Here is a 114,730-nt window from a genome sequence, read left to right as displayed (position 1 = left end):
TCGTCGTGTCCTCGCGCGCGCTCGCGGGATGGTTGAGCGCGGCGCCGAACGCATGGGTACGCTGCACGCCGCGATCGACTTTTCTGCTCTGCAGTGCGCCGGCCGCCACATACATCGCACCGGAGGCGACGGCGAGGCCGCCGTCCGCGTTCACCGGATGGGGCGGCTTGCCATACAGCGACGTGCCCGGATGCGCCACCGATTGCATGCGGCTCGCCATATTCAGCGAACCGAGTCCGACATCGCGGATCGCGCCGGGCACGGCTCGTCCGAGATTGCCCTTGCTTTGGGGCAGCACGCGCCGCGCTTCATCCCCTTCGAGCGTGCCCTTTTCCGTGGTGCTCACTGCCTGCACATGTTTCGACAAGGTGAAAGCCTTGTGCGCCGTGCCGACTGCGGTGGAGACGATATCCAGTGCCTGCGGCACCGCGCCAAGGGCACCCGTGACTTCGGCGACCGTTTTCGTGCCTTCCGAGACGTGGCCGGACGCGCTCGCCACCCCGCCGCCGGACGACACCGTATTATTCGCGCCCCAACCCAGATAGCCGCCGGATGCGGTCGAGCCGAGCGGCGACTCGATCGACGCGACGCCCTCGCCCGTGCGCCTGGCCACGCCCGACAGCTTCGCCTTCAGCTTGCCGAGCCTGGACAATTGGGCATTGCCTTCGCCGGTCGGCGTCGGTGTCGTTGAAGAAGAGGATTGCGTGGCGGGATCATTCGAGCCGTGCTCGCCGTTGTTCTCGCCCGGCACGTGCCCCCCGTGATGAGAGCTTGGAATCGACGGTGTGGACATGGCGTTCTCCGGGATTTTCGGGGCTCGATCCATTAGTACATCGGAAAGGGGCACCGCGATCCGCGACAAACCAGAACTGCCGAACGGCAAAACGAAGTTTCTGTCACTCTGATGACAGAGGCCGGATTATTTCCATGCAGCCCGCATGAAGTGCTTGCTGGTCGCGTTGATCACGCGCAAACGTGCAAGGTGCAAGGGCATGAAATCGCGCTCGACCCCCGAGCACGGCGCGCAATCTCTCGCCCATCGCGTCGAAACGGGCGCGTTGTATCCGCGCGTAATCATCGTAGGCAGTGATCAGCGCGGTGCGCACCTCGCCGTTACGCAGCGATGCGATTGCTTCGAGCGCGGCATCGGCGCCGTCTTCGTGATCGCATGCTGCGCTCCATGGCGCGCAGCCCGCTTCGCTCAGCAAGCGCTCGATGCGCGTGTCCATCGAAAGGCCGAACACCGGCACGCCGTGCGACATCGCCAGCACCGCCGCGTGATAGCGCGTCGTCACCACGCACGTGGCATGCGCGACCGTGGCGGCCACTTCGTCGAGCGTATGCGGGCCGCGCGCGACAGTGTCGATGGCGAACGGCACACGCGCCGCCAGATCGGCGCACGCGCTGCGATCGAGTTGCTCCATGCCCACCAGCACCGGCGTATAGCCCTGCGCCTTCAATTCGATGGCGATCCGCGCGAAGCGGTCGAGATACGCGTGATAGGCTTCGGCGCGCGCCGCGTCCCAACTGTGGAAATGCAGCGCCCCATAACGAAACGGCGATGCCTCACCGCGCGCGTCGAGTTCGCGGGCCCGTGCGGCGTCGGCATGCACCGGCCACCAGAACGGATTGTTCGGACACAGTGCGACGCGCCGCGCACCTTGCGCCACGTTGCCTGCTTCAGGCGGCGCCCGATAGGCCCACGCCGTATCGGCGCCCGCATGCGTGCGTACGCCGAGCGAAGCGAGTTGCGCGCGCGCAGCCTCGTTGCGGCAGATGATCTCGCCGGCCTCGGCGTTACGCTCGACGAAGCGGGTGAGCGCAACACTCATCCTGCCGCTGTCGACACCATAGGCAATCGCCGGCCGCTCATGCGCATGGGCGAGCGCGATCCCGCCGATCAGCACGCCCGCCAGCGAATCGGAAAACTTCGAGGTATAAGTCGAGCCTTCCACGTTCAGCACGAGATCGGCGTCACGCACTGCGGCGTCGAGCGCATCGGGTAAATAAGGGAGCGCCGGCGTAAGACGCGGGGTGCCGGCCAATAGCGGATGATCGAAACAATCGCCGAGCGCGAACAGCGTGATGCGGAGCTCACGCGGCGCAAGCAGGCGTCGCAGTTGCGCGATCGTCTCGATCGTGCGCAGATCGGCGCCTGTGTTGCCCGCGCCGCTGTAGCCGAGTAATAGCACGCGCGGCGCGTCACCCCGCGCACGCGAGCCGTTGCGATCGGGCTCGCGACGCGCGGCGCCGATGCGCTGCTGCATGTCGTCGAGAAAGACCTCGTCCGGTGCGCTTGCACTGGCATAGCGGTTCAACGCCGCGAGCGAACGCTCCAGCGGACTCTCGACGATGCCCCAATCCATCATGCCGCTCCCAGTGCCTGTGCAAGCTGATGCATCTGCATCGCGCCGGAATGCGGTTCGACGGCGACTTCGACGAGCGTCGCGCCCGCGTGAGCGGCGGCTTCGGCGAGCGCATGGTCGAGTGCGTCACGTGTCTCGACACGCCGATGCGCCAACCCAAAAGCCTGCGCCAGCGCGCCGATGTCGAGGCGGTACGGATTGCGGATCGTGCGCCGATACGCCGGCGCCTGCGCAATCGGCAAGAAGTCGAAAATCGCGCCACCGCCGTTGTCGATCACGCAGACGCAGGCCGGTGTGCTCACGCGCTGCGCGCTTGCCAACGCCGACAGATCGTGGACCAGAGCCTGATCGCCGAGCAACAGCAAGCCGGCGTCGCGCCTTGCGAGCGCCTCGCCGATGAAGGTCGACAGCGTGCCGTCGATGCCGCTCACGCCGCGGTTGACATACACGTCCTGTCGTATCGCGCGCACGTCGTAGCCGATATCGGCATGCCGCATCGACATGGAATTGCCGAGATGGACGAAGGCAAAACCCGGCGCCGCCAGCACGCGATGAACCGCCGCCACTTCACCCCATTCGAGCGACGCGACACAAGCGCGCCGCTCGCGTGCGCCGTAACTCGCGACGCCCGCCCAGCGGTCGCGCCATGAGAAGGCGACCGGTGTGGCGCGTGAAGGTGGAGCAATACGGCACAGCGCTTCGGCGAGCTTACGCAACGCACCCACCGAAGGCGCCGCCAACACGTCGCGCGGATCGAGCGCCTGATGCAGATAGTCATGAGCCACACTGCAAGGCGCGATCTTGATCGTGGGCACGTCGGCCTGCGTTTCGAGGTACGCGTGCAGCACCGGCATCACCGGCGCGAGGCCGAAGCGCACGATCAATTCCGCGCGCGCCGCGGCGAGCCGCGCGGCGCCGCCGAACACATCGAACGCGTTGACGATCAACGCACCCGCCGCGCCACGCGACGCCGCTTGCGGAGCCAGCGCTGCGGGCCCCGACCGCAAGCCGCTGCCGGCATCGGCAAGCACGGGAAAACCGGTCGCGGCCGCCAACGCGAAAATGGCGTCGAGCGGCACGCCGGGTTCGGGGCCGACCACGATCAGGCCGTCCAGGCCGTCGTCGAGCGGACGGGCGCCGCGCTTCGCGCACACGCGCGCCATGATGCGCTCGACTATTTGGACCGCGCGCGTATCGGGCGTATGAGCTTGCGAAGAGACGGCGGTTTCGCACGACGCCATCGGCGCGCGCGCGGCACGCACCGTTTCCACCGAAACCGGCTGCGTCTCCACCGCATCGTAGACGCCCGCCAGCGGCACATTCACATGCACCGGCCCGCGCGTCGGCCGCCGTGCCGGCGGATATGCATCGGCACGCGACAACACGCCCTCGCGATCCGCAACGCCCTCGACCATTGCGGCAAGCGCAACTGCCAGCGCACCGCGCGCCTGTGACATCGCGTGCGCCGAATCGACCGGATCGGCCAGATCCGCCTGCGCGCGCACGAACGCGCGCGTCGCGCCGAGATGATCGGCCATCTGTCCAAAGCCCGCACCGCGCAGCGCACGCGGACGGTCGCAGGTGAGCACGACGAGCGGCACGTCGGCGGCGTCCGCTTCGGTCAGCGCCGGCAGTACGTTCGCAATCGCCGAGCCGGACGTCGTAACGAGCGCCACCGGCGAACCGCTCGCCTTCGCCAGTCCGAGTGCGACGAAAGCGCCGCTGCGCTCATCGCTGCACACCATCTCGACGGCCACGCGCGGATGCGCGTCGAATGCGAGGCACATGGCGCTTGCACGTCCACCGGGGCACAGCACCGCATGACGCACACCGGCCGCGCTCAGCATTTCGACGATGCATTCGACCCACACCGCGTTGAGCGATGCGCCCTCCACGACCCCAGCCGCACTACGCAATTCGCTGCTGCCCGTGGTTGCAACGTCCAGTACCGTGGCCATCAAGCCACCACGCGCGAAGCAACCGCCACCGGCGTAATCGCCATCGTGCGCGCGGGCGCGGGCTGATCGCTGCGCTCCGCCGCGATCAGCCGCTCCATCACGCGCCGCGCGCGAATCGCACCGGCATCGATCGGCAGGAGCGCCGGCTGCATCGCCCAGAAGTCGTTGTCGCCGAGGTTGTTCTGCTGCGCTTCGAGCATCGGCAGATCCTCGCATTCAAACGGCTTCATGAGCCCTTCGACGGCATAGCGCACGAGTCCGCGCGCGGCTTCGCCCATCTCGTTCGGCAAGCCGAACGCGAAGAAGTAGTGCGTCGTGCGTTCGGTCTCCGGCGTAAGCCAATGCGCCGACGGCGCGATCAACCCGGCTTCGCGCGGCATGCCCGCCGCCGTCACGCCGACCACGATCGACAGCAGTCCGGGCGGCGTCCAGCGCACGTCCATCCAGCGATCCACGCGCGTGCCGGGCGCAATGCCGAAGCCTTGCGCGACGAACGGCTGTAACGCTTCGTCGTATGCGCTGCGGCGCACCCAGACAATGTCGTCGAGATTGCCCGACTGCACGTCGCCGCGCGCAATCGCCTCGCTGCCGAGCGTGTCGGGATGAAGAAACTGGAAGTGGCTCAGATCGAGCAGATTGTCGGCGCTCAACTGATAGTGCGCGCGCGTGTGCAGATAACCGTCGTGCGTGATGTTGACCGCGGGATCGACGAACGGAAACGGCGGCAGCAACGCGGCGTCGGCGCGCGCGGGATCGCCCGGCCAGAACCAGATCGCACCGTAACGTTCGAGCGCCGGATAGGCGCGCACCTTCGCGCCCGCGGGCACCCGGCCGTCGCCGTGCGGATTGTGCACGCACTGCCCGCTCGCGCTGAAGCGCAGCCCGTGATAAGGACACTCCAGCGCGCCGTCGACGATCCGCCCTTGCGACAACGGCGCGAAGCGATGCGCACAGCGATCGTCGAGCACGACTGCGCGCTGTTCGGCGTCCCGATACAAGACCACGGGCCGCCCGAGCAGCGTGCGTGCGAATGGCTTGCGGGCGTGAACCTCGTGCGCGAAAGCGGCGACATACCAGGCGTTTAACAGAAAGGACATGAACGCACTCGCAATGGAATCGGCGGGGAAAGAAATACGGCCCGGCGCCGCTTTTGCGCCCGCCACGTGCGAGTCTAATTAGCCGGCCGTCTCACAGATTCAACAAAGCTCATGGCGACGCGAAGCCATCTTCCTTAAATTGGGCTTTCCAGATTCTCAACAAAGGTAAATATGCCTTGCAACGCTGAAAGGTGCTGCGAACCTTGCTTCGCGTGCGATTCCGGGTGGCTTAAGTCTCTTTTACCGGAATTGGAAAAGGTAACGGAAATTGCTACCGTAATTGCATTCCGCCGCGCATCTCCCGGCTAATACCGGCGATCTGCACGCTTATTCACCTGAACAAAGCCGCGCCAAACAAATTAGCGACCTTTCATGCTATTTCAATACATCTTGGGGCGAAACAATTCGTTACAGCCCTGATATTTTAAGGGCCGTAATTTGCGGGACACGCAATGCGATTCAGGAAGCAACCTTAAGCATCTGTCCCGGGAGGGCATGTTGAAATTCGCCGTGATGACCACCAGCAGCAGCCTGTTCAATCTGATTTGCCAATGCTTTCGCGACGATACGATCGAATGCTGCCGCTTCCTCGATGACGTCGCGCTGTCGCGGGCGATCTATCGCGAGGACTATCACGCCATCCTCGTCGACGTCGCCACGGGCATCGACGCGACGCGCGCCGTATTCGCGCGCCGCGCCTGCTACGGCGACCGCCGCGCGCCGTTGATCGTGATCGGCGCGTTCGCCGATCGCGACAGCATCGAGCGCGCTTTCGAAGTGGGCGCCGACGACGTCGTGCTCTCGCCGATCGACCGTGGCGAACTCGAAGTCCGCACTTACCAGGCGTTGCGCCGGTTCCAGTCGCCGACGCCGGTGCAAGCCGAAGACTGGGCCGAACTCGGCCCTTACCGTCTCGACCGGCGCACGGGCACGGTCTTGATCGACGAACGCGAAATCCGCCTGACGGTGCGTGAATTCGCAATTGCGTGGCTGCTGTTCTCACGCGCCGGCGAGTACGTGAGCCGCCGCCAGATTGCGGGCGCAATCTGGAGCAGCACCGAAGATATCGTCGGGCGCACGCTCGAACAGCACATCTACAAGCTGCGCAAGAAACTGGGATTGAACGGCGCATCCGGCGTTCAGCTTCGCACGATGTATGCGCACGGATATCGCGTCGAGTTGTGCGACGGCAAGACGGAGAGCGAAGCGATCATCGCCGGCCTGCCCGAAATCCAGCCAGCCGCGCAGACCGCCGATGCGATTGCGGCAATCACCCAGGCCGTCGACATCGATCGCAAGGAAGCCGCCAGCAAATGCATCGCGCCGACGGCCCGACCATGCATGACGCTGGACGTGCATGCGAAAGACAGTGAAGCCGCGCGCAACGCGCAACCGTGGGGCCAGTATGCCGCGATGTGGCACGGCGGCACGGCGCACCTCGTGCACCCGGTCGCGAGCTTCGCGGCGCACGGCGAGGAGTTGCCAGGCAGCGAGGCTTCGCCGGCGCTGACGTCGTTCTCGGTGCCCGCGGCGCTATTGAGAGGCAATGCACGCCGGCGCTAAAGTTGACGCGCGGCTAACGAGGCCGCGCACCGCATCGAACGCAAGCAGGGGCAAGCGCGGTTCAGACCGCCCTTGCCCCTGCCTTCACATCGAACTCCGGCGCATGCCGATTACAGATCGAGCACCCGTGGCGACAACAGAAAGACGTGTTCCATATGCGAGCGCTGGTCGTTGTTGTACCGGAACAGCGCGCCGATGAGCGGAATCTTCGACAGACCCGGCACGCCGGTCACGCCGTTCGAGTCGTTGTCCACGCTATAGCCCGCGATCAGCAGACTCTCCCCCTCGCCCACAAAGGCTTGCGTATTGATCTCGCTGCTGGTGATCACCGGAATGTTGTCGACCTGCTGACCGGTGAGCTGACCGTCCTCGATATGCACTTCGAGCTTGATGCGCATCTGGCCGTTTTCCTGCACCACCATCGGCAGCACGCGCAATGAGACGCCCGTGGACACGCTGTACAGATCCGCCGACGTATAGCCCGATACGCGCACGAAGAATTTGGTCTTGTTGTCCATCACCGCTTCGACGTTGTCGAGCGTCGCGACCTTCGGCGATGCATCGATCTTCGCTTTCGAGGTGGTCTGCAAAGCGTTGACGCGCGCCATCAGATACCGCCCGGCGTCGCCGAGCACGGCGGTAATCGAGGCGCCCACCGGCGTCGCGGAAACGACCGTGGTGCCGTCGGCGAGCGTCGTGGTGCCGAAGTTCGGATTGATCGAGCCGTTCGCGAAGCTGTTCTGCTGATTCGTGCCGGTGCCGGTCTGGAAGTCGAGATGGCTGTTGTGCGCGCGCCAGTCCACACCGATCTGCGCCAGCACGTCGTCGTCGATTTCGATGATATGCGCCTCGATCTCGATCAGCTTGGGCCGCGTATCGAGCTGATCGATCAGCGTCGCGTACTGGTCGATACGCTGTGGCGTATCGCGAATCAGCACGGAGTTGGTGGTCGGGTCCGGCTGCATGATCGGCAACGAGAGATCGCCGCCGCTCGGCGGGCTCGTCGGCGAACCGCCCGGCGCATTCGCATAGCCGACATTGCCTGGGCTGCCGTAGTTGGACGGCTGCGCATTGCCGACCAGGCCGCCGAGCGTCGCGCCCTGCCCGTCCGCCATATTGGGCGGCAACGGCGGGTTGTACACCTGGCCGCCGCCGCTGTCGCCGCCACCCACGTCGGTCATCGGCGGTACGCGTTGCATGTTCGGCGACATCGAAGTCTGCGACTGGCCACCACCACCGCCCCTCCCCTGTTTCGCGTGATACATGTTCGACAGGACGGTCGCCACGCCCGGCACCGTGATCGTGTTGCCGTCGATCTGCACCTTGTGATCGGCGGCCCATGCATGCTTGAGCTTGAACACGCGAATCACCGACCCGCTGCGGCGGCTCGCGTTGTCATCCAGACGACGGGCGATCTCGCTCACCATCTGCACATACTGCGGCGGCCCGTTGACGATGGCCGTGCCCGCGCTTTCGTCGTACACCACCGGAAAGCGCGAGTCGTCGACGCTCATGGTGTGCAGCGCCGCGCGCAGATCCGCGTCCGACGCATGATCGAGCTTGATCACCTGATGCGTGACGTCGTTGGCGCTGCTGATCGACAAAACACTGCCGTCATAGAACCAGACAAAGCCGAAGGTCGAGGCGAGCGTGTCCAGAAAGCGCTGCGGCGATGTGTCGAAGCGGCCGGTCACCGTGCCCTGAACGTTGCCCGCGATCGATGCGGCCACGCCCTGGCTTGCGGTGAAATCGCGCAGCACGTCTTTCAGGTCCTTGCCTTCGACGGCAATATGCACCGCGTTGCTGCGCCATCGCACCGGCGCCGCGCTGGCGGGTTGCAGCCCGCCCAGCGTGAGGGACGCCGCGAGCCACGCGGCGCAGAAGAGCGTCTTCGATTTCATGGAGTCGACTGAGTGAAGGTGAAGGAAAGAAACCGCGAGTCAAGTCGCACGCCGCCGCGGCGAGCGGCAGCGAACGCGCTATCGTTCGAGCGTCTCGGACGGCGCTTCATGAAACTGCTTGCGATATCCGTTGACGAGCGTCGAGCGGTTCTGCACGCCCCATTTGCTCGCCGCGCCTAGCACGCCACGATCGCTGGAATAAGAGCGGTCGGTGAGTTCGGCGCGAATCCGTTCCATGCGCTGACGGCGGATCAATTCAGTCGGCGACAGCCCGAGGAAATTCTTGAAGGCGCTTTGCAGCGCGCGTTCGGTCACGCCGATTTCCGCGGCCACCTCGCGCACCGAGAGATCGCGCCGGTCCAGGTTGTCGAGCACATAGCTGTATGCGCGGCGATACTTGGCCGGCAGGCGCGCGCCCACATCGTCGAGTTGCGGCGAGGCTTTTGCGCTGCGTTGCAGGAACGGCGCGCGGGCCTGCGAGTCTTCGCGCAGACACTGCATCGCAACGAGCGCATAGCGGCTATACAGTTGCAGCGATTCCTGCGCGCGACCTTCGGCCTGGCGCGTTTTCGCGGTGCAGTAGAGGTATTCGAGCTGACGGTGGCCGGTGGTGCCGTTGCGGCCGATCTGATGCAGCGGCTCCAGAATCGAGCAGGCCAGATGCGGCGCCGCGCCCGCCAGCGTCGCGAGTGCGATTTCCAGTCGCAGCGTGCGCTGATAGTCGCCGAGACCCTGCTCACGCGACCATTGCAAATGACGCTGCAATTCGCCGATCGCATCGCGATCCGCGCAGGCGGCGAGGCGCAACTGCTGCAGATAGTCGATACGCGCGCGCAGCAATGGCGAGCGCACACCGAACACCGCGCGCGAGAGACCGTCGACGCTCATGTCAACGCCCTGACCGGACCGCGGCGCGTGTTCGCTCGACAAACCCGAATGCCAGTAGACGTGATCGCGCAGCGCCGTCGCGGCCCGCACTTCCATCTGCACAGCCAGGTCGAAACGCATCGTGGCAAGCAGTGCGTGCCAATGGCCCGCTGCATCGTCGAGATCGCGTTCCACGCGTTCGAACAGATCGTCGAGCGCGTCGGCGGCTTCGCTGGTGCGGCCCAGTTCATTGAGCACGCAGACGATCCCGAAGTGCGCTTCCACCGCGCGAGCCGGCTCGATCTCGGGTTCGTCCGCGACACGCGAAAAACAGGCTAGCGCGGTGCCGAGCCGGTGACGGAACAACGCCTGCCACGCGGCATTGCGGCAGGACGCCGTGCGGATCGCGTGCTTCGACGAACGAATCAGTTTCTGCGAACGACGGTAGTTCTCTTCCGCCTCGACTTCGATACCCAGCATCAGTTGCAGATCGGCGTGCAGTTGCAGTGCATGCGGCGCGGCATCGGCGTGACCCGCTTCGTCGGCCCAGCGGCTCGCGAGCTGGCTCGCGGCGCTCACCTTGCCGTCGAGCAAGGTGTCGAGGAAACGGCCGGACAGTGGCGTGTGTTTGCAAGGTGCGGGCGTCGCGAGTGCGGACACCACGGGGAAGTAAAGCATCGAGAACATGGACGACTCCTCTGAGTGCAGGAACGCGTCGCACGCGGCACGCGCGTTGCGTTCGGTGGAGTCAATGTAACGATTCGCATCAAGCGAAGTTTCAATTAATCTGATATTCGCGGCGCATTTGAGAAGGTTTGAGTTTTGCCGCGAGGCCGTTGCAATGCGGTACGTTGCGCATGCATTCTCAACACAACCTCAAGGCTTCGCTACGGGCGCGGATGCATTGGGCGCATCGTTCGCGGCCGGCGTCTTGGTCGTATCGGAGAGCACGCGAAACTCGGCGGCGAGACCGCGCAACGTCACCTGGTCTCGCACCTGATCCACGAAGATGCCGACGAACAACGCGAGCATCAATACCGTGACTGCGCCTTTGACCGGCTGACTGAGCGTCATCAGATCGAGTTTCGAAGCGGACTTCGCGGCGAAGCCGAAGGCGAAGTCGATCAGCAGCAGAATGAACATCATCGGCGCCGCGAGTTTGGCGACCGATTGCATCAGCGAATCCGTTTGCGTGAGCACGAACGATTCGAGAATGTTCGACACGTTCGGCCCCGCCGAGATAATCGGCCACCAGTGATACGACTCGTACAGCGTGCCGAGCAGAAACGTCATGCCGCCGAGCGCCCAGAATGCAACAGACGCAATCTGGCTGAGCAAGGTGGCGGTCGGCGTCGACTGTTCCTGGCGCATGGGGTTGGTGATCTGCACGTTGTTGTAGCCGGTCAGATCGTCGATATACGTGCCCGCGCTTTCCGCGACCCAGAACACGACCGAAGCCGCGAAGCCGATGGCGAGTCCGATCAACGCCTCGCGCAAGCCGACTTCGAGCAGCAGCACGCCGTGCAGCGATTGCATGAACGCGGCAGGCTGGCCGTAGGCCACGTACGAACTGAACAGCAGCACGATGGCATTGCGCACCACGCCTTGCAGGAGACCGTCGGCGGTCGGCGGAAAAATGAACATCACGATGAACAGGCGCAGCGAACACACGCCGATCAACGTGATATAGCCGACCAGCAGCGAGCCGAGTTGCGGCAACGCCGATGCGATGTCGTTCATGCGTGCGCCCCGCGCGCCTGGAAGCGCCGCGCCAGCGCGGTTTCCTCGGCCTCTTCGTCACTCGCGTCGCTGGCGGCATTCTCCTGAACCCGCCGGATGTCGCGAATCCGTTCGCCGCATAGATCGATGCGGCCTTGATTCAACGCGATCTCGCGCCGGGTCTGCGCGATCGCGGCGAGGTTCGCTTGCACCGCGGCTTCGGCATGCGCGAGTTCTGTTTCGAACACGCGCAGCCGATCGTTCACCACGCCGATATACAACCGGCAGTTGTTCAGGTCGTCGAGCGAGAAGGCTTCGGTGCCCGTCATCATGCCGTCCACGCGATGCTGGTAGAAATGCAGCACGCCCGCTTCGTGCGCGACTTGTGCCGCCTTCGCATCGCGTGCGGCTTCGAGCGGCGCATGCGCGCCGCGCTGCGCCGTGAGCGTGACGCGCAAGGTCTCGTCGAGACGGCGCCGCCGCGTACAGGATCGCTCCAGTGCGACGATGCGCCGTTGCTGCAGGCCTTTCGATCCCGCGCTCATCAGCCGAGCCCGCTCAGGTCGTAGAGTTGCGCCTCGGTGTCGTTCGGCGCCGCATAGTCGCCGGTGCGCTGCGAAAGGAACGCCTTGATCGCGTCGGCCTTGGCGATCGCCTCGTCGGCGAGCGCGTTGGTGCCGGGCTGATACTCACCAATCTGCAGCAGCATCTCGACTTCGCGATGCTTCGCCATCAATTCGCGAATCCGCGCGGCTGCCTGCACGTAGCCGTCCGGCACGACTTGCGGCATCACGCGCGACAGACTGCCGAGCACGTCGATCGCCGGATACTGGTTCTTCGCCGCGATTTCGCGCGACAGGATCATGTGGCCGTCGAGAATCCCGCGCACTTCTTCCGCGATCGGATCGCTGCCGCTGTCGTCTTCGGCGAGCACGGTATAGAGCGCGGTGATCGAACCCGTTTCGCCCATGCCCGCGCGTTCGAGCAGGCGCGGCAATTCGGCGAAAATGGACGGCGGAAAGCCGCGCCGCGCCGGCGGCTCGCCGGCGGCAAGGCCGATCTCGCGGCCGGCGCGCGCAAAGCGCGTGAGCGAGTCCATCATCAGCAGCACGCGCTGGCCGCGGTCGCGAAAGTATTCGGCGATTGCCGTGGCAACGTAGGCTGCCTTGGCGCGCTCCATCGACGAACGATCCGAAGTCGCGCACACCACCACCGAGCGCGCCATGCCTTCAGGTCCGAGAATCAGCTCGACGAATTCGCGCACTTCGCGGCCGCGTTCGCCGATCAGCGCGATCACGTTGACGTCGCACGACGCGCCACGCGCGAACATGCCGAGCAAGGTGCTCTTGCCGACGCCGGCCGGTGCGAAAATGCCCATACGCTGGCCTTCGGCGAGCGTCATCATCGCGTCGACCACGCGCACGCCGGTCGGCAATGGCGCATCGATCATGCGGCGGCTCATCGGGTCGGGCGGCGCGGCGAAGATCGGCCGCAAGGTGTCGGAATGAATCGGCGGCCCGCCGTCGACCGGTTCGCCCAGGCTGTCGATCACGCGGCCGAGCAACATGTCGCCCACTTTCACGGCGAGCGAACGTCCGAGCCCGATCACCTGCGTCGAACGCGAAATGTTTTCGAGGCGCGAGAACGGCGAGAGCAACGCGACGTCGCGCGTAAAACCGATCACCTCGGCGTGTTGCAGCAGCGTGCCGTTCGGCGCGCGCAGTTCGCAAAGCTCGCCGAGCGACAGATCGAGCCCGGCCACCTTGATCAGCGTGCCGATCACTTCCAGCACTTTGCCGGTCCGCGCCACCCCCGGCACGGCCAGGATTTCGCGCTCGATCTCGTCGGTGAGACGGTCGAAATCGACCGTGCGGGTCAGCCACGGCGTGCTCATGCGGCTTCCTCGCCGTCTGGCGCAGCGGGCGTGGCGGGTTCCTCGCCGCCGGCATCAGCCTCTTCCACGGACCGCTTCAACGCGCGCGACACCGCGCTGCGCATGGCGCGCAATTGCGTGTCGAGACTCGCATCCACCGTGCCGAAGTCGGACTCGCACACGCAACTGCCCGGATCGAGCCGCTTGTCGGCGATCACGGAAAGCGGGATCGGCTGGCCGAGATCGCGCCAGCGCGAGGCGAGCCGATCGAAGGTGGCTTTGGCTTCGGCGTAGTCGTCGGGATGCACGGCCACGCGCAAATAAGTCGCGCCTTCCACGATCCGGTCGACGGTGGCGAGCGCCCGCTCGAACAGCGCCTCGTGACGCTCGACGCGCACGATCTGCTCGACCGCCGACGCCACGATCTGCGCGAGCCGCTCGCGCATGCGCATCTGCAACTGGTTCTGCGCATCGGCGACGTCGGCGAGACGCTCCATCCAGTCGGCGAGCGCACGGTCGCAACCGTCGCGATAGCCCTGCTCGCTGGCCGTGTCGTAGTCGCACTGCGCCTGGGCGGCGATCACCGCGGCCTGAGCATGACCCGCATCGACGATGCGCGCCGCTGCGTCGCGCGCGTCGGCAAGCAGGGCCTCGCGCTCGATGGCGAGCGCGGCGTAGGCTTCGTCGATCGACAGCAGTTCGCCGAAGGTCGCGCGCGGAATCACATCGCTGACCACGCCGACGCGCGCGGACCAGCCGTGCGCGTCGCTTTCGCCGAAAGCGGAGCGCGCGCGCTTCAACCAAATAGCCATGCAAACTCCGGTAGCAGATCGGACAGCCGCGCGAACAGGCGCGCCGAGCCGGCCGCGTCGATCGAATCGGGAACGGACGCGAGCCACGCCGGTGTCGGCAGCACGCGCGGCAAGGCGAGACGCAGCAGCGGAAACGGCACGCGCGCACTGTCGCCGGCGCCGTTCGCACCGTTCACATGGCCCAGGTCGCGCAGCAGCAACGCGCAGCCTTCGACGGCGAGCGTGCCGGCATCCAGCGCGGTCAGCGGCGGCATCGCGGCGCGCGCGGCGAGGCGCGCAATATCGGGGGCATCGGCAAGATGCGCGTCCTGGGTGAGACGGTCTACGCCGACACCGGTCCACTCGGAAAGCTGCGAACGGGTGCGCTTGTCGATCAGACGCCGCGCTTCGGCACGGCGGAACGACAGGGCGCGCATGCGCAGCACCTGCAGCGCGTGACGCACCGGCAGCACGTCGAGCAGCACGGCGTTCGGCTGGGCCGCGCCGGACGGCGTCGGTTTGAGCGCGCTATGCGTGAGGGACGCGAAGGCGGGCAGCTTGACAGCGGCCGCATCGGCGAGCGCGTGTGAACAGCTCTCCACCGCCGCGCTGTTCGCGCGTTCGAGCGCCATGCGCCAGCTTTCGAGTTGCACGGCATCCGCGCCGAGCAACGCGGCGCTCCATGAGGGATCGGCCCAGCGGGTCGCGCTCGCGAGATTGCGGCGATACGCATCGAGCGCCGCGGCCACGCGCATGAAGGGTAGATCGGTCGGCGCGTTCATCGTAGCCGCGTCGGCGGATCAGTTCGCGGGACGCAGACGCCGCAAGCGCGCCAGCAGTCCGGCGAAGCGCCCGCTCGCGCCGGCCGCGGCATCCGCGTTGCCGGCGGCATCGCCGCTCCTGGGCCGTCCGGCGATCACGCCACGGCGCGCGAGCACCAGCAGCCCCGTCGCGGCCAGCACGATCACCCCGGCCAGCACGCCGAACCACCACACCGGCATGCTGTTGCTTTGCGGCAGTTGCGAGTATTCGACAGGATCCGCCGCGACCGCGGTCACGCTGACCTGATCGTAGGTGAGCCCTTCGACGCTGTGCATGACCAGCGTCTTGATCTGCGGCACCAGCGCGCCGATATCGGAGTCGCGCCGGTACTTGATGAACACCGCCGCCGACGACGGCTTGATGGTCTGCGCAAGCGGATCGTTATTCGGCAGCACGATCTGCACGCGCGCGACCAGCACGCCGTCGATCTTCGAGAGCGTCGACGACAACTCCTGCGAGGTCCCATAGATGAAGCGCACGCGCTCCTCGGTCGGCGTCGAGACGAGGCCGTCCTTCTTGAACAGGCCGCCGAGGTCGTCGAACTTGCTGTGCGGCAGACCGCGCGCGCGCAGCACTTCCATGGCGCGCACCATCTGCGCGTCGTCGACATCGAGCGACCATGTCTTGCCCGCGTCCGACGTGTCCTTGGACGCATCCACGCCGCGTTCCAGCAGCGCGACCACCATCTCGTTGACGTCCTGCTCGGAGAGATTGCCGTACAGCTCCTTCTTGCAGCCGCCGAGCATGACGCACAGCGCCAGCACGCAGAGCAGCGGCGCGGCTCGGCGGGCCGGTCGCGCGACAGGCGGCACGGCGGGCTGCACAGCGGGCAATCGGTCGAACATGGTGACGGCGTCCGTGACGAAGTTGAATGACGGGTTACTGGTTTTTCATCAGCGTTTCGATCGCCGACTTCGACGAATCCACCACGCCCATTTTCGCTTCCAGATCGAGCTGCGTGCTGGCGAGTTCGAGCGTCATGCGGATGGTGCCCGCGCTCATCTCGTTCATCGACATGGTCGGCGCCTGCTGCGCGAGTTGCAGCGCGTCGTTGACGGTGTGCTGCAACTCGGCGTCCTGCGCCGCCACCAGTTTCGAGGCAACCGCCGTGCCGTCCTGCTGCGGCGTGGCGGGCGCGCTCATCTGTCCTTTCTGCATCAGCGACTGAAACTTGTCCGCCAGTTCAGGCGTGGTTTGCGCGGCCGGCGCGGCGCCCGCGCTTTGCGACATCTGCTCGAGCGACGCCTGCAAGGCGGTCGTGGTGGCATTGACGGTCATGGGCGGCTCCGTGATCAGGCGCGCAGGAACGACTGGTGCGCATAATCGACCGGCGCGGCCGCGGCCGGTGCGGGCGCCGCTGCGGTCGCGGGTTCGGCGGACTGCGCGCCTTCGGCGGTTTCCGCGTCGAATTCAGCCAGCGCCTCGCACGACTTCGGCGTGACGAACTGGCCGCCCGCGCGCTTGACCTTCATCGCGTTGAGCAGGTCTTCGCGAGCTTCGAGCGCGCGCACCAGCGATTGAGTGTCGCGCGTCGGATTGTTTTCCATGGCTTCGGCGGCGCACTGTTTCCAGTCAGGGTCACCTTTCGCGGACAGACAAAACGCGAGCAGCGCCTTCGCGTAGCCGAAGCGCGGTGCGTTTTCGCCGACCTGGCGCAGCACGTGAATCGCGTCGTCCCAATGGCCGCGCACCATGTGCAGGATGCCGTCGAGCGTATCGATTTCGGCGACGCGCGGCCGCAGCACGCGCAGCGCGTCGAGCACGAGTTCGATGTCGTACGGGTCGGCCGACACCTTCGGGAAGTTGCTGAGCAACGCGGTCGAGACGGTTTCGATCAGGCCGCCGACGACATCGGGGCTGCAATTCAGGTAATCCGGCGTGCTGACGGTCATGGCGATGGGCTCCTGACAGAAGCGTTGAGGTCGACCGTGCCGTTCGCAGCCGGTCGGGAAGGATGACGCAAACATAGCAACCGCCGCGCGGCGGCAAGCCGTCGAATGCGAAGTGGCCGCAACGGATGCGAAGCCGTGCCGTTTGCGTAACAGCGCTGTCCATGCTCACGCGTCAACGGCGCGATCCCGGTGCGGATTGCGTGCCGGCGGCGAATCAAAGCGCTTCGTAATGCGCGCGCCTGCTTCGCCTCGCCCGGCACGCAAGGCGGGTGCGGGCGCTATCGTCAGGCGCACTATGAGGCGCTGCCCTCCTCACATCGCGACCGAGCCGACATGAGCGACGAAAAGACCGAAGAGCCAACACAGAAAAAGCTGCGGGACGCGCGCAAGGAAGGCCAGGTGTCCCGCAGCAGCGATTTGACCGATTCGATCTCGATGTCGGCGGTGGTGCTGCTGCTGATGGCGGGCGCGAGCCACTTCAGCGACGCCATGCGCGAGGCGGTGACGATCGCCACCGGCTTCGTCAACGGCGATCATTCGCTCACCAATATGCAGACGCAGTTGTACAAGATCGGCGGCCTCGCGCTGTCGGCGATCGTGCCGTGCGTATGCATCGCGGCGCTCGCCGCGATTGCCGGCTCGATCGGCCAGGTCGGCATGCAGATCGCCACCAAGCCGGTCACGCCGGACCCGAAAGCCGTCAGCCCGATGGCGGGCCTCAAGCGGATTTTCTCGGTTCGCACGCTGATCGAGTGCGCGAAGATGATCGTCAAGGCGGTGATCGTGTTCTGCGTAATGTGGCAGACCATCAAGTGGCTGTTTCCGCTGATCGTCGGTTCGCTCTATCAGCCGCTGCCGGAACTGGTGCGCATGTTCTGGGATCTGCTGCTCAAGGTCTTCATGGTGGCCGCGGCTGTGTTCGTGCTGGTCGGCGCCGCCGACGTCAAGCTGCAGAGTTTCATGTTCCTCAAGAAGATGAAGATGTCCAAGGACGAGGTCAAACGCGAACACAAGAATCAGGAAGGCGATCCGCGCATCAAGGGCGAACGGCGGCGGCTCGCGCGCGAAATGCTGAATGCGCCGCCGCAGTCGAAAGTGGGCATGGCCAACATGATGGTGGTGAATCCCACGCACTATTCGGTCGCGGTGCGCTACGCCCCCGAGGAACACCCGCTGCCGCGCGTGATCGCCAAAGGCATGGACGAGAGCGCCGCCGCGCTGCGGCGCGCGGCGCGCGATGCGGGCGTGCCGATCATCGGCAACCCGCCGGTGGCGCGCGCGCTGTACAAGGTCGGTCTCGACGAGCCGATTCCCGAAGAACTGTTCGAGACGGTCGCGGCCATTCTGCGCTGGGTCGAATCGATCGGCGCGCGGCGCAACGAAGGCGCACTCGCACCCGACGACAGCACCTCGCCCCACATCACGACTCCGCCGCCCGCCCTCCATTGACGAGACCCACCATGCTGAAGACGCTGAAACTCCCTGCCGGCGGTGAAATCGGTATCGTCGCGCTGATCGTCGCGATCATTTCGCTGATGATCCTGCCGCTGCCGCCGACGCTGATCGACATTCTGCTCGGCGTGAACATCACGATCAGCGTGACGCTGCTGATGGTAACGATGTACGTGCCGGACGTGGTGTCGCTTTCCGCGTTTCCGTCGCTGCTGCTGTTCACGACGCTGTACCGCTTGTCGCTGAACATCGCGTCGACCAAGTCGATTCTGTTGCATGCCGAGGCGGGTCACATTATCGAGAGCTTCGGCGAACTCGTGGTGGGCGGCAATCTCGTGGTCGGGCTGGTGGTGTTCGTGATCATCACGACCGTGCAGTTCATCGTGATCGCGAAAGGTTCGGAACGCGTCGCGGAAGTCGGCGCGCGCTTCACGCTCGACGCGCTGCCCGGCAAGCAGATGAGTATCGACGCGGACCTGCGCGCCAATCTGCTGACCGCCGAGGAAGCCCGCCGCAAGCGCGCGACGCTCGCCGTCGAAAGCCAGTTGCATGGCGGCATGGACGGCGCGATGAAGTTCGTCAAGGGCGATGCGATTGCCGGATTGATCATCACGATGATCAATATCGTGGCGGGTATTGCGGTCGGCGTCGCGTATCACAACATGAGCGCGGGCGAAGCGGCAAACCGTTTTTCGATTCTCTCGGTGGGCGACGCGATGGTGTCGCAAATTCCATCGCTGTTGCTCTCGGTGGCAGCCGGCGTGATGATCACGCGCGTCGCCGACGAGCGGCAAGCCAAGCCCGGTTCGCTCGGCGACGAGATCGGCCGCCAGCTCGGTTCCAGTTCGCGCGCGCTGTACTTCGCGGCCATCCTGCTGCTCGGTTTCGCTGCCGTGCCTGGTTTTCCCGCGGCGCTGTTCCTGCTGCTCGCCGGCACGCTGGCGTTTACCGCGTGGCGTTTGAACACGAAGAAGCCGCAGCAGAGCAGCCATGAACGCGAGTCGCTGCACGCGATGCAACGCTCGGGCGCGAAGATCGACGTGCCCGCGATTCTGGCCCGCGCGCCGCAGTTCACCTGCCCGCTCGGCGTGCGGATCGCGCCGGACCTCGTTGCGCGGCTCACCATGCCCGCGCTCGACAAGTCGTTCGAGACCGAACGCGCGCGGCTTCAGGAAGAACTCGGCCTGCCGTTTCCGGGCATCACGATGTGGACGTATGCCGCATTGCCGGCGTCCACTTGCCAGATCCTCGTTCACGACGTTCCGCAACTCACCATTGAACTCCCCGCCGGCAAAGTGATGTTGCCCGAAGCGAGCCGTCTCGCGCATTCGGCGGCACCGGTGACGCTCACTAGCGAAGAGAGCGAGGCGCTGGAGGTGCTCGTCGCGCAATGCGAGCCGGGGCCGCCGATCGACACGAGCGGCACGCCGACGCGTTGGCTGGAAGAACGCTCGGTGCCGCCGAAAACACCCGTATGGCGCGCGGAGCAGGCCATCGCACACGCCTGCGTCGCGCTGATGCGGCGCCACGCCCCGCTCTTTCTCGGCATTCAGGAAGTGCAATGGATCCTCGACCAGCTCGCGAGTGACTATCCGGGGCTGGTCGCCGAAGTGCAGAAAGTGCTGCCGCCGCAGCGTATCGCCGACGTGCTGCGACGTCTGCTCGAAGAACAGATTTCGATTCGCAATGTCCGCACGATCATGGAAAGTCTTATCGCGTGGGGGCCGAAAGAGAAAGACATGCTGATGTTGACCGAGTACGTGCGCGGCGATCTCTCGCGCTTTCTCGCGCATCGGGCCGCAAGCGGCGAGCGGACCTTGTCGGCGGTGCTGTTCGACATGCCGGTCGAGCAGCATATCCGGCAGTCGATCAAGCAAACGCCGACCGGCAATTTTCTCGCCCTGCCGCCCGATGAAGCCGCGCTGCTGATCGACAAGATCCAGTCCTTCGTCGGCGCGGTGCCGCGCGAGGGCGTGGCGCTCGTGACCTCGATGGATATTCGCCGTTACGTGCGACGCATGATCGAGGCGCGCCTCAACTGGCTCGCGGTGTATTCGTATCAGGAACTCGGCGAGCACGTCGAATTGCGGCCGCTCGGCCGCGTGTCGATCTGAGGCGGCGGCGATGACGCATATCGCTTCGCGCCACGTGCGTGTGATTCCGGGCGAAGCGGATAATGACACACCGGAAGACGCCGCGTCGCGTTCCGCTTCACGTGGCCGCGGCTTCGACTACGCGTCGTTGCTCGGCCGCCGCCGCGCGTTGCATCGGCTGAACAACAACGCGGATGCCGATGCCCACGCGGGCTCGCAAGGCGGCAGTCATGCGGATGCCGATGAAGACGCAGAGACCGCATCGGCGCCCGCCGCGCCGCAGCCGTTCTTCCCGCACGAAGGCGACGCCGGTCACGATGCTGCCGAAGAGAGCACGGGCTCAGGTTCCGGCGCAAATACCGAACTCACGCTTTCGCCCGAACGCCTCGCGATCGGCGCACGTGTCGCCGATGCCGCGCAACCGGTCGTGTCCGCCGTGTATCGGCAACAACAGCGCTTCGTGCAGCTGCTCGGCTCGCTGGCGCGCGAGATCGGTGCGTTCTGCGGCGATCCGTCGATTGCGGAAGCAGGCAATTGGGAAGTGCAACTGCCGCTCGATCAGAAACTGTTGCCGCACACCACGCTGTATCTGACGCTTTCGCGTTTCAGTCTGCAGCTTCGGTTCGATACGACGGATACGGCGGCGCGGCAATTACTCTTGGAACATAGCGCACTGCTCGAACGAGAACTCGACACCTTGCTGCGCGCGTGGGGTGAAGCCCGCGAAATCGAACTCACTGTCTGGTGACAGATTCCCTGCGCATGACCTATCCGCTCGACGAGCCGACGACTGAAGACGAAGCCGTGACCGACCCGCGTGCGGTGCGTGAACGCGCATCGGTCAGCGAGCCGTCGCGCGGCGCGGCGGAGCTTGCGCATCGGCGAGTGATCGTGCCGTTCCGCATGCCGGTCGTGTCCCACGGCGACGCGCGCATTACGCGCACGATCTGCGATACGCGCGTCGCCAATCATCTGCGTGTGACGCTCGGCATCACCGAATGGCATGCGGCGTTGACCGATGCCCATACGTTCGATGCCGCCTACGCCGATCCCGGCGTCATCGAACTCACGCTCGCCCCGGTTGACGGCGGCACGACAACCGGCCTGCGTGTGGCGCTCGATCTGCGCGCCTATCCGGCGCTGTCGATCGCGGCATGGCCGGATAGCGACGCGCTGAGCACCAAACCACCCGCCGATGTCGCCTTGCGCCAGGCCGTCGCGGGCGTCGTGCTGGCGCCGTTGTTCGAGCGGCTCGTCGGCGCCGGCTTCAAGGACCCGCGTGTGGTTGCCGTGCGCCGGGCGCGCCTGCGCGATATCGCTTCGACTTCGGCTTCGATGCGCAAGCTCACGAGCGAAGCCCACGCCGCTACGCCACCGGTCGTCGCGCTCTCGTTCGTACTCGCCGAGCGCCGCTATCAGGCTGCCGTTATCGCCGAGCCCGCATGCTACGACCTGCTCGACCGGCTATTGCGCAGCGATACCGATGCGACCCAGGTACTGAACCCGACACCAGGCGCATTCGCATCGAACGATTCGTCGGCACACGCGAGCGCCGACCTCGACGTGCCGGGCAGCCTGATCCTCGGCGTGAAGCGCTTGCCGGTCGACACGCTGAATGCACTCGAACCCGGCGACGTGCTGCTGCGCGCCGCCTTCCCTTCGCTCGATGCGGCGCTGCTCGGCGCATCGGACGACTCATCCGCGTCTCACGCTCGGCCGCGTGCCGTCGCCGCGTGGGGCACCCCTGGGCTCACCCGCGTGTGCGCCGCTGTGGAAATCGACGGGCACGCGCTCGTCATCGTCAAGGAGCCGAACATGTCAGAAGAGCTGGACCCGGCGAGCGCCGACGCCGGGCTCGCCATCGACGATCCCGCCGATCCGATCCGGATCGGAGAACTCGAACTGCCGGTGCAGTTCGAGATCGACACGGTGGCCCTACCGCTCGCCCAACTGTCGGCGCTCGGCCCAGGCTATGTGCTCGAACTGCCCGTTCCCGTGGCCGATGCCCAGTTGCGGCTCGTCGCGCATGGACAGACCATCGGCTATGGCGAGCTGGTGACGGTCGGCGAACATCTCGGTATCCGCATCATTCGCATGGCGCACAGGCATGGTCCAATTCAGTGATATCACCGGGCTGCTGCTGGTCGTCGTCGCGATCAGCCTGCTGCCCTTCGTCGCCATGGTGGTCACCTCGTACGCGAAGATCGTCGTCGTGCTGGGTCTGTTGCGCAATGCGCTCGGCGTGCAGCAGGTGCCGCCGAACATGGTGCTCAACGGCATCGCGATTCTCGTTTCCATTTACGTGATGGCGCCGATCGGCATGCTCGCCGCGAAGACGCTCGAAGGCCAGCAACTTGCCTCGCAACCATCGCAGGCGCTGATACAGGCGTTCGGCGCGGCGCGCGAGCCGTTCCGCGCGTTTCTCGTCAAGCACACCAACGAGCGCGAGAAGCGCTTCTTTCTGCGCTCGGCTTCCGTGGTGTGGCCGAAGGAAGAAGCCGCGCAGATCAAGGAAGACGACCTGATCGTGCTCGCGCCCGCCTTCACGCTGACGGAAATGACCGACGCGTTCAAGATCGGCTTTCTGCTGTACATCGCCTTCATCGTGATCGATCTGATCATCGCAAACGTGCTGCTCGCGATGGGCCTGAACCAGGTCACGCCGACCAACGTCGCGATACCGTTCAAGCTGCTGCTGTTCGTGGTGATGGACGGCTGGTCGACGCTGATTCACGGCCTCGTGATGTCCTACAAATAGCGCGGGAGACCAGATGGAAATCGATTCGCTAATCCGCTTCACCACCGAAGGCATGCTGCTGTGCCTGACCGTGTCGCTGCCCGCGGTGATCGTCGCGGCCGTGGTCGGTCTCGGCGTGTCGTTCCTGCAGGCGATCACGTCGATGCAGGATCAGACCTTGTCGCACGCGGTCAAGCTGATCGCGGTGACGGTGGTGATCGTGGTCGCCGCGCCGCTCTCGTGCGCGGCGATCCTGCACTTCGCCAACGAGTTGATGCAGGCGGCCGTGCCGCTCTGAAGCGGCGCAGGTCGGCCGTTGAACCGGGCCACTTTGCGAGGCGCGCGACATGAGCCGAATCTCCCATCAGGGCAGCGACACAGCGGCGGCCCACGCGCAGCGCACGGCCGAGGCGCAGCAGAAATCGGCCAACGCGCAAGGCGCGCGTAACGGCGCGCAATTCGCGGCGCTGTATCGCGGCACCACCAATTTCACCTATGGCGGCGACGCGCAACGCGGACCCTCGGTGAGTTCGGTGCGCGCGAAGCGCATGGCCGACCAGTTGGCGCGCAAACGACGCGCCGCCAAGAAACAGCGCAGCAACGGCGCGGGCCTCGACGACGATGGCCCAGACGACGCCGAAGCGCATCACGCGGAAGGCCAGAAGGTCAACCGCGACGGCGGCGGACGCGGGGGCGGCGGCGGTCATTCGCAAGGCGATCACAGCGACGAGCACGGCACGGGCGCGGCGGCCGGGATCAAGGCGCGCGGCGATCGCGGCGCCGTGCCACCGCCGCCGTCCGGCCGGCTCGACGCGGTCGCCGCGCAGTACGCGCAGCCGGGCCAGGAAAGCGCGCGCGCGGCGGCGGTGCGCGACGCATGGCGCAACGACATGCTGAGCTTGCGCGAGCAACTGGCCGCCAATCCGCAGATGCCGCTCGACGCGCGCGTGCTCGAGCAGTCGATCGATCTGCTCAGTGTGCAGCAGCGCATCGGCAGTCTTGCCGCCGCGCAGCCGGGGGCGAGTTCGGGCGTGGCCGCGCTGCGTGAGCGCGCGGGCAGTGCGTCCGGGCAAGCCGTCACGCGTCTGCCGCCGCCCGAGCGCGTGCAGCGTTTCAACCTGCTGTTTCCGTTGCTGTGGCTGCACGCGGATAAGCCGTCGAACGCGGCGCAGCTCGGGCGCTCGATCGATACGTTGTGCGGGCTGCGCGGCGGGGTGCTTGGGCGGGCTTCGGCTTCGGGCGCGTCTGGTGCGTCTGGTGCGTCTGGTGCATCCCGTCGCCTCGCCGCTGAAGGGAGCCCGCACGGCGCCGGCGACGCACCGCCGTCCCTATCCGACGCCCCGGGAAGCCCGCCTGGACTACGCCGCGCCTTTCCAGACAATCGTCGCTAAACGGTTTGCCGCGCGGCTTCGCATCGCATGCGGCGCCTTCGCATCCGTTCGCTGACACGCCACATCGCGCGGCTACATTTAAGGTCGATCGAGCCGGCCTGAGCGCGCAAGCCGCGCGCTTCTCCGGCGCTTCTCCCACCCACCCTGTGCGAGCACGATGAAACTGCTGCGGATACTGACGGGCGTCCACGCGGGAGCGCAATTGCAGCTCACGCCGGGCACGCATCGCGTCGGCGCCGACGACGATGCCGACATCCGCCTCACCGACTGGCGTGGCGCGGATGCGCTGCTGCACGTCGACGCGAGCGGCGTGGTCAGCGCACAGCGCGTCGCCGCAGCGGTGCAGATGGCCGACACCGCGGACGGGCAGGCCGCGCCGCCGGTGGCCGGCGAAGAAGTGGTGCTGCTGGTGGACTTCGTGCCGATGCAGTTCGACGACATGATTCTGTGCGTGGGAGCGGACGACGCCGTGTGGCCGTCCGATCTCGACCTGCTGTCGATGCTGCTGACGCGCCCCGCCGAAGCGCGCTTCGCCGCCGAACGCAAGAAGCGCCGCCGCTATGTGGGCGCGGTTGTCGCGTGCTTCGTGCTCGGCATCGTGATCGTCGCGGGTTCGCTGCTGACCACGACGCAGATGAGCCGCGCCGCGCTGCCGCGCAATGCCGACGACCGCGCGCAGCGCGTCAACGAAGGGCTGGCCGCGGCCCATGTGACCGGCTTGCAGGCGCACGCGGTCGGCAACACGGTGGTGGTGACCGGCATGGTCACGAGCCCCGCCGACGACGACGCCGTGCGCAATCTGTTCGCGCGCATTTCGCCGACCGGCATCTCGCGCAACTACGACGTCGCGCAGAACGACGCGCGCAGCATCGAGGATTCGCTCGGCGTGGCGGGCGCGCACGTTCGCTATCTCGGCGACGGCAATTTCGCGGTGACCGGCGCGGTCAGCAGCCGCGCGGATCTCGATGCGGCGCTCGCGCGCGTGCGGGCCGATCTGGATCCGAACGTGAAGAACATCGTGGTGCAGGCCGCGGAAAACTCCAACGTCATGGCGGCCGGGCCAGCGGCGGCGTCGTACTCCGAAATGATTTCCTCCGACGACGTCCGTTACGCGCAAACGCCGGACGGCGTCAAACACATCTACGCGATCGACACGCCGGCATCGGACGGCGATGCGGCTGCGACTGCGAATGCAGCAGGCGCAAGCGGTGCAAGCGGCGCGGCGCTTGCGGATGAAAACGCGGCCGGCCATGCCGGTAACAGAACCGCCGCGAACACGAACGCGGCAGCGAACAGCAAAACCGCTGCGAGCAACACGCAAAACACCGCCAACGCCTCGATCGTGGACAACGACACCGTCACTCGCAGCGCGGCCAGCGTCGTGCCGCTGCCCAATCCCGCGACACTGCCGCCGGCCCAGCCGCGCGGTCCGTCGAGCTGACCCATCAACGGCGCACCGCCACGCTTCAACCAGGACAACCAGGAGATCGACATGTACGAGCAGCTCGAAGCCCACGCCAGCGAATTCAACGACCTGCAGAAGACGCTCGCCGATCCGGCCGGCGCGCCCAAAGTGGAAGCGATCCGCCAGGCGCTCGATGCGACGGCGCAGCGCATCAGCGACACGCAGGGCGCCACCGACCTCGATCGCAACAATCTGGCGAAGCTGTATCGCGGCTTTCTCGCCGCGTCGCGCGTGATCGCGCGGCTGCAGGAAAAACAGGCCGGCGCGCGCGCCTGAGCGCGACGCGGCGGCTCACCGCATGTCCGGCGCAGCACGCGCTCGGCACGCGGATAACGCGCTTGCCGCGGCGGCCCGCTCTCAGGAGCGGCCGGCGTGGCGGCAGGTCTCGATGTAGGCCACTCACTCTCTACCCATAGTCACTGGAGGTTCTTATGTCCGTAGGAAGCGCAGGCGGAATGATGGCTGGTCTCACGCAGGAAATGGACCAGATGACGATGATGTCCGCCCAGATGCAAGTCGAACAAAGCATGTATGCATCGGTGGCGAACATCGCGAAGAGCGGCGCAAGCAACGTCAAGGATGCTTCGCGCGGCGGCTAAGCATTGCAGACGCGGGCCGTTCGCCACAGGCGGCGGTCCGCACGCGGCCGGCCCCGTCGCACACGGGGTCCGGCCGTGTTTTTTGCGGCATGCGCGAGAGGCGCGGCGCGGCATCCGCCGCTCACGAAGCGGACAAAAGAACGCCCGGCCAGCCGGGCACCGCGCGCAACCGCCAAGCAAGGGTCGAGAATGAGCAGCGAGCGTTACACCAGCCTGATCATGGATCTCTGCGCGACCGTCGGTCTCGGCGACGCGGACCATGTGCTGCGCACGCGGTCGATCGAAGTCGAGGGCTTCGACGTGCGGCTCGATTACTTCGAGCGCGATCTCGACGCGATGTACGCGAATTTCCATTTCGGCACGGTCACGGCCGGACGCACGCTCGTCGTGTTCCGGCTGATGCTGGAGGCCAACCTGCTGATCTATGCGCAGGACCAGGCGCAACTGGGGCTCGACACCGATACCGGCGGCGTCGTGCTGGTGCTGCGGCTGCCGTTCGCGGACGACCTGAACGGCGAGGCGCTCGCCGATCTGCTCGCGCACTACGCGGAGCACGGGCGCTACTGGCGACAGAACATCGTGGAGTCGAACGACGAGATGTTCGAAGGGATCGCGTCGGGAGAGTTTTTCTGGCTGCGGGCGTGATGCAACGCCGAGCGCGGCCGATCAAGCAACGCCGGAGCAATCACAAGGGCAACTAGCCACGCCACTCGCCAGCAACGCAGGCACTGCACCCGCAACACACTCGCTCGAGGGTCCGCGCCTGGCGGACCTCGTTGCACGCCTCATCCCTTCGATGCTTCTTCCACGTTGCGCGCGCCCTGCTTCAGCAATTCGGCGAGCTGCATGACCGCGGCCTGTTCCAGTTGCAGCAGGCCGCCGACCACGTTCACGCCCGCCGTCGCGACACCGGTGGCGCCGTTCGCGAGTGTCGCCGCGTCTTGCGAGAAAGCGCCGAGGCGTCCGGCGCGCCCCGGCGCGCCGCCAGCGGCTGATTGAGCGGCCGACTGAGCCGCGCCCGGCGCAGTCGTCGTCGAAGTGGCCGGCGACGACACCTTCGCCGCGAACGATGCGCGCGCGCCCTTGCCCGCCGCGGCGCCGCTGCCGTTGCCGGCCAGTGCGCCCAGTTTGTCGTCGGCTTGTGGACCGGCGTGCGGCAAGCCGCCGGCGGGTTTGCCGCCGTCCGCCGGCGACGACGACGGAGCGTTGGAGTCGGAAAGCGGCAGCGTACTGCTCGAACGTCCGATCGATGGGGAATTCGGCATGGTGCGGGGCTCCTGGTGTGAATGTGCGCCGTCAACGCGAAGCACAAGACAAGGACGTCGAACAGGCATCCTGTTCGACCTTACAAGCAGCGTACGAAACCCGCTGCCGGCGTGCGAACTCGCGTGCACCGATGCGAAGCGCGAGCGCTCAGCAGCACGACACCGTAGCCGCCGCACTTGCGTGTTCAGCGGCGGCCCGAGGCCAGCCGCCCGGCCCGCTGCCAGGTCTTCGCGCGCCCTTACGCCGATTCGCGGCGCGTCGTGCGCCGGTCATGCGACGGCGCCACACTGCCGGGGTTCGTCGCTCACTCGGAATCCGACTCATGCGTTTCACTCCGCTCGACACTCTGGACACGCCGTATCTGCGGCTACGCCCCCTGACCCCCGCCGACGCCCCCGCCCTGTTCGACCAGATGCTGGGCGACGCCGACACGATGCGCGACCTGCCTGTGCTGCGCCACACCGGCGTGAGCCAGACCGAGGAATTCATCGCCGAGGCGCGGCGCGGCTGGGACGACGGCAGCCTGATCCGCTACACGCTCGAATGCAGGGAGACCGGCCGCCTGACCGCGCTGATCGAATTGAAGCCGACGCTGCCGCGCGTGGAGATCGGCGTGATCATCAGCCGGCATGGCGGCGCGCGGCGGCGCCGGGCCGGTGTGCTGGCCTTGCAGGAAGTGATCGACTGGCTGATCGAGCAGCCCGGCGTGTACCGCGTATTCGCGTGCTGCGCCGTGGATGGCGCCGCGCACAGTTCGATGGAGCGGCTCGGCTTCGTACAGGAAGCGCGCCTGACGAATCACGAACCGCGTCCGAACCGTGGCCTCGCCGCCGCCGACAGCTACCTCTACGCGCTCACGCGTCCCGCACCGGTGCCGCCCGAACCGGCCAGCGAAGGCGTCGCGTGGTTGCGCAATACCATGCAATGGAGTCTCGCGGACGCGTGAAGCAAGCGTTTTCACCGTCGACGGCGCACCCTGCATTGAAGAAGTGTCCGCAGTCCAGGCAATTGTTCACTTCTCGGGCGATAATACTTTGGTCTGACGAATAGCCGCAGCGCGGGCATTTCGTGATGCATGCCTCGCGAGTATTCCTCGCCGGTGGACCGAAACACTACTACGCCGGAGATTCATCATGTCGCTACCGCGGCTCACTGGTCAGGTGATCGCTTTCTCGCGATTCTGGCTCGCGCGCGACGTGGGCCTGCTGATTTCCGACGGCGCCGTCATCGAACTCGGCGCGCGTCCGTTCGCGATGCTCGCGGCGCTGCTCGACGCACGCGGCCGCGTGGTGTCGAGCGCCGAGTTGCGCGAAATCGTCTGGCCGGGCAGCAATGTCGACGCGAACACGGTGCAGGCGCAAATCTCCGCGATTCGCCGCGCGCTCGACGGCGACCGCGATCTGATCGTCACCGTGGCCGGCCGCGGCTACCGTTTCGCGGGCGAGGTCCGCGTGCTCGAAACGCCGGACACCGGGCTCGATCTCGCGGTGGCGAACGCCGGCAGCATTGCCGCGTCGCTGGCCACCTCGTTCGCCACGACGGTCGCGGCGAGTCCGTTGACCACGGCCGGGTTCCGGTTCGGTGCGCCGGCCCGCGCGTTGTCCGCTGCGACTGCCGCGTCCGCTTATAGCGCCGCGTTCGGCGCGTCCGGTTCGGCCTCCACCCGCACCGCGCGCTTCGGCAGCGCGCCGTACAGTCCGTCCGCCGCGATCGCATCCGTTGCCGGCGCATCGAGTCTTGCGGCGGCGGTCGCGCCGGCCGTGTCCGCGTTCCCCGCGCTGATGCCGACCAGCGCGATCACCTCGCTGCGTTCGCAGATCATCGATCCGTCGCCGTTCATCGGCCGTCATGCGGAATTGTCGGAATTGCTCGCGCTGGTGCCCACGCGCCGCATCGTCACGCTGACGGGCGCCTCGGGCGTCGGCAAAACGCGCCTGGCGATCGAAGCCGCAAGCCACCTCGCGCCGCATTTTCCCGACGGCGACTTCTGCGCGGCACTCGCCTCGCTCGCGCAACCGGATCGCGTGGCCAACGCGATCGGCGCGGCCCTCGGACTGGAGCCGGCCAGCGAGTTGGCCAGCGCCGCCAATCTGGCCGCGCAGATCGGCGAGCGCCGCATGCTGCTGATCGTCGATCATTGCGATCATCTGAGCGAAGCGGCGGCCAGCCTGATCGACACGCTGGTCGCCAACACGGGCGGCCTGCATGTGATCGCCACCTGCGAGTCGCCGCTCTTCATCGGCGGCGAGACCACCGTGCCGGTGGCCGCGTTGCGCGTGCCGCCCGAGCAGATCGACGGCACGCCCGCCACACTCGACTACGATGCGCTGCGGCTGCTTTTTTCCCGCCTCGCGCGCTGCGTGAAGGCCGCCGCATTGCACGCGCCGCTGCCGGAAGTGAGCGGCATCGCGCCGGCCACGTTCGCGGCGGCGGCGCTGATCTGCCGGCGCGTCGACGGCGTACCGTTCGCGCTCGAACTGGCGGCCGCGACCATTGCCGGCCAGGTGCGCGCGGGCGTGCCGCCGGAAGAGGCGATCGTGGCCTTCGCGCGCGAACTCGACACCGTCATGACGTATCGCAGCGGCGGCCGCCGCATCGTGCTGCCGCGCGCGGCGATCGTGCACGTGATGCTCGATCTCTCGTACGCTGCGCTCGAAGCGCCCACTCGCACCATGCTGCGCCGGCTCGGCATTTTCGCCACCGCGTTCTCGCACGACGCCGCCTATGAAATGCTCGGCGCGTTCGGCAGCGACTACGGTTTCGGGCCGCCCGAGCCGCGTCTGCTGGAGCGCCAGCTCCATACGCTGATGGACGCGGGCCTCGTGAATACCGTCGACTGCGACGGCGCCTTGCGGCTGCGCTTGCCGCCCGCCGTGCGCCGCTTCGCGCTCGACGCGCTGGAGCGCAATCGGGAAAGCGCCGAGGCCGAACTGCATCACGCGCAGTTCGTCGCGCGCGACATGGCGCGCCGCTTCGGCGCGGGCGTCGCCGTAGCCACCGCGCACAGCCGCCACGATATCGACGCGCTGCGCGCCGCGCTCGAATGGGCCGTGTCCGTCGACAAAGTGGAGCTGTGCATCGAGCTGCTCGACAACACCGCGCCGATCTGGGTGGCGCTCGCGCTCGTCGACGAATACATCGGCTGGGTGCGTGCCGTGCTGGCGCGGGTGGACAGCGTGTCGATGCGGCGCATCCGCGACGAAATGCGGCTGCGCGCCGTGCTCGCGCGTGCGTTGATGCTCAGGCGCGGCGCGTCGGCGGAGATCGTCGAGAGCTGGCAGCGCACCTATGAACTCGCCAATATCTGCGCCGACACGCCCTACCGCCTGCGTGCGCTCTTTTGCCTCGTGATGTGCGCGCTCGACGCCGGCGAGATCGAACAATGCCGGCGCCTCGCGAACGAATTCAGCGAGATCGCGCCGGTCGCGCAGAGTGCCGCCGTGAGCATCAACGCGCGGCGCATCGAGGGCATCGTCAAGGCGTACGCGGGCGAATTCGACACCGCGATCCGTTTGCTCGCGCCGGTGGTCGGCCTGAACGACGACACCGCCGACGACATCGACGAAGACCTGAGCCGCGAGGCCAACGCGGTGGCCACCAGTTATGGACTCTCGCTGCATCTCGTGGCGCGCGCGATTCATGCCGTCGCGCTGTGGCTGGTCGGCGAACCGCATCTGACGACGCCGCCGCGCGTCACGATCCGCGACTCCGCCGACGAGAGCGAACCGCTCGCGTGCTGCATCGCGCTCGGTCTTGCCTGCGCGCTCGCCGCGCTCGACGACGACATCGCGCTCACCGAGTCGTGCGCCGCGGCGCTGGTCACGCGCGCGCGTGCGGCAGGCGTCAAGCGCTGGCTGCGCCTCGGGCTCGATTTCCAGCTTTGGCTCGAGGCCCGGCGCGGCGACGAGGAAGCCGCGTGGCGCCTGATTGCCGGCGCGTTGAAGCGGATCGCGCGCGAGCGCATCTATGTGCCCGACATCGCGTTCATCGCCACGCTGCTGCCGCGCATTGCGCTGCACGGCAAGCCGGAACTCGCGGCGTCGCTCGGCGCTACCTTGCGCGACGCCGTGAGCCGCAGCGAGCGCACCGGCGAGCTCTGGTACGTGCCCGAGCTGCTGCGTCTGGACGCCATGCTGCGTCTGCGCACCGGCGACGACCCGCGCACGGTGCGCGAGTTGCTCGACGACGCGCTGCTGCGCGCGCGTCAGCATGGCGCGCGCCGGCTCGAACTGCGCATCACCGTCGATCTCGAAGCGCTGCACGCTTCGGCCGCCGCGGGGCTGCTTCGCGTGCGGTGACTTCGCTTCGCACGCTGCACGGGGGTGTCACACGCGCTTAATACCGTGGGTTCAACTGCCGCTCGTTGAACGCCACGCGCCATGTCCGACATTCATGCCCTGCCGCCGCACCTGCCCCACACGCCGGACACCGAAGCGGCGCAAGCGCCCGCGCAGCGGCCCGGCGGTGCGCCCGCCACGCCGCCCACCGGCACGCCGCAGGCCCGGCCGCTCGTCGATGACACGCTGCTGGGCCGGCTCGGCAACACGCTCTCGCGGACCGGCGCGCGACTGCGGGCGAGCAAGTTCGACGTCAGCACCGCCTTGTCGCAAACCAGTCAGCACGGCAAGCCGTTCGCGCCGGCCGATTTCACCGCCGACGGCGAGCGTTATGCGGCGAAGCCGGTAGCAGGGTCGAACGCGGCGGGAACGGCGCTGGCCAAGACCGAGCGGCAAAGCCGCCAGGCGTTGGGGAAAACGGCGCGCGCCGCGGATTCTTCCACTTCGAACACCGCGCTTGCGGTGGAGCACGGCAACGAAGCATCGACGGCGATCCCGCTCGATGCCATGACCGGCGAGGCCGCGTTGAGCGAGTACGTGCGCCATCAACTGCCTGGTCCGTCGCACGATCTGCTCGCACAGGCCGAACTTTCGCATCGGCTGAGCGCTTTGGGCGGCTCCGACGCGGCCTTGCCGACCGGCCGGGGCTCGCTCGTCGCCCAGGCGTTGCACGGCGCGAGGATCGGCGACGCACCCAGCGCCAACCACGTGCTCGACGCCCTCGAACATCTCGACTTCGCGCAGATGCACACCGCCCGCTCGAGCACGCCCGCCGAAGCCGGCGCCTGGCAAGTGGCCCGCACGCTGGCGCGCACCGACGCCGGTTTCGAAGCGCTCAGCCAATTGCGCCATCACGGCCAACCCGCCCCCGGCGATGTGTCGACGCAACTCGCGCAACGCATGATGCTGCAAGCCGCCGATGCGCTCGATCCGCCGCTCCACGGCGCAGGCCCGGCGCAGGACCCCGCGCCCGCCGCCGTCGCCGCGCGCGCGGCACCGGCAGCAGGCACGCCGCTCGATGAAACGCCGCTCGCTTGGCAAGCCTACGACGCCGCCTCGACACTGACCACGCAAGGACGCGCGGCACTGAGTGCCGATCAGAAAGGCGCGTTCTTCGCGTGGCGTCAGAATTTCCGCGAGGACGGACGCGGCAGCGACCTGTCGCAAGCCCGCGAGCGTTTGAACAAGTTCTCCGCGAAGACCATCGACCGGGTTGGCGAAAATCGTTGGAAGAGTTTCCTGCCGCGCCTCGCCGGCAAACGCAGCTCGCCGCTCTCGGCGCTGCGCTTCGGCACCCAGGGCGTGCCGCGCAAAACGATCGGCGCCGAACAGGGCAAACTCGACGAGGCCATGCGCGGGGCGCTGGAGCCGCTGCGCGAGCGTCCGGAAATGCGCGCCGCCGCCGCGCTTTCGCACGCGCGTCCGGAGCAGTCGATTGCCGAACTCGCGGCCTTGCATGTGTGGCTCGAGTCGGGCGGCTTTCCGAACGGCCGGATGGATGCCGATCAGTTGCACCAGGTCACCGAACGCGCGCAGCAGATGTGCGCCGAGTTGCAGCCGCGCGATGTCGGCTCACCCGCCACGCTCGATCGCCTGCGCGCCGAAACCGCGCGCTGGGCCAACACCGATCCGCACACGCTCGCGCGCAGCAAGCCGTTCAGGTCAATCGCGAAACAGCCGTTCAATCTGGAGCGGCTCGCTTCATGGGGCAAGGTCGCCGGAGTGTCCGCCGATTCGCCGTTCTGGACGCAGGTGTCGGCCCTGAAGGATCAGGCGCGCCCGGCCGCCCAGGCCGCCCAGGCCGACAGCGCCGACGCGGTCCGGCAAACGCTCAAGGACGTCGCGCACGATCTGCAATCGAGTTCGCGCTTGCGCCTGACCGATGGCCGCCGCATCGGCGTCAGCACGCGCGGGCTCTCGGCGAATCTGAGCAAGGTGCTGCATGCGGGCGCGGTGCCGATCGCGCCGCGCGTCGATCTGCGCGCGTCGCAAACCCGTGAAGCCGTGGTCGAGTTGAGCCGCGGCACGCATGGTGTCGAGATGTTCGTCGGCACCGCGAAAACCCAGCTGCGGCATGCGGGCGTCGGCGTGCTGGTGGGCTACGACGTCGACGTCGGCTTGACCCAGCTGCGCGCCGGGCTGACCACGCAGGCCGTGCTGCATTCGCAGGAGTTGTCCGAGCCGAGCGGCGTATCGCTGCGGGTGGCGCGGCGTGTCAATCGGAACGGCACCGGCTACGACGACAGCGCGATGCGCGCGAAACTCGAAGGCATCATTGATCATGTGTTCGACGAGACGACCGAGGCGCACGGCGCGAATTCGGGTGGCGCGCGTGGCACCTGGAACCGGCTCGCCGACCATTATTTCGACGACCCCGACGTGTCGATCAGCTGGACCGACTCGGTGGCACGCACCGTCAAGCGCGGCGGGTCCGCCGATGCCGGCGTCTCCGTGACCGTGCCGAAGATCGGCTCGCCGTTTCGCGCGGGCGCGAATATCGGCATCGGCTATGAAAAGACCGCGAAGCAGACGCTCGATTCAAATGAACAAAGCGGCCGCATGCAGATCGAGCAGCATCGGGTGGGCGCGGGCTCGCGTCTGATCGGACGGCTGAGCGGAACCGTCAGCGCCACGAAAGCGGTCGGTGCGCCTGCGTCGAGTGTGGGGGTGGGCCTCGTCTCGCTCGACGCACCCTCCGCGACCATGACCTTCGCCGACGACAGCCACCTCGCCAAAGTACAACTCGTGCGCGAGGACGGCGCGCTGACGCATCGCGCGTGTCTGCTCGACACTGAGTATTCCAGCGCTGAAACCTACACGCGCGCGCTCGACGCGAGCCGCGACCAGTGGCTCGATCTGTTCACGGAACAAGTGCTCGCCGAGCAGGAAGGCGAACGCCAGGACGCGCGGCTGAATGGCCGTCCCGAACCGCAGCAAACGCCAGCGCGCACGCTCGCGGCGCAACGTGTCGACCGCCATCTCGGCGACGTGAAGGCGAACCGGCGGCCGAATCAGACCTACTTCCACCGCTACCGGCTCAAGCGCGGCGCGGCGAAGCAACTGGACATGCTGGCGGCAATGTCGAAACAGTTGCCGCCCGCCGAGGCCGCCGCGGGGCACGCGCAAATCGACGCGAAGGTGGACAGCATTCTCAACGATCCGGCCTCCTGGATGCCGATCGAACTGAAGGTCAAGGAGCGCACCACCAGCACGCGCAGCCCGGGTTTCAATTTCGCGCTGCAGGTGAATACGCAGACCAGCGCGACGGGCGACCGCGAACTGTTTGCGGAGAGTATTCCGTTTGCGCTGGTGGATCGGCTGGACGGTTAGAGGCGGGACGTGTGGTGAGTGCGGCCGGATCATTGCGGAGCTCTGGAAATCCAGTATCCTGAACATCCTGCTGAACGTATCCGACAGAGCCGGCTCTTCTCCATGAATCTATCTTTTGAAGTCCTGCAGGTGCTCGATGCAATCGATCGAACCGGCACGTTTGCGAACGCCGCCGAAACGCTTCACAAGGTGCCGTCCTCGCTGAGTTATCTGGTTCAGAAACTCGAACTCGATCTCGGCGTCAAGCTATTCGACCGCACCGGCCGGCGCGCCACGCTGACGCACGCGGGGCGTGTGGTCGTCGAGGAAGGCCGCCGTCTGCTGGAAGCGGCCGAAGCGCTCGAATTCAAGGCGAAGCGAATCCAGCATGGCTGGGAGGCCGATCTGCACATTGCCGTCGACGAGATCATTCCGTTCGATCTGCTCTGGCATCACGTCAGCGAGTTCTACAAGCTCAAGCTGGACACGCGGCTGCATCTGTCGAAAGAAGTGCTGGGCGGCTCGTGGGACGCGCTGCTCACTCGTCGCGCGGATCTGATCGTCGGCGCGGCCGGCGATCCGCCGCCCATTCCCAATCTGATCGCGAAACCGATCGGCTCGCTGCGGCATGTGTTCGTGGTGGCGCCGGATCATCCGCTGGCGTCGATACCCGGACCGCTCACGCTGGACGTCGTCGCGCGCCATCGCGCGGTCGCGATCGGCGATACGTCACGCAAACTCGCGCCGCGCACGATCGCGCTCGCCGTCAATCAGGAAGTGCTCACGGTGCCGACGCTCGAGGCCAAACTCGCCGCGCAGATCAAGGGCCTGGCAGCGGGCACGATTCCAGAATGCCTCGCCGTCGAGGCGCTGAGCCAGGGCGAACTGGTGCAAAAGGAAGTGATCGGCATGCGCGACGTCACGCATTTCTATCTGGCGTGGCGCGACAACGAATGCGGCAAGGCGCTGCAATGGTGGGTCGAGCAGTTGAACCGGCCAGACCTGATCGACGAAGTGGTGCAACAGCGAACGCTGCACGGTTGAGGTTCGACTAGCAGGCTTCGCTGATCTCGTCCGGCGGCGGGTCGTCGAACGATGCTGCAGTGGCATGCGCATTCGTGTCCATCCGCGTATCGCCGCCGGCGGAAGTACCGGCCGGCGCGCACGCTTCAGTCGCGACACGCAGCAAGTCTTTAGCGGCCTTGAAGTCGTCCCAGTCGCGGCCTTCCGTGAGTCTCGCGCAGGCTGACTTCACCAGTTGCACCGCCTCGACGCTTCGGCCTTGCGCATGCCAAAGCCGCCCGAGACTGGTCGCGGCCCGCAGTTGCAACGAGCGGCAACCCTGTGCCAACGATTCCCCCATTGCCGCGGTGAGACTCGCCTGTGCATGCGTCGCCGCATCGCCGGACGGTGACTGGCCGGCGTACTCCATCAGCAGCAATTCGGCATGCACGCGTCTGAGTTCGGCGGCATACCACTGGTCGCCGGTCTCGTCGCCCCGCGCGAGCGCGTCGGCCACGGCGGCGATGCCCTTCTCCCGCTGTCCGGCACGGCCGAGCGCGAGACTGTATTGCGCGGCAAGCATAGCGCGCGGCGCGGCATATTCGAGCGCCTGGAGATCGTCCAGCGCGGCGCGGAAGCTACGCACACGCTGCGCACTGGTGTCGTCCAGCGAATGCAGGTATTCGTCGAAACAGCGGCAGCACGCATGCGCCACCCGCAGCCCGGCACGCGCCGACACGTCCCGCAACAGCGCGATGGCCCGAGCCGCCCGCTTTCGCCGGCCCGCCAGCAGCGCCAGCGGAATTTCCGCCTCGACCAGCACGTAGCATGTGACCATCGCCTGTTCCTGCCGGCATGCTTGCGCAACGCATGCCTCGGCGACCCTGAGCGCCTGATCGCGCGCGCCCTGCAAGCCGAGCAGGCGGGCAAACGTCGCGCGGCCGACCACGCCCTGATCGATGGATTGTCCGAGCGGCAGCCGATATTGCAAGCGGCCGGTGTGCTGCAAGAACTGATCGAGCGAGGCACGCGCCTCTTGCTGATCGCCCACGTAGTGCGAGGCAATGCCGAGCAAGCGATGAGCGAGAATCCCGTTGGCGGTATCGCCCGTCTGCGCGGCGAGCGACGCGAAGCGCCGCGCGAACGCCAGCGCATTGCGCGCCGCACCGGCCGACTGGCTCGCGTTCCACATGCCCCACAACGCGCGCGCTTCGAAGGTCTGATCGCCCGACGCAATCGCGAGTGCCAGCACCTCGGCCCAGATGCCGAGCGTTTCCCGGTTCGGTCCGTTCACATGGACGAGCGCCGCACCGAGCGCGGCGAGCAGCTGCATGCGCAAGCGCAAATGGCGCGGCGAGCGCGCACCCTGATGCATCGCGTCCACGGCGTCAAGAGCGCGCCTTGCCCACACGCAGCATTCGTCGACCAGCGAGAGTTCATAAAGCAGCGACACGAACTTCACCGCCAGCGTTTCGCCCAGCGCAGCGTCACCTTTCGGTGATAACGCCCAGGCCAACGCGGCTCGCAAATCGTCGAGTTGCTCGCGCATGTGGTGGCGCCAATGCTCCGGGCCGACGCCCCCGGCATTTGTGTCATGGGCTTCATGTGCTTCACGCGCATTGCTCGGCGAATCGAATGCGACCAGGTCCGCGAAATAACGTGCATGCCTGAGCGTGACGAGGCGCCGCTCGCCGTTGTCGTCGAGCTTTTGCATCGCGTAGGCACGCGTGGTTTCCAGCAGCCGGTAGCTTGCCTTGCCGTGCTCCGCGTGCATCACGACCAGCGATTTTTCGACGAGTCCCGATAGCGCCGCGATCACGTCGGACTCACGCAAGCCGTCGTCACTCACCATGGCGATCGCCGAATCGATCGTGAAGCTGTTCACAAAAACGCCGAGCCGGCGCAACGTCGTGCGCTCGGTGTCGTCCAGCAAGGCGTGACTCCAGTCGAGCGTCGCCTTCAAGGTCTGGTGGCGCGGCAGCGCCGTGCGATTGCCGCCCGTCAGCATGTTGAAGCGGTCGTCGAGATGGTCGGCGAGTGTCTCGATGCCGAGTATCGCGGCGCGCGCCGCCGCCAGTTCGATGGCCAACGGAATGCCATCCAGGCGGCGGCACACGGTGCCGGTCAGATGAATGCTTCGGTCGTCAAACGAAAAGCGCGCGTCGATCGCGCGGGCGCGTGACAGGAACAACTGCACGGCGCTGCGTTGCAAAACATGCTGGCTCTCATCGTCGCGAGCGGGCACGTCGAGTGACGCCACCCAGTACAGGTGCTCGTCCACGACACGCAGCGGCTCGCGGCTGGTCGCGAGAATCCGGATGGCCGGACTCACGTTCAATAACGCTTCGGCCAGCTCGGCGGCGGGGCAAAGCACGTGCTCGCAGTTATCCAGTACGAACAGCACGCGCCGTTCGCCGAGTTCCTTGCTGACGCGCGCCAGCGTAAGCGGCCCGCTCGCCGCGCTCACGCCGACGCTGTTGGCGAACATGGCAAGCACGCTATTTGCGTCGACGGCGGACGCCAGCGGCACCAGATAGACGCCTTCCGGAAAGTGCGCCAGCGAGCTGCGCGCGATCTCGATGGCCAAACGGGTCTTGCCGATCCCGCCGGAACCGACGAGCGTGACATGGCGCGTTGAAGCGAGCGCCTGCGCAACGTCGCTGATGGCCTGATCCCGGCCGATCAGCGATGAGCTATTGGCAGGCAGATTGTTGGGGACGTTGCGAACCGACGGGACTGGTTCGGAGGTATCGGGCGCGTTGTCGCGAACGGCGTTGGCCGGCTGTTCCGCGCAAGCCTCTCTGGATACCAGCCGGTAGCCTCTTCCCGACACGGTCTGTATCAGGTTGCGGCTCTCGCCCAGCACCTTGCGCAAGGCGGACATATGCACCTGAAGATTGTTCTCTTCAACGATGGTGTCCGGCCATACCTGTTCGAGCAGGGCGTCCTTCGACACCAGCGCGCCGTTCGCGGCGATCAGCACGGCGAATATGTCGAATGCACGGGTGCCGATGCGCACAGGCTGTCCGTCGAGCAACAGCTCTCGGCTGGCGAGGTCCACCTGAAGCGGGCCAATGCGGGTCATTGCCTGAGTATCCAAGACACAGCGGGATGAGGAACCGCTGAGGACTGACTGCTCAGCGAAGCGTCCCCGAAGTCTAGATCAACCGCGAGTACGCATGCGCGGAAAAAACTGATCCTATCGTTCAAATTTTTTGTACTGAGCAAGCGGCTGCCGGCTGCGGCTCGCGCGGTCTAGCGCGAGTCGCCTGACATGAGAGTGGACGGCATGCACGCGATGACGGAAGCCAGAATCATGGCGTCCGCATTGGCCGGGATCGCGCTGCGTACTCTCGGCTTGTAGATCACATCGTCACGGCGAATCGTCGCGCCGCTCAGAGCGCAGCGTCCCTTGCTGCGCGCGCGGCAGCAGATCCACACCTGGTCGACATATTGGCAACGGGTCGCATCCTGCCAGAGCACGGCAATCGACGTATCCGACAGACGCTCGAGCACTTCGATCTGGATATGCCGCGACGGCGCGTGCGCGGCGGCGACGCGTTTCGCCCGCGCCTTCAGATAGGCTTCACCTTCGGTCTCATTGCAATAGTCTGCCAACAGCCGGTTGATCACGTGGTTCCACACTGGCGCGCGGCCGTCGTCCGGCATTGCCGACGGGTTCTCGCTGACCTGGCAGTACGCTTGACGACGATCGCGCGTCTCGTGCTGAGCCGTCTCGGTGCGTTGCTTCAAGGGGGTGTCGATATGCATGATGCTGCTCCCGAAGTGTTTGCGGGTAGAACCGGGTCCCTCTTCCGACACGCCTCGCTGACGACGTGGTGCCGATACGGCGTTACCAGCCGAACTTGAGTTCGGCGCCTACATAGTCGGAATTGCGCGCACCCAGGTCGCGCAGCGACGGACCGACCTGGAAATGTACGGCTTCGAGCGCGGCGGCGAGATTCGCGGTGACCGCATAGTCGGCGCGCAGCTGCGTGTAGAAACCGGTCCAGCGGCTGCCGTGTCCGGCGGTTCCCGGCACGACCGCCGAGCCTTGTTGATACACCGCGTCGGCGGTGGTCTCGCGCCATTGCAGCCCCACGCCCGCGAGCAGCGACAGCTTGCTGTTCGGTTTGACGATGAGCGAAGGCTTGACGTGAATCACGTTCGAGTAGCCCGTATAACCAGCGAGCGCGAAGTAGTAGCCGTTCGGAAAGAGCGGATTGAAGGTGCCGATGCGGCTGTCTCCTGGATGCGTGTCGCCTGAGGCCGCATCCACTTGCAGGCCGAGACGCGGGGTCCACGGCAACGAAGCCAGCGTGTAGCCGGCGAGCGTGCCCACCGCCCATGCGCCGATCGTCTTGCTGCCGACATGGCCCCACTGATACATCGCCTCCGCGTCCCAGTCGATGTGATTGACGGAGCCCGCGTAACGCGCGTCGAACACGTCGCGATGTTCGTCGCCGGTGGCGTCGAGAAAGCGCGCATTACTGCGGTTGTAGCGGGAGTAATAGGCGGACAGGTCGCCCGGACCGACGGCCTTGCGCTCCACCCGCGCGCCGCTGAACGTCAGGTCGCGATTGGAGACGTCGTCGAAATCCGAGTTGTCGCGGTACTGCACCGGCTGCGTCGCATAAGCGATCCAGCGCCACGGGCCGGTTTCATAATCGGCCCAGATGGCGTCGAAGGCCTGGCGCACGTTCGGGCCGTCACGCACGGAGATGAACCGCTGCAAGTCGAACGCCATCTCCTGCCGGCCGACACGAAACTTGAAGGTGCCGGGACCGAGCGGCTCGGTAATGGCGACGAACGCCTGGCGCAAGTCGAGCGGATTCTTGTCGACCGGCGAGACGTTGTCCTTGCCGAACGGACGTGCATCCTCGAACTGCGTGAAGATCTGCACGTGCGGGCCGAGGCGCACATCCGCGTGGACTTCAAGACGTTGCAGCACGTACGTGTCGTCGCGGCCCGAACCGAGGCCGAAGAGCGGCGCGTCGTTCATTTCGAGCCGCTCGCGCAGCACCATGCCGAGCGAGATATATGCGTCGGGATTGCCGAACAGCGGAATGTATTTCAGCGAATCGAAGGGCTTCTTCGGCACGCACGGATTGGCCAGCGCCGACCAGTTTTCCTGCCAGCGATTGAACATGACAGCCGGCCGCGCGCATGAAGTGCTTGCGGCCGCCGCCGTGCTGCTGGGCGTGCCGGTCGTGCTGGTATCCTCTGCGCCGCCGAGCGCAGTATCCGCCGCCGACGCCGGCAGCGCGGCCGCCAGTCCCGTGCTGATCAACAGCGCACGGGCGGCACGCAGCGCCGAACGCCGCCGCAACGCCTGCAAGTTCTGGATGAGGCCTGCTTTACTGGACATCGTGCACTTCGGCGATATACCCACCCGGGAATTCGAGCACGGCGCTCTTGCCTGCTTCGCTGCTATACGGCTGCGACAGCACCTTCGCGCCGGCCGCTTGTGCGCGCTCGAGAGTCTGCGTCAGATCGTCGACGGCATAGCCGGTCGTTTCACGTCCGAACGGGAACGGCAGCTTGCCGTCCGTGACGAACACCACCATGCGGCCGAAGCCCGAATTGATCCGGATCTCGCGAATCGTCTCGCCAAGCCGGCCAATCACGCCGGCATCCGCGCGCGGGTTATCCGACACGACCTTGCCATGCGAAAAATGCAGCCAGCGGCGCACGAAGTTGTTGGCTTCATAACGCGACACATAGACGCGGTTATCCGGCACGCTGTGCAGCGGCGCATAGTTCGGCGCCTTGGTGTGCCAATAGAGCTGCATCGTCAGGCCGCCCGGCCACTGGATGATCGCGTCCTTGCCGATCGGATCGTCGAAGCTATCGACCAGCACGTCGGCGCCCGCCGCGCGCGCCGCCTTTACCGCCTGGTCGATGTTGGTGACCAGATAGCCGGTCCGCTCATTGCCGAACGGATAGGGAATCGGCGTTTCGAAGCCGAACACCGACAGCATGCCGACCGGCGTCTGCACGTATTGCGACGCGGTCTTGCTCGGCGTCGGCGTCACGGTGAACACCGCGCGCGGCGATGCCTTGCCGCCGAACGTGGCGAGAAAGCTGGTGACGAACGCGTCGAGATCCGCCGAGGCGACATACACGTGTGTCGTGTCGTACTGCGCGCCGACCGAGACGTCGGGCATGCGCGCCGCGAGCGCGGTCTTGTTCGAGACTTCCGGCGGGCCGTTATCGGCGAAAGCGGACGACACCGGCGCGAGGCCGATCAACACGGCAGCGCAGAAGGCCGCGATGGGACGAAACCGTTGAAGCGAAGTGAACATGTGATTACCCGATGGTGTTAGCAAGATCTGAACGGACGGCTTGCAGGATCAGCCGCCCTCTTTTGTCGCGCCGGGCGTGGCCGGCTTTTGCGCCGAGGTGCTCTGCTGCGATTCGGCGACCCGAACCGTGGCCGTCTGCGCGAAAAACTGCGCCTTGACGACCGGTATCGCGTGCTCGCCCAGCACCATCCCAAGCAGGCCGGCGAGCGCGATCAGTGGCGGCGCCGGCGACTGCACCTTGAGCAGCCAGTAGAGAAGTCCAATGCCGAAGCCAACGCCCAATGAAATGATGTAGCCCATTCTGATTTCCTTTCGATGCCCGCTTGCGGCGTTCGCGTGGCCCGTTTCCAGGCGGCGTCAGACACGCGGCGAGCCAGTCGTCATATGCGGCGAACCGCGTCAATTCGCCCAGTCGGAACCCAGCACCAGCCCGCAGAAATTCAGCCGGCGATAGTTCGGGTCCCACCGGTCCAGCACGTCGGCATTCACGGTGCCGAACGTCGTCTCGGGACGATGCTCCATGCCGCGCGCGTAGGCTTCGAGGATCTTCTTCTTGAAGCCGGCTTCGCGCGGACAGGCCTGCACGATCTCATCGCGCTGCTGCGCGGTGAATTCGTCATAACGGGCACCGCGAATATCCATCTGCACGCCCGCGCTCACCAGCGCGACGAGCGGCGACAAATGCTCGGGAATGCCCGGCGTGGTGTGCAACGCGATCGCCGCCCAGACCTCGTCGATCGCGCCGGCGGCGGCGCCGTACTGCAGCATGAAGTCGCGCGCCTCATTCGCGCTGTCCACCTCGTAGCGATACGGAGAGCGCCGGTGTCGCACATTCAAACCGACGTTGTGAAACAACGCGCTCACGTACAGCAACTCCGGGTCGAACGTCAGCTTGTCGCGAGAGCCGGTCAGCGCGCCGAACAGAAACGCCCTGAGCGCGTGATGAAACATCAAGCCGGACTCCGCGGCCCGAATCTGATCGGTTGCCGCCCGCGCCATCGGACTGTCGGGAAAGCCGACTCCCGCAATGTTCTTCTTCATGTCATCTTCTCCCTATCCGGCACGCCGCCGCGGGTGCGCATCGCCGACCGACCGATCAATGCAGCGTACCGAATTAACCTCATAAAGACTTTGGCGAATCCTTAAAAAGACTGAATCGATGCGGCGCGTCTCGCTGCGCTCACAACGTGAGTTCATGAATGCGCCGAACGCCGTCGCGAATCCATTGCAGCAGACCGCCGGAGCTTGGGTCGGCGTCGTCCGTCGACGCCAGCATCAGCTTCTCCGTTTCATGGTGTTCGGACAGCAGCCGGCACATCTCGCGCGCCACTTCGGGACGCCGCGCGAGAATCGGCGTCAACGCGGCCTTGTCGAGCTGGAACACCGTGGCGTGCGTCATCGCATGAACGACCACGCCAGTTCTAACGCCGGCGAGGATGCCCGACTGACCGATGGAGTCCCCCGGCGCGAGCCGGCGCAATTCGACCTCGCCGCTGTCCTTCGGCACGCTCACTTTCGCCACGCCGCGCGCCAGAATGTGCAGCGCGTGGCTGCTTTCATCGGCGGCGCTGTAGATGGTCTCGTCCATGTCGAACTCGTGGCATGTCAGTTGCGAGGCCAACTCCGCGATCCCACCGTCGTCGAGCGTCTGGAAGATGAGCACGTTGTGCAGCAGGCGCTGCTTTTCATTCGCGGCGTCGACCACGGGTTCGGGCACGGACAACGGACGCAGCACCACGCCGCGCGATAACAGATGCCGGTGCGCCAGATCGAACAGCTCGTTGCGCACCTCGGTCTTCTTGCCGAGCGCATCGACGTAGCAGACGATCTCGTATTCGATCGCGTCATTGGTCGCCCGCCGCACGCTGACGACCGGCTTCGGATCCGCGAGCACGTTCTCCGAACTGGCGGCGGCGTTGGCGAGCGCCTGCAACACGGTAGCGGGCCGGATCGACGGCTTGACCGGCAGCAGTACGCTGATGCCGTGCGTGTGCGAAGGCTGGTTGGCGTTGACGATATTCGTGCGCGCCGCCACGCTGTTGGGAATCACGACGATATTGCCCTGACCGTTGAGCAGGCTGGTCGCGCGCCAGTTGGTCTCCACCACCTTGCCTTCGACCTCGCCGATGGTGACCCAGTCGCCGATCGCAAAAGGCTCCGTTGCGTTGAGCACCACGCCCGAAAACACGTCGTTGAGCGTGCTCTGGATCGCGAGACCGAGCACGATCGCGAGTGCACCCGAGGTCGCGAGCAGGCCGCGCACCGGCAGTTCAAGCACGAAGGCAATCGCACCGACCCCGGCCGCGAGGAACACCAGCGCACCGAGCACGTCCTGAAACAGGCGCTCCTCGTGCCATGTCTCCGGCAGCACCGTGCGATCCAGCACGATCGTCACGAGCCGCGCCCCTTGCAACCACCACACCACCTCCAGCAATTGCGCGAGCAGATGGCGCAACGGCTCGTCCGGCCATGGCGCCGCACGCAGCGGATTCATGCCATAACTGAACAGCACGTAAGTCGACAAGCCGAACATCAGCGCACGCAGCGCGAGACGCCCCTTGTCCGTTTTACGGCTCATGAACCGCCAGGCGAGGAAATCGAGAACCAGGATGCCTAGCCCATACAGCACGCCATCGTCGAGGGTCGGCATAAAGGTTCTCGCTTGTCGGGTGGCACGAAGCGGTGGCTGTCAGAACGCGAAACAGCTACATCCCAGCGCGCCCCAGAAACCATTCGAATCGCTGACCGGCACGTTCTTGCGCCACGCCCAACCGTGCGCATGGGCATGCACGCCGCACAGATTGACGCAACCGTCCACGCACGCGACCGCGGTCGGCTTGTAACGGCTGTAGCCGCCGAATTCCGTGACCGGCGACCACGACGGACTGACCGGCAAGTCCGGCGGCGCGAGCGGCGCGAACTCGTCGTCCGCATAGACCACCTTGCCGCCCACCACCGTCATGTTCGAGGTGAGGAACTTGATGCGGCTCTCGTCGACCGAGAAGTAGTCTTCGCTGAGCACCGCGAAGTCCGCGAACTGGCCGGGCACCAGCGCGCCCTTGCGGTCTTCCTCGTTCGAGAACCATGCGCTGCCCACCGTGTAGCGGCGCAACGCCTCCATCCGGTCGAGCTTGTTCTCGCTCGAATACATCGACGTGCCGCCCACCGTCTTGCCCGACACCATCCAGTAGAGCGAGACGAACGGATTGAAACTCGCGACGCGCGTCGCATCCGTGCCCGCGCCGACCGGCAGGCCGGCGTCGAGCATGTGGCGGATCGGCGGCGTGCGCTTCACCGCCTCCTCACCGTATTGACGGATGAAGTACTCGCCCTGATACGCCATGCGATGCTGGATCGCAATGCCGCCGCCGAGCGCGTGCACACGCTCGATATTTTTCTGCGTGATGGTCTCGCAGTGATCGAAGAACCAGCGCAGCCCGTTGAACGGAATCTCGGCATTCACGCGTTCGAACACGTTCAGGAAGCGTTCGATCGATTCGTTGTAGGTCGCATGCAGACGGAACGGCCAGCGGTTCGCCACCAGCAGTTTGACGACTGTCTCGAGTTCGTCCTCGAGCGCGTCCGGCAAATCGGGACGCGGTTCGAGAAAGTCTTCGAAGTCCGCCGCGGAAAACACCAGCATTTCGCCAGCGCCGTTCATGCGCAGGAAATCGTCGCCCTCGCCGGGCTTGGTCATCTTCACCCACTTGGCGAAGTCTTCGATTTCCTTTTTGGCGTTCTGCGTGAACAGGTTGTAGGCGATACGCACGGTCAGTTCGCTGTGCTTCGCCATGTCCATGATGACGGCGTAGTCGTCGGGATAGGCCTGATAGCCGCCGCCCGCATCGATCGCGCTCGTCACGCCCAGGCGGTTCAACTCGCGCATGAAGTGGCGCGTGGAATTGCGCTGATCCTCGGGCGCGAGTTTCGGGCCTTTCGCGAGCGTCGCGTACAGCAACCCGGCGTTGGGCCGTGCGATCAGCATGCCCGTCGGATTGCCGCGCTTGTCACGCTGGATCTCGCCGCCGGGAGGATTGGGCGTGTCTTTCGTATAGCCGACCGCGCGCAATGCCGCTGCATTCAGAAGCGCACTGTCGTACAGATGCAGAACGAACACCGGCGTATCCGGCGCAATCGCGTTGATTTCTTCGAGCGTCGGTCCGCGGCGCTCGGCAAACTGGAATTCGTTCCAGCCGCCCACCACGCGCACCCACTGCGGCGCCGGCGTGCGGGCCACCTGCTTGCGCAACATGTCGAGCGCGTCCGCCAGCGACGGCACGCCGTCCCAGCGCAACTCCAGGTTGAAGTTCAGGCCGCCTCGAATGATGTGCAGGTGCGAGTCGTTCAGGCCCGGAATGACCGTACGGCCTTTCAGATCGACGTGCCGCGTGGCGTCGTTGGCGTGCCGCATCACTGCATCGCGCGATCCCGCGGCGACGATGCGGCCGTTCGCCACGGCGAGCGCGTCGGCGAACGAGCGCTTGTCGTCCTGCGTGGCGATCTTGCCGTTGAAGAAGACGACCTCGGCCGGCGTCGGCGCGGAAGGTGTGGAAGTCATGGCGATCCTCATGGGAGAGCGCTCCGGTTGGCGCGCGCGGAGCTATGTCCGGGCAAGCCCGGAAATCGGGAAACAGGGAGGCCTGGAGGCGCACACAGGGCGCGCCTTCCATCGAGCATTCGAACAGGTGCTGCGGCCGGCAACGGCGCATCGGGGACGCCGGCACGCCGTCGCCGAACGGCCCGGCGTCTGTCGATACGGATTGGCCGGCGTCATGTCACGCCGGTCGCGGCGAATCAGCCTGCTTCGCTCGCGTGCTCGCCGAGAATCGACTTGGCGTAACGCACGCCGATGCCGTATGCGCTGTGCGCCTTCAGGATGTCCATGCAGCCTTCGTACGTTTCGCTGCGTCCCCAGTCGCGTTGCAGTTCGAACATGTACTGGAACGAGGTCATCGGCACCGCGCCGGCCTGGATGATGCGTTGTACCGCGCGTTCGTGTGCTTCCGTGGTGATGTCGCCGCAGGCGTCGGTCGGCACGTAGATTTCGTAGCCTTCGTTGATCATCTGGATAGTCGGGAACGACACGCACACTTCCGTCCACAGGCCGGCGATCACGATCTTCTTGCGGCCGGTCGCCTCGATGGCCTTGCGAAAATTCACGTCTTCCCACGAGTTCATCGACGTGCGGTCGATCGGCGTGTACTCCGGAAACACCGATTGCACTTCCGGCACCATGTCGCCGCTGAACGACTTGGCGGCCACCGTGGTCAGGATCGTCGGGACTTTGAAGAGCTTCGAGGCCTTTGCGATCGCCTGGACGTTGTGCAGAATGGTGGTGCGCTCATGCGACGTCGCTCCAAAGAACATCTGCGGCTGATAGTCGATCAGGGCAACCGCACATGAATCAGGGGTCAAGAGTTCTTTCGGCATTACGGGCTCCGTATTGAATGGACAAAGCAGTCTGAGTGACTTGCCGTGCTCGCTCGAGCAGCGAGTGAAAAACTGGAACCGAGTTTATCGACGGCGCTGCGCGGAGTCCTTGTCGAAGTCCTTAATCGTTATTAAAAAAGACCCAATGAAAGCGTGCGGCGCGACGCACGGCGCGCGCTGATAACGCCGACCGGCGAAGATCCGCATTCAGAACAATTAAGCAATCTGAAGTTCTCTACAGTGCCTCGCACCATGCATTGAAGGCTGCGATGTCGCGTGATGCATCGTCAGGACGGGACGTCCTTCAACAACACAAGACTGGAGAGAAAGCCTGGCTAGCCCGTCTGGAATTCCGTCGGCGAATCGCCAGACGAACCTCGCCATTCGAAGGCCGGCCGTGCATCTCACCTTTCCAATTCAGCAAACAGCCAGTCCTGAAAGCTGCGCAGCTTCGGCAAGTCGGCACGCGACTTCAACAGATTCAACGTATAGCCATTCACGCTGAGTCCCTCCACACCGAACGGCGCGACGAGCCGCCCGGTTTCCAGTTCGCGTTGCGCAAGCAGCAGACTCTCCAGACACACCCCCAGGCCGTCGACCGCGGCGCTCAACGCCATGAACGAACGGTCGAAGCGCGGCCCGCGTCCAATATCGATCCGCGTCTTCCGATGCAAACGCATCCAGTCCCGCCAGCCGACCAGACAACCTTCGCTGTGAATCAGCGGATGGTGCTGCAGGTCCGCGACGCTGATGAGCGGATAGTCGCCGCTCATCAGCGCCGGCGCGCATAGCGGCACGATCGTCTCCGGCGGCAACTCCAGCACCAGGGTGCCGGCCGGTTGCAGCTTGCGCGGACCATAGCGAATGTCGATATCGACCGCTTCCGAAATCAGGTCCGCCGCTTCCGATGACGCATTCAAACGCACGTCGATATCGGTATGCGCCGCGCTGAAGCGCGCGATGCGCGGCATCAGCCATTGGGTCGCGAAACTCGGCGTGCAGTGAATCGTGAGGATGTCGCTCTTCGCCACGCGGCCGATCTCGCGCGTGGCCGCATCGATGCGTGCGAACGCCGACGTGATTTCCTCTGCGTATTGCCGCCCCGAGTCCGTCAGCAGCACCGTGCGATGCAGCCGATGGAACAGACGAATGCTCAATTGCTCTTCGAGCAGCTTGATTTGATGGCTGATCGCCGAGGGCGTCACGAACAGTTCTTCTGCTGCGAGCGCGAACGACGAAAGCCGGGCGGCCGCTTCGAAGGCTTGTATCGACTTGAGAGTGACGCGATTGTGCATGGCAGCATCCACGTGAATTCAATTCATCTATCGACCCATCTTAATTCGTTTGAGCGCTTGCAGGCGCGCGATTACGCTTGTCATCACTGGCTGCGGCGTCAATGCGGCCCACGCAAAAGACCTAGGAGACAACAGTGAACATCAGCGAAACCGCGCCGTATCCCGAACTCGCGGAGCACGCCTATCAGATCCGCCGCAACGCCCTGCGTATGGGCGAGGTGCAAGGCCAAGGCTATATCGGCCAGGCGCTCGACATTGCCGACGTGCTGGCGGTCGCCTACTTCCGCGCCATGCGTTATCGCGCCGACGACCCCGACTGGGAAGGCCGCGACCGCTTCCTGCTCTCCAACGGTCATTACGCGATCGCCTTGTACGCGGCGCTGATCGAAGCCCGCATCATCGCCGACGAAGAACTGGAGACCTACGGCAGCGACGACAGCCGCCTGCCGATGTCCGGCATGGCGAGCTATACGCCCGGCATGGAGATGTCCGGCGGCTCGCTCGGCCAGGGGCTGACGATTGCGGTCGGCCGCTGCCTCGGTCTTAAGCGCAAGGGTTCGGACGCCACCGTCTACACGCTGTTCTCGGACGGCGAACTCGACGAGGGCGCGGTGTGGGAAGGCCTGATGTCCGCCGCGCACTGGAAGCTCGACAACCTGATCGCGATGGTCGATGTCAACAACCAGCAGGCCGACGGGCCGTCTTCGGCGGTCATGGCGTTCGAGCCGCTGGTCGAGAAGTTGCAGGCGTTCGGCTGGTTCGTGCAGCGCGTGGACGGCAACGATCTCGCGGCGGTAGTCGCCGCGTTCGATGCGGCGCGCGCGCATCCCGAAGCGCAGCCGCGGATCATCGTCTGCGATACGCGCATGGGCTGTGGCGTGCCGTTCCTCGAAGCACGCGAGAAGAACCACTTTATCCGCGTCGATGCGCACGAGTGGCAACTCGCGCTGCAGGCGCTGGAAGCCGGGAGAACCGTATGAGCGCCGCCGCACCGAAACCGCGTCTGAAGACTTCGGCGATGATCGCCTCGATCGCCGGTGAAGGCCAGATCACCCGCTCCGCGCCGTTCGGCCACGCGCTGGTGGAACTGGCGCGCAACCGGCCCGAAGTGGTCGGCATGACCGCCGACCTCGGCAAATACACCGACCTGCATCTGTTCGCGAAGGAATTCCCCGAGCGCTTCTATCAGATGGGGATGGCCGAACAACTGTTGATGGGCGCCGCCGCCGGCATGGCGCACGAAGGCGCGCAGCCGTTCGTCACCACCTATGCGGTGTTCGCCGCGCGCCGCGCTTACGACTTCATCCACCAGGCGATCGCCGAGGACAACCTCGACGTCAAGCTGGTCTGTGCGCTACCCGGCCTCACGACCGGCTACGGCCCGAGCCACCAGGCGGCCGAAGACCTCGCCCTGTTCCGCGCGATGCCGAACCTCACGGTGATCGATCCGTGCGACGCGCTCGAAATCGAACAGATGGTGCCGGCGATTGCCGACCATCGCGGCCCGGTGTATGCGCGGCTCTTGCGCGGCAACGTGCCGGTCGTGCTCGACGAATACGACTATCAGTTCGAACTCGGCAAAGCCAAGCTGCTGCGCGACGGCGCCGAAGTGCTGATCATCTCGTCCGGGATCATGACGATGCGTGCGCTCGAAACGGCCAAGGCGCTCGCCACGGACCGCATCGACGTGGGCGTGCTGCATGTGCCGACCATCAAGCCGCTCGACGCCGTCACGCTGCTGCGCGAAGCGCGCCGGCCGGGGCGTCTCGTGATCGTCGCGGAGAACCACACGGTGATCGGCGGGCTCGGCGAAGCGGTGGCCACCGTGCTGCTGACCAACGGCGTCACGCCGCCCTTCCGTCAGATCGGCCTGCCCGACGCCTTTCTCGATGCCGGCGCGCTGCCGACACTGCACGACCGCTACGGCATTTCCACCGAGGCGATGTGCGACACGATCAAAGGCTGGCTGCGCTAGGCATTGAATCGATCCGTAGGGCAAATCGTAATCACCGATTGCCAACCACGCAGCACAACATAAGCATCACACTCAGGAGATCCGCATCATGTCAGAGTCACGTCTTCTCGACGGCAAGGTCGCCGTCATTTCCGGCGGCGCGTCGCCGCGCGGCATCGGCATGGCGACCGCACGCAAATTCGCCGCTCATGGCGCGCGCATCGCCATTTTCGATCTCGACGAAAAGGCCGCGATCGAAGCCGCCGCTTCGATCGGGCCGGAGCATCGCGGCTATGTGTGCAACGTCACCGATCGCGGCGCATGCCAGGCTGCTGTCGAGCGCACCGTCGCCGATTTGGGTTCGATCGATATCCTGATCAATAACGCCGGCATCACCCAGGCGGCCAAGCTGCTCGACATCGACCCGGAAAGCTGGGATCGCATTCTCGATGTCAATTTGCGCGGCGTGCTGTACCTGTCGCAAGCGGTCGTGCCGCAAATGAAGAAGCAGAAGAGCGGTTCGATCGGCTGCATGTCGTCGGTATCGGCGCAGCGCGGCGGCGGCATTCTCGGCGGCCCGCACTATTCGGCGGCCAAAGCCGGTGTGCTCGGCCTCGCGAAAGCGATGGCGCGCGAGCTCGGCAACGACGGCATCCGCGTGAACTGCGTGACGCCGGGCCTGATCCAGACCGACATCAACGCCGGCAAGATCAGCGACGACAAGCGCGTCGAGATTCTCGCGGGCATTCCGTTGAATCGCCTCGGCGTGCCCGACGACGTAGCCGGCGCGTTCCTGTTCCTCGCGTCGGACCTGTCCTCGTATATCACCGGCGCGGTGATCGACGTGAACGGCGGCATGCTGATTCACGGCTGATTCAAGGCCGATTCGTCCAGCAGGACGAGCCGTCCGGCGGGAGGCCGGCGGCGGCGATGGAGACACAGTAGTAGATAACAACCAGGCGCGGCGCGCGACACGTGCAGCCGCCGCGCTCGAAGTTCGAAAAACATAACGACGCGCGATTCAGGTTTGGAGGAAGACACCATGACTAACCGTTCGAACGCCCCGCAGGGCATCAGCCGCCGCACCTTTCTGAAAGCCGGTGCGACCTTGTCCGCAGCCGTGCCGTTATGGAGCGTCTCGCGGCGCGCCATGGCGGCGCCCGAGTTTTCATACAAGCTCGCCACCGGCCAGGACCCGACTCATCCGGTCAATATCCGCGCCCAGGAGGCGATCAATCACATTCGCGAGGCGACCAACGGCCGCCTCGACATCAAGCTGTTCCCGCAGAACCAGCTCGGTTCCGACACCGATCTGCTCTCGCAGGTGCGCAACGGCGGCGTGGAGTTCTTCAACCAGGCCTCGTCGATTCTCGCGACGCTCACGCCGGCCGCGGGCATCGTCAACACCGGCTTCGCGTTCAAGGACTACGACGCGGTGTGGAAAGCGATGGACGGCGACCTCGGCAATTACATTCGCGCGCAGATCGGCAAGTCCGGCATCGTGTCGGTCAGCAAGGTGTGGGACAACGGCTTCCGGCAGATCAGTTCGTCCACGCGTGCGCTGCGTGCGCCGGCCGATCTGAAAGGCTTCAAGATCCGCGTGCCGCAGGCGCCGATGCTGACCTCGCTGTTCAAGGCACTCGACGCCGGTCCCGCGCCGATCAACTTCAACGAACTGTATTCGGCTCTGCAAACCGGCGTGGTGGAAGGCCAGGAAAATCCGCTGCCGATCATCGCCACGGCCAAGCTTTACGAAGTGCAGAAGTACATCAGCCTCACTTCGCACGTGTGGGACGGTTACTGGATTCTCGGCAACCGCGCCGCGTGGGAACGGCTGCCGGCGGATATCCGCGCCATCGTCACGCGCGAATTCGAAAAAGCCGCGATGCTGCAGCGCGCGGACATCGCGAAGCTGAGCAGCTCCCTGCGCGACGATCTGAAGACGAAGGGCATCACCTTCATCGACGTGGACCGCGAGTCGTTCCGCGGCGCGCTGGCCAAGACGAGCTTCTACCACGACTGGAAGAGCAAATACGGCGACGAAGCCTGGAGTCTGCTGGAGAAGTCCGTCGGAAAACTGGGGTAATGCGATGACCACGATCTCATATTCGCACGAGCGGCAGCACCGCTTCGCCTGCGCGCTCGATTCGGCGCTCGGGCACCTGGTGGAGATTCCCGCCGCCTTGCTGGTGCTCGCCGAAATCGTCGTGCTGCTGGCCGGTGTGACGAGCCGCTATATCCTGCACTCGCCGCTCGTCTGGTCGGACGAGCTCGCCTCGATGCTGTTCCTCTGGCTCGCCATGCTCGGCGCCGTGATCGCCTTGCGGCGCGGCGAGCATATGCGGATGACAGCGCTCGTGGGCATGGCGCCGCCAGGCGTGCGCGCGTTCCTCGACGTGGTGGCGATCGCCGCGCCGATCGCGTTTCTCGCGATGGTGATCGGCCCGGCAATCAGCTTCGCGCAGGACGAGTCGTTCATCACCACGCCCGCGCTCGAACTGTCCAACTCGTGGCGCGCCGCCGCGTTGCCGGTCGGCTCGGCGCTGATGCTGCTGGTCGCCGTGGTGCGGCTCGCGCGCATGAGCAACTGGCGCCTCGTGCTGGGCGCGCTCACGTCGGTCGGCGCGCTGGTCGGCATTTTCATCGCGCTCGGGCCGGTATTACGCGACCTCGGCAATCTGAACCTGCTGATCTTCTTCGTCGGCCTCGTGGCGCTTGGCGTGCTGAGCGGCGTGCCCATCGCGTTCTCGTTCGGACTCGCCACCTTCGGCTATCTCGCGCTGACCACGAACACGCCGATGCCGGTGGTGGTCGGCCGGATGGACGAAGGCATGTCGCATCTGATCCTGCTCTCCGTGCCGCTCTTCGTGTTTCTCGGCCAGTTGATCGAGATGACCGGCATGGCCGCGGCGATGATCGCGTTTCTCGCGAGCCTGCTCGGCCACGTGCGCGGCGGTCTTTCGTACGTGCTGGTCGGCGCCATGTATCTGGTGTCGGGCATCTCGGGATCGAAAGCCGCCGACATGGCGGCGGTCGCGCCGGTCCTGTTTCCGGAGATGAAAGCACGCGGCGCGAAACCCGGCGACCTGGTCGCGCTGCTCGCCGCGACCGGCGCGCAGACCGAAACGATTCCGCCTAGCCTCGTGCTGATCACGCTCGGCTCGGTGACCGGCGTGTCGATTTCGGCGCTCTTCACCGGCGGCATGCTGCCGGGCATCGTGCTGGCGATCACGCTGTGCATCGTCGTGCAATGGCGCTATCGGCGCGAAGACATGTCGGGCGTCAAGCGCGCGACTCGCGGCGAGATTCTGCGCAAGCTCGTGATCGCGTTTCCGGCAATCGCGCTGCCGTTCGTGATTCGCGCGGCGGTGGTCGAAGGCATCGCGACGGCGACCGAAGTCTCCACCATCGGCATTGCCTATGCGGTTCTTGCCGGCTTGCTGATCTACCGCCGTTTCGAGTGGACGCGCCTCAAGCCGATGCTGATCGATACCGCGACGCTGTCCGGCGCGATCCTGCTGATCATCGGCGCGGCCACCGCCATGGCGTGGGCGTTGACGCAGTCCGGCTTCTCGGGGCAACTCGCGCAGACCTTGGGCGGTTTGCCGGGCGGCGCGGCGATGTTCATGGCGGCGTCGATCTGCATGTTCGTGATTCTCGGCAGCGTACTCGAAGGCATTCCGGCCATTGTGCTGTTCGGCCCGCTGATGTTTCCGATTGCGCGGGCCATGCATATCCACGACGTGCATTACGCGATGGTCGTGATCCTCTCGATGGGCGTGGGCCTCTTCGCGCCGCCGTTCGGCGTGGGCTACTACTCCGCTTGCGCGGTGAGCCGCATCCATCCGGACGAAGGCATGAAGCCGATTCTCGGCTACATCGCCGCGTTGATGGCCGGGCTGATCATCGTGGCCGCCGTGCCGTGGATTTCGACGGGCTTCCTGCATTGAGCCATTGAGTCCGTCAAGCGCGAGGCATGCGGCGTGCCCCGCCTCGCGCGATGTTCTTCCGCCCGTTTCTTCAGGCCGGTTCGTTAGATTTGCCCGATCACCGCCCGCGGCGCATGACGCAGCGGCGTAGAGGAGCCTTTTGCCATGTCCACCACCGAAGCCCTATCTGTTGCACCGAACGCTTCGTCTGCTTCGATCACTTCACCGCCGCAGGTCGCGTCGGTATCAGCCACGCAAGCGGCGCCGTTGCCCTTGGCCGACGCGATCCGTTTCCTCTCCATCGATGCGATTCTGCGCGCCGGCGAAGGCCATCAGGGCGTGCCGCTCGGCATGGCGGAAATCGCGACCGCGCTATTCACACGTCACCTGAAATTCAATCCCGCCGATCCGACCTGGCCCGACCGCGACCGCTTCGTGCTGTCGAACGGCCACGGCTCGTTGCTGCTGTACTCGCTGTTGTATCTCACCGGATATGGCGCGATCGGGCTGGAACAGATCAAGACCTTTCGCGAGCTAGGCTCGCATTGCGCGGGCCATCCCGAGTACGAACCGGCGCACGGTATCGAGGCCACTACGGGGCCGCTCGGCCAGGGCATCGCCAACGCATTCGGCATGGCGATCGCCGAAGCGTATCTCGCGGCGAAATTCGGCAGCGACCTCATCGACCACTACACGTATGCGTTCGTCGGCGACGGCTGTCTGCAGGAAGGCATCGGTCAGGAGATGATTTCGCTGGCCGGGCATCTGCAACTGGGCAAGCTGATCCTCTGCTGGGACGACAATCAGATTACCGACGATGGCAGCACTTCCCTCTCGATCAGCGAAGACGTCAGCGCGCGCTTTCGCGTCGGCGGCTGGCATGTGGTCGAAGTCGACGGGCACGATCTCGAAGCGGTGTCGGCGGCGCTGACGATCGCGCGCGCGGACCCGCGGCCTTCGATGATCGCGTGCAAGACCGTGATCGGCCGCGGCATTGCGCGCCTGCAAGGACAGCGCGGCGGCCATAGCGGCAAGCTGTTCCAGGCGGACGCCGACGCGGCCCGCGACGCACTCGGCTGGCCGCACGCGCCGTTCGAGATACCGGCGGAGATTCTGGCAGCATGGCACGCGGCAGGACGGCGTAGCGACCCGCAGTATTACGCATGGCACGAACGTCTCGCTGCGTTGCCCGCCGCACAGCGCGACGAGTTCGAACGGGTCCAGGCCGGCCACCTGCCGCAAGGCTGGCGCGACGTGCTCGACGACTACCGCAAGCGCGCCGTGGAGCGCGACGAGCCGCAGCCCGGCATCACCGTATCGGGCGAGATCAGCGATCTGCTTGCGCCGTTGTTGCCGGAACGCATGGTCGGCTGCGCCGATCTCGAAGCGCCCACCGGCCACAAGCGCCGGTTGCATGCTTTTACCGCTGAGGACCGCAGCGGCGCCTACGTCCATTGCGGCGTGCGTGAACACGTGATGGGCTCGATGGCCAACGGCATGGCCGCGCACGGCGGCGTGATCGCGACCAGCGTCACCTACCTGGCGTTCTCCGACTATCAACGTCCGGCCATGCGCATGGCGGCGCTGATGGGCCTGCCGGTGCACTACGTGTTCAGCCACGATTCGATCGGTGTCGGCAAAAATGGACCGACGCATCAACCCGTCGAAATTCTCGCCTCGCTGCGCGCGATGCCGAACATGCTCGTGCTGCGTCCCGCCGATGCCGTCGAAGCCGCCGAGTGCTGGGCGCTCGCGCTCCAACATCGGCGCGGGCCGAGCACGCTGGTGTTCGCGCGCCAGGCGCTGCCGTTGGTGCGCCGTGAATATAGCGCCGAGTCGCTCTCGCAGCGCGGCGCTTACGTGCTGGCCGAAGCCGAGGGCGGCACGCCCGCGGTGACGCTATTGGCAACCGGTTCCGAAGTCGCGTTGGCCTTGCAGGCGCGCCGCCAGTTGCAGGACGAAGGCATCGCGACGGCCGTGGTGTCCATGCCGTGCTGGGAGATTTTCGACGAACAGGACGACGCCTATCGCGCAGCCGTGCTCGGTTCCGGCACGGTGCGAGTCGGCGTGGAAGCGGCGTTGCGTTTCGGCTGGGACCGCTATCTCGGCGAACGCGGCGGCTTTGTCGGCATGACGGGTTTCGGCGCGTCGGCTTCGGCGGAGACGCTGTACGAGCACTTCGGCATCACCGCGCAGCATATTGTCGCTGAAGCGAAGCGGCATCTGTAAATCATCGGGGACATGACCATGCATAAGATCGTTTTTCTGGACCGCACGACCCTCGCCCCGCAGATCGTATTGCGCGAGCCGCGCTTCGAGCATCAGTTGATCGAGCACGACCGCACTACGCCGGATCAATTGATCCAGCGCCTCGCTGGCGCATCGATTGCGATTACCAACAAAGTCGCGCTAACCGGCGAAGTGCTGGAGCAATTGCCCGATCTGAAACTCGTTGCGGTGGCCGCGACCGGCACCGATTGTGTCGACAAGGCAGCTTGCCAGCGGCTCGGCATTGCGGTGAGCAATATTCGCGGCTATGCGATCAACACCGTGCCCGAGCATACCTTCGCGCTGATTCTCGCGCTGCGGCGCAATCTGGTTGCCTATCGCGACGATGTGCTCGCCGGCGAGTGGCAAAAGTCCGGGCAGTTCTGCTTCTTCACGCATGCGATTCACGATCTGGCCGGCGCACGGCTCGGCATCATCGGTGAAGGGGTGCTTGGGCAGCGCGTGGCGGAACTCGGCAAAGCCTTCGGCATGCAGCCGATGTTTGCGGCGCACAAGGGACGCGAAGGGCTCGGCCCGCTGTACACGCCGTGGGATGAAGTGCTCGCGACCAGCGACATCATCACCGTGCACAGTCCGCTCACCCCGCACACGCGCAACATGCTGGCCATGCCCGAGTTTCGCGCGATGAAGCGCCGGCCGCTGATCATCAACACGGCGCGCGGCGGACTCGTCGATGAAGCGGCGCTCGTGCAGGCGCTCGATGAAGGGCTGATCAGCGGCGCGGGTTTCGACGTGACCGCGGCCGAGCCGCCCGCCGACGATAACCCGCTGTTGCGCGCCGCCGGCCGGCCGAATGTGATTCTGACGCCGCACGTGGCGTGGGCATCGGACGAGGCGCAGCAGAGTCTGGCGAATCAGTTGATGGATAACATCGAGAACTTCGTCGATGGTGCGCCGAACAATCTGGTGAGCGGGGCGTATTGAATCGATAGCCGCGCCGCCGATTCGTCGTCCGGCGCGGCTGACTATCGCTACCGCCGCTTCAAGCCTGACGGAAAATCGGCGCGCCCCACGGGGCTCCGATCGTACCGCCATCCACGACGATCTCCGCGCCCGTCATTCCCGACGCATCGCCGGAAGCAAGGAACAGCACGGCTGCCGCCACTTCTTCCGGCGCGGCGAGGCGCGCCATCGGAACGCGCGGCGCGAGAGCCTGTTCGGTTCCGTCGAGCGTCGCGCCTTCGCGCGCGCCACGCGTCCAGATCGGCGTGCGCGTGCCGCCGGGGATCACTGTATTCACGCGAATACCACGCTGCACCAACTCCGACGCGAAGACCTTCGCCATGCCCGTGATGCCGGCCTTGGTGGCCGAATACGCCGACGAACCAGGCGAGCCGAGTTCGCGCATCACCGAACCGTTCAACACGACCGCGCCACCCTCGCTCATCAACGGCAATGCGGCTTGCACCGTCAGAAAGACCGCGGTCAGATTGGTGCGAAGAATCGCCTCGAACGCCGCGGCCGTCGTGCCGCCGAGCGGCGTCGGACCGGAGATGCCGGCGTTGGCGAACACGATATCGAGCGACCCGAATTTGCTCTTGATCTGTTCGAACAACGAGTCGATATCCGCTTCGTTATCCAGATTGGCCCGCACGCCCAGCGCATTTTCGCCGAGTTCGGACACGGCCTGATCCAGCTTCGCACTGTCGCGGCCGGTGATCACCACCTGCGCGCCTTCGGCAATCAGCAGCTTCGCCGTGACGAAACCAATGCCGCTATTCCCACCGGTAATCAACGCTGTTTTTCCCGTGAAACGCATCATCTCTCTCCTAGATTGCGCCGCCAACGCGCCGGAAATCACGGCCGTGCGACGCCTGTAACGGTTAGGCGGCCCAAAAACGCCGCCGCGTACGGACATCCGCGCAAGACGCCCTCATCCAACAATCTGCATGTTGATCATCATGCACATTTTCAGTATTATGCTCATCATGCAGATTGTCAAGAGGGGTGACGGAAATGGGCTACTCGCAGGCGCAAAAAGCAGAAAGCCGTCAGCGTGTGCTGGAAACGGCGGCGCGGCAGATTCGGGAAGACGGGATCGATGCGCTCGGCGTGGCGGACTGCATGCGGCGCGCCGGCCTCACGCATGGCGCGTTCTACGGCCACTTCGAGTCGCGTGACGCGTTGATCGTCGAGGCGCTGGAATATGCCGTCGCGCAAAGCGAGAAACGTATCGCCGCTTCGATCGCGGCGGCGAATTCGAACGGGTCGGCGAAGAAAGAACCGTTGCGGGCGTTAGGCGAAATGTTTCTCAGCGAGAAACACATCAAGAATCCGGGCAACGGCTGCGCGTTGTGCGCGCTTGCCGGTGAGGCGCGGCACGCGGCACCGGAAGTTCGCGATCGTCTCACGCAATACGTGCACAAACTGGCATCGCGAATCGCGCAGACGTTGGCCGGCGATAGCGAAAACCTGGCGCTCGGCATCGTCGCGACCATCGTCGGCGCGGTGACGCTCGCGCGCGCCGTCGACGACCCCGAACTCGCCAGATCGATTCTCGCGGGCTCGCTGGATCTGATCGTGGCGCAAGGCGGTGACGCTTAGCTTGATGTAGCGCCGCCGGCATCAACCGGCGCCGCCCTTCTGTTGCTTCAATGCGCGTCGGGAAATGCGAGGCGCGCGTCAGCGGCTCAATGATCGTCGTCGCGATCGGGGCCGCACGTGCGGTCCGAGTCGCCGTGGTCATGACGATGATCGCCGTGACGATCGTCATCCACGCCGGGCAGTTTTTGCGCGACGTACGCGGGCAAGTCGCTCGGGTCCCACGCGAAGGCGAAAAACTGATTCGGGTTCGCAATGCCGGCCGGATGGTTGGTGTCGGTGATCGTGCCCAGGAAGTCGTTGTCGTTGGCGACGAACAGCGTGTGCTTCTTCACACCGCCGACCACGACGTCAGGACCGAACGCGAGACCCTCCAGCTTCGCCGGAATATCGTTCGCGTTGTAGCCGTGCGCGGTGAGCGTGGCGACCACATCCAGAAACAGCGTCTTCTGCACCGCGTACGGCGCGAGGCCGGCCTCGCCGCTCGTGTTGCTCACGTCCTGAGCGCCGTTCAGGTCGATATGGAACACCTTCTTGAACACGGCCGTCGAATTGTCGCCTAGCCCCTGCCCGTCCCGCTCGTCCATCAGCAATTCGTGATCGTTGACGGCGACCACGTCGCTGATGGTCGGATATTTAGGCTTGGCCGCCGTGCCGATGTTCGTCAGCGGATACGCGAACTGGGTCGTCCTGCCCGTGCGCACGTCGATCCTGACGATGCGCGTGTAAGCGCCGTTCGTGCCACCATCCTGGATCAGCGGGCTTTGCATTGCGCCGAACAGCGTCTTGCCGTCCGGCGAGATCGCGAGGCCTTCCATGCCCTTGTTGGCGACGCGGCCCGAGGTGTTCTCCGATATTTCGTCGTTGCCGATCGGGCTCAGCGTGGCAACCGCGAATGCGTCCGGCAGCTTATATGTGTCGATGCGGCGGCCACTGCGGCGATCGAAACGATAGACGTAAGGGCCGTATTCGTCCGAGATGAAGACGCTGTCGCCGTCATTGCTCACGCGCACGCTTTCGGGATCGAAGCGCGCGTCGCGGTCGTCCGTCGACAGGCGCGTCGGATCGAAGTTGTCCGAGCGGCCGGTGAAGTAGCTGGTGTGATTGCGGCGGTTGAGCGCCGGCGCGCCGTTAGGCACGCCCGCGGCAGCGCCTGTGCCGTAAACCAGCCTGTCGTTGGTGTGGAGCAGCGTCGTGGCGAGCAGGGTCGGCGTCATCGTGTACGGAAGCGAGGCGCCGGCCGCGCCGGGTTTCAGACGCAGGCGCAAGGTCTGAAAACGGTTGATATACGAGGCGGTGTCGTCGATCGCCGCGTTGTACGACACGGCATTCGGGCCACGGTCCGGCACGGCGACGAACGTATGGCAGCCCGCGTAACCGATGCCTGAACCGAGGCCGCCGAGCAGATTGCCCGCCACACCGTTCTCCAGCGGCGCCGCGGTTTCCTTCGATAGATCGCCCGTGAGGCCGCTCAGTTGGCCAACCGCAATAAGATCGACGCCGGCGTGCGCGACCGTTGCGACGAAAAGCGACGAAGCGATCGCCGTCAGAGCAAAGATTCTTGAACGAGCCACGGTGTCTCCTTGAGTGGAATGCTTGTTGTCGACGGATCGGGCGCGCGACGTCGTACATGGGCGCTTGGTCCGCGTGGAGGTGCGAAAGACGTGAAGGCGGGCCGGCCTGCGGCCCGTCGGCCGATTGAAGGCCGTCGGTAATACTGCGTGAGGTTCGTGACCGAATAATGACGTCGAGAACCAGCCTCGAAGCGTCGGCGGCAGTATTGCACTGCGCCAGAAAAGTCGCTGAGCGACCGCGAACCCTACCCGATCACCAATCCCGCGTCGGCCAGCGAGCGGCGCAGCCCGAGCTTCGGATACGCGCGATCGACCGCGCGCACGTCGGCGCGCGTTTCCTCGATGATCCAGTCGCGCACGTCGGCCGCGGCCGGCCGCAGCGCGCGGCTCTCCGGCCACACCAGACAGCAGCGCCGGTTCGTGACGATCAGTTCCTGTTCCGCTGGCTGAAGCGCGCCCTCCAGCAGCCAGTGCGACACCACGTTGAGCCAGCCGAGCGCGACGCCCTGGCCGAGCAACGCGGCCTGCACGACGATCGCGTAGTCGTTGAAGCTCAGCATGCTCGCGGCGTGCCGCCCGTGTGCGGCGAACGCTTCAAAGCGGTCATGCCAGCCGCGCTCGCCGTCGTCCATGACGATCACCGTGTCGCCATGCGCGCGTCCCGCCTCCGTGGCGGCGGTCTCGTCATAACGCCGGTTGCACACCGGCAACAGCGTCTCCGGCATGACCAGCACGCTGTTCTCGCCGATCTCGTCCTCGCGCCGAAAGCGCATGCCGAGATCGACGTCGACGAGCGGCCCGCCGATCCGCCCCGAGATCAGTTGGAATCGCAAGTCGACGTTCGGGAACGCCTGATTCAGCCGGTTCATGCGCGGCATCAGCCAGTGCGTGGTGAAGGCCGTGGACACCGACAGCGTGACCGACTCCACACCCGTGGCGCGCGCCTCGATCTCGCGGATCGCGCCTTCAATGCCGTTGAAGCCCTCGGAAATCTTCCGGTAAAGGATCTTGCCGTTCTCGGTCAGCTCGATGCCGCCGCGCACCCGCTCGAACAGGCGCACGCCGAGATGGTCTTCCATGCGCGCCAGCATGCGGCTCACCGCGGGCTGGCTCACATATAACTCCTGCGCCGCGCGCGTGAAGTTGCCGCAGCGCGCGGCAGCTTCGAACACGAACAGCGCATTGGCGCTCGGAAGTTTTTTGCGAAGGTTAGGCATGACCTGATGTTATGCCTTCTCCAACAATTTGGGAATTGCCGCCAAAAAGGACGCAGCCTATATTTTCCCTAACGCAGGCTTCTTCAGCGAGACAGGACGCAATGGACGCACGAGCGAAAACAGGTGTTTCGATCCGATCGGCAGCGAAACGTTATGGCCAGGTCGTGGCCCTCGACGACGTTTCACTCGACATCGCCCCCGGCGAATTCGTCTCGCTGCTCGGCCCTTCGGGCTCGGGCAAGACCACCTTGCTCGGCATTCTCGGCGGCTTCGTGCAGCCGAGTTCGGGCGCGGTCTGGGTCGGCGAACGCGACATTACATTCGCGCCGCCGCACAAACGCGACATCGGCATCGTGTTTCAGAACTACGCGCTGTTTCCGCATATGAGCGTCGGCGAGAACGTGGCGTTTCCGCTGCGCGCGCGCCGTCTGCCGAAAGGCACGTGGGCGAAGAAAGTTGCCGACGCGCTCGCGATGGTCGAACTCTCCGGCTACGAAAGCCGCGGCATCAGCCAGCTTTCCGGCGGCCAGCGGCAGCGCGTGGCGCTCGCTCGCGCAATGGTGTTCGAGCCGCAACTGATCCTGATGGACGAGCCGCTCTCCGCGCTCGACAAGCAACTGCGCGAAACCATGCAGATCGAACTGCGCCGGCTGCATCGCAAGCTCGGCGCGACGATCGTCTACGTGACGCACGACCAGCGCGAAGCGCTCACCATGAGCGACCGCGTGGCCGTGCTGAAGAACGGCCGGCTGGTGCAGATCGACACGCCGGAGCGGCTCTACGACCGGCCGTGCGACGCGTTCGTGGCGAGCTTCATCGGCGAGGCGACGCTGCTCGACGTGACGCGCGCCGGCGACGACGCCGTGCGTCTGGGCGATACCGTGCTGCGCACCGCGCATCCGCTGCCGCATGGCAACAAACTGTTGCTCGCGGTGCAGACCGAAAAACTCGTGATCGACGGCGGCGATCGCCAGGAAGCCGTGAACCGTCTGTCGTGCCGCGTCACCGAGGTGCTGTATCAGGGCGAAAGCCTGCGCGTGTTCGCCGCGCTCGCCGACGGCACCGCCATCAGTCTCCGGCAGCCCGGCGGCCACGACGCACGCCGCCGCATCCCGCAGCCGGGCGCACAGATGAGCGTGACGCTCGACCCGCAGGACACGATCGTCGTGCCCGCCTGATTTTCTCCGCCCACGCGTGGGGCACTCTCTCTCCGATTCACCGCATACTGCAAAAGGATGATTTCATGAAGCTCACCGATTTCAAGGTCCTGACGTTCGACGTCGTCGGCACACTCATCGACTTCGAGCGCGGCGTGCTCGCCTCCGTGCGGCGCATTGGCGGCCCGAAAGCGAAGGACCTGACCGACGACCAGATCTTCGAACCGTACATGCGTGGCCGCGCGACCTATCCGGGCCGGTCGAGCCACGAAATGGCGAACGTCTATCTCTCGCTCGCGAAAGAACTCGGTCTGCCCGACGACGCGCAATCGGCCGCCGCCTTCCAGCGCGACGTGCTCGAATGGCCGGCGTTCGCGGATTCGGTCGCGGCGCTCAAGCGTCTGCGCAAACACTTCCGCCTGGTCGCGATGACCAACGCGGACCGCGTGGCGCTCTCGGCCTATGCGCACACGCTCGGCGATCCGTTCGACGACACCGTCTGCTGCGACGAAACCGGCGTCGCCAAACCCGACCCGCAGTTCTTCGCATACAACCGCGGCCGTCAGGCAGCGTTCGGCTACAAGTTCGGCGAAATCCTGCACACCGCGCAAAGCCAGTATCACGACATCGGCATCGCCACGAAGCTCGGCTACGCAACCTGCTGGATCGAACGCCGTCAGAACGTGAAGGGCTTCGGCGCCACGCCCGTGCCGGAAACCGTGACCACGCCGACCTTCAATTTCGCGACGCTCGGCGCGCTTGCGGACGCCGTCGAAGCCGAAGCGCGTCTCGCGGCCTGAGCCGATGCTTGCGCCGATGACACTGCACACGCCCGCGCCTGATTCGCTCTGGCGGGCGCTCCTCGCGGCATCGCCAGGCGCCGGTGCGGCGGTCAGCACCGGCGTGCCGCTCGCGCGCGATCTCGAAGTCGAGGTCGCCGTGATCGGCGCGGGCTACTCGGGCCTCGCCGCCGCGTATGCGCTGCAAAAGCGCGGCGTCGAGTGCGTGGTGCTCGATGCGAATCCGGTTGGCTGGGGTGCGAGCGGGCGCAATGGCGGCGTGGTGTCGTCGAAGTTCAGACTGTCGTTTCCCACCATCGACAAGCTGCACGGTCTCGATACCGCGAAGCGCATGCATCGTCTCGCGCATGAAGGCGTGCGGGTCGTCGAGACGCTGGTAGACGAATTCCAGTTGACGCGCGCCCGCTTCGAACATACCGGCAGCCTGCGCTGCGCTCACACGGAGGCCGCGTTCGCCGCGATTCGTGCCGAAGCCGACTGGGTTCACACGAATCTCGGCGATACCTCGATGACCGTGCAATCGCGCGCCGCCATCGAGCACGAGACGGGTTCGAAGGGCTTTGTCGGCGGCGTGCTGAGCGCGGACGCCGGCACCATTCTGCCGCTCGAGTACGTACGCGGACTCGCGCGCGGACTCACGCGGCGCGGCGTGCCGATCTACGAATTGACGCCGGTACAGCAGATGCAACGCGCGTCCGGCGAGACGCGCGTGACGCTGCGCACGCCCGGCGGCACGGTGCGCGCGAAGCAGGTCATCGTCGCGACCAACGCGTATTCGGATCTCACGGCGGCGACCTCGGCGTATCAGCGCGAACTCGTGCCGTTTCGCAGCGCGATGATCGCCACCGAGCGCCTGCCCGCCGAGCTTGACGCACATCTCATGGTCGAGCGCCGCAGCTACACCGAAACGCGGCGCATGATGAAGTGGTTCCGCAAAGTGGACGGCCGCATGCTGTTCGGCGGACGCGACGCGTTCGGCAAGGAAGGGCAAACAACGGGCTTCGACGCATTGCAACGCGCGATGGTCGCGCTCTTTCCCGATCTCGCGGACGTGCGCGTGGACTATCGCTGGTCGGGCTATGTGGGCATGACGTTCAATTCGCTGCCGCATGTCGGACGCAGCGACGACGCCACGACCTTTTGTCTGGGGTATAACGGAGCGGGGGTCGCGATGGCGAGCCTGCTCGGCCAGCATGCCGCCGCGCTCGCGCTCGGCGAAACGCCCGAGCTCTCGCTGCTCGGCGCGCCCGGCCTGCGGCCCGTGCCCTTTCATTCGCTGCGCGCGCCGGGTGTGAGACTCGTCGCGGCGTGGTATCAGTTTCTCGACGCCGTAGGTGCATGATGACAACCGCCAAGCGGATGCTCCAGGGAACCACCTTGATGCAGGCCACCGAGTCCGATCCCGCCGCGCGCTATCAGCGCCGCGAGGATCGCACGATGCTTCTCCTGATGACGCCGGCGCTCCTCGTGATCGTCGTGCTGCTGGTGGTGCCGCTCGCGTGGCTGTCGTGGCAGTCCATCTATCACGACGGCTTCACGCTCGAAAACTACCGCCGCATGTTCACCGGCGCCTACCTTGAAACGTTTCTGCTGACGTTCAAGCTGAGCATCGTCGTGACTGTCATCACGCTCCTGCTCGGCTATCCGGTGGCCTACTTCGCCGCCTCGTTGCCGCCGAAGCTGAGCGCGCTCGTCCTCGGCATGGTGATTCTGCCGTTCTGGACCAGCGTACTCGTGCGCACCTACGCGTGGCTCGTGCTGTTGCAGCGCACGGGGCTCGTGAACAAGGCGCTGATCGCCTCAGGGTTGGTCGACCGGCCGGTGCAGCTCGCCTACAACCAGTTCGGCACGGTCATCGCAATGGTGCATATCCTGCTGCCGTTCATGGTGCTGCCGCTCTATTCGGCGATGCAGAAAATCCCGTCGAATCTCTCGCAAGCCGGCGCGAGCCTGGGCGGCTCGCCGCTGCACGTGTTCCTGCGCGTGTTCCTGCCGCTGTCGATGAGCGGCGTGTTCGCCGGCGTGACGCTCGTGTTCGTGTTGTGCCTCGGCTTCTACATCACGCCTGAACTGATGGGCGGCGGCAAGTCGATCATGGTGTCGATGGTGGTGAGCCGCAACGTCGAGATCTACAACAGTTGGGGCGCGGCGAGCGCGGTGAGCGTCGTGCTGCTGATCTGCGTGTTCGCGATTTTCTATGCCGCGAGCCGCGTGGTGCCACTCGAAAAGACTCTGGGCGCGAAATGAACAAACTCCCGTTCGGACGGATCGTCCTCGGCGCGACCGTCGTGCTGATTCTGCTGTTCCTGATGGTGCCGGTGCTGATCGTGGTGCCGCTGTCGTTCTCCGACACGCGCTTCATGACCTTCCCGCCGCCCGCCTACTCGCTGCGCTGGTATCACTCGTTCTTCGACAACCCCGCATGGATCGACGCCGCGCGCACCACGCTCACCGCTTCGATCTGCGCCGCGCTGATCGCCACGCCGCTCGGCGTGGCCGCCGCGTACGCGATCCAGAACGGCACGCACTGGATCATGCGCTATCTGCGTACGCTGCTGATGCTGCCGTTGATGGTGCCGATCATCATCGTCGCGGTGGGCGTGTTCTTCGTGTACTCTCAGGCGGGCTACGTGAATACGCTCGGCGGCCTGATTCTCGCCGATACGATGCTCGGGCTGCCGTACGTGCTGATCTCGGTCGGCGCCGATCTGCGCACCTTCGACCGCACGCAGGAGATGGTCGCGCGCAGTCTCGGCATGAATCGTTTTCGCAGCTTCATGACGGTGACGCTGCCGCAGATCAAGGCAAGCGTGATTTCCGGCGCGGTGTTCGTGTTCATTCAGGCGCTCGACGAAACGGTGGTCGCGCTATTCGTGTCGGGCGGTTCGAACCAGACGCTGACACGCCGCATGTTCGTGACGCTGCGCGACGAGATCGATCCGACCATTGCCGCCATCAGCACGATGCTCACCGCGCTGACGCTGTGCCTCGTGATGATCGTCGTGGTGAGCCGTCGCTCCAACGCGGCGCGCGCCTAAACTCTCTCTGAAGATAACTACAACATGGTCAATGGACTGAAGTTCTATATCGACGGCGCGTGGGTCGAGCCGTCCACCAACGCGCGCCGCGCCGTTGTCGATCCCTGCACCGAGGAAGCGTTCGCCGAAGTGGCGATGGGCACACCCGCCGATGCAGATCGCGCGGTAGCCGCAGCGAAACGCGCCTTCACGTCGTTCTCGCAGACCACGCCGGCCGAACGCCTCGCATTGATCCGCCGCATTCTCGAAGTGTTTCTCGAACGTCACGACGAGATGGGCGACACCATCTCGCGCGAACTCGGCGCGCCGCGCGCGATGGCGCATGCGTGGCAAGCGGGCATCGGACGGCGGCATCTCGAAGAACTGATTCGCACGTGCGAAACGTTCGCGTGGCAACGCAGGAAAGGCTCGACGCTCGTCAATCACGAACCGGTCGGCGTGGTCGCGCTGATCACGCCGTGGAACTGGCCGATCAATCAGATCGTCTGCAAGGCCGCACCCGCCATCGCGGCCGGCTGCACGATGGTGCTCAAGCCCAGCGAAGTCACGCCCCTCAATGCCTTGCTGTTCGCGGAGATACTCGACGCGGCGGGCGTGCCGCCGGGCGTCTTCAATCTCGTCAACGGCGACGGTCCGACCGTCGGTGCGGTGCTGGCGGCGCATCCGGATGTCGATATGGTGTCGTTCACCGGTTCGACGCGCGCGGGCGTCGAGATTGCGAAACTCGCGGCGCCGACTGTGAAGCGCGTGCATCAGGAACTGGGCGGCAAGTCCGCGAATATTCTGTTGGACGACGTCGATTTCGAAGCGGCCGTCACGGCCGGCGTCAACTCGTGCTTCAACAACAGCGGACAGTCGTGCAATGCGCCGACGCGCATGCTCGTGCCCGCGGCACGCCATGACGAAGCGATGGCGATCGCGCGGCGCGCGGCGCAAGCGCAGCGCGTCGGCCCCGCCGATCACGAGCGCACGACCATGGGTCCGGTGGTCAACAGCGTGCAGTTCGAGCGTGTGGAGCGGCTGATTGCAGCGGGGATCCACGAAGGCGCGCAAGTGGTGGCCGGTGGCCTCGGGCGTCCGCCGGGTCTGGAACGCGGCTACTACGTGCAACCGACGGTCTTCGCGGATGTGCGCCCTTCCATGACGATCGCGCGCGAAGAGATCTTCGGCCCGGTGCTCGCGATCATGCCGTATCGCGACGAGGAAGAAGCGATTGCGATTGCCAACGACAGTCCGTTCGGGCTTGCGGCATACGTTCAATCGGCTGATCTGGAACGCGCTCGGCGCGTGGCGTTCAGGCTCCGGGCGGGCAGCGTGTATCTGAACTATCCATCGTGGGACGCGGGCTCGCCTTTCGGCGGATACAAGCAGTCGGGCAACGGACGCGAATACGGCGAATGGGGGCTCGAGGCGTTTCTTGAAGTGAAGGGGATTGTGGGGTTTGGCGAGTGAGCGTGCTTCGGCCTTCTTGCGCTTAGTCGGACCGTTCACCGCTTGATGCTTGACGCCTGCCGGGCCGCCGCGTTTCAACGCGAGCGGCCCGGCATTGCATTTACGCGCGGCCGCGCAACATATCCGCAATTCGCTCTGCGATCATGATGGTCGGCACATTCGTGTTCGCGCACGGTATCGACGGCATCAGCGACGCGTCGCACACGTAAAGTCCGCTGACGCCATAGACCGCGCCGCGCGCGTCGCAGACGGCGAGCGGATCGTCGGCGGCACCCATGCGGCAAGTGCCGGACGGATGCCAGGTGCCGCCCACCGAGCGCGTTACGAAACGCGTCAACGCGTGATCGTCGGCGAGCAGTTCGTCGAGCGTCACGCCTTGCGTGACCACACGCCTCACCAGCCACGCGCGCAGCGGCCCGGCAATGTCCAACAACGTGCTCAGCGCGCCGCGCTGCAATGCATTCCACGCCCCCGGCACGGCCACGCTCGCGACGCGCGGCGAATAGCTCGAAGGTAACAGCGTCGCGCGATGCTGCGCCATCATCGGATCGGCCAGCGTGCGGGCACCGAAGCGCAGCGCGAGCTTGAGCCGTTCGAGATCGCGCGCGTCGGATAGCATGTTGAAGTCGACGGTGGGCTCGTCGCGCGGATCAGCCGACGCGAGACTCACGCGACCGCGCGAGTACGACTTGTTCACCCAGAAGAAGATCGTGCCGAGCCTATGGCCAACCGAATGCCAGCCCGAGCGCGACAGGATCGCTCCATGCATGTCGCCGGGCACTGTCCCGCTCACGCCCGACGAAAAGCGCACGATCGCCTGCTCGTGATGCTCGTCGGGATATAACGTGCGGGACGCGCGCGGCAGAAACGCCGAGACCGCAATCGACGGATGCTCCATCAGATTGCCGCCGACGCCGCCTCGATCCGCCACCACCTCGATACCAAGCGCGGCGAGTTCGGCCGCCGGGCCGATGCCGCTTCGCATCAGCAGTGCCGGGCTGTGGATCGCCCCCGAGCAAACGATCACATGTCTGGCGCGCAACGCTTCGCTCGCGCCGTCCGCGCCGATGATCCGCGCGCCAATGGCGAGCTTGCCGTCGAATAGCACGCGCTCGACGAGCGTTTGCGTGCGGATCGTGAGATTCGGGCGAGCGCGCACGGCGTCGTCTAGATAGCAGACCGAGGTCGGGATGCGCTCGCCGGCTTCGCTCACCGCGATCGATCCGATGAACGTGCCGTCCTGCCACTCGCCGTTCTGGTCGTCACGCCGCGTGTGGCCGCGCGCGTCGAGTGTGGCGAGCACCGCGCGCACGAATGGCGAAATGCGCGTCCACGGCGCGCGCTGGATGCGAATCGGCCCGCTCTCGCCATGCAGCGCGCCGCTGAAGTCGCAATCGGTTTCGAGCTTGCGGAAGTACGGCAGGCAGGCGCTCCAGTTCCAGCCGTGCGCGCCGAGCGCGTGCCATTCGTCGTAGTCGGCGGGCGCGCCGCGATTCGCCATCAGCGCATTGATCGCCGAGCCGCCGCCGAGCAGGCGCGCCTGTTCGTAGCGGCGCGGCGCGGCCGTAGCACTCATTCGCGCTTTCAGGCGCTGCCAGATATTCGCGGTGTCGAGATAGGCACGGCCGGGATAACGGCTGCGCACCGCCGCGGGCATGTCTGTTCGCGAGATATTGCAGCCGGCCTCGACGAGGCAGACCGTCTTGCCGGCGTCTTCGGACAGGCGCGCGGCAAGCACGCAGCCCGCCGAGCCGCCGCCGAGAATCAGATAGTCGATCACGTTCGATGATTGCGCAGACGATAAGCCGTGCGGGACGCGCGAGAAGCGCTGAGCGTTGCGCGCGGTTTTCGGTGTCCTTGGTGTCCAACGGACGCGAATCCCGCGCTCAAGAAGCTACGGCTGCGCTTACTGCATGAACTTGAGCCAGCGCGCCTTCGCCTGGACGCCGGCGTCCGAAGCCCACCATTCCTCCGACATCAACGCCTGCTTCGATGCATTTTCCGGCGAACTCGGCAACTCGCTTGCGCGCTTCGCGTCGATCTTGCCCGTCTTGAACGCCGCCGGATTGCCCGGACCGTAGTCGATATACAGCGGCAGATTGGCCTGCAGTTCCGGAGACACCGCCGCGTTGACGAACTTGATCGCCTCCGGCAAGTTCGGCGCGTTCTTCAGCACGCAGAGTTGGGTGTTCTGCAGAATGCCGTCGTTGAACGTGAAGTCGACATCGGGATTGTCCTTGCGCACCGCGCTCGCGCGGCCGTTCCAGATCATCGTCATATCGACTTCGCCGTCGTGCAGCAATTGCGCCGACTGGCCGCCGGAAGTCCACCAGACGGTCACGTCCGGCTTGATCTGTTGCAGCTTTTTGAACGCGCGATCGACGTCGAGCGGATACAGCTTGTCGCGCGGCACGCCGTCGGCGAGCAACGCGGCTTCGAGCACGGTCTGCGGGTCATTGCGCAGCGCGCGCGTGCCGGGGAACGCCTTCACGTTCCAGAAATCTGCCCAGCTCTGCGGCACCTTCTTCAACGTCTTCTTGTTGTAGCCGATCACCGTCGAATAGAACTCGTAGGCGACCGAGTACGGCGTACGGTATTTCTCCGGCATGGCCGCCGCGTTCGGGATCTTCGAGAAGTCGAGCTTCTCCAGCAGGCCTTCCTTGCCGCCGCGCAGGCAATTCGACGTCGGCGTGTCGACCACGTCCCAGATCGGCTTGCCGGTCGCGGCCTGGGCTTTGATCTGCGGCCACGCGTCCGGAATGCTGTCCTGGTTCACGGTGATGTTGAGCTGCTTCGCGGCCGGGTCGAGGATCGCCTTGGTCTGCGCCTCCTGATAGGTCCCGCCTTGCGAGACGAAGGTAATCTTGCCGGCCGCGGCAAACGCGGGCGTCAAACACGCGGGCGCGAGATTCGCGACGCCGAGGATCAGAACAGCGGCAAGCGGGCGCAACATGGGGTTCTTGATCACGACGGGGTCCTCGAGACGGTTGAGCGAACATATCGTCGATGTCATGCATCGTTGAGCCCAATATAGTGAGTCTATTTATCCGCGACAACGCCCGAATTGTTGGAGTGCCCATGACGTCACGTTATGACGTCGTTTGTCCGGCCAATGGCGTGAAAACGCCGGTTGCGTAGGCGCGCCGGACGCACCGGCCCGCTCATGCCAGGTTATCGGCTCTTGCGCGTCACACGTTCGCGATATGCGTGTCGGAAATCGCGCGCACGTCGATGCGCCGCGGCAGAATCGCGTCGCGATTAGCGCTGTCGGCGACCTTCTGCAGCGCGCTGATATCCGCCTCGTTGACGAAGTGCTGTTTCAGCGACGCACGCTGCGTGATGCGCTTCGCGGCATCGAGCGGCGAACGCGTCAGCGTCGCGTAGATTTGCGCGTAGGCGTCGGGATTCGCGAGCGCCCAATCGCCCGCGCGCTGGAATCGCAACAACACGTCGGCGATCGCCGCGCGTTTGCGCGGCTCCGCGAGGGCCGCCCCCGAGGCCGTAATGAAACCCAGCCCGCTATTGATGCCGGTGCCGTCGCGCAGAATGCGCGCGCCGCGTTGCACGGCGATGCCGTAGTACGGATCGAATGTGGCCCACACGTCGATCGAGCCGGACGCGAATGCGGCAAACGCATCGACGGGCAGGATGAAGCGGACGTTGATGTCATCTTTCGAAAGACCGGCTTCGGCTAACGCGCCATAAAGCTGGAACTGCGAAATGCTGCCCCGCGCTGACGAAACGAACACCGTGCGCCCCTTCAGGTCCGCGACCGTGCGGATCTTCGAGTCCTGCGCGACCAGAATGCCGAGTTGTTCGCCGGAACCGACGCGCGTCGCGACGATCTTCAGCGTCGGGTCGCCCACGGCTGCGGCAAGCACCGGCAAATCGCCGGCCGGCGCGAGATCGACGGCGCCCGCGCGCTGTGCTTCGAAGAGCGGCGCCGCGCCCTGGAAGTTGGCCCAGCGAAACGCGTACGGTGCGCCGTCGAGCACCTTGGCCGCTTCGGCCAAAGCACGCATGCCGCCCGCCTGATCGCCGAGTACGAGTGTGACCGAGGCGAGGTCGGCAGCCTGTACGTCGAGTAAATTGAATGCGCCCGATGCGGCGAATGCCGGCACTGCGCTCAAGAGTTTGAGTGCGCGCCGCCGTGCGGAAAACGAAGTAGAAATAGAACCGGCCATATGCCCTCGCTGACGATGTGCCCGCAAGCGTAGCGACGAACACGGCATCTGAGAATTATTCTCTTTCGATATGTTTATATCGAATCAATATTTATCTTTTGCATTTAATGGCGCATGCGGATCGCCTCATTCGCTCTGTGTTTTCGATGCACGCATGCGCTTATGCGCTGGCGTTCGATCTTTAGCTGAAACCATCAGTTCGCGCCGCACAGGGTCGTTGCTAGCATGGCCGATTGGCCTTCTTTTCAGACTCGACTCAAGGACTATGAATCATGGCGCTGCTCAACAGACGGGCTTTTATTCGCGTCGCGCTGGCTTCCTCGCTGACTACGCTCGCGGCGCGCAGCTACGCGCAAACATCGGCTGCGAGCGGCGAATCCATTACGCTGCGGATCGGCTATCAGAAGTCATCGACGTTGATCACGCTGCTCAAGGCGCGCGGGTCGCTCGACAAGGCCCTCGCGCCGCTGGGCGTGCGCGTGTCGTGGAATGAGTTTTCGAGCGGCCTGCCCTTGACCGAAGCGCTCAATGTCGAGGCTGTTGATTTCAGCGCGGACGTCGCCGACACGGTGCCGATCTTCGCGCAAGCCGCGCAAGCGCGCTTCGTCTATGTCGCGCAGGAAGCGCCGTCGCCGGGCGCGCAGGCGATCATCGTCAAACAGGACGGTGCGCTCCATTCGCTCGCCGATCTCAAGGGCAAGCGCATTGCCGTGACCAAGGCCGCCGGCAGCCACTATCTGCTGCTTGCGGCGCTCATCAAGGCAGGCCTCACGCCCGCGGATGTGCGAATCAGCTACCTCACCCCGGCCGACGGCCGCGCGGCCTTCGAGCGCGGCAGCGTCGATGCGTGGATCACGTGGGATCCGTACGTCGCATCCGTCGATCGCGACGCGGACGTGCGCATTCTCGCGGACGGCAAGGGACTCGCGTCGTATCAGCGCTACTATCTCGCGTCGAATCGCTTCGCCGCGGCGCACCCCGAGGTTATCCAGATCGTGTTCGATCAGTTGACCCAAGCAGGCGTTTGGCTGCGCGCGCATCCTCAGGAAGCGGCCCAGACGCTCGCGCCGATCTGGGGACTCGACGCCGCCACGATCGAACGTGCGAATGCGCGCCGCAGTTATCTGGTGCGCCCGGTTCTCGCGCAGAATTTCGGCGAGCAGCAAAAGATTGCGGATACGTTCTTTCAGGCCGGATTGTTGCCCGCCAAAGTCGAGACTGCGCAGGCACAACGCTGGGACTTCGGCGCGAAACGCGGAGAACCTGCGGGTAGCTGAGGGATTAGCTGACGGGGGATGTCAAAACGGTGTCAAAACGCGTGGAGAAAACCGAATAAATCGCATTGCAAAACGCCGCCCAAAATGTTTTTTGGCGGTCGATTATCATGATTCGATCACCTCACTCGAACGACTCGGTGTTGGATATGACGAATACAGGCAAGGCGTTGATAATCGCGCTGGTTCTGGTGGACGTGGGATTCATCTCTTACCAGCTTCTCCCTAAGGGCAATCGCTCCGAGGCGGCGCCGGACACGGTAACGGCCAACTCCGTCACGACGGCGGCGGTCGATCCGCGAGCGGACGGCACGCATGTGACCGCGGGTAACGTGGTTCCCACTTCGCCGTCCGCGAACAGCACGGGCGAGACAGCGGGCGGACCGTTGCCGTCTAAATCTGGCCCCATCGCCAACGGCGCGCAAACGGCAGCGCAGCCACAAGCATCGCGACATAAACAGCCGGGCCGCACGCCCGCATCGGCGGAGACGCGCGAATCCGTCGCCGCGAAGGCAAACGCCGCGCAGCCGATAGGCCGCGCGCGCGACGATCTGACCCGGCATGGCTCGAATGCCGTCGCGGCGGCTATGACGGAGCAACTCGTCAGGGAATCTTCCAAACCCGATCCGTCGTTGCCGATGCCGCCGCCGATGCAAGCCGCGCCGACCAGCCAGGACCACCGCGGTTCGAACCCCGTCGCCGCCGCGATGACGCAGGAACTGGTGAGGGAATCCGCACGGGTGAATGCTGCCTCGCAGGGACCGGCACCTAGCGGCACGCAGTAAGATTGCAGTCCGAACTAATTGAATGACTGCTGGTTTTCGATCAACGGGTGGTCTGATCAACTATGCGGCAGTATGGTGTCGCGTGCCTCTCAAAGTTGGCAACTCTCTGCCGTCGAACACATTACCCGACGAGTCTGAATGTCCTGTCGCTTGCTCGCGTCAACGAAAACCGTGACACGTGTTAGCCATAAAGTTGGCAGGCGAACATCCTATACTGATTCGGACTGCCTCCTGTCTCTCGCGCAGTGGCGGTATGCGTTGTCGCAAGCAACGATCTCCCACAGACTGATACTCCCCCTTGCCTGTTTGGACACAGCCATGCTGACCATCGACGACATCCGGACAGTACCGCTCTTTGCAACACTCTCCGACGACGAACTCGACAATCTCGCGCACACCTCCGCGGACCTTCATCTATGCGCAGGCGAGTTCGCGGTTCACGAAGGCGGCGAGCGCGCGCTGTATCTCGTTCTCACCGGCAAGATGGAAGTCATCAAGACGTTCGACGGTATCGAGCGCACGCTAGGCTGGCGTCTGCCCGGCACGATCTTCGGCGAAGTGCCGCTTGCGCTGAGTTCGCCGTTTCCGGGCGCTTACCGCGCGGCGGAACCGTCGCGTGTGATGCGAGTGGACGCCCAGCGTTATTACGTACTGGCCGCCGCATCGCCGGATGTGGCGCTCAAGATGGGCGCCCTCGCTCGCGAACGCATCGGCGGGTTGCAAGGGCTTTCCGCTGAGCCGCCCAAGGCGCGCGTCACCATGGTCGGCAGCCGCTGGGACGACGCCTGTACGGCGCTGCGGCATTTTCTCGCCCGCAACCAGATCAGCTACGACTGGATGACGCCCGACGCGCCCGAACTGCCCAAGCGTTGGCCCGGAACCTGTCCGACAGAGGAAGAGTGTCCGTCGTTGCGACTGGTCGACGGCACGGTGTTGAACCGGCCTGAGGCGCGCGAGCTTGCCGGGCTGCTGGGTCTGCAGACGCAGCCTCGCCTCGCCGAATACGACACGATGATCATCGGCGGTGGCCCGGCTGGGCTCGCCGCGGCGGTGTACGGCGCATCGGAAGGCTTGCGCACTATCGTGCTGGAGCGTGAAGCGCCCGGCGGACAGGCCGGCACCTCTTCGCGTATCGAGAACTACCTCGGCTTTCCCAACGGTGTCTCCGGGGATGAACTGGCAAGCCGCGCACTGCAGCAGGCAAGGCGGCTTGGCGCGGAGATTCTGGTGACACGGTCCGTCGGCCGGATCGATGTGCAGGCGCGCAGCGTTCACCTCGACGGCGGCGACATCATCCGGACGCGAACGATCATTCTTGCGACGGGCGTCACGTGGCGGCGTCTCTCGATCGAAGGTTTCGACCGGTTTATTGGTAAGGGTATTTACTACGGCGCGTCGCGCAGCGAAGCGAACGCGACGCATGGACTCGACGTGTATCTGATCGGCGGCGGCAATTCGGCTGGGCAGGCCGCGTTGTATTTTGCCAATCACGCGCGCATGGTGACGCTGGTCCTGCGCGGCGATTCGCTCGACAAGAGCATGTCGCGCTATCTGATCGAGCAACTGCGCGGCAAGTCGAACGTCGCGGTGCGACTGCGATCGGAAGTCGTGGGCGCGTACGGCGACACCCATCTGACGGCGATCGACGTGCGCGATGCGTCGAACGAGGCAGTGCGCCGGCACGATTGCGGGGCCTTGTTCGTGTTCATTGGCGCCGACGCGGAGACCGCGTGGTTGCCCGAGGAAATCGCACGCGATGCGCGCGGCTACGTGCTCACCGGCGACGACGTCGTCAAGGCCGGACGCTGGTCCCATGACCGGGATCCCTACCTGCTCGAATCGAGCGTGCCCGGCGTGTTTGCCTGCGGCGATGTACGGCTGAGTCCGGTCAAACGCGTGGCTTCCGCGGTCGGCGAGGGCAGCATGGCAATCGCGTTTGCCCACAAATATCTGCAGCAAGACGCGCGATAGCGCTGGATCGCGCGGCAACGCTTCTGCCCGCTTGCAAAAGCGCGCCGGCGGCCGCGCCGCAGGCCTATTCTTCAGCTGAATACTTCGACTTCCCAATCATCGAGGATTGACTAAAAAACAGGCTTCTATTCGCCCGATTGAAACCAGAAACACCGGCGCACACTGACATCGTGCCAATTGCGCAAGGAGCCTGCGATGTCTACCCGCCACGATAAAGATAACGAGTTCGAAATCAGCCTGCCGGCCGCTTCGACGACAGAATGGACCAGCCCGGTGCCAGACGCCGACGCCGAAACGATGCGCGGGTTGCACCTCGCGTCGGAGAGTGTGCTGTGCCTCGCGACGCAGACTTACGACGCCGCCGCCCGTGGCGACGCGGCAGGCGCGGAAGCGGCGCGTGCGTCGCTCGAACAGCAACTGGCACTCGCCACGCGCCTGATCGACGAGCTTCTGTTTGACGGCAGCGGCCCGCATACGACACACTGACCGGCCCGCAGGTCGGACAGCACCAATCGCAGTCTCTACATCTGAAAACTGAAATGAGCGCTCTGACGGTAATTCTCTGCATTTGGGCCATGGTGGCCTTTTGCGCAATTCTTTTCATTCGCGGCGCTACCTCGCGCGTTGAGCGTCCGACCAAGGCACCGCAAAAGCGCCCGTCGCGCTTTTCGATCGCGGAGTAACGGCAAGCAAGGCGATCGCGATTCGTTCGTGACAACACGTGCGAATCGTTCGAACGTTCTCATCGGAATAGTCGTACGGCAAAAGCGGCCCGGCAGCCCATCATCACCACAGGTCGCAACGACCGGGCAGCCACCGCGGCATGAATCCGAGCGGCGCTGTGCCGCCCGGTCGTCATCTGCCCTGCCCCTTATTCCATGGAGATCGTCATGCTGAAGTTTTACTTCCACCCCTCGCCGAACCCGATGAAAGTCGCGTTGATGCTCGAAGAACTGCAAACCCCGTTCGAACTGATCGCGGTCGACACATTCAAGGGCGAACAACATCGCCCCGAGTTTCTCCGCATCAACGCGAACGCAAAAGTCCCGGCGATTACCGACGACGGCGTGACCGTGTTCGATTCGCACGCCATCCTGCTGCACCTCGCGACGAAACATGAACGGTTCCTGCCGGCATTGGCTGGCGAACGCGCACAGGCCTTGTCGTGGCTGATGTTCGTCGCGACCGGACTGTCGCCCTTCTCGGGCCAGGCGGTGCACTTTCTGCATCACGCGCCGGCGCCGCTGCCCTATGCGCGCAATCGCTATCTGAAGGAAGTGGAGCGCCACTATCGCGTGCTGGACGAGCGCCTCGCGACGTCGAAGTATCTGGCCGGCGATACTTATTCCGTCGCCGATATCGCGCTGTGGGGCTGGGCTAGCTTCGCCGGCTACATTCTCGGTGAAGCGGGTCTGAGCGCGTATCCGAACGTGAAGCGCGTCGTGGACGAAATCTCCGCGCGTCCGGCCGCGGCGCGCGCACAAGCGTTGAAGGACAAGCTGACGCTGAAAGCCGAGTTCGACGAAGAGACACGTCGCGCGCTATTTCCGCAAAACGAAGACGTAGCCGCTTAAACGTCTACCCGTTAGTCGTGCCGCGCGACGCGCTGCCATCTTGCAGCGGTTGCGCGGCGAATTGCGTTGCCGGTCATTTGAGGCCAAGCCGTTTGGCCAACCGGTTCAGATTCGCCCGATCAAGACCGAGCTCGCGCGCGACGGCCGCCCAATTCTGGTTGTGGCGAGACAACGCGTCGAGAACGGTGGTTCGCTCGAACTCAGTGACCGCACTGCGAAAATCCTTCGTTCCGCTTTCAGTTGTTTCGCCTGGCGTCTGACTTGTGTCTTCAGCCGGTGCGGCCGATAGCGCGAAGTCGGCAGCCGTCAACGTCAGGATCCGACGGCGCTCGCGATTCGCAGCCAGTGCCTTGAGCGCGCTTCGGCCGATCAGGTGTTCAAGTTCACGCACGTTCCCCGGCCACGGATAACGCAGCAGCATGGCTTGCGCATCCGCCGCGAGACGCAGGCTCAGCAGGCCGAGCCGCGAGCGATTCTCTTCGAGGAAAAACCCCGCCAGCAGCAACACATCGCGGCCACGTTCGCGCAACGGCGGCACGCGTAACGGATAGACGCTGAGCCGATGATAGAAGTCCGCGCGGAACCGCCCCGTGCGGACCTCTTCAGCCAGATCGCGATTCGTTGCGGCGATCAGCCGCACGTCGACCTTGTGTTCGTGGTCCGAGCCGATGCGCTGCAACTGGCCGTTCTGCAAAACCCGCAATAGCTTGGCCTGCACGAGAAGCGGCAGCTCGCCCACTTCGTCGAGAAAAATCGTGCCGCCGTCCGCCAGTTCGAATTTGCCGCGCCGGTCCGACGACGCGCCGGAGAACGCGCCCCGCACATGCCCGAACAGCTCGCTCTCGACGAGCGTGTCCGGCAGCGCGGCGCAGTTCAGGCTGATCAGCGGCTTATTCGCCCGCGACGAGAGCGCGTGAATCGCATTGGCCACGAGTTCCTTGCCGACGCCGGTCTCACCGGTGATCAGCACGGTCAGATCGCTGCCGGCGACGACCTCGATTTCCTTCATCAGATGCGTGTGCGCGTCGCTGCTGCCGACCATCTCGCGCCGGCTCTGGCTGCTCGCCTGCCGGTAGGCCTCCGCGCGCCGCCGCTCCTCTTCGGTGCTGCGCGCGAGCGTATCGATTCGCTCGACGACGCTCACCGTGGCGGCGGCCAGGCCCAGAAACGCCCGCAGCGACGCCATGTCGATGCTGTCGAAGCGCGCCGGGTCCAGCGCATCGAGCGTGAGCAAACCCCACGGCCGGCCGCGCACGAACAGCGGACAGCCGAGGCAATCGTGGACTTCGAGATGACCAGCCACGCCTTGAACGAGGCCGTCGTAGGGATCGGGCAGATCGGAGTCCGCGGCGAAGCGGGTCGGCTCCGGCCGCGACAGAAGTTGCTCGAAGCGCGGGTGGTCGCCGACACGAAAGCGCCGCCCAAGCGTGTCGCTGCTCAATCCGTCGATGGCGAGCGGCACCAGCGTGTCGCCCTCCAGACGCAATAGCGCGGCCGCGTCGCCGGGAAACAGCGCGCGCAGGCTGCTGAGCAGACGGCGGTAACGCTCGCGGTCGGACAGGTCACGCGAGAGGTCGAGGATCAGCGGCGTCAGGACGTCGAGGAGCGCTTCTGCAGTCAGATTGACTCCGTCAGGAGTCTTTTCGACTAAGGTCGAATTGACCATCATGAAATTCAGATCGTTGATTTATTTGCATTTTATACCTGGCACGAAACATGGATAGACAAACACGTCAGTCGAAGCCCGACTGGATATCCACCAACAACCAGGACTTCCTATGCTTTCCGCCGAACACCGCGCCATCGTCAAAGCCACCGTTCCTCTTCTCGAAAGCGGAGGCGAGGCGCTGACCACGCACTTCTACGACATGCTGATCAGCGAACATCCGGAAGTGCGTCCCATGTTCAACCTCGCCAACCAGGCGAGCGGCGCGCAGCAGCGTGCGCTGGCCAACGGCGTGCTGATGTACGCACGTCACATCGATCAACTCGAACAACTTGGCGGGCTGGTCTCGCAGATCATCAACAAGCACGTCGCGCTGAATATCCTGCCGGAGCATTATCCGATTGTCGGGCAGTGCCTGCTCAAATCCATCCGCGAAGTGCTCGGCGCCGAAATCGCAACCGATGCGGTCATTGAAGCTTGGGCCGCCGCCTATCAGCAACTCGCCGATCTGTTGAGCGGCCTTGAAGAGAAAATGTACGCCGAGCGGGAAGCGGAGCCGGGCGGCTGGCGCGGCACGCGGCTCTTTCGTGTCGCCCGTAAAGTGCGGGAAAGCGACGAGATCACGTCGTTCTATCTGCGCCCCGACGACAACGGCGAGCTGCTCGCGTTTCATCCGGGGCAATACATCGGCGTGCGGCTCGTTATCGACGGCGAGGAAGTGCGCCGTAATTACTCGCTCTCGGCCATGTCGAACGGCCGCGAATACCGTATCAGCGTGAAGCGCGAACCGAATGGCAAGGTGTCGAACCATCTGCATACGCAGGTCAATGAAAACGACGCGGTGGAACTGTTCGCACCGGCTGGCGACTTCAAGCTCGAAGACAGCGACAAGCCGTTGGTGCTGATCAGCGGCGGCGTGGGCATCACGCCTACGCTGGCGATGCTGCAAGCCGCGCTGAAGACCGACCGCCCTGTGCACTTCATTCACTCGGCGCGTCACGGCGGCGTGCATGCGTTTCGCGACTTGATCGACCAGTTGGCCGCGCGGCATCCGAAATTGAAGCGTTTCTACTGCTATGAGCAGCGCCGCGCGGAAGATGCCGACGCGCACGGCATCGGCTATCTCGACGAAACGCGCCTCGACGCGTGGCTGCCCAAGACGCGCGACGTCGATGTCTATTTCCTCGGACCGATCGCGTTCATGAAGGCCATCAAGAAGCACCTGAAAACGATCGGCGTGCCGGAGTCACAAAGCCGTTATGAATTTTTTGGTCCGGCTTCCGCACTGGAATAAAGACGCGGGTCGCGGTCGACGTGCAAATAGCCGGAGCCGGCTATTTGCATGCAACTGTCGGTCGCGTTGCAGTCACTTACGCCTTCAGCAAAGCGTTGCGCTCGTCACCCAGGACATGCTCTTGAAGCGCGCGATCATGGCATCCACCAACTCGCGTTGCGCTTGAGCCAGCGCGATCGTGACTTCTTCAAACCCGCTGCCGGGAGGCGTCGTCACAGCGACGGTCTCGACGTTGCGGGAGAAGGGAAATAGCACCTGCCAGATTGCGGCAATGCGCATACCGTGAAGCGCCGCGCGCACCACGAGTCGATGACGGCCCGAGGTTTGCGACGACAGCACCTGCAAACCGCTCTCAGAAGATTCACTGGTCATGTCGTACCCTTTTATATTGACTGAGCCGCGTTGCTCGCGGCCTTCAGATGTTTATTCGATTCTGCCGCCTTATTAAGGCATCTTGATGATCCCGCTCAAGCGCCTGAGCAAGGCGTCAGCATGCTCCCGATCGACCTTTGAAATCTCGCGCTGATTCAGTATCGTCTCGATGCGCTGACGCCAATAATCCGGCTCATTGACTACCGACGTGCACGCCATCGAATCACCTTTTGAAAGCAATCTCTCCAGCGTTGTGACTATCGTTTCAATGTGCGAGAGATCGTTCTTATAAGAAGCGTGACTTCCCATTACATTCCCGGCTGACTTTTTTTAAGCGCCTTCGGATCGCCCTTCGAACGAGTTGGCAAGCAATGCGATACCCATTTCGTTTCCGAATCGACCGATCCGTCCTGCTTGGAGGAAAGCGAAACAACAGCCCTGGAGCGTTTGCTCCAGGCTGCCTGAGCATTGCTGTTGGCTGAATTGCCTTATTTGGCCCGCGCCGAGTCAGGTGCCGTCAACTGACTGGCCTGCGCCAAGCCAATGGCTTGCGCGGTGGCTTTGCGCATCGCGTCGTAGGCAGCGCCCGCACTGGAAACCGCCGACTTGAACGCGGTGACCGCGAGTTCGGAGCCTGTGGGCGCATTGCGCGCGAAGTCGTCGAAAACCGTCTGCATTTTCGTGTTGGACTGTGCAAACCGGTCTTCGAAAATCTTCAGAAATTCGGCCTGTGCGGCGTTGGTGATTTCAAGCACGTGACTGTTGTAAGACAGTACTTTCTGCGCGACGGGTTGCGCGTTGCTGGCCTGATGAATAAACAGTTCGACCGGCGTCTTACCCGACACCGCCATCTGCCATGCCCGTTCGCTCTCCGCGAACGTGGCCTTGGCCGCCTGCAGGTTCAACTTAGCCAGCTCTTCAAAATACTGGAATGTTTGCTGCGCCAACGAAAACGCGACAGCGACATTGGCACTTTGGATGGAGACGAATTGCTCTGGCGTCGAAAAATACACTCTGCACTCCTTCTTTAAACGTTCACATTGCTCAGACAAGAGGTATGCGAAACCAGTCGAGACGCACGCAGATTGTCGACTCGTCGGCTTGCACCAATTCGCTCGAATCGTTCTGCGATGCAGCATTAGATGAAACATTCTAACTTTGTTAAATCTGCATCTGGCGCACTCTTTTGTAAGTAATTACCCTCGGGTGACGGTATGGTTTTGACTGAATAAAGGCGCGGCTCTGATCGTCGAAAGATCAGTGGAATATTCGCGATTTGAGCGTACAGGCCGACCTATGGGACACAGCATGGGACGCCCTGTCCGTAAGCGCGCTACGGAGTGCATGAGCAGATGTGCGATAGACGGTCAAATGCATGTGTATGCGACCGTCTATCGCTTAGAGAAAGGACAGAAATGTGATGTGGATTTACAACCAATCGGCAGTGAGAGACCGCCGGACTTAGTCCGGCGGCAATACCAGCGGACCGCAATTGGTATCAGCGATGAATGTCGCCAGTATCTTCGCCGGATGCACCGCATCAGGATTCTCGGCGAATAGATGGAGCGCGCGCGGCGGCTCGAACCAGGTCTGTGCAACCGCGTAGTCGACGGGCGGCCCACCTTGCAGTTGCGAGCGGATCGTCCCTTCCAGCACGACCGCCGTCACTGAACCAGGGTGACGATGCGCGGGCGTAAAGCCGAGCGGCGGAAAGTCGACGATGGCCGTCGTCACCGACTTGCCCGGCACGTTGGGCAGCGCTTCGCACGACAGCACTTTCACGGTCGATGCAGGCCGGCTCGCTGCGCCGGTATGCGTCGATGCGTTGGACATCAACGGATCGACGCCGCAGATGCCAGCGAACCAGTCGATGGCCGAACGAGGCGCCGACGGGCCGAGCGCCAGCATCGTCGTCGTGGCCAGCGCGAGCATGGCGGGCTTGCGCGCGAGACGCGGCAGAGTCAGCGTCAGCGGATTCATACGCGCGCCGCCGATCGCATATCCGGCGACCAATCCAACTCACGGCGCGCCTTCGCGCTGGTCACTTCGGCTGCGTCTTGCGCGACGTTGTACACGCCGGCGTTGCCCCGCTGAAGCGCAAGCAAGGCCGCATAGGCCGCCGCTTCGACATGCAACGGACTTGAACCCGCCGGGGCATCGGCGCCTGTGCCGGGTCCGTAAATCTGTCCATAGCGAAGCACCGTGCCGTTCAGCGACGCCGCTTCCAGCACGTGCCGCTCGAGCGCCGCGACGCCACGCACGCTCGTGCCGCGCGCGCCCTGCGCATCGACGTCGAGCGGGCAGCTTTCGTCGTAAGGCGTCGTTCCCGGCCGGTACGCCCATGCAATGCTTTGCGCAATCATCTTGCTGCTGCCCGCCGCGATCGCCGCGGCCACCAGGTTGCGCGTACCCTCGTCGCGTATCCGCGCGTTGGCCGTCACCGCCTGAGCCATTCGAGCAGGGTCGAGCCCGGGCGGCAAATCGGTCAATTGATGAATCACGCTGACCGGGGCGATGCGTATGAGCGCGTCACGCAGCGCGGCCGCATCGAATACATCGACGATGACCGGCACCACGCCCGCGTCCTCAAGTTCTCTCGCGCGGTCCGCCCGCCGCGTGCCGCCGAACACCGCATAGCCCGCGTCGATCAGCAGCGGCGCAAGCGCGCTTCCAATGGCGCCCGTTACTCCGGCGACAAACACCTTGTGTGCCATTTCCTTTCTCCCATCAGTCATTACGCGAAAGTCGGCGACATGCCGCGTTTCCAATGACCCCAGCATAAGGCTGTGAATGGTCATCAAAAAGGTCCATTATTCTGAAATTGATTGAGCCAATTTGACGAGGAAGAGCGTGCGGCGAGCTGAACAGATTGAACTTGCACTAGCGCCCAGGCCGGAAGGCGCGCCGCTTCACCGCTGGCTCTATGACGAGTTGCGCAAGGCGATCTTGTCGGGGACGTTGCCGCCGGGCGCGCGCCTGCCTTCCACGCGCGATCTCGCAACACGATTTCGACTGTCGCGCGGAACGGTGCTGGGCGTTTTCGCGCAACTCGACGCGGAAGGGTATCTGTCGGGCGCCGTGGGACGTGGCAGTTTTGTTGCGGCTGAACTGCCGGACCGGCGCATCGACAGCGGCGAGCGGACGTCGCCCAGAAAGCGCGATGGCCGGCCGCTCGCCCGCGAGCGTCATCATGACGGCGATAGCGGCACGCAGCCGCCAGTTGTCGAGTTATCGGCGCGTGGCCGTTTGCTCGCGCGGAGCGCGTTTCAACTCAGCGGCCGCACGCGCCCTGCGCGCGCGTTTCGCGCCAGCCAGCCCGATCTCGATGCGTTTCCATTCGAATTGTGGGCGCGGCTCGCGGCCAACCGGGTGCGTCGCGCGCAGCGGGATCTGCTCGGCGATGGCGAGGCGCAAGGGTATCGGCCGCTGCGCGAAGTGATCGCCGCTTATGTCGGTCCGTCGCGCGGTATTCGATGTTCGGCGGACAACGTCGTCGTGTTGGGCAGCGTTCAGCAGGCAATCGATTTGACCGCGCGCCTCCTGCTCGATCCGGGGGACAGCGCGTGGACGGAAGACCCAGGTTACCCCGGCGCCCGTTTCGTACTCGAAGCGGCGGGCGCCCGGGTGATCGGCGTGCCGGTCGACGCGGCCGGCGTCGATGTGTCATGGGCCCGTCTGCACGCCGCAACAGCGCGTCTGGCTTTTGTCACCGCCGGGCGCCAGGCGCCGCTGGGTCCGCCGCTCGCGCTCGAACGGCGTCTATCGTTGCTCGAGTGGGCACGGGATCGAGGCGCCGTCATCATCGAAGACGACTACGACAGCGAGTACCGCTTCGAAGGCCACCCGCTTGCCGCGATGAAGAGCCTCGACGACCACGGACACGTGATCTACTGCGGCACCTTCAGCAAGCTGCTGTTTCCCGCTTTGAGGACGGCGTATGCGATTCTGCCCGACCGGTTGGTCGAGCCATTCGTGGCCGCGCTGTCCTCGACGGCGCGGCATGTTCCAACCGATCAACAATCAGTGTTGCACGACTTCATCGCCGACGGTCATTTCGGCCGGCACATACGACGCATGCGCATGCTCTATGGCGAGCGGGCCGAGGCGCTGACGTCGGCGGTCGAGCGGCATCTCTCGGGCTTGCTCGCGCTTGCGCCGATCGTGGCGGGACTCGATGCGCCCGCCTTTCTGCCCAGAGGCGCGGACGACGCCGACGCGGCGCGGCGTGCGGCACGCGAAGGCATCGAGACGCGCCCGCTATCGCTGTACGCGATCGACCATCCCGCGCCGCCGGGGCTCGTGCTCGGTTTTGCGTCGATCGGTGTCGAGGAAATAGAGTCGGGGGTGATCGCTCTTGCTCGAGCGTTGACGCGCCGTTCGCGATGAACCAGCGCGGCTCGCAGAGCAGATTGACGCGCCGCGCGGCTCAGCCCGCGGACCGTTTGCGACGTTTTGTCTGCGAGTGCTGACCTTGCCAGCTCGCTTCATCGAGAAGACGATCGAACAGCCGGTTGCGGGCCGAATCGTCCAGCGGCGACAGTCCCAGCAGAGAGTGAAACGCGAGACCGCTGGCGGCGAAGTAGCGCAACAGCGACAGATCGAGGTCGGCCGCTTCGTCCTGCAAGGCCTTCATTTTCTCGGCGTCGGACGTCTTCATTTCGTCGAGCAAGTTGGGGTTCTCGACCAGCGCGGCGAGAACGGCTCGTGCCACGGAATTCGGCTGATTGATGGACTCCCGATAAATCGCAATCTGCGCCGCGAGGTTGGGCTCCGCTTTGGACGCGCCCTCTTTCGCCATATAGTCGCGCGCGATCTGCTCGAACTGCTGCTTCTGATGCTCCAGCAACGCGCACAGTACCCCCTGCTTGGTGCGAAACTGATGCAGCAGTCCACCCTTGCTGATGCCGCTTTCACGCGACAACGAATCGAACGTCAGTCCACCGACGCCTTCGCGGGTCAGGATGGTAAGAGCGGCATCGATTGCCTTCTTGCGGGAAATCTCCGAACGGGTCTGGTTATCCATTGTCGATAGTGATGACGTCGCCACGCTGGCCGTGCCGGCCCGGTGCTGCCGCGTCGTGATGGTATTGGGCAAGTGATTCGGCGCGGTGAATCAGTGTCGGCGAGCAGTCGCGCCATCCGTCGGCACAAGCAGCGCTCGCTCTGAGGGTTGGAATTGTACCGCTCAAGCCACCCAAAAAACAAACCGGATAGACGGTTTACATTCAATAAAGACGGTGCTACTGTTCGGCCTCATCGGTTCTCGCCTGAACTGCACGCCGCCCGGCATTCACCGGCACTCAAATTGCCCATCAAGGAACATGCAATGTTCACGAACAAACTCGTCCCGCTTCTTTTCGCCGGCACAGCGGTACTGGCCCTCGCGGCCTGCGCGGGTGTGCAACCCGTCGCGTACACGGGCATCGCGTCCTCGCCGCAGTTGAAGCAGAACCGCGACGACGATGCGGGCAAAGTGCCCTACAAGTACGCGGCGACCGTGGTCTGGGCGCGCTACACGCAGGTGGTGCTGGACCCCGTGGCCGTCTATCAGGGCAGTGACAATCAGTTCGGCGAATTAAAGGCCGCCGACAGGGCCGCGCTTGCCGACTATATGCAAAAGACGTTCTCGGAAAAACTGGCGAAACGGTTCGACGTGGCCACGCAGCCCGGCCCCAACACCTTGCGGATCAAGCTGACCTTGACCGGTGCCGAAAGCACGACGTTGCTGGTCGGGCAGTTCATGCATTTCGACCTTGCGGGCAATCTCTACAACGGCGTGCAGTCGATCCGCGGCGGTCAGGGGGCATTCAGCGGCTCGGTGTCCTACGCCGTGGAAGTCTATGACGGCGCGAGCGGCCAACTGCTGAAGGCCTACGTGTCGAAGCAATATCCGAACGCCATGAATCTGCCGGCCGCTTTCGGTTCCCTGGGCGCTGCGAAGACGGGACTCGACAAGGGTGCGGATGCGCTGGTGGCGCAGCTTCATTGACCAGTCCGCTTTCGCTGTCCATCGTTTTGCGCGCTGCGCGTAGTTGACCCGCGGCGCGCAAGCACCACGGTGCATCGGCCGCGGCAAGCCGACGCAACGACAAGGCCGCTGTTCCGGACTATTCCGAGGTACGCGTATGCACGCATTCGCTGACATGGTCGTCTCACTGGCCCCTCCGCCTTTGATGGTCGCCCTCGTGTTCTTTGTGGCGTATCTGCTGGTGGGGATTCCGGTTCAATTCACACGTGGCCCGGCCGCGAGAGATGCGTTCGGCACCCTGGCCGGCGTCTTCGCCGCGCTCGTCTACATCACACTGGCCATGAGTTTCTATCCGGATGTTCACGCTGCTCCTCGCTAACCCGGCAGGTCTCTCCAGAAGGTTCAGACACCGTGCGCTCGCGGCATCCACGTAGTCCGCGTACGCGAGACCAGCGCGAGGCTTCCGGCCCGCAAGCATCGAACTCGGGCAGCGGCACGCGAGCCAGGTCGATCCGCGCAGGCATCAGGCACAGCATCAAGCGAACGCTGCGCTATCTTTGCCGGTTGGCGAAAGACATGGGCGACGTCGTCCGCGGAAAGCTGTAAATGCGTCTTCGCCCACGACTCGCCGTCATCTGGCTCGCGCCGCTTGCCGCCGCATTGATCTGTCTCGCGCTTCTCGCGCTCTGGCTCGAACGATCGGGGTCCGAAGTCACCGTCAGCTTCGCCACAGCCGAAGGACTCGAAGCCGGCAAAACCCGCGTGCGCTATAAGGACGTCGAAATAGGCAGATTGACGGAACTGCGGCTCTCGCACGACCGCTCACGCGTGCTCGCCGTCATGGAGCTCGACACGTCCGCCGAACGGTTTGCACTGTGCGGCACGCGCTTCTGGGTGGTTCGTCCGCGCGTCGGCACCGCCGGTATCTCCGGGCTGACGACGTTCATCTCCGGTCCCTACATCGCTGTGGATGTTGGGCGCGCGTCCACGACATGCCAGCAGTTTGCCGGCCTCGAAACGCCGCCGTCCGTGACCAGCGAGCAGAACGGCGGGCGGTTCGTTCTGCACGCTTCTTCCCTCGAATCGCTCAATGTGGGCTCGCCAGTCTATTTCCGGCGCGTGCAGGTGGGGCAAGTCCTCAACTATGCGTTGGCTCGCGGTGGCTCCGCCGTCGATGTCGATGTATTCGTGAAAGCGCCTTACGACCGCTATGTCACATCAGGCACGCGATGGTGGCACGCAAGCGGCATCGACCTGCGATTCGATTCGAGCGGCTTGACGCTGGACACCCAATCCGTTGCCACGTTGCTCTCCGGAGGCGTCGTATTCGATCTGCCCGGATCACAGACGCCCGAACCTCGCGCCGCCGACGGCGCCGCGTTCGCTCTAGCCGCGAACAGAACCGAGGCGATGCGTCGTGCCGACGACGGACCCGCCGCGTCGGCGCGCATGAGGTTCAACGGGAGCGTGCGCGGGCTCTCAGTCGGCGCGCCGGTCGACTTCGACGGTGTCGAACTGGGCGAAGTGACCGCCATCGATCTTGACTTCACGCCGGCGCGCAATCGCTTCGACATGGTGGTGACGCTCAACCTCTACCCCTATCGTCTCGGACGACGCTACAGGGAGGCACTCGGAGAAGGCTCCGGCGCGGCGGCCAAAGCGCTTCTGCATCAACTGGTCGCCCAGGGCTTGCGCGGGCAGTTGCGTATGGGCAGCGTGCTGACCGGCCAGCGCTATGTGGCGCTGGACTTCTTCCCGAACGTACCCGCTGTCAGCATCGACACACGTCGCATGCCGGTCGAACTGCCGACCGTGCCCAATACCGTCGAGGAACTTCAGGACCAACTCGCCAACATCGTGAAGAGGCTCGACCACGTCCCCTTCGACGAGATCGGCTTCAATCTGAACCAGGCGCTCGTGAACGCCAATTCCCTGTTCCAGCGAATCGACACGGAACTGGTGCCGCAGGCGCACACGACGTTGGCGGCTGCCGAGCGCTCGTTCAATGCCGCAAACGCCACGCTGCAGCAGGACTCGCCGATGCACACCGATATTCGCCAGGCGTTGACCGAGTTGCGCCGCACCCTTGCCGCGCTGAAGGCGCTGTCGGACTATCTGGAACAGCATCCTGAATCGATTGTGTGGGGTAAATCGGCGGACCACTGAGGTGCTTCGACGCTTGCTCATGGGCCGAGGCGGCGTCTGTGCGATGATGCCTTACGTCGACCCGACTCGCGGAGATCATGATGAGCGGCAAATGGTTTTCGAAGTTCTCAAGCTTCCTTTCCACGATGACCGGCAGGCCGGTCACCTTTGTTCTGGCCGTCGTCATGGTGATCGTCTGGGCCCTCACCGGCCCGCTCTTTCACTACAGCGATACGTGGCAACTCGTGATCAACACGTCGACCACGATTGTCACGTTCCTGATGGTCTTCCTGATCCAGAACACCCAGAACCGCGATACGGCCGCGATGCAGATCAAGCTCGACGAGTTGATCCGCGCACTGGAAGGGGCTCACAACGCGCTGCTCGATCTTGAAGAGCTCGAGGAAAAGGACTTGACCCGCTTCCGCAAACACTACGAAAAGCTGGCTGAAGAAGCGCGCACTGCGCTGCGCGCCGGCGGCAGCGACACCGATTCGCCCTTCGTCGACAATCGCGATGACGGTGACGAAGACCGGCGCAGCGGTAAGGGTCGCGATGGCAAAACGGGAGCGGCGGTGTAACGCGACTAGCCAATGCGTTCGCAAGTATTGCTAGAAACGTGCGACGTCGATCACGGCATCGGCAAACGCTTTCGGCGCTTCCTGCGGCAGGTTATGTCCGACACCGCCGCCGATATTCCGGTGCGCGTACTTGCCGGTGAACTTCTTCGCGTACGCCGCCGGTTCAGGATGCGGCGCGCCGTTCGCGTCGCCTTCCATCGTGATGGTCGGTACCGAAATCGTCGGCGCCGCTGCCAGACGCTTCTCCAGATCGTCGTACTGCGCCTCGCCCTTGACCAGCCCCAGACGCCAGCGATAGTTGTGAATCACCACCGCAACATGATCCGGGTTATTGAACGACTGCGCCGAACGCTCGTACGTCGCATCGTCGAAATTCCATTTCGGCGATGCGGTGTGCCAGATCAGCTTGTTGAAGTCGTGGCGGTTCGCGTCATAACCCGCATAGCCGCGCTCCGTCGCGAAGTAGAACTGATACCACCAGGCCAGTTCCGCCTTCGGCGGCAACGGCGTGCGGTTCGCCTCCTGGCTGCCGATCAGATAGCCGCTCACCGACACCATCGCCTTGCATCGTTCCGGCCAAAGCGCTGCGATGATATTCACCGTACGCGCACCCCAGTCGAAGCCGCCGAAAATCGCCTTGTCGATCTTCAATGCGTCCATCAACGCAATGATGTCGACGGCCACCACAGCCTGCTGGCCGTTGCGCGGCGTGTCCGCGGACAGGAAGCGCGTCGTGCCATAGCCGCGCAGATACGGCGCGATGACCCGGTAGCCGGATGCCGCGAGCAACGGCATGACTTCGGCAAAGGCATAGATATCGTACGGCCAGCCGTGCAGCAGGATCACAACCGGTCCGTTTTGCGGACCCGCTTCGGCGTAGCCGATGCTGAGCGCGCCCGCATTGATCTGCTTCAGGTTGTCGAACGAGGCGACGCTAGATCCCGCCTTCGTGCTATTGGATTGCGCGTTGGCAAGCCCGCTCAGTCCCAGTTCCATCAGGCTGAGGCCCGCCACCGTCGTTCCGAGCAGGCGACGGCGCCGAATATTGATCTGGTCAGACATGGTGACTCCCTTAAAAGTTAAGCGCTCGCGAGCCGTGCCGGATCGCTCTCACTGAAAGACGGCCCCAACGGCCGCAAACGGATTGCCGGATCGAGACGCGTCCACGGAAGGTCGACCGGATCGGCAGCCATCGGTCCCGGCGCTTTCGCGACGAGAATCGCCTCGGCAATAGCCTCGAAATCCGCGCGAAAATGCACCGAACTCTTGTTCACCAGAATCTTCATCTGCTCGGGTTCGATGCCCGCCACGCGGAACAGGTTGCGATCGAACACCTGCATCTTGACGGAGCTCACCGCAATCCTGACGCCTTCGATCCGCAAACAGGCGACCGGCCCCAACTCGCCTTGCATGCCGTTGAGCATCGGGCCATCGAAACGGAAGCGTCCGTCCGACACGTGCTCGACTTCGAACACGCCTTCCAGCGGCGCATCGCCCTGCACACCGGAACGGCCGCCCAGCGCGAGTGAAATGCGCGCGCCCACACCCGCGCGATGCGCCGCTGCCGCCGCCTGGGCATCCCAGATCACGCCCACCGCCGCGTCGGTAGCGCCATTGCGCAACAACGCGCGCACCATCCCCATCGTGTTCGAATCGCCGCCCACGCCCGGGTTGTCCTGCGTGTCCGCGATGATGACCGGTTTGGCCGCCGTCCTGCTCACCCGGATTGCTTCGAGCGCCGCTTCGTCGGGCGTCAGGAAGGGCACATCCCAACGCGCTTCATCGCCGGCGATCTTCGCGAACAGTGCGTCCGCTGCATGTTGTGCCGCAGCTTCGTCGAATGCATAAACCCAGATCGTCGGGCCGCACTCGGGAAAATCGGCCGCCGGAAAGCCCGGCGCAAACGACACGGTCACGACAGGCCGCTCTTCGAGATCCTCCAGCAACCGGTACATCCCGCGTGCGGGCTCGACCAGCGTGCACATGCCATTCACGGGAATCAGGAACGGCACGCGACGCACCGCCCGATGCAACGGGCGCCCCTCCCGTATCAGATCTTCGAGAAGCCGCGCGGCACGCTCGCCGGTTTCAGCCATGTCCACATGCGGATAGGTTCGATACGCCACGAGCGCACTCGCGTGTTCGAACATGCGAGCGGTCACGTTGGCATGCAGATCCAGCGAAACGACCACCGGCATCCGATCGCCGACGATCCGCCGCACACGTTCGAGAAGTTCGCCCTCGCCGTCGTCGTGTTGCTCGGTCACCATCGCACCGTGCAGGTCGAGATAGATCGCGTCGAAGCCGCCTGCCTCGACAGCAGCGATGATCTCGCCGCCGATCCGCTCGAATGCATCCGTCGTGACGTGTGCCGATGCGCTGGCGCCCGCCCAGATTACCGGCTTCAGTTCGTGCCCATTCGCTTCCATGACCTTGATGAATCCGCCAATCGGCACATTGACGTCGCGAAGCCCGAACACGTCGTTGCCGCGGACCATGGGCGGAAAGCCCTCGCCCTGAACGAAGCTCGAATAAGACGCCTTGGTGGGCGCAAAAGTATTGGTTTCATGCTGGAAACCGGCGATCAGGATTTTCATGTGTTTCACCTTTTCTCAAACGATCTCGCGAACCATCGGCGAGATGATATGGATGCCTATCTTTTTGATTTCGACAAGGACTTCGGAAAGTAGACTCGACAGTCCTCAGTCCTGCTTGAGCGTCAGCTTGCCCGTCAATATCAGAATCGCGGCCAACGCAGCGGCGCCAGCCATGACGAAGAGCCCGGTATGCACGCTGCCCGTCGATGCTTTGGCCCAACCGACTACAGCGGGACCCCAGAATCCGCCGGACAGTCCTACGGTATTGATTAGCGCGATGCCGCCCGCCGCCGCCGTTCCCTCGACCAGTTGGGACGGAATGGCCCAAAAAACCGTATAGGCCATCCAGAGGCAAGCCGTTCCCAGCGTCAATGCAACGAGTGTGAGCATCACACTCCCGTCGGCAAAGACGGCCGCGACGAGGCACAGCGCCGCGCCAAGCGCCGGAATCGCGCAGTGGAAGCGGCGCTCGCCTACCCGGTCCGAACTGCGGCCCGCGAGGTACATGCAGACGGCGGCCGCGACATAGGGAATCGCGGTGTACCAGCCGAGGCGGATCGTGTCGCTCACGCCCTGATCTTTGAGCAGCGTCGGCAACCAGAAGCTGATCGCATAGATCGGAAAGATGATGCTGAAGTAAGCGAGCGCGAGCACATAGACTCTCGGGCTCTTCAGCACGGCCTTGAACGAGTCAGCGCGATGCTCGGTCGGCGCGGTTTCGCGTCCCAGCAGCAACTTTTCCTCATCGTTCAGCCAGCGCGCCTGCTCGGGCCGGTCGGACAACACGCGCAGCGTCAGGAGGCCGAGTGCGATGCAAGGCAGGCCCTCCACGAGAAACATCCACTGCCAGCCGGCCAGGCCGCCGACGCCGGACAGACTCGTCATGAGCCACGCCGATACAGGCCCGCCGACAATCCCGCCAAGCGGCCCGGCGACGAACACGAGCGCAATGGCGCGTGCCATCCGCGCGGGCCCGTACCAGCACGACAGGTAATAGATCATGCCCGGCGCGAAACCCGCCTCGAACACGCCGAGGAGAAATCGCATGGCATAAAAGGCCGGCACGCTGCGCACGAACAGCATGCAGGCCGACGTGATGCCCCACAGCACGAGAATGCGGCTGAACGTGCGCCGCGCGCCGACTCTCGGCAGCATGAGATTGCTCGGCAATTCGAACAGCACGTAGCCGATGAAGAAGATGCCCGCGCCCACTCCGTATGCAGCGTCCGAAAAACCCAGGTCGGTCTGCATCTGCAGCTTGGCAAAGCCGACATTGACCCGGTCCAGATACGCAAACATGTAGCAGGTCACGAGAAACGGCAGAAGCCGCCAGTTGAGCTTGCTGTACAGCGCTGAGGCAGGATCGCCGGCGGCCGATGGATGGATTGCTGACATGCGTGTCTCCCGGTTTTGCGTCCGTGGGCCCGTCGTGCGGGTTAAGTTGATGGTGGCAGGGCAAAACCCCACTAGCAAGAGCAACTAAGTTCACATATCGTTGCTCTGTAGACAACGACAATTGGGCGCCGGAGCGATCAAATGCGAGAAATCAACCAGCAGCGTCTTCGGTATTTCCACGAAGTGCTGACCCACGGCACCATCCGCGGCGCCGCCGACCACATCAATACGTCGCCGTCGGTCATCACGCGGCAGATCAAGTTGCTCGAAGACGAGTTGGGCACCGTGCTGTTCGAACGCCAGGCGCGCGGGGTCAGGCCGACGGAAGCCGCGGCGCATCTGCTCGAGTTCTGGCAGGGCTACCGGTCGCAGCAGGAAAAACTCGAGGACCAGTTGCACGCGTTGCGGGGGCTTCAGAAGGGACGCATCCAGTTGTCCATCAGCGAAGGTTTCGTCGACACGCTCGTCGACGACGTGCTGGCGCCGTTTTGCACGCGCTATCCGCACCTGGACATCAGCATGACGACGCAGGCGGTAGACGCACTGCTGGACGACGTGGCGGAAAGCCGGGCACATATCGGGCTGGCATACAATCCGCCGCCCCATCCGCGTATCGAATATCGAGCCAGTTCGCATCAGCCCGTCGTGCTGCTCCTGAGAAAAGACCATCCGCTCGTCAAACGGAAAGGGCCGGCGGGTGTCGATGATCTGCGCGCCTACCCGCTCGCGCTGATGCCTTCCACGTTCGGCATCGGCCATGTCGTTTCGATGTTGGAGTTGGCGGAGAACGTGGTGATCCGCCCGACGTTGACGACGAACTCGCTGAGCGCGTTGAAGCGTTTCGTGACGGCGGAAAACTTTGTGACGCTCATCGGCGAGTTCGCTGCATACCGTGAGCTCGCCAGCGGCGAACTGACCACCGTCCCGATCGCGCATCCCTTGTTTGAAAGTGCGCAGGCCAGAGTGCTGGTCAAAACCGGCCGACCGCTTACAGCGGGGCCGCTCGAACTGCTCAAGTGGATTCAGGAACGCATGCCGATGTTCTCTACGCCCAAAGCGAAAGAAAGCCCACGGCGAAAGGCTAGTGGGCGGCGGAACGGTTAGCGGTACATGGCGTGCGCTAGTGGCCGAAGAGTCGGCCGCGCGATATGCGCGATATGCAAACGGGCCGCAGCGATCTTGTCTGTCGTTGCGGCCCGTCTTCGTGAACGCGCAAGTAATGCTAGAAACGTGCGACGTCGATCACGGCATCGGCAAACGCTTTCGGCGCTTCCTGCGGCAGGTTATGTCCGACACCGCCGCCGATATTCCTGTGCGCGTACTTGCCGGTGAACTTCTTCGCGTACGCCGCCGGTTCGGGATGCGGCGCGCCGTTCGCGTCGCCTTCCATCGTGATGGTCGGTACCGAAATCGTCGGCGCCGCTGCCAGACGCTTCTCCAGATCGTCGTACTGCGCCTCGCCCTTGACCAGCCCCAGACGCCAGCGATAGTTGTGAATCACCACCGCAACATGATCCGGGTTATTGAACGACTGCGCCGAACGCTCGTACGTCGCATCGTCGAAATTCCATTTCGGCGATGCGGTGTGCCAGATCAGCTTGTTGAAGTCGTGGCGGTTCGCGTCGTAGCCTGCATAGCCGCGCTCCGTCGCGAAGTAGAACTGATACCACCAGGCCAGCTCCGCCTTCGGCGGCAACGGCGTGCGGTTCGCCTCCTGGCTGCCGATCAGATAGCCGCTCACCGACACCATCGCCTTGCATCGTTCCGGCCACAGCGCGGCGATGATATTCACCGTACGCGCACCCCAGTCGAAGCCGCCGAAAATCGCCTTGTCGATCTTCAATGCGTCCATCAACGCAATGATGTCGACGGCCACCACAGCCTGTTGCCCGTTGCGCGGCGTATCAGCGGACAGGAAGCGCGTCGTGCCATAGCCGCGCAGATACGGCGCGATGACCCGGTAGCCGGCCGCCGCGAGCAACGGCATGACTTCGGCAAAGGCATAGATATCGTACGGCCAGCCGTGCAGCAGGATCACAACCGGTCCGTTCTGCGGACCCGCTTCGGCGTATCCAATGCTGAGCGTGCCGGCATTGATCTGTTTCAGGTTATCGAACGAGGCGACGCTAGATCCCGCCTTCGTGCTGTTGGATTGCGCGTTGGCAAGCCCGCTCAGTCCCAGTTCCATCAGGCTCAGGCCCGCAACCGTCGTTCCGAGCAGACGACGGCGCCGGGTGTTGATCTGGTCAGACATGGCTAATTCTCCTTATGTACGACAGCGCTGAGTTGAACGGTGCGCCCGCAGGACGCACCGTATGCAGAGTCAAAACATCGCGAGGCGTGGCTGGCAAGAACCCGCGTCATCGAAGCTGACCTTCCGTTATGGCTTGGCGTAAATCGCGCCGAGACCGATCACGTCAGTGTCCGACGCACGCGAGCCCGATGCCGAGGTGCCAGCCGTCGCCGGGCCGTATGACGATGCCGACAGTCCATTTTGTGCGCTCACGCGAGCTTCGGCAGCCTGGATATTCCTGGGATACTGCGTTTCATCGCTCGCGGGGTTGTAATCGGCCTTCTCCAACTGGGCGAGTTCCGCGCGGACCTCGGCCCGCGTAAGCGGCTGATTCGATTGCGCGAACGACAGGGCCGGCAGAGCGACAGCAGCAGCGACGATAAGCGATTGAATGACTTTCATGACTTTCACCTCGAGAAAATGTCTTCCACGCAAACGCCCGTTTGCGTTTTCGGTTAGCAAGGCCAGTTCGGCTGGCTTGGAACCATTAGACTCCGTGGACGTATCTGGCTTATGTCGGCGATGCCCGTTGGTGAAACGTTATGTACCCTGCCACGGCGCAGATACATTGCGATACAAAGAAGCAGGGCGACGCAAAGTCGCTCGCCTTCTTGAGATTGCCGAGCCGAATCGGGCCGGTTCAACTTGCCTCTCACTCTTCGCCCATGATGAGCAGAAAGAGTGTTGCCGGGGAGGAAATAGTCAGTTTCCAGTAGAGATTGCGCCGGTGAACCTTGGCAGTGGCGGGTGACACATCCAGTTGCCTGGCCATGTTGCGCCGCTCACTGCCTATCGACACCGACAGCGTCGGCGCGGCGATCACCAATCAGGTTTGTTGTTACCCGAACGCTAATGCCGCCGCGCGTGCTTATATGAAGCCGGCCATCCTCGACGATGAAGCGGTCTATCCTCGCGGTGAGAAGATGCAATCGCTCACTCCGTCATTGCCTTTGCCGACCGAAATCCTTCGCCTGCAAAACAGGGTGTGGACACAGCTCAAAGCGGGACGGTAACTTACAATGCTGCAGATGAGCCCTCATCCACAGCATCGATGCGAGACGTACTGACTTCCTATTTCTGGAGTGGCGACGCCATTCGCAGTCGAAACGTGAGTGACATCGTGCTGTCAGGCACGCTCGATGTGCCTGCGCCCCCGGCTCGAGTGCTCGCGGATTGGGACAGGGAGACGTCGTCGCGCATGGTCCTCGAACCCGGTGACGTCGAGGTCATGCCGTTGGCGCGAACGCAGGTGCGCTGGCCGGACTACCCACGCTGCGTGCGGGCAATATCCGAGTGGACGAGCGCGATCGGCCTGCCCGCAGTGCTTGCGGCCAGTGACATAGCCCTCATGGCCTGCCGCGGCGCAAGGTATCACCATGACGGCGCGCAATACGGCGGTGCGGCTTTTTGCAATCTGTTCCTCAGCGAGGACAAGGGGCTAGATGTGCATTTCCCCGGTACAGGTCATCGCATTCCTCTGACTCGCGGAACGGCGTTGATATTCGACACCGGCCAGCCGCATGGTGTGATCCGGCGCGGCAGCAGCGGCTTTAATGCGGCCGACTTCGCGCCGGATCAGGATTGCACGCAAATATTCCTGACTTGGGAGCTTCCGATCGAAGATGTTCACGTTGCGCGCGCGCTTAACGTGGTCTTCGACATCGCCCCCTCGACGCCGTTGCAAGCGGACGAAGAACAGGTCTGCGTGAATGGTGAACCGGCCAGCGTGTGCCCGGAGTCCGGTCGTTGGCGTCGGGTTGAATGATCGTCGGCGTTTGCGGCGGGTTGGTGTAACTTAGCCTTGCCTCCCACAGGCAACGGCCTCAAGATTGGCCTCAAGGCGGCCGTTAACATAGCGGCAGTTCGATATGCTGCCCGCGGTTGACGGCCCGCGACAGTCGTTGCACAACGAGAATGGTTATGACACGCCCGCGAACCGGGACACGGACGCCCGACATTGCCGTAACCGATGGGTCCGAAGCGCGGACATCACTGCCTCAAGCGCTCATCGTCGAACCGTTGTCCTCGCCGACGTATTGGCAAAAGGGCACGGCCTTGCTCGCCGCGCTGGTGGTGACCGCACTGGCGTTCCTTGCAAGCCGGGGCCTGCGGGCCATGACCGGGCAGATTGCGCCGATTTGGCTGAGCAATGCCGTGCTGCTCGCTCAGATGATCGTCGCCCGGCGGGAACAGCGGCGCTGGGTCTTGTGCGGCGGCACGCTAGGCGACTTCACCGCCAATCTGCTGATAGGACGCAGCCTGCACACGTCGGTCTCGTTCACGTCGGCAGATATGCTTCAGGTCGTGATCGCATTTGCGTTTGCTCCACGCGTGACGACGGTGGCCGAGTTTATCCGGCCCAAAGCGCTCCTCAAATTTCTCTTCGGCGGCGTGCTGCTTGCGTCGGTCGCGTCAGGTATGTGGGCCACGCTTTTGCTCGAGGGCAGAATCGGCCATTTACTTTTGCCCACGCTGGCGCCCTGGTTCATCTCGGATGGTTTGAGCCTCATCATCATCACGCCGGTCGCGATGGTGTTCTGGAGCGGCGAGCTTGCCCGGGTTCTACGTAGCGGCAATCGCTTCAAGACCTGCGCACTGGTGGCGTTGGTGGGCGTCGTGACGAGTTGCATATTCGGTTTGCAGATCAGCGCACCATTGTTGTACTGGGTACTTCCGCCCATTGTGCTGCTCGCGTTTCAGGCCGAAATTGCGGGCGTTCTGCTTGGCTTACTCCTGTGTCTCGCGATCGCGCTCTGGTTCACGGCGCACGGTTCGGGGCCGCTCTGGGCTTATCCGTTCGAGAGCATGCAGCATCGCGTTTTCGCTTTGCAGCTGTTTTTCGTCGCCGCCCTCGGCGTGGCGCTGCCGATCAGCGCGATCCAGATGCAGCGCAATCGCATGATCGGGCTCCTGCGTGACGGCGAAAAACGCTTCCGCACGCTGGCGGAAAACGCCACGGATGTCGTGATGAGCATGCAACTCGACGGCAAGCTGACCTACGTGTCACCGCGTGCGTTCGAGGCGTGGGGTCGCGCGCCTGAACAGCTGATCGGCGTGCATTACGCGGATCTGGTCGATGCCGCCGACCGCAATACCTTGGCGGCGATGATCGAGCAGGTCGCGACCGGCCGAGGCGAAGCCTCGCAGATCAGCCGTTTCCCGCGCGACGGCGGCTTGCGCTGGATAGAAACTCACGTGCGTCCGGTGATCGATCCGTTGTCCGGCACATTGAACGGCCTCACCGCGATGGCGCGCGACGTAACGGAACAAAAAGCCATCGAACAGCGCCACGCCGATGAGCGCCGCGAACTGGAAGGCCTCGCGTTCCGCGACAGTCTTACGGGACTATTCAATCGCCGCTACTTCGATCGCGAACTCAAGCAACGCTGCCAGCAGGGTTCGCATACGGAGACTTATCTGGCTGTCGTGATGATCGACGTCGACAACTACAAGAGCTACAACGATCACTTCGGTCATCAGACAGGCGATGAATGCTTGCGCACCATCGCCCGCTCGATAGCGGCATCTTCAGCAAAGTACACCGACCTGGTCGCGCGCTATGGCGGCGAGGAATTCGCCTTGATTCTGGCGCACGCCGAACCGGATCGGGCACTCGCCGTGGCGGAGCAAATTCGCGAGGACGTGGAAAAGCTACGGCTTCCCCATCCGCCGAGCGTCTCGGGCGTCGTCACGATCAGCCTCGGCGTCTGCGCGCAGCGCAGTGACAAGTGCGGCGATGGCAGCACTGTGGTCGCTGCAGCGGACATGGCGCTGTATTCGGCGAAGCGGCTCGGCCGCAACCGCACGTGTGTGGCCTGACGACGCGACGCGTTCATCAATTGCGTGCGGATCAGGCAGGCGTTCGACGTTGAGATAGCGCGTGATTGCTATGCGGCAATGCCTTGCGTCACGGGTGCAACGCAAACCGCTTCGCACTCTTGTGCTTCGGGCGCGATCGAATTGACTGGCGTGACCATGCTTGCCAGCGGCAAGCGCACCACGAATTCCGAGCCACGGCCGAGTCCCCCGGAAAACGCCTCGACGGTACCGCCATGGCTCGCGACGATATCGCGAACCACCGCCAACCCGAGTCCATGACCCTTGGCACCCAATGCGCAGCCCGCAAGTCCGCGCTCGTAAGGCTTGAAGATGGTCGCAAGCTCGCCCGGCGCGATGCCGATGCCTTCGTCGCTCACGCTGATATAACAGTAACGCCCGGCGCGGGACGCCGTCACCTTGATCGCATCCGCAGCCGCCGAATATTTGAGCGCATTGACCAGCAGATTGACGAACACCTGGGTCAGCTTGCCGAAGTCGCCTTGCACCCGCAACGGCGCGTCGCTCGCCGTCAGTCGAATGGGCGCGTGATCCGGTGCGCCCGCTTCTGCTACCTGAACACAATGCGCGAGCAGATCACCGACGTCGACCGGCGCGGGATGCACGACCGTTCTCTCGCGCGACGAACATGCTAAAGCGCCCGACGCCGGTTCAAGCGAACCGGCGAACTCCGCATCATCGGGCGCCATCAATTGCTGGGCCAACTGCCCAAGCAGGCTTGCTTGCCGGGAGAGCAGAAGCGCGTACCGCGTCAACTGTTCGTCATGGCCGTACTGGGCGTCCAACAGACGCGCGAGCAGGCCAAGTGGCGTGATCGCGTTGCGGATTTCGTGGCCTATCGTTGCGCCGATCGATGCTTCTTTCGTTTCATCGCTACGCTCGCCAAGGGTGACTACGTTCTCCGAACGCTGCACACTCGGCCGACCAGCCTGCGCACGCGCATGCCCGGAGGTCCCGACACGCGGCGGCTCGATCTTCGCATCGTGCAGGCGTTCGATTTCCCGCATCTGCGCAGTGCGAAGCTTTTGCACGCAGTACGTGCACAAACCGATGATCGGCCGCGCGGCAAGCTTCTCCTTCAGCGAGGCTTCGTAGTCGAGCAGCGCGACCCAGTCGGTGGTTTCGTTGCAGACGGCGTCGCCGGCCACTCGCAGTCCTTCGAAGCCTCGCCCCAGCGCGTCGTTGATCGCCTTCGACCACAAGCCCACGGTAGCGCCGCCGTTGAAGCCCGTTTTAGGCGAGGAGTAGATCTGTGCGCCGTCGAGAATCTGCAATTGGCCCGCGTCGATATATTCAGCGAGTGCAGGCGCGGTTCGCGTGAGCATATAACGGGCTTTGTCGGGTCCCAGCAACGCGGGCGCGACCCACACGCCCGCTTCGCGATTGGCGAGTCCGGCATGGAGGAAGTCCGCGGTGACGCTGAGCAATTCGCTCCGCGATTCGTAGAAGTGACACAGATGTGAGCCCCAAGAGAGGGCTCCAAGCGCGGGAAAACCGCTTTTGCGCGTTCCGGTGGTCATCGTTTCCCTGAAAGTGCGTGGGTCAAGAACCACAGTCGCGCTAGGTTTTAACGATGGCCCGCGCGCTCGAATATAAATGTCACGGCACCTCCCGCGTCGGTCCGGCGATCCTGAAGGACAGGAAGCGGAACTGCCGCGTCGGTGCTCGATATGTGGGATTCAGCAGGATTTAAAATTACGCGAGGGGAGATTTTGAATGAATAGATATTTTCCCTAGGCATGTTTTTTGACGCGAAAGGCGTCTGGTCATATACGCGTCAATCTCGATTGGCATACGACTTGAGGACGTGTGGTCAGCCGCGCACTCATGTCGAGTCGCAAAATGCGAGCGCAGCTATGTGCTTGCCACAAGCAATTCCTCCGCATTGTTCGGCGGACGCAGACCGTCCGTCCTGCCCGCGAAGTAGCGCTGGGTAAGATCGGCCGCCGAAACGTGCCGTGCCTCTCTAAAGCCGGCTTCATGGGCCAGCGCCAGCATCTCCGGCGGAGTGAAGAAGCTGAGAAAAGGTGTGCCGCTTGCTCGCGCGCCCTTCTCCGCCATCTCGAGCCCGGGACGTACCTCGGGGTCCGCCAGTTCCAGCGGGAGCAGGAACGTCATGGCGAGCGTCGACCCTGGGGCGAGCGTCGCAACCTGGCGCAGCGCGGCCGCGTTCGCGTCCCTGGTCAGATACATACTGACACCCGTGGAGACGACGATTGCCGGCTTGCTTTCATCGAAGCCGGCAGTCATCAACTCGTCCCGCCAGTTCCGGCCCGCCTCGAAATCGACCGGCACGAAGCGCAACCAGTCCGGGACGCCGAAGCCGAGTTCGATCAGGCGCTGACGCTTCCACGCTTGAGGACCTGGCTGGTCGATCTCGAACACCTTGAGGCGCGAGGCGATCTCCGGCCTGCGCTGTGCGAAGCTGTCGAGGCCGGCACCGAGAATGACATACTGACTCAGCCCTCGCCCGGCCTGTTCCACGACCAGGTCTTCGATGAAGCGAGCCCGCGCCACGATCGAGGCGCGAAAGGGCCGCGTGAACTGCGGGTCCATGTCGCCGCGGGCACGCCAGTCCTCATCCGGAGCCAGCAGCTCGAGGCCGATTTCGTCTTCCAGTACATGCGGCGGCGGGTCGGCCTCGACATGCAACGCACGCCACAAGGCGACGCGCGCCGCTGTGCTGTCTGGCGCCACATCTCGCATGTCGTTCATGACTTTCAATCCCGTTTGTTCGTTCTCGGCCCCGATTCGCCATCGCGCAGAAGCACCTGCCGCGCTCCTGTCGCCCACAACAGGCTATGATGGAGAAGTGGGTATGACGAGCCGATGACGAGGGACAGCGTGTCACAGACAAGCCCTGATCGCAAGACGACGTTTAGCAAACGCCTCTTATGGTTCGTTGGATTGTGGCTGCTCGGCGTCGCCGGGGCAGTGTTGCTCGCGTTGCCGTTTCGTCTTCTGATCGCCGCGGCAATGCATTATCAGCACTGAGACGCTGCCGATACCCGCTGCCTGCATCAAGGTCGTTCGAGCATTTTTGGCAACTGTCCAAGCTGCCGAAACAGCGATAGCCAGTCCTCGAGGTGCCAGGTTTTCTCGATCAAGTTCCCACGCATCTGATGGAAAGAATGAATCGCGAATTTCACGTGCTTGGAACTCGCGTCAATGCCGAGCAGTTTCCCTGTTTGCGTGCCGCTGATCTCCGCGCGAACACCAATCCGGTCTCCATGCACCAGCAAGTCGAGTATTTCGACTTTCATGTCCGGAAGCGCGGTCGCAATGTCATGGAATACCTGAACCATTTGACCGGGTCCGTGAGTGGCGCCGCGGGGCTCCGGAATGTACTGCCAGTCGGGGGTGACGACCTTCGCCAACAACTCGACGCTTTTTTGCTCGAACGCTCGATAGAAGCCTTCAACCGCTTCACGAGCCGCCACTTCGTCGGTACCTGAGGTCATGATCCGTTGCTCCTGAAGATGCAAGTCACCATGTTAGACCGAATCATCTCCGGCAGCTTCAGGCATTCGCGTGACAAGCAAGTATCCCGGCGCGCCCCGTTCATTATCGGCCGAGTGGTTTGCGAAAAACACTTCCGCCATAGCCGAGCACGATATTGTCGACTTCAAACGGTGACGCTTCCTGCGCCTCGAGGATGAACGCTACGCTGCCGGCGGTGAGCTTGCTCGCTATCGATGCGACCAGTTCATTATCGAGCGTCTCCTTGATCGCATGCCCAGCGAGGCCGCCGCTCGCCCCGACAGTGAAGCCCACTATCGCGCCGGCCGGTCCACCGAGCATGCCGATCAGGCCACCAGTCAGCGCGCCGATCACGGTCCCCCAAAACGGCCGCGTGTACTTGTCGAGCACGTTCAGTTGACCTATGGCGTCTTTTTGCACCAACACGCCGCTCTCGATCTTGAAACCGAGGTCTTTTTCCTCGAAGTTCCTGAAATCCCGCCCCGCTCTTTCGGCTACGTCAACGCGGTCGAAAACCGCGACGATCAACTGTTGTGCCATTTGATAGCTCCTCAGATCGCAAACGTTATCTGTCAAAGATAGCGACTTTCGAAAAGCGCGCCACTTTTTTGTTTTCGATTCCTGGCATCGATCGAAATGGGAGGGGGTTGCCGCGCGCGCTCCCCGGAGAAGTTCCGGCACGCACTTCAGCAGCAGCGCCACGATTAGCCGTACCGGCGTCGGCACCTCACGTTGTGTTTGAGTCAACAGATTCAGCTCGAAAGGCGGCACGTCAAAATCCGGCAACAGACGAACCAGCCGGCCGGCCACGCGCGCGTCGACGCACGCCGGCTCTTCCAGCACGCCAATGCCCGCACCCGCGACGATCATTTCATACATGGGCCGCCAATGACTGCTCTTCACCGCGGTATGGATCGGAGCACTCTCCACGGCACTCCCCAGCCTCCTGAGCGGCAACTGGTCCGTGCCGAACATGCCCCGGACTCGAATGAACGGATGTTTTGCCAGGTCGGACGGCTCGCTGATCGGACCATGCTGATCCACATAGCCCGGTGCGGCAACGAGAACACGCCCAACCTGCCCGAGTCGGCGGACAATGAACGCCCCTTCTCCGAGTCGCCCGAGGCGAAAGGAAATAACCACACCGTCCGCCCCAGGATCGGCGATCCTGTCGTTCAGCACGAGTTCCAGATCCAGTTGCGGATAGGTTGCACACACAAGCGCCAATGCCTTCGGCACGACCGTCTCGCCGAAGCAGTGAGGCGCCGCGATGCGAACCACGCGAGGCCGCTGGTATACGTCGGCTTTTCTCTTCGGCTTGGACTCGCTCATGCTGTCGCTCCAATCCGTAGCATGCAATCGACCCGTATCCGACGTCGCTCGGTGGCCGCTCATTGCATCCATATCTATTTGCAATGCGAACGAATTACCCCCGTCCTTTTGCCAATCCGATAGACAGGCTCGATGGATTGCCTTCCTACCGGCGGATAGTAGCGATGTGACAGTGGAATGAAAAGCCGCTCGACCCGATATGAAGTATCGAAAGGAGCAGCGGGTGCTGGCGCCGGATCAACGTAGAATTTATCGCATGCCGAAGACGGCGCGCAGTTTCCACAAAGTACCCGCTCGGTATAACATCTGTGGGCGTGATGGACGTCAACCGTGTCACGCGTGTTGCGCCCTCCCGGTGACGAGGCAAGGCGGTTACGCATGCCCGAGGTGGCGCGCAACAGCTAACCCGCTTCAATCATTCAAACGAAACTCGCGCCCGCCTCCGGCATGTGAAACGCGTAGGCGGAACGACATGGGTTCTACCGCTGTCGGAACCCGTAACGGTCTCTCAACACTCAAGCCGATGCCCAACGAAATCCCGGAACCGCAAGCAATTTGTAATGACGTCTCCCGCAGCGCGATCTTCATTGTCGCGACCGTCGCGAACGACCGCGATCAGGAGGCCAAGGTGCGCGAATGGTGCGGCGACATTGCCGCCCTCGTGCGCGCGGTCGGCAAGCGGGTGCCTTCCGGCAATCTGTCGTGCGTCTGTTCCTTTGGCTCGCACGCGTGGGACAGGCTGTTCGGCGCGCCCCGGCCCGCTCTGCTGCACCCGTTCCGGGACATCGGCGAAGGCGAACGGCGCGCGCTGGGAACGCCGGGCGATTTCCTGCTGCACATCCGCGCCGATCACATGGATCTCTGCTTCGAGCTCGCCACGCAGTTGCTCGGCGCACTCGGCGACGCGGTCACCGTGGTCGATGAAGTTCACGGTTTCCGCTACTTCGACATGCGCGACATGGTGGGGTTCGTCGACGGCACCGAGAACCCGGCAGGCCGCGCCGCCGACGAATACACGCTCATCACCGAGGATCCGGGATTCGAAGGCGGCAGCTATGTGCTGGTGCAGAAGTACCTGCACGACATGGACGGCTGGAACGCGCTCTCCGTCGAGACGCAGGAGCGCATCATCGGTCGCAAGAAACTGTCCGACGTCGAGCTCGACGCAGCGGTCAAACCGTCGTCGTCGCACAGCTCGCTGACCACGATCACCGAGAACGGCAAGGAAGTGAAGATCTTGCGCGACAACATGCCATTCGGCCGCCTCGGCGCGGGCGAGTTCGGCACCTACTTCATCGGCTATGCACGTTCCCCCGCGCCGATCGAGCAGATGCTGGAGAACATGTTCATCGGGCGGCCGCCGGGCAATTACGACCGGCTGCTCGACTATAGCCGCGCCGTCACGGGCGGCCTCTTCTTCGTGCCGTCGGCCACCTTGCTTGAGGAGCTCGCGGACCGCGATCCGCCGAGCGTCACGGCCGCCATCGAATCACAGCCTGAACCCTCTTCGCCCGCCGAGCCGCGCCACGACGGCTCGCTGAATATTGGCTCTCTCAAGGGAATCTCCCAACATGAATAACCTGCATCGCGAGCTTGCCCCCATCTCCAGTGCCGCCTGGTCGCAGATCGAAAACGAAGTGGCCCGCACGTTCAAACGCAGTGTTGCCGGCCGTCGCGTGGTCGACGTCAAGGGTCCCGGCGGAACCGAGCTGTCCGGCGTCGGCACGGGGCATCAGATCGCGATTACCGCGCCCCAACAGGGCGTCGCGGCGAAGCTGGCGGAGGTCAAGAGTCTCGTTCAGTTCACCGTGCCGTTCGAGTTGCAGCGCGATGCGATCGACAGCGTGTTACGCGGCGCGAACGACGCCGACTGGCAGCCCGCGAAAGACGCAGCGAAAGAGCTCGCCTATGCCGAAGATCGCGCGATCTTCGACGGCTATCAGGCTGCGGGGATCGGCGGGATTCGCGAAGGCTCGTCGAATCAGCCGCTCGCGCTGCCCGCCGACGTCGGCGACTATCCGGACGCGATCAGCAATGCGCTGGAAGAATTGCGGCTTGCCGGCGTGGACGGTCCGTATTCCGTGCTGCTCGGCGCCGACGCCTACACAGCGCTCAGCGAGGCGCGCGATCAGGGCTATCCGGTGATCGAGCACATCAAGCGGATCGTGAACGGCGACATCATCTGGGCACCGGCGCTGACGGGCGGCAGCGTGCTCTCCACGCGAGGCAGCGACTTCGAGTTGCACCTCGGTGAAGATCTCTCGATCGGCTATCTCAGCCATACCGACACGGTAGTGCGCCTCTATCTGCGCGAGACGCTGACGTTCCTGATGTTGACGAGCGAAGCATCGGTGTCGTTGACGCTCGCTGAATAAGCGCGGGTCGTTGCGGGCTCAGGCTCGCAACGACTGTTTCAGCAGCGCGGAGTCGGCGTTGTCGGCCAGTACTTCAAGACCAGGGGCCAATTTTCCGCACTCGACGTGCACTCTCTCGAGGATTTCCGGCGTGCACTGTTTCAACATCGTCACAATCAGGCGTACCCGCGGCGGCACCGGACGTTGCGCCTGAATCAGCACATTGACGTCGAAAGGCAGCGCGTCGAATTGCGGCAGCAGACGAACCAGCCGTCCCTCCGCGAGCGCCTCGACGCACGCCGGCTCTTCCAGCACGCCAATGCCCGCACCGGCGACGATCATTTCATACATGGGCCGCCAATGACTGGTCTTCACCGCGGTACGGATGGGAGCGCTCTCGACGACGCTCGCCTGATGTCTAAGCGGCAACTGGTCCGTGCCAAACATGCCCTGCACGCGAATGAACGGATGTTTTACCAGGTCGGAGGGCTCGGTGATCGGACCATGCTGGCTCAGATAGGCCGGCGCTGCAACGAGCACACGCCGGACCTGCCCGAGTTGGCGGGCAATGAACGCCCCTTCTCCGAGTTGTCCGAGACGAAAGGAAATATCCACGCCCTCCGTCACGAGATCGACGATCCTGTCGTTCAGCACCAGTTCCAGATCCAGTTGCGGATAGGCCGCCCGTACGAGCGTCAACGCTTCCGGCACGACCGTCTCACCGAAGCAGTGAGGCGCCGCGATGCGAACCGTGCCTCTGAGCGCCTGCTCGTCGTTCGACACGTCCGCGACCGCCTGCTCGACGGCCCAGAGAATCCTCTTGCTACGCTCGTAGAAGGCGACACCTTCGGGCGTGCAATTGAACGCACGTGCACTACGCAGCAAGAGCCGGCTGCCGAGATACGCCTCAAGCCGCTCGATGCGTTCGCTCGCGGCGGGCTGCCCGATATTCAGATCCCTGGCCGCGCCGGAAATGCTCTTGCGCTCCACCACCCTCACATAAACGCGCATGGCTTCGAGCAGATTCATCATCCCCCGCCTCCCTTTGCGCCGGTCCTGCGTGACGCCAACGGCGAAGCGTCGGAACGCTGATGGCGTGCGTGGCGGTTTCCCTTCAGATTGACGTCTTGCATGTATTGGCTCCAGTCTCCACGCTTCGAAAGGCCCCTGTTTCAGGGCCTCGCGAACATGCGTTCGATGGAGAACAGAGTAAGGCGGGGCGGTCGACCGCAGAGTGCACAAATCGGCCCGGCTGGCATCAGTACAGTTCTGCTAGGATTTGCGCACCGGACGGCGGCACGTCCGCGCGAGCGCGTGTCAGCCAGCGGAGTGGCCGGTGCAACTTGCCGTTGCGAAACGCCAGGGAAATCGTCCGATGAATCTCTATGAGAAGCTTGCAGACGACATCGAAAAGCTGATCCGGCAGGGCGTCTACAGCCACGGTGAACGCCTGCCGTCGGTGCGCCAGACCAGCCAGCAGCATCGGATCAGCGTAACCACGGTCATCCGCGCCTACTTATTGCTCGAAAGCCAGGGGCTGCTCACGAGCCGGCCGCAATCGGGCTATTTCGTCAATTTCCGCGGCGACGGAGGCGAGCGGAAGACACTCGAACTGCGCCCATCGAAACCGATTCCGATTTCGTCGCCGGTCGACGTCAGCCGGCTGGTGCTTTCCACGCTGCGCTCGATCGGCGTCGACGACGCGGTGCCGCTCGGCTCGCCCTACCCTGATGCGAGCCTGTTTCCCTTCGAGAAACTCAACCGTTACGCTTACGATGCGGGGCGAGGCAAGACACGGTGGGGCGTGACCGACGCGCTGCCGCCGGGCAATGCGGCACTGGTGCGCCAGATTGCGCGTCGCTACCTCGAAAACGGTATGGCCGTCGATCCCAACGAGATCATCGTCACGGTCGGCGCAACCGAGGCGATCAATCTGTGCCTGCAGGCCGTCGCCAAGCCAGGCGATACGATCGCCGTCGAGTCACCCACGTTCTACGCGATGCTGCACGCGATCGAACGGATGGGCATGAAGGCGATCGAGGTGTCCACACATCCCGAACACGGTATCGACATCGAAGCGCTTGCGGCGATCGTGGAATCGCACACGGTCACCGCCTGCATGGTCATGCCGAATTTCCAGAACCCGCTGGGGTTTCTGATGCCTGACGAGCGCAAGCGCGAGCTCGTCGCATACTTGACGAAGCGGGACATACCGGTCATCGAGAACGGTGTCTACAACGAGTTGCACTTCGCTAGCACGTATCCGAGCACGTTGAAGTCCTACGACACGAAGGGATTGGTGCTTCACTGCGCGTCATTTTCGAAGACCCTCACGGCAGCGTACCGGATTGGTTGGGCGATGCCGGGCCGCTATCGCGATCAGGTCGAGAAGCTCAAGTTTCTGAACACGTTGACCACACCGGCCATTCCGCAACTGGCGATCGCGGAATTTCTGGAGCGCGATGGTTACGAGCATCATCTGCGGCGGCTTCGGAAAATGTATGCGCAGCAGGCGAAGCTGATGAAGGCGACCGTGTCGCGTTTCTTCCCTGAAGGTACGCGCATGTCCAATCCCGCGGGCGGCTACGTGCTGTGGATCGAATTGCCGCCCAAGGTCGACGCGATGCGGCTTTATAAGCTGGCGCTCGAACAGGGCATCACGATCGGACCGGGCTATATGTTCTCGATCTCGGAGACGACCTACCGGAATTTCATCCGCCTGAATTACAGCAGCCCCTGGTCGAGCGAGATCGAACAGGCCGTGATTACCGTCGGCAAGCTTGTTGTCCTGTGCGGCCGCTAACCGCCGTGCCCGTGCAACCTTTCTACCCTCAGTGATAGCCGGCATCCCCTTCCCGCACCTTGCCGCGAAACACACGGTACTGCATGGCGTTGTAGACGAGAATGATCGGCAGCACGATCACCGTGCCGACCAGCGTAAAGAGCTGGCTCGAATGACTCGACGATGCTTCCCAGATCGTCAGCGAAGGCGGGACGATGTTCGGCCAGATACTGATGAGCAAGCCGCTATATCCGAGAAAGCACAGCCCAAGGGTGAGCAGGAACGGCAGCGCTTCATGCTGAAGGCGAAGCGACCGAAAAATACCCCACACACACGCGACAACGAGAATCGGCACCGGCATGAACCAGCCGAGATAGCCGCTCCCGAACCAGCGATGCTCGACCGCCGGCAATCCGATCACGGTCCAGAGACTCACCACGAAGATTATCCCCAGCAGCACGATCACCAGCGGCCGCATGACCTCGCGAATCTTGCGCTGCAGTTCGCCTTCCGTCTTCAGGATGAGCCAGCCGCAGCCGAGCGTCGCATACGTAAAGAGCACCCCGATTCCGCAGAACAGGCTGAACGGTGACAGCCAGTCGAACGGGTCGCCGGCGAAACGGTCATCAACGATCTTGATGCCTTGCAGCAGCGACCCCAGCACGATGCCCTGGCAGAGCCCCGCGAGCGCGGATCCGGCAATGAAGGCAAGATCCCACGCATGCTGGGTCCGCGTGGCCTTCGCGCGCAATTCGAAAGCCGCCCCGCGGAAGATCAGGCCGACCACCATCAGGATCAGCGGCAGATAGTTCGCCGGCAGCAGCGTCGAATAGACGACCGGAAACGCGCCGTATAGCCCCGCGCCACCGAGCACGAGGAATGTCTCGTTGCCGTCCCAGACCGGCGCGATGGTATTGAGCATCACTTGCCGATCGGCTTTTTCCTCGAAGAACGGAAACAGCAGGCCGATACCAAGATCGAAGCCATCCAGCATCACATAGATGAAAACGCCGAGTCCGATGATCGCAGCCCACACAACCGGAAGATCGATTTGCATGGCGTCACTCCCCTTCCAGTGCGTCCAGCGGACGATTGCGCAACACCGGGTGCTTGACCGACTGGCGGGCGTCGACATGTTCCTCTGGTCCGCGCTTCATCATCTTGAGCATGTAGTAGACCCCCATACCGAATACCAGGAAGTACACCAGCACAAAGATCAGCAGTGAAACGCCCGCTTGCTGGGCACTGATCGGCGAGAGTGAGTCTTCAGTGCGCAGCACACCGTAGACCGTCCAGGGCTGGCGGCCGACCTCCGTCGTGACCCAGCCGGCCAACAGCGCAACGATTCCCGACGGGCCCATGCACAGCACGAAAACCTGATACCACCGCGTTTCGTAGAGACGGCCTTTCAACCTGAGCAGCAACCCTAGCAACGCGGTCAACAGCATCAACATGCCGAGGCCCGCCATGATCCGAAAGGTCCAGAAGATGATTGGCGAATACGGCCGGTCTCTGGCGGGAAACTCCTTGAGCCCGCGGATTTCTCCGTCCCAGCTATGGGTCAGTATGAGGCTGCCCAAATGCGGTATTTGCACCGCGTAGCGCGTGACTTCCGCTGTCATGTCGGGCAGACCGACCAGATTGAGCGCCGTGCCGCCTTTCTCGGTTTCCCACAGGCCCTCTATCGCTGCGATCTTGGCGGGCTGATATTCGCGGGTGTTGAGGCCGTGCGCATCGCCGACGAAAATCTGGATCGGCGTCAGCAAGAGCAGAATCCACAGCGCCATCGAAAAACTGCGCTTGATGGGGCCGTCGCGCCGGCCATGCAGCAGATGCCACGCCCCGCACGCGGCGACGATGAAGCCCGCGACAATGAACGCGGCGATGGTCATGTGCGCGAGCCGGTACGGGAATGATGGGTTGAAAATCACCTTCATCCAGTCGACCGGCACGATCCGGCCGTTCTCCATGGCGAATCCTTGCGGCGTCTGCATGAAGCTATTCGAGGCGAGAATCCAGAACGTGGAAATCAACGTGCCGACCGCCACCATCAGCGTGGCGAAAAAGTGCGCGCGTGGACTCACCCGCTGCCAGCCGAACAGCATGACGCCGAGAAAGCCGGCCTCGAGAAAGAATGCCGTCAATACTTCATAAGTCAGGAGCGGCCCCGTGACGTTGCCGGCAATGGTGGAAAATCCGCTCCAGTTGGTGCCGAACTCGTAGGCCATCACCACGCCCGACACCACGCCCATGCCGAAGCCGACCGCGAAGATCTTCGACCAGAACAGGAACATGTCCTTGTAGACCACGTCGCCGGTCAGCAGCCAGCGCCACTCCAGCACGGCGAGGAAACTGGCCATTCCTATACTGATCGCGGGGAAAATAATGTGAAATGAAACCGTGAACGCAAACTGCAACCTGGCGAGGTGGAAGGCGTCGAAGATTTCCATGATTGATCAGCGGCTCCAGGTGATAGCGGCATTTGCTGGTCCCCCCGTGTGTCGATCGACTGGACGCGCACGCCCAGTCGATCGACCCGTCAAACTCGCCGGCATTCAGGCTTGCGCCGCGCGCGAAACATGAACAGGAACCGACTTGTACGACGGCGTGCCGCTTTCCTTGTCGATGAAGTCGAGCGGCACCAGCACGTTTGCTTCCGGATAATACGCCGCCACCGATCCTTGTGCGATGCCATAAACAATTGCCGTGATGTTCTTCAGGCAAAGCTTCCTGCCCGATGAAATAGTTTCGATATCGACCAGATCGCCATGTTCGAGTCCGCGCGCCGCGAGATCGGCTTCATTCATGAACACCACGTCGCGCCTGCCGAACACGCCCCGGTAACGATCGTCGAGGGCATAGATCGTGGTGTTGTACTGGTCGTGACTGCGGATCGTGATGAGGCGCAGCACATTTTCAGCGCCGTATACGTCGGCGTCTTCCTTCACTCCGCCGTAGACCGAGAACATCGCTTTTCCGGACGGCGTGTGCCACACGCGTTCGGTTGGAGGAAGCGGCAGACGGAATCCGCCCGGCGTTCTGATTCGCGCATTGAATGCTTCAAAACCCGGCACGGTCTGTTCGATCAGATCGCGAACCTTGTCGTAATCGGCAACCAGTTCCTGCCAGGCGACCTTGCTGTGGGGCAACGTCGCCCGCGCAATACCCGCGATGATCGCCGGCTCGGACAACAGGAATTCGGAGGCGGGCTTGAGTTTTCCGGACGAAGCATGGACCATCGACATGGAATCTTCGACCGTGATGGATTGGCGGCCGCTTGCCTGGATATCGAGTTCCGTGCGGCCCAGGCACGGCAGCACATAGGTTTCCTTCGCCACTAACAGATGCGAACGATTGAGCTTGGT

At 64.3% G+C, this 114,730-nt stretch carries 99 protein-coding genes (2 of these 99 running past the window's edge); 48 read left to right on the top strand and 51 right to left on the bottom strand.

Annotation, left to right across the window (positions count from 1 at the left end; translation table 11 throughout):
- The 4 genes from P0D96_RS14020 to P0D96_RS14005 form a co-directional block, all read right to left on the bottom strand.
- Positions 1-793, bottom strand: the start of a protein-coding gene (locus tag P0D96_RS14020) for a hypothetical protein (RefSeq protein WP_408313907.1). The gene continues 2,738 nt to the left of window position 1, outside the view; 793 of the gene's 3,531 nt are visible here — the first part of the coding sequence; its start codon is at positions 791-793; its stop codon lies off the left edge, out of view.
- Between the two features lie 103 nt (positions 794-896).
- Positions 897-2,369, bottom strand: a complete 1,473-nt coding sequence (locus P0D96_RS14015; RefSeq protein ID WP_408313905.1) for a polysaccharide pyruvyl transferase family protein — start codon at positions 2,367-2,369, stop codon at positions 897-899.
- Complete coding sequence (menD, locus tag P0D96_RS14010) at positions 2,366-4,324, bottom strand: 2-succinyl-5-enolpyruvyl-6-hydroxy-3-cyclohexene-1-carboxylic-acid synthase (RefSeq protein WP_408313903.1); 1,959 nt, start codon at positions 4,322-4,324, stop codon at positions 2,366-2,368. Before menD ends, P0D96_RS14015 begins: the two co-directional genes overlap by 4 nt.
- A complete protein-coding gene (locus tag P0D96_RS14005) occupies positions 4,324-5,421 on the bottom strand; it encodes an aromatic ring-hydroxylating dioxygenase subunit alpha (protein WP_408313901.1) in 1,098 nt (365 codons plus the stop codon). Before P0D96_RS14005 ends, menD begins: the two co-directional genes overlap by 1 nt.
- 495 nt (positions 5,422-5,916) lie before the next feature.
- Here P0D96_RS14005 and P0D96_RS14000 point away from each other — a divergent pair, with 495 nt between their 5' ends.
- Positions 5,917-6,984, top strand: a complete 1,068-nt coding sequence (locus P0D96_RS14000; RefSeq protein ID WP_408177813.1) for a response regulator transcription factor — start codon at positions 5,917-5,919, stop codon at positions 6,982-6,984.
- 110 nt (positions 6,985-7,094) lie between these two features.
- On the opposite strand, the gene sctC is transcribed toward P0D96_RS14000, so the two are convergent.
- The 10 genes from sctC to P0D96_RS13950 form a co-directional block, all read right to left on the bottom strand.
- Positions 7,095-8,885: a type III secretion system outer membrane ring subunit SctC gene (gene sctC, locus P0D96_RS13995; RefSeq protein ID WP_408313900.1), complete on the bottom strand. Its 1,791-nt coding sequence runs from the start codon at positions 8,883-8,885 to the stop codon at positions 7,095-7,097.
- Positions 8,886-8,963: 78 nt separating this feature from the next.
- Positions 8,964-10,439 carry a helix-turn-helix transcriptional regulator gene (locus P0D96_RS13990; RefSeq protein WP_408313899.1) on the bottom strand — a complete coding sequence of 492 codons (1,476 nt, stop codon included), beginning with the start codon at positions 10,437-10,439 and terminating at the stop codon, positions 8,964-8,966.
- Between the two features lie 189 nt (positions 10,440-10,628).
- Positions 10,629-11,492 (bottom strand): type III secretion system export apparatus subunit SctT, encoded by an 864-nt coding sequence (sctT, locus tag P0D96_RS13985; protein WP_408286508.1) that lies wholly within the window; start codon positions 11,490-11,492, stop codon positions 10,629-10,631.
- Complete coding sequence (locus tag P0D96_RS13980; RefSeq protein WP_408313897.1) at positions 11,489-12,016, bottom strand: type III secretion protein HrpB7; 528 nt, start codon at positions 12,014-12,016, stop codon at positions 11,489-11,491. Before P0D96_RS13980 ends, sctT begins: the two co-directional genes overlap by 4 nt.
- On the bottom strand, positions 12,016-13,365 hold the full coding sequence (gene sctN / locus P0D96_RS13975) for a type III secretion system ATPase SctN (RefSeq protein ID WP_408177809.1): 1,350 nt from the start codon (positions 13,363-13,365) through the stop codon (positions 12,016-12,018). Before sctN ends, P0D96_RS13980 begins: the two co-directional genes overlap by 1 nt.
- Positions 13,362-14,156, bottom strand: a complete 795-nt coding sequence (gene sctL / locus P0D96_RS13970; protein ID WP_408313895.1) for a type III secretion system stator protein SctL — start codon at positions 14,154-14,156, stop codon at positions 13,362-13,364. The genes sctN and sctL overlap by 4 nt, the downstream gene beginning before the upstream one ends.
- Positions 14,141-14,917, bottom strand: a complete 777-nt coding sequence (locus P0D96_RS13965; RefSeq protein WP_408313893.1) for a type III secretion protein HrpB4 — start codon at positions 14,915-14,917, stop codon at positions 14,141-14,143. The genes sctL and P0D96_RS13965 overlap by 16 nt, the downstream gene beginning before the upstream one ends.
- 18 nt (positions 14,918-14,935) lie before the next feature.
- Positions 14,936-15,802 (bottom strand): type III secretion system inner membrane ring lipoprotein SctJ, encoded by an 867-nt coding sequence (gene sctJ / locus P0D96_RS13960; protein WP_408313891.1) that lies wholly within the window; start codon positions 15,800-15,802, stop codon positions 14,936-14,938.
- Positions 15,803-15,836: 34 nt separating this feature from the next.
- The gene (locus P0D96_RS13955) at positions 15,837-16,235 is read right to left on the bottom strand and encodes a type III secretion protein HrpB2 (protein ID WP_132381809.1); all 399 of its coding nucleotides are present in this window, start codon (positions 16,233-16,235) and stop codon (positions 15,837-15,839) included.
- A 14-nt stretch (positions 16,236-16,249) separates the two neighbouring features.
- Positions 16,250-16,849, bottom strand: coding sequence for an HrpB1 family type III secretion system apparatus protein (locus P0D96_RS13950; RefSeq protein WP_132381807.1), 600 nt, complete (start codon positions 16,847-16,849; stop codon positions 16,250-16,252).
- A 333-nt stretch (positions 16,850-17,182) separates the two neighbouring features.
- Between P0D96_RS13950 and sctU the strand changes: the two genes are divergently transcribed.
- The 11 genes from sctU (at position 17,183) to P0D96_RS13895 (ending at position 27,231) form a co-directional block, all read left to right on the top strand.
- The gene (sctU, locus tag P0D96_RS13945) at positions 17,183-18,298 is read left to right on the top strand and encodes a type III secretion system export apparatus subunit SctU (RefSeq protein ID WP_408313889.1); all 1,116 of its coding nucleotides are present in this window, start codon (positions 17,183-17,185) and stop codon (positions 18,296-18,298) included.
- Between the two features lie 11 nt (positions 18,299-18,309).
- A complete protein-coding gene (gene sctV, locus P0D96_RS13940) occupies positions 18,310-20,415 on the top strand; it encodes a type III secretion system export apparatus subunit SctV (RefSeq protein ID WP_408313887.1) in 2,106 nt (701 codons plus the stop codon).
- A 10-nt stretch (positions 20,416-20,425) separates the two neighbouring features.
- Entirely contained in the window at positions 20,426-21,142 is a 717-nt protein-coding gene (gene sctP, locus P0D96_RS13935; protein WP_408313885.1) for a type III secretion system protein SctP, read from the top strand.
- Positions 21,139-22,518, top strand: coding sequence for a type III secretion system cytoplasmic ring protein SctQ (gene sctQ, locus P0D96_RS13930; RefSeq protein ID WP_408313884.1), 1,380 nt, complete (start codon positions 21,139-21,141; stop codon positions 22,516-22,518). The genes sctP and sctQ overlap by 4 nt, the downstream gene beginning before the upstream one ends.
- Positions 22,502-23,152: a type III secretion system export apparatus subunit SctR gene (gene sctR, locus P0D96_RS13925; RefSeq protein WP_132381799.1), complete on the top strand. Its 651-nt coding sequence runs from the start codon at positions 22,502-22,504 to the stop codon at positions 23,150-23,152. The genes sctQ and sctR overlap by 17 nt, the downstream gene beginning before the upstream one ends.
- Before the next feature lie 13 nt (positions 23,153-23,165).
- On the top strand, positions 23,166-23,429 hold the full coding sequence (gene sctS, locus P0D96_RS13920; RefSeq protein ID WP_132381797.1) for a type III secretion system export apparatus subunit SctS: 264 nt from the start codon (positions 23,166-23,168) through the stop codon (positions 23,427-23,429).
- A gap of 49 nt (positions 23,430-23,478) precedes the next feature.
- Positions 23,479-24,522: a hypothetical protein gene (locus P0D96_RS13915; RefSeq protein ID WP_408313882.1), complete on the top strand. Its 1,044-nt coding sequence runs from the start codon at positions 23,479-23,481 to the stop codon at positions 24,520-24,522.
- A 157-nt stretch (positions 24,523-24,679) separates the two neighbouring features.
- A complete protein-coding gene (locus tag P0D96_RS13910; protein ID WP_408313880.1) occupies positions 24,680-25,963 on the top strand; it encodes a type III secretion protein in 1,284 nt (427 codons plus the stop codon).
- A gap of 51 nt (positions 25,964-26,014) precedes the next feature.
- The gene (locus P0D96_RS13905) at positions 26,015-26,263 is read left to right on the top strand and encodes a type III secretion protein (protein ID WP_132381791.1); all 249 of its coding nucleotides are present in this window, start codon (positions 26,015-26,017) and stop codon (positions 26,261-26,263) included.
- Between the two features lie 155 nt (positions 26,264-26,418).
- Positions 26,419-26,586 (top strand): hypothetical protein, encoded by a 168-nt coding sequence (locus P0D96_RS13900; RefSeq protein WP_162831287.1) that lies wholly within the window; start codon positions 26,419-26,421, stop codon positions 26,584-26,586.
- Between the two features lie 189 nt (positions 26,587-26,775).
- The gene (locus tag P0D96_RS13895) at positions 26,776-27,231 is read left to right on the top strand and encodes a CesT family type III secretion system chaperone (RefSeq protein WP_132381789.1); all 456 of its coding nucleotides are present in this window, start codon (positions 26,776-26,778) and stop codon (positions 27,229-27,231) included.
- A gap of 140 nt (positions 27,232-27,371) precedes the next feature.
- On the opposite strand, the gene P0D96_RS13890 is transcribed toward P0D96_RS13895, so the two are convergent.
- Entirely contained in the window at positions 27,372-27,851 is a 480-nt protein-coding gene (locus tag P0D96_RS13890) for a hypothetical protein (protein WP_408313878.1), read from the bottom strand.
- A 323-nt stretch (positions 27,852-28,174) separates the two neighbouring features.
- Between P0D96_RS13890 and P0D96_RS13885 the strand changes: the two genes are divergently transcribed.
- From P0D96_RS13885 to P0D96_RS13870, 4 genes are all read left to right on the top strand, one after another.
- Complete coding sequence (locus P0D96_RS13885; RefSeq protein WP_132381785.1) at positions 28,175-28,798, top strand: GNAT family N-acetyltransferase; 624 nt, start codon at positions 28,175-28,177, stop codon at positions 28,796-28,798.
- 187 nt (positions 28,799-28,985) lie between these two features.
- The gene (locus P0D96_RS13880; RefSeq protein WP_408313877.1) at positions 28,986-32,150 is read left to right on the top strand and encodes an ATP-binding protein; all 3,165 of its coding nucleotides are present in this window, start codon (positions 28,986-28,988) and stop codon (positions 32,148-32,150) included.
- An 81-nt stretch (positions 32,151-32,231) separates the two neighbouring features.
- A complete protein-coding gene (locus tag P0D96_RS13875; protein WP_408313875.1) occupies positions 32,232-35,519 on the top strand; it encodes an autotransporter in 3,288 nt (1,095 codons plus the stop codon).
- 102 nt (positions 35,520-35,621) lie between these two features.
- Entirely contained in the window at positions 35,622-36,542 is a 921-nt protein-coding gene (locus P0D96_RS13870; protein ID WP_132381779.1) for a LysR family transcriptional regulator, read from the top strand.
- Between the two features lie 7 nt (positions 36,543-36,549).
- Here the strand turns inward: P0D96_RS13870 and P0D96_RS13865 are convergent, their stop codons facing one another.
- The 10 genes from P0D96_RS13865 to gcvA all read right to left on the bottom strand — a co-directional run bounded on the left by P0D96_RS13865 (position 36,550) and on the right by gcvA (position 49,530).
- Entirely contained in the window at positions 36,550-39,585 is a 3,036-nt protein-coding gene (locus P0D96_RS13865; RefSeq protein WP_408313873.1) for an ATP-binding protein, read from the bottom strand.
- Between the two features lie 170 nt (positions 39,586-39,755).
- Entirely contained in the window at positions 39,756-40,271 is a 516-nt protein-coding gene (locus tag P0D96_RS13860) for a DUF3331 domain-containing protein (RefSeq protein ID WP_408313871.1), read from the bottom strand.
- An 82-nt stretch (positions 40,272-40,353) separates the two neighbouring features.
- Positions 40,354-41,868 carry an alginate export family protein gene (locus tag P0D96_RS13855; RefSeq protein WP_408313869.1) on the bottom strand — a complete coding sequence of 505 codons (1,515 nt, stop codon included), beginning with the start codon at positions 41,866-41,868 and terminating at the stop codon, positions 40,354-40,356.
- Positions 41,858-42,805, bottom strand: coding sequence for a glyoxalase (locus P0D96_RS13850; protein WP_408313868.1), 948 nt, complete (start codon positions 42,803-42,805; stop codon positions 41,858-41,860). Before P0D96_RS13850 ends, P0D96_RS13855 begins: the two co-directional genes overlap by 11 nt.
- A 48-nt stretch (positions 42,806-42,853) precedes the next feature.
- Positions 42,854-43,105, bottom strand: a complete 252-nt coding sequence (locus P0D96_RS13845) for a DUF1427 family protein (protein WP_408177789.1) — start codon at positions 43,103-43,105, stop codon at positions 42,854-42,856.
- Positions 43,106-43,204: 99 nt separating this feature from the next.
- On the bottom strand, positions 43,205-43,846 hold the full coding sequence (locus P0D96_RS13840; RefSeq protein WP_408313866.1) for an HD domain-containing protein: 642 nt from the start codon (positions 43,844-43,846) through the stop codon (positions 43,205-43,207).
- Between the two features lie 139 nt (positions 43,847-43,985).
- Complete coding sequence (locus P0D96_RS13835) at positions 43,986-45,455, bottom strand: mechanosensitive ion channel domain-containing protein (RefSeq protein ID WP_408313864.1); 1,470 nt, start codon at positions 45,453-45,455, stop codon at positions 43,986-43,988.
- A 39-nt stretch (positions 45,456-45,494) separates the two neighbouring features.
- A complete protein-coding gene (locus tag P0D96_RS13830; RefSeq protein ID WP_408177786.1) occupies positions 45,495-47,363 on the bottom strand; it encodes an amidohydrolase in 1,869 nt (622 codons plus the stop codon).
- 236 nt (positions 47,364-47,599) lie between these two features.
- The gene (locus tag P0D96_RS13825; protein ID WP_408313863.1) at positions 47,600-48,235 is read right to left on the bottom strand and encodes a hydrolase; all 636 of its coding nucleotides are present in this window, start codon (positions 48,233-48,235) and stop codon (positions 47,600-47,602) included.
- A gap of 404 nt (positions 48,236-48,639) precedes the next feature.
- On the bottom strand, positions 48,640-49,530 hold the full coding sequence (gene gcvA, locus P0D96_RS13820; protein ID WP_408313861.1) for a transcriptional regulator GcvA: 891 nt from the start codon (positions 49,528-49,530) through the stop codon (positions 48,640-48,642).
- Positions 49,531-49,664: 134 nt separating this feature from the next.
- On the opposite strand from gcvA, the gene P0D96_RS13815 reads away from it, so the two are divergent.
- The 7 genes from P0D96_RS13815 to P0D96_RS13785 all read left to right on the top strand — a co-directional run bounded on the left by P0D96_RS13815 (position 49,665) and on the right by P0D96_RS13785 (position 58,626).
- Entirely contained in the window at positions 49,665-50,510 is an 846-nt protein-coding gene (locus P0D96_RS13815) for a transketolase (RefSeq protein ID WP_408177784.1), read from the top strand.
- Positions 50,507-51,505, top strand: a complete 999-nt coding sequence (locus P0D96_RS13810) for a transketolase family protein (protein ID WP_132381757.1) — start codon at positions 50,507-50,509, stop codon at positions 51,503-51,505. Before P0D96_RS13815 ends, P0D96_RS13810 begins: the two co-directional genes overlap by 4 nt.
- Positions 51,506-51,593: 88 nt before the next feature.
- Positions 51,594-52,358, top strand: a complete 765-nt coding sequence (locus tag P0D96_RS13805; protein WP_132381755.1) for an SDR family NAD(P)-dependent oxidoreductase — start codon at positions 51,594-51,596, stop codon at positions 52,356-52,358.
- Positions 52,359-52,526: 168 nt separating this feature from the next.
- Positions 52,527-53,570 (top strand): TRAP transporter substrate-binding protein, encoded by a 1,044-nt coding sequence (locus P0D96_RS13800; RefSeq protein ID WP_132381753.1) that lies wholly within the window; start codon positions 52,527-52,529, stop codon positions 53,568-53,570.
- A gap of 4 nt (positions 53,571-53,574) precedes the next feature.
- Positions 53,575-55,434, top strand: coding sequence for a TRAP transporter large permease (locus P0D96_RS13795; RefSeq protein WP_408313859.1), 1,860 nt, complete (start codon positions 53,575-53,577; stop codon positions 55,432-55,434).
- Between the two features lie 144 nt (positions 55,435-55,578).
- Complete coding sequence (gene tkt / locus P0D96_RS13790) at positions 55,579-57,642, top strand: transketolase (RefSeq protein WP_408313857.1); 2,064 nt, start codon at positions 55,579-55,581, stop codon at positions 57,640-57,642.
- 18 nt (positions 57,643-57,660) lie between these two features.
- Positions 57,661-58,626 (top strand): D-2-hydroxyacid dehydrogenase, encoded by a 966-nt coding sequence (locus tag P0D96_RS13785; protein WP_132381749.1) that lies wholly within the window; start codon positions 57,661-57,663, stop codon positions 58,624-58,626.
- Positions 58,627-58,684: 58 nt separating this feature from the next.
- On the opposite strand, the gene P0D96_RS13780 is transcribed toward P0D96_RS13785, so the two are convergent.
- The gene (locus P0D96_RS13780) at positions 58,685-59,461 is read right to left on the bottom strand and encodes an SDR family NAD(P)-dependent oxidoreductase (protein ID WP_408313966.1); all 777 of its coding nucleotides are present in this window, start codon (positions 59,459-59,461) and stop codon (positions 58,685-58,687) included.
- A 197-nt stretch (positions 59,462-59,658) separates the two neighbouring features.
- Between P0D96_RS13780 and P0D96_RS13775 the strand changes: the two genes are divergently transcribed.
- Positions 59,659-60,246, top strand: coding sequence for a TetR/AcrR family transcriptional regulator (locus P0D96_RS13775; RefSeq protein ID WP_408313855.1), 588 nt, complete (start codon positions 59,659-59,661; stop codon positions 60,244-60,246).
- Positions 60,247-60,332: 86 nt separating this feature from the next.
- Here the strand turns inward: P0D96_RS13775 and P0D96_RS13770 are convergent, their stop codons facing one another.
- Both P0D96_RS13770 and P0D96_RS13765 read right to left on the bottom strand, forming a co-directional pair.
- Entirely contained in the window at positions 60,333-61,817 is a 1,485-nt protein-coding gene (locus tag P0D96_RS13770; RefSeq protein WP_408313853.1) for an esterase-like activity of phytase family protein, read from the bottom strand.
- A gap of 245 nt (positions 61,818-62,062) precedes the next feature.
- Positions 62,063-63,034, bottom strand: coding sequence for a LysR substrate-binding domain-containing protein (locus tag P0D96_RS13765; protein WP_408313851.1), 972 nt, complete (start codon positions 63,032-63,034; stop codon positions 62,063-62,065).
- Between the two features lie 101 nt (positions 63,035-63,135).
- Between P0D96_RS13765 and P0D96_RS13760 the strand changes: the two genes are divergently transcribed.
- The 6 genes from P0D96_RS13760 to P0D96_RS13735 all read left to right on the top strand — a co-directional run bounded on the left by P0D96_RS13760 (position 63,136) and on the right by P0D96_RS13735 (position 69,481).
- Positions 63,136-64,212, top strand: coding sequence for an ABC transporter ATP-binding protein (locus P0D96_RS13760; protein ID WP_408313850.1), 1,077 nt, complete (start codon positions 63,136-63,138; stop codon positions 64,210-64,212).
- A gap of 65 nt (positions 64,213-64,277) precedes the next feature.
- Positions 64,278-64,991: an HAD-IA family hydrolase gene (locus tag P0D96_RS13755; RefSeq protein ID WP_408177775.1), complete on the top strand. Its 714-nt coding sequence runs from the start codon at positions 64,278-64,280 to the stop codon at positions 64,989-64,991.
- A gap of 4 nt (positions 64,992-64,995) precedes the next feature.
- Positions 64,996-66,333 (top strand): NAD(P)/FAD-dependent oxidoreductase, encoded by a 1,338-nt coding sequence (locus P0D96_RS13750; RefSeq protein WP_408177774.1) that lies wholly within the window; start codon positions 64,996-64,998, stop codon positions 66,331-66,333.
- On the top strand, positions 66,330-67,238 hold the full coding sequence (locus P0D96_RS13745; RefSeq protein ID WP_408177773.1) for an ABC transporter permease: 909 nt from the start codon (positions 66,330-66,332) through the stop codon (positions 67,236-67,238). The genes P0D96_RS13750 and P0D96_RS13745 overlap by 4 nt, the downstream gene beginning before the upstream one ends.
- Positions 67,235-68,029 carry an ABC transporter permease gene (locus P0D96_RS13740; RefSeq protein ID WP_132381733.1) on the top strand — a complete coding sequence of 265 codons (795 nt, stop codon included), beginning with the start codon at positions 67,235-67,237 and terminating at the stop codon, positions 68,027-68,029. Before P0D96_RS13745 ends, P0D96_RS13740 begins: the two co-directional genes overlap by 4 nt.
- A gap of 24 nt (positions 68,030-68,053) precedes the next feature.
- Positions 68,054-69,481 carry an aldehyde dehydrogenase family protein gene (locus P0D96_RS13735; RefSeq protein ID WP_408313846.1) on the top strand — a complete coding sequence of 476 codons (1,428 nt, stop codon included), beginning with the start codon at positions 68,054-68,056 and terminating at the stop codon, positions 69,479-69,481.
- Between the two features lie 100 nt (positions 69,482-69,581).
- Here the strand turns inward: P0D96_RS13735 and P0D96_RS13730 are convergent, their stop codons facing one another.
- From P0D96_RS13730 to P0D96_RS13720, 3 genes are all read right to left on the bottom strand, one after another.
- Entirely contained in the window at positions 69,582-71,261 is a 1,680-nt protein-coding gene (locus P0D96_RS13730) for a GMC family oxidoreductase (RefSeq protein ID WP_408313844.1), read from the bottom strand.
- 126 nt (positions 71,262-71,387) lie between these two features.
- Positions 71,388-72,434: an ABC transporter substrate-binding protein gene (locus tag P0D96_RS13725; RefSeq protein ID WP_408177897.1), complete on the bottom strand. Its 1,047-nt coding sequence runs from the start codon at positions 72,432-72,434 to the stop codon at positions 71,388-71,390.
- Positions 72,435-72,669: 235 nt separating this feature from the next.
- Entirely contained in the window at positions 72,670-73,665 is a 996-nt protein-coding gene (locus tag P0D96_RS13720; protein ID WP_408286562.1) for an ABC transporter substrate-binding protein, read from the bottom strand.
- Positions 73,666-73,937: 272 nt separating this feature from the next.
- On the opposite strand from P0D96_RS13720, the gene P0D96_RS13715 reads away from it, so the two are divergent.
- The 5 genes from P0D96_RS13715 to P0D96_RS13695 all read left to right on the top strand — a co-directional run bounded on the left by P0D96_RS13715 (position 73,938) and on the right by P0D96_RS13695 (position 79,269).
- Positions 73,938-74,942: an aliphatic sulfonate ABC transporter substrate-binding protein gene (locus tag P0D96_RS13715; protein WP_408313842.1), complete on the top strand. Its 1,005-nt coding sequence runs from the start codon at positions 73,938-73,940 to the stop codon at positions 74,940-74,942.
- Positions 74,943-75,088: 146 nt separating this feature from the next.
- Positions 75,089-75,724: a hypothetical protein gene (locus P0D96_RS13710; RefSeq protein WP_408313840.1), complete on the top strand. Its 636-nt coding sequence runs from the start codon at positions 75,089-75,091 to the stop codon at positions 75,722-75,724.
- A gap of 318 nt (positions 75,725-76,042) precedes the next feature.
- Positions 76,043-77,695, top strand: a complete 1,653-nt coding sequence (locus tag P0D96_RS13705) for an FAD-dependent oxidoreductase (RefSeq protein WP_408177767.1) — start codon at positions 76,043-76,045, stop codon at positions 77,693-77,695.
- Between the two features lie 195 nt (positions 77,696-77,890).
- Positions 77,891-78,181 (top strand): hypothetical protein, encoded by a 291-nt coding sequence (locus P0D96_RS13700; protein WP_132381719.1) that lies wholly within the window; start codon positions 77,891-77,893, stop codon positions 78,179-78,181.
- Between the two features lie 404 nt (positions 78,182-78,585).
- Positions 78,586-79,269 carry a glutathione S-transferase family protein gene (locus P0D96_RS13695; protein WP_408313838.1) on the top strand — a complete coding sequence of 228 codons (684 nt, stop codon included), beginning with the start codon at positions 78,586-78,588 and terminating at the stop codon, positions 79,267-79,269.
- Between the two features lie 73 nt (positions 79,270-79,342).
- Here the strand turns inward: P0D96_RS13695 and norR are convergent, their stop codons facing one another.
- Positions 79,343-80,935, bottom strand: a complete 1,593-nt coding sequence (gene norR, locus P0D96_RS13690; RefSeq protein WP_408313964.1) for a nitric oxide reductase transcriptional regulator NorR — start codon at positions 80,933-80,935, stop codon at positions 79,343-79,345.
- A gap of 112 nt (positions 80,936-81,047) precedes the next feature.
- Between norR and hmpA the strand changes: the two genes are divergently transcribed.
- Positions 81,048-82,229, top strand: coding sequence for an NO-inducible flavohemoprotein (gene hmpA, locus P0D96_RS13685; protein ID WP_408177764.1), 1,182 nt, complete (start codon positions 81,048-81,050; stop codon positions 82,227-82,229).
- A gap of 84 nt (positions 82,230-82,313) precedes the next feature.
- On the opposite strand, the gene P0D96_RS13680 is transcribed toward hmpA, so the two are convergent.
- From P0D96_RS13680 to P0D96_RS13665, 4 genes are all read right to left on the bottom strand, one after another.
- Positions 82,314-82,601: a hypothetical protein gene (locus tag P0D96_RS13680; protein WP_132381713.1), complete on the bottom strand. Its 288-nt coding sequence runs from the start codon at positions 82,599-82,601 to the stop codon at positions 82,314-82,316.
- Positions 82,602-83,089: 488 nt separating this feature from the next.
- Positions 83,090-83,752, bottom strand: a complete 663-nt coding sequence (locus P0D96_RS13675; RefSeq protein WP_408313836.1) for a phasin family protein — start codon at positions 83,750-83,752, stop codon at positions 83,090-83,092.
- A 310-nt stretch (positions 83,753-84,062) separates the two neighbouring features.
- Positions 84,063-84,581: a cupin domain-containing protein gene (locus tag P0D96_RS13670; RefSeq protein ID WP_408313834.1), complete on the bottom strand. Its 519-nt coding sequence runs from the start codon at positions 84,579-84,581 to the stop codon at positions 84,063-84,065.
- Positions 84,578-85,315 carry an NAD-dependent epimerase/dehydratase family protein gene (locus P0D96_RS13665; protein WP_408313833.1) on the bottom strand — a complete coding sequence of 246 codons (738 nt, stop codon included), beginning with the start codon at positions 85,313-85,315 and terminating at the stop codon, positions 84,578-84,580. Before P0D96_RS13665 ends, P0D96_RS13670 begins: the two co-directional genes overlap by 4 nt.
- Before the next feature lie 136 nt (positions 85,316-85,451).
- Between P0D96_RS13665 and pdxR the strand changes: the two genes are divergently transcribed.
- Positions 85,452-86,987 carry a MocR-like pyridoxine biosynthesis transcription factor PdxR gene (pdxR, locus tag P0D96_RS13660; protein ID WP_408313832.1) on the top strand — a complete coding sequence of 512 codons (1,536 nt, stop codon included), beginning with the start codon at positions 85,452-85,454 and terminating at the stop codon, positions 86,985-86,987.
- Between the two features lie 40 nt (positions 86,988-87,027).
- Here pdxR and P0D96_RS13655 read toward each other — a convergent pair whose 3' ends face one another.
- Positions 87,028-87,624 carry a TetR/AcrR family transcriptional regulator gene (locus P0D96_RS13655; RefSeq protein ID WP_408313962.1) on the bottom strand — a complete coding sequence of 199 codons (597 nt, stop codon included), beginning with the start codon at positions 87,622-87,624 and terminating at the stop codon, positions 87,028-87,030.
- Between the two features lie 303 nt (positions 87,625-87,927).
- On the opposite strand from P0D96_RS13655, the gene P0D96_RS13650 reads away from it, so the two are divergent.
- From P0D96_RS13650 to P0D96_RS13635, 4 genes are all read left to right on the top strand, one after another.
- Entirely contained in the window at positions 87,928-88,590 is a 663-nt protein-coding gene (locus tag P0D96_RS13650) for a DUF3313 domain-containing protein (protein ID WP_408313831.1), read from the top strand.
- Between the two features lie 136 nt (positions 88,591-88,726).
- Positions 88,727-88,948, top strand: a complete 222-nt coding sequence (locus P0D96_RS13645; protein WP_408313830.1) for a hypothetical protein — start codon at positions 88,727-88,729, stop codon at positions 88,946-88,948.
- 227 nt (positions 88,949-89,175) lie between these two features.
- Entirely contained in the window at positions 89,176-90,735 is a 1,560-nt protein-coding gene (locus P0D96_RS13640) for a PqiB family protein (protein ID WP_408313829.1), read from the top strand.
- 77 nt (positions 90,736-90,812) lie between these two features.
- The gene (locus P0D96_RS13635; RefSeq protein WP_408177756.1) at positions 90,813-91,295 is read left to right on the top strand and encodes a low affinity iron permease family protein; all 483 of its coding nucleotides are present in this window, start codon (positions 90,813-90,815) and stop codon (positions 91,293-91,295) included.
- Positions 91,296-91,325: 30 nt separating this feature from the next.
- On the opposite strand, the gene P0D96_RS13630 is transcribed toward P0D96_RS13635, so the two are convergent.
- From P0D96_RS13630 to P0D96_RS13620, 3 genes are all read right to left on the bottom strand, one after another.
- Positions 91,326-92,357, bottom strand: coding sequence for an alpha/beta hydrolase (locus P0D96_RS13630; RefSeq protein WP_408313827.1), 1,032 nt, complete (start codon positions 92,355-92,357; stop codon positions 91,326-91,328).
- A gap of 17 nt (positions 92,358-92,374) precedes the next feature.
- The gene (locus P0D96_RS13625) at positions 92,375-93,892 is read right to left on the bottom strand and encodes a M81 family metallopeptidase (protein WP_408313826.1); all 1,518 of its coding nucleotides are present in this window, start codon (positions 93,890-93,892) and stop codon (positions 92,375-92,377) included.
- Positions 93,893-93,997: 105 nt separating this feature from the next.
- Entirely contained in the window at positions 93,998-95,287 is a 1,290-nt protein-coding gene (locus P0D96_RS13620) for an MFS transporter (RefSeq protein WP_408313825.1), read from the bottom strand.
- Positions 95,288-95,428: 141 nt separating this feature from the next.
- Here P0D96_RS13620 and P0D96_RS13615 point away from each other — a divergent pair, with 141 nt between their 5' ends.
- Positions 95,429-96,391: a LysR family transcriptional regulator gene (locus P0D96_RS13615; RefSeq protein WP_408313823.1), complete on the top strand. Its 963-nt coding sequence runs from the start codon at positions 95,429-95,431 to the stop codon at positions 96,389-96,391.
- A gap of 118 nt (positions 96,392-96,509) precedes the next feature.
- Here the strand turns inward: P0D96_RS13615 and P0D96_RS13610 are convergent, their stop codons facing one another.
- The 3 genes from P0D96_RS13610 to P0D96_RS13600 all read right to left on the bottom strand — a co-directional run bounded on the left by P0D96_RS13610 (position 96,510) and on the right by P0D96_RS13600 (position 98,352).
- On the bottom strand, positions 96,510-97,541 hold the full coding sequence (locus P0D96_RS13610; protein WP_408313822.1) for an alpha/beta hydrolase: 1,032 nt from the start codon (positions 97,539-97,541) through the stop codon (positions 96,510-96,512).
- Between the two features lie 126 nt (positions 97,542-97,667).
- The gene (locus tag P0D96_RS13605) at positions 97,668-97,982 is read right to left on the bottom strand and encodes a DUF4148 domain-containing protein (RefSeq protein ID WP_408313821.1); all 315 of its coding nucleotides are present in this window, start codon (positions 97,980-97,982) and stop codon (positions 97,668-97,670) included.
- 250 nt (positions 97,983-98,232) lie between these two features.
- Positions 98,233-98,352, bottom strand: a complete 120-nt coding sequence (locus P0D96_RS13600; protein ID WP_408177896.1) for a LuxR C-terminal-related transcriptional regulator — start codon at positions 98,350-98,352, stop codon at positions 98,233-98,235.
- On the opposite strand from P0D96_RS13600, the gene P0D96_RS13595 reads away from it, so the two are divergent.
- From P0D96_RS13595 to P0D96_RS13585, 3 genes are all read left to right on the top strand, one after another.
- Positions 98,351-98,593: a hypothetical protein gene (locus P0D96_RS13595; RefSeq protein WP_408313968.1), complete on the top strand. Its 243-nt coding sequence runs from the start codon at positions 98,351-98,353 to the stop codon at positions 98,591-98,593. The genes P0D96_RS13600 and P0D96_RS13595 overlap by 2 nt on opposite strands.
- A gap of 38 nt (positions 98,594-98,631) precedes the next feature.
- The gene (locus tag P0D96_RS13590) at positions 98,632-99,345 is read left to right on the top strand and encodes a hypothetical protein (RefSeq protein WP_408313960.1); all 714 of its coding nucleotides are present in this window, start codon (positions 98,632-98,634) and stop codon (positions 99,343-99,345) included.
- Between the two features lie 155 nt (positions 99,346-99,500).
- Complete coding sequence (locus P0D96_RS13585) at positions 99,501-101,399, top strand: sensor domain-containing diguanylate cyclase (RefSeq protein ID WP_408313820.1); 1,899 nt, start codon at positions 99,501-99,503, stop codon at positions 101,397-101,399.
- 68 nt (positions 101,400-101,467) lie between these two features.
- Here the strand turns inward: P0D96_RS13585 and P0D96_RS13580 are convergent, their stop codons facing one another.
- The 4 genes from P0D96_RS13580 to P0D96_RS13565 form a co-directional block, all read right to left on the bottom strand.
- On the bottom strand, positions 101,468-102,937 hold the full coding sequence (locus P0D96_RS13580; protein ID WP_408313818.1) for an MEDS domain-containing protein: 1,470 nt from the start codon (positions 102,935-102,937) through the stop codon (positions 101,468-101,470).
- A 334-nt stretch (positions 102,938-103,271) separates the two neighbouring features.
- Positions 103,272-104,132, bottom strand: a complete 861-nt coding sequence (locus P0D96_RS13575; RefSeq protein WP_408313817.1) for a class I SAM-dependent methyltransferase — start codon at positions 104,130-104,132, stop codon at positions 103,272-103,274.
- A 305-nt stretch (positions 104,133-104,437) separates the two neighbouring features.
- The gene (locus tag P0D96_RS13570) at positions 104,438-104,878 is read right to left on the bottom strand and encodes an ester cyclase (RefSeq protein ID WP_132383222.1); all 441 of its coding nucleotides are present in this window, start codon (positions 104,876-104,878) and stop codon (positions 104,438-104,440) included.
- 103 nt (positions 104,879-104,981) lie between these two features.
- Complete coding sequence (locus P0D96_RS13565; RefSeq protein ID WP_408313815.1) at positions 104,982-106,229, bottom strand: LysR substrate-binding domain-containing protein; 1,248 nt, start codon at positions 106,227-106,229, stop codon at positions 104,982-104,984.
- 523 nt (positions 106,230-106,752) lie between these two features.
- Here P0D96_RS13565 and P0D96_RS13560 point away from each other — a divergent pair.
- Positions 106,753-107,808, top strand: a complete 1,056-nt coding sequence (locus P0D96_RS13560; protein ID WP_408290151.1) for a Dyp-type peroxidase — start codon at positions 106,753-106,755, stop codon at positions 107,806-107,808.
- Positions 107,801-108,604 (top strand): family 1 encapsulin nanocompartment shell protein, encoded by an 804-nt coding sequence (locus tag P0D96_RS13555; protein ID WP_408313814.1) that lies wholly within the window; start codon positions 107,801-107,803, stop codon positions 108,602-108,604. The genes P0D96_RS13560 and P0D96_RS13555 overlap by 8 nt, the downstream gene beginning before the upstream one ends.
- A gap of 18 nt (positions 108,605-108,622) precedes the next feature.
- On the opposite strand, the gene P0D96_RS13550 is transcribed toward P0D96_RS13555, so the two are convergent.
- Entirely contained in the window at positions 108,623-109,612 is a 990-nt protein-coding gene (locus tag P0D96_RS13550) for a LysR family transcriptional regulator (protein WP_408313958.1), read from the bottom strand.
- Positions 109,613-109,958: 346 nt separating this feature from the next.
- Between P0D96_RS13550 and P0D96_RS13545 the strand changes: the two genes are divergently transcribed.
- On the top strand, positions 109,959-111,386 hold the full coding sequence (locus P0D96_RS13545) for an aminotransferase-like domain-containing protein (protein WP_408313812.1): 1,428 nt from the start codon (positions 109,959-109,961) through the stop codon (positions 111,384-111,386).
- Between the two features lie 28 nt (positions 111,387-111,414).
- Here P0D96_RS13545 and cydB read toward each other — a convergent pair whose 3' ends face one another.
- The 3 genes from cydB to P0D96_RS13530 all read right to left on the bottom strand — a co-directional run.
- Positions 111,415-112,422, bottom strand: a complete 1,008-nt coding sequence (gene cydB, locus P0D96_RS13540; RefSeq protein WP_408313810.1) for a cytochrome d ubiquinol oxidase subunit II — start codon at positions 112,420-112,422, stop codon at positions 111,415-111,417.
- 4 nt (positions 112,423-112,426) lie between these two features.
- The gene (locus P0D96_RS13535; protein ID WP_408313808.1) at positions 112,427-113,815 is read right to left on the bottom strand and encodes a cytochrome ubiquinol oxidase subunit I; all 1,389 of its coding nucleotides are present in this window, start codon (positions 113,813-113,815) and stop codon (positions 112,427-112,429) included.
- Between the two features lie 105 nt (positions 113,816-113,920).
- Positions 113,921-114,730, bottom strand: the 3' portion of a protein-coding gene (locus P0D96_RS13530; protein WP_408313806.1) for an FdhF/YdeP family oxidoreductase. It continues 1,470 nt past the right edge of the window; 810 of the gene's 2,280 nt are visible here — the last part of the coding sequence; its start codon lies beyond the right edge, outside the window; it ends in the stop codon at positions 113,921-113,923.

Source organism: Paraburkholderia sp. RL17-347-BIC-D (genome assembly GCF_046027915.1).
Taxonomy (GTDB): domain Bacteria; phylum Pseudomonadota; class Gammaproteobacteria; order Burkholderiales; family Burkholderiaceae; genus Paraburkholderia.
This window is presented reverse-complemented; position numbering and strand designations above follow the sequence as displayed.

What these genes read in the sequence shown, in the direction of transcription:
- sctJ (WP_408313891.1), bottom strand. Translation starts at nt 15,802, where the DNA reads ATGTTCGACCGATTGCCCGCTGTGCAGCCCGCCGTGCCGCCTGTCGCG.
- sctT (WP_408286508.1), bottom strand. Translation starts at nt 11,492, where the DNA reads ATGAACGACATCGCATCGGCGTTGCCGCAACTCGGCTCGCTGCTGGTC.
- P0D96_RS13645 (WP_408313830.1), top strand. Translation starts at nt 88,727, where the DNA reads ATGCACGCATTCGCTGACATGGTCGTCTCACTGGCCCCTCCGCCTTTG.
- P0D96_RS13590 (WP_408313960.1), top strand. Translation starts at nt 98,632, where the DNA reads ATGCGAGACGTACTGACTTCCTATTTCTGGAGTGGCGACGCCATTCGC.
- P0D96_RS14015 (WP_408313905.1), bottom strand. Translation starts at nt 2,369, where the DNA reads ATGATGGATTGGGGCATCGTCGAGAGTCCGCTGGAGCGTTCGCTCGCG.
- sctR (WP_132381799.1), top strand. Translation starts at nt 22,502, where the DNA reads ATGGTCCAATTCAGTGATATCACCGGGCTGCTGCTGGTCGTCGTCGCG.
- P0D96_RS13760 (WP_408313850.1), top strand. Translation starts at nt 63,136, where the DNA reads ATGGACGCACGAGCGAAAACAGGTGTTTCGATCCGATCGGCAGCGAAA.
- P0D96_RS13615 (WP_408313823.1), top strand. Translation starts at nt 95,429, where the DNA reads ATGCGAGAAATCAACCAGCAGCGTCTTCGGTATTTCCACGAAGTGCTG.
- P0D96_RS13720 (WP_408286562.1), bottom strand. Translation starts at nt 73,665, where the DNA reads ATGGCCGGTTCTATTTCTACTTCGTTTTCCGCACGGCGGCGCGCACTC.
- P0D96_RS13875 (WP_408313875.1), top strand. Translation starts at nt 32,232, where the DNA reads ATGTCCGACATTCATGCCCTGCCGCCGCACCTGCCCCACACGCCGGAC.
- P0D96_RS13715 (WP_408313842.1), top strand. Translation starts at nt 73,938, where the DNA reads ATGGCGCTGCTCAACAGACGGGCTTTTATTCGCGTCGCGCTGGCTTCC.
- P0D96_RS13535 (WP_408313808.1), bottom strand. Translation starts at nt 113,815, where the DNA reads ATGGAAATCTTCGACGCCTTCCACCTCGCCAGGTTGCAGTTTGCGTTC.
- P0D96_RS13745 (WP_408177773.1), top strand. Translation starts at nt 66,330, where the DNA reads ATGATGACAACCGCCAAGCGGATGCTCCAGGGAACCACCTTGATGCAG.
- P0D96_RS13600 (WP_408177896.1), bottom strand. Translation starts at nt 98,352, where the DNA reads ATGGCCAGGCAACTGGATGTGTCACCCGCCACTGCCAAGGTTCACCGG.
- P0D96_RS13950 (WP_132381807.1), bottom strand. Translation starts at nt 16,849, where the DNA reads ATGACCGTCAGCACGCCGGATTACCTGAATTGCAGCCCCGATGTCGTC.
- P0D96_RS13580 (WP_408313818.1), bottom strand. Translation starts at nt 102,937, where the DNA reads ATGACCACCGGAACGCGCAAAAGCGGTTTTCCCGCGCTTGGAGCCCTC.
- P0D96_RS13620 (WP_408313825.1), bottom strand. Translation starts at nt 95,287, where the DNA reads ATGTCAGCAATCCATCCATCGGCCGCCGGCGATCCTGCCTCAGCGCTG.
- P0D96_RS13575 (WP_408313817.1), bottom strand. Translation starts at nt 104,132, where the DNA reads ATGAACGACATGCGAGATGTGGCGCCAGACAGCACAGCGGCGCGCGTC.
- P0D96_RS14000 (WP_408177813.1), top strand. Translation starts at nt 5,917, where the DNA reads ATGTTGAAATTCGCCGTGATGACCACCAGCAGCAGCCTGTTCAATCTG.
- cydB (WP_408313810.1), bottom strand. Translation starts at nt 112,422, where the DNA reads ATGCAAATCGATCTTCCGGTTGTGTGGGCTGCGATCATCGGACTCGGC.
- P0D96_RS13675 (WP_408313836.1), bottom strand. Translation starts at nt 83,752, where the DNA reads ATGTTTCATCTAATGCTGCATCGCAGAACGATTCGAGCGAATTGGTGC.
- P0D96_RS13835 (WP_408313864.1), bottom strand. Translation starts at nt 45,455, where the DNA reads ATGCCGACCCTCGACGATGGCGTGCTGTATGGGCTAGGCATCCTGGTT.
- P0D96_RS13670 (WP_408313834.1), bottom strand. Translation starts at nt 84,581, where the DNA reads ATGAATCCGCTGACGCTGACTCTGCCGCGTCTCGCGCGCAAGCCCGCC.
- sctC (WP_408313900.1), bottom strand. Translation starts at nt 8,885, where the DNA reads ATGAAATCGAAGACGCTCTTCTGCGCCGCGTGGCTCGCGGCGTCCCTC.
- sctV (WP_408313887.1), top strand. Translation starts at nt 18,310, where the DNA reads ATGCTGAAGACGCTGAAACTCCCTGCCGGCGGTGAAATCGGTATCGTC.
- P0D96_RS13990 (WP_408313899.1), bottom strand. Translation starts at nt 10,439, where the DNA reads ATGTTCTCGATGCTTTACTTCCCCGTGGTGTCCGCACTCGCGACGCCC.
- P0D96_RS13915 (WP_408313882.1), top strand. Translation starts at nt 23,479, where the DNA reads ATGAGCCGAATCTCCCATCAGGGCAGCGACACAGCGGCGGCCCACGCG.
- P0D96_RS13710 (WP_408313840.1), top strand. Translation starts at nt 75,089, where the DNA reads ATGACGAATACAGGCAAGGCGTTGATAATCGCGCTGGTTCTGGTGGAC.
- P0D96_RS13545 (WP_408313812.1), top strand. Translation starts at nt 109,959, where the DNA reads ATGAATCTCTATGAGAAGCTTGCAGACGACATCGAAAAGCTGATCCGG.
- P0D96_RS13560 (WP_408290151.1), top strand. Translation starts at nt 106,753, where the DNA reads ATGCCCAACGAAATCCCGGAACCGCAAGCAATTTGTAATGACGTCTCC.
- P0D96_RS13845 (WP_408177789.1), bottom strand. Translation starts at nt 43,105, where the DNA reads ATGGGCTACATCATTTCATTGGGCGTTGGCTTCGGCATTGGACTTCTC.
- menD (WP_408313903.1), bottom strand. Translation starts at nt 4,324, where the DNA reads ATGGCCACGGTACTGGACGTTGCAACCACGGGCAGCAGCGAATTGCGT.
- P0D96_RS13740 (WP_132381733.1), top strand. Translation starts at nt 67,235, where the DNA reads ATGAACAAACTCCCGTTCGGACGGATCGTCCTCGGCGCGACCGTCGTG.
- P0D96_RS13865 (WP_408313873.1), bottom strand. Translation starts at nt 39,585, where the DNA reads ATGACCCGCATTGGCCCGCTTCAGGTGGACCTCGCCAGCCGAGAGCTG.
- P0D96_RS13625 (WP_408313826.1), bottom strand. Translation starts at nt 93,892, where the DNA reads ATGAAAATCCTGATCGCCGGTTTCCAGCATGAAACCAATACTTTTGCG.
- P0D96_RS13885 (WP_132381785.1), top strand. Translation starts at nt 28,175, where the DNA reads ATGCGTTTCACTCCGCTCGACACTCTGGACACGCCGTATCTGCGGCTA.
- P0D96_RS13825 (WP_408313863.1), bottom strand. Translation starts at nt 48,235, where the DNA reads ATGCCGAAAGAACTCTTGACCCCTGATTCATGTGCGGTTGCCCTGATC.
- P0D96_RS13860 (WP_408313871.1), bottom strand. Translation starts at nt 40,271, where the DNA reads ATGCATATCGACACCCCCTTGAAGCAACGCACCGAGACGGCTCAGCAC.
- P0D96_RS13695 (WP_408313838.1), top strand. Translation starts at nt 78,586, where the DNA reads ATGCTGAAGTTTTACTTCCACCCCTCGCCGAACCCGATGAAAGTCGCG.
- P0D96_RS13640 (WP_408313829.1), top strand. Translation starts at nt 89,176, where the DNA reads ATGCGTCTTCGCCCACGACTCGCCGTCATCTGGCTCGCGCCGCTTGCC.
- P0D96_RS13565 (WP_408313815.1), bottom strand. Translation starts at nt 106,229, where the DNA reads ATGAGCGAGTCCAAGCCGAAGAGAAAAGCCGACGTATACCAGCGGCCT.
- P0D96_RS13780 (WP_408313966.1), bottom strand. Translation starts at nt 59,461, where the DNA reads ATGCGTTTCACGGGAAAAACAGCGTTGATTACCGGTGGGAATAGCGGC.
- P0D96_RS13910 (WP_408313880.1), top strand. Translation starts at nt 24,680, where the DNA reads ATGAAACTGCTGCGGATACTGACGGGCGTCCACGCGGGAGCGCAATTG.
- sctL (WP_408313895.1), bottom strand. Translation starts at nt 14,156, where the DNA reads ATGGCTATTTGGTTGAAGCGCGCGCGCTCCGCTTTCGGCGAAAGCGAC.
- P0D96_RS13955 (WP_132381809.1), bottom strand. Translation starts at nt 16,235, where the DNA reads ATGACCGTCAATGCCACCACGACCGCCTTGCAGGCGTCGCTCGAGCAG.
- sctU (WP_408313889.1), top strand. Translation starts at nt 17,183, where the DNA reads ATGAGCGACGAAAAGACCGAAGAGCCAACACAGAAAAAGCTGCGGGAC.
- P0D96_RS13755 (WP_408177775.1), top strand. Translation starts at nt 64,278, where the DNA reads ATGAAGCTCACCGATTTCAAGGTCCTGACGTTCGACGTCGTCGGCACA.
- P0D96_RS13725 (WP_408177897.1), bottom strand. Translation starts at nt 72,434, where the DNA reads ATGTTGCGCCCGCTTGCCGCTGTTCTGATCCTCGGCGTCGCGAATCTC.
- P0D96_RS13775 (WP_408313855.1), top strand. Translation starts at nt 59,659, where the DNA reads ATGGGCTACTCGCAGGCGCAAAAAGCAGAAAGCCGTCAGCGTGTGCTG.
- P0D96_RS13650 (WP_408313831.1), top strand. Translation starts at nt 87,928, where the DNA reads ATGTTCACGAACAAACTCGTCCCGCTTCTTTTCGCCGGCACAGCGGTA.
- P0D96_RS13795 (WP_408313859.1), top strand. Translation starts at nt 53,575, where the DNA reads ATGACCACGATCTCATATTCGCACGAGCGGCAGCACCGCTTCGCCTGC.
- P0D96_RS13805 (WP_132381755.1), top strand. Translation starts at nt 51,594, where the DNA reads ATGTCAGAGTCACGTCTTCTCGACGGCAAGGTCGCCGTCATTTCCGGC.
- P0D96_RS13665 (WP_408313833.1), bottom strand. Translation starts at nt 85,315, where the DNA reads ATGGCACACAAGGTGTTTGTCGCCGGAGTAACGGGCGCCATTGGAAGC.
- P0D96_RS13585 (WP_408313820.1), top strand. Translation starts at nt 99,501, where the DNA reads ATGACACGCCCGCGAACCGGGACACGGACGCCCGACATTGCCGTAACC.
- P0D96_RS13595 (WP_408313968.1), top strand. Translation starts at nt 98,351, where the DNA reads ATGTTGCGCCGCTCACTGCCTATCGACACCGACAGCGTCGGCGCGGCG.
- P0D96_RS13630 (WP_408313827.1), bottom strand. Translation starts at nt 92,357, where the DNA reads ATGTCTGACCAGATCAATATTCGGCGCCGTCGCCTGCTCGGAACGACG.
- P0D96_RS13850 (WP_408313868.1), bottom strand. Translation starts at nt 42,805, where the DNA reads ATGTTCACTTCGCTTCAACGGTTTCGTCCCATCGCGGCCTTCTGCGCT.
- P0D96_RS13765 (WP_408313851.1), bottom strand. Translation starts at nt 63,034, where the DNA reads ATGCCTAACCTTCGCAAAAAACTTCCGAGCGCCAATGCGCTGTTCGTG.
- hmpA (WP_408177764.1), top strand. Translation starts at nt 81,048, where the DNA reads ATGCTTTCCGCCGAACACCGCGCCATCGTCAAAGCCACCGTTCCTCTT.
- gcvA (WP_408313861.1), bottom strand. Translation starts at nt 49,530, where the DNA reads ATGCACAATCGCGTCACTCTCAAGTCGATACAAGCCTTCGAAGCGGCC.
- sctP (WP_408313885.1), top strand. Translation starts at nt 20,426, where the DNA reads ATGACGCATATCGCTTCGCGCCACGTGCGTGTGATTCCGGGCGAAGCG.
- P0D96_RS13750 (WP_408177774.1), top strand. Translation starts at nt 64,996, where the DNA reads ATGCTTGCGCCGATGACACTGCACACGCCCGCGCCTGATTCGCTCTGG.
- P0D96_RS13900 (WP_162831287.1), top strand. Translation starts at nt 26,419, where the DNA reads ATGTCCGTAGGAAGCGCAGGCGGAATGATGGCTGGTCTCACGCAGGAA.
- P0D96_RS13880 (WP_408313877.1), top strand. Translation starts at nt 28,986, where the DNA reads ATGTCGCTACCGCGGCTCACTGGTCAGGTGATCGCTTTCTCGCGATTC.
- P0D96_RS13785 (WP_132381749.1), top strand. Translation starts at nt 57,661, where the DNA reads ATGCATAAGATCGTTTTTCTGGACCGCACGACCCTCGCCCCGCAGATC.
- P0D96_RS13555 (WP_408313814.1), top strand. Translation starts at nt 107,801, where the DNA reads ATGAATAACCTGCATCGCGAGCTTGCCCCCATCTCCAGTGCCGCCTGG.
- P0D96_RS13890 (WP_408313878.1), bottom strand. Translation starts at nt 27,851, where the DNA reads ATGCCGAATTCCCCATCGATCGGACGTTCGAGCAGTACGCTGCCGCTT.
- P0D96_RS13635 (WP_408177756.1), top strand. Translation starts at nt 90,813, where the DNA reads ATGATGAGCGGCAAATGGTTTTCGAAGTTCTCAAGCTTCCTTTCCACG.
- P0D96_RS13905 (WP_132381791.1), top strand. Translation starts at nt 26,015, where the DNA reads ATGTACGAGCAGCTCGAAGCCCACGCCAGCGAATTCAACGACCTGCAG.
- P0D96_RS13855 (WP_408313869.1), bottom strand. Translation starts at nt 41,868, where the DNA reads ATGTCCAGTAAAGCAGGCCTCATCCAGAACTTGCAGGCGTTGCGGCGG.
- P0D96_RS13980 (WP_408313897.1), bottom strand. Translation starts at nt 12,016, where the DNA reads ATGAGCGCGGGATCGAAAGGCCTGCAGCAACGGCGCATCGTCGCACTG.
- P0D96_RS13610 (WP_408313822.1), bottom strand. Translation starts at nt 97,541, where the DNA reads ATGTCTGACCAGATCAACACCCGGCGCCGTCGTCTGCTCGGAACGACG.
- P0D96_RS13735 (WP_408313846.1), top strand. Translation starts at nt 68,054, where the DNA reads ATGGTCAATGGACTGAAGTTCTATATCGACGGCGCGTGGGTCGAGCCG.
- P0D96_RS13570 (WP_132383222.1), bottom strand. Translation starts at nt 104,878, where the DNA reads ATGACCTCAGGTACCGACGAAGTGGCGGCTCGTGAAGCGGTTGAAGGC.
- P0D96_RS13680 (WP_132381713.1), bottom strand. Translation starts at nt 82,601, where the DNA reads ATGACCAGTGAATCTTCTGAGAGCGGTTTGCAGGTGCTGTCGTCGCAA.
- P0D96_RS13830 (WP_408177786.1), bottom strand. Translation starts at nt 47,363, where the DNA reads ATGACTTCCACACCTTCCGCGCCGACGCCGGCCGAGGTCGTCTTCTTC.
- P0D96_RS13550 (WP_408313958.1), bottom strand. Translation starts at nt 109,612, where the DNA reads ATGAATCTGCTCGAAGCCATGCGCGTTTATGTGAGGGTGGTGGAGCGC.
- P0D96_RS13840 (WP_408313866.1), bottom strand. Translation starts at nt 43,846, where the DNA reads ATGAAGAAGAACATTGCGGGAGTCGGCTTTCCCGACAGTCCGATGGCG.
- tkt (WP_408313857.1), top strand. Translation starts at nt 55,579, where the DNA reads ATGTCCACCACCGAAGCCCTATCTGTTGCACCGAACGCTTCGTCTGCT.
- norR (WP_408313964.1), bottom strand. Translation starts at nt 80,935, where the DNA reads ATGGTCAATTCGACCTTAGTCGAAAAGACTCCTGACGGAGTCAATCTG.
- P0D96_RS13895 (WP_132381789.1), top strand. Translation starts at nt 26,776, where the DNA reads ATGAGCAGCGAGCGTTACACCAGCCTGATCATGGATCTCTGCGCGACC.
- P0D96_RS13655 (WP_408313962.1), bottom strand. Translation starts at nt 87,624, where the DNA reads ATGGATAACCAGACCCGTTCGGAGATTTCCCGCAAGAAGGCAATCGAT.
- sctN (WP_408177809.1), bottom strand. Translation starts at nt 13,365, where the DNA reads ATGAGCACGCCGTGGCTGACCCGCACGGTCGATTTCGACCGTCTCACC.
- P0D96_RS14005 (WP_408313901.1), bottom strand. Translation starts at nt 5,421, where the DNA reads ATGTCCTTTCTGTTAAACGCCTGGTATGTCGCCGCTTTCGCGCACGAG.
- sctS (WP_132381797.1), top strand. Translation starts at nt 23,166, where the DNA reads ATGGAAATCGATTCGCTAATCCGCTTCACCACCGAAGGCATGCTGCTG.
- P0D96_RS13800 (WP_132381753.1), top strand. Translation starts at nt 52,527, where the DNA reads ATGACTAACCGTTCGAACGCCCCGCAGGGCATCAGCCGCCGCACCTTT.
- P0D96_RS13810 (WP_132381757.1), top strand. Translation starts at nt 50,507, where the DNA reads ATGAGCGCCGCCGCACCGAAACCGCGTCTGAAGACTTCGGCGATGATC.
- P0D96_RS13705 (WP_408177767.1), top strand. Translation starts at nt 76,043, where the DNA reads ATGCTGACCATCGACGACATCCGGACAGTACCGCTCTTTGCAACACTC.
- P0D96_RS13605 (WP_408313821.1), bottom strand. Translation starts at nt 97,982, where the DNA reads ATGAAAGTCATTCAATCGCTTATCGTCGCTGCTGCTGTCGCTCTGCCG.
- P0D96_RS13965 (WP_408313893.1), bottom strand. Translation starts at nt 14,917, where the DNA reads ATGAACGCGCCGACCGATCTACCCTTCATGCGCGTGGCCGCGGCGCTC.
- P0D96_RS13870 (WP_132381779.1), top strand. Translation starts at nt 35,622, where the DNA reads ATGAATCTATCTTTTGAAGTCCTGCAGGTGCTCGATGCAATCGATCGA.
- P0D96_RS13700 (WP_132381719.1), top strand. Translation starts at nt 77,891, where the DNA reads ATGTCTACCCGCCACGATAAAGATAACGAGTTCGAAATCAGCCTGCCG.